The sequence below is a fragment of the Mucilaginibacter puniceus genome, assembly GCF_054783175.1.
Window position 1 is genome coordinate 862,217 of sequence record NZ_BAAGRB010000001.1, and the last position, 115,343, is coordinate 977,559.

Here is a 115,343-nt window from a genome sequence, read left to right on the forward strand (position 1 = left end):
TCTTTCGTAAAAAGACAGGTCATGTGAGCGCGACAATATCTTTTCTATTACCACAAACCTAAAGTCGCCTACAATTTTATGTTTGTTTAATGATTTATATTGACTGGTGATATCAACTTCACCATTTTTAACCAGGTCCTCCACTACTTTTCTAAACAACAGGTTTATTTTTTGCTCAACCCTAAAGCCTAATTTAAAGTCAATGCGTATAAGTTTACCCGGCACCAAAAAATTAACTTCGTACTCTTTAGTGTAAGGCTCATCCACTACGTCAACGTGTACCAACCAATAAACGTCTGCACGTTTAGGCTGCTTTTGCAGTATCGAGTATATGATCTTGGCTTCAATTTCCGAATCAAAATTGGCGCTGGTTAAGTACACCAGTTGCGATGCGTATTTGGGTACCGTTTCGTCTTCGCTTAACTCGGTTAACAACCTGTAATAGTCTTCAATCTCAATAAATTTAACATAACGATTGCGAATACGGCGTGCAGTATGCCATGCCCACATAATACTGAATAAACAAAATCCAATGGTTAATGTAAACCAGCCGCCATCCATAAATTTGTTAAGATTACTCACTAAGAAAATACCTTCAATCAACAGATATACTCCTAAAAATATACCAACAAGGTAATTGGGCACTTTTTTCTTTTTCAAAAATTTGGATACCAAAATAGTGGTCATTAACATGGCTACCGTAATGCTTAGGCCATAAGCCGCTTCCATAGCTTCTGAGCGTTGAAACAGTAATACCACACCAATACATCCTATGCATAACAACCAATTTATACTTGGTACATACAATTGTCCTTTTTGCTCGCTCGGGTAATTTATTTTAACCTTTGGCCATAAGTTAAGCCTTACTGCTTCTGAAATTAGCGTAAATGAACCCGAAATTAATGCCTGGCTGGCAATAACTGCAGCCATAGTAGCAATGGCAATACCAAATATAAGGAACCATTGAGGCATAATTTTATAAAAAGGATTATGCAGGTCTAAATCGAGCATTTGTCCGTTACGTTGCAATAACCAAACCGCCTGACCCAGGTAATTTAAAATAAGGCATGTTTTAACGTATACCCAACTCGTCTGAATATTTGACCGACCACAATGCCCCAGATCGGAGTATAATGCCTCTGCCCCGGTAGTACATAAAAACACCGCACCTAAAATAATAAAGGGTTGATAACTTCCACTTGTTAAAAGAGAAACAGCATAGTATGGGTTAAGTGCTTTTATTATTCCAGGCTCCTGGGCAATGTATGAAATACCCAAAACACCCATCATAGTAAACCATATAAACATCAAGGGCCCAAACGCCTTGCCAACAATTGAGGTCCCAAACTGTTGTATAATAAATAAACCTGCGATAATGGCAATTACAATTGGTACAGTACGAATATGCGGGAACAAAGGCTCTAAACCTTCTATAGCTGATGATATGGTAATAGGTGGTGTAATAATTCCATCTGCCAACAATGCACAACCGCCAACAATAGCCGGTATTACCAACCATTTGGATTTACGACGTACTAACGAAAAAAGAGAAAAAATGCCACCTTCGCCCTTGTTATCAGCACGTAATGTGATCACTACATATTTTAAAGTGGTTTGAAGTGTTAATGTCCAGAAAATGAGCGAGACGCCACCCAAGACTAATAATTCTGAAATTCGATTTTCGCCAACTATGGCTTTAAACACATATAACGGAGAGGTACCAATATCTCCGTAAATAATTCCTAAACTGACCAGGAGCCCAGCGGCCGACAGTTTTTGCAGATCTTTATGATTTGACACAGTCAATAATTAAAAGCACAAAAGTATTAAAATAATTCGTTACAACTTAAACAAACATTATCCGTATACAGAATTGTAAAACAAAGACAAATAACTATTCAAATTGTTAAAAATTGTTAAAACTTTTTATAAAACGCATGGTATTAACAATTGGTGAGTAGTTTATTCATACTTTTGCATATATATAGAAGCATGAGGAGAAAATTTACCTATACTTATTCATTTACCATATTACTTGCGGCGGCAATATGGATGAGTTTTGCTTTTACTCCACATGTACCTATTGCCAAAAGAGATACAACGCCGTCTTATACGATCAAAAAACCTAAAAAGAAGCCTCTCTTAAACCTTTTTAATATTAGTATTAGTCTTCCTTCTTTTATGAAGTCATCATCAAATACCACTCCGCCTATAAAAGTTAATTCGACTATTACAAGGCAGGATGATAAGCTAATACATAATGTTCAGGTATATCCTACCCAAATTGTTGATCAGATCACTTTAAAATATAGCATATCGCGTAACTCAAACGTGAGTGTAAAAATGACTGATATATTAGGTAATGAAGTAGCTACTTTATGTTCGGGCAGGTTTGAGCCGGGTGCCCAGAGCTGCAATTATTACCTGAATAATAAAATATCCAAAGGTTTTTACTTTATACGCGTTGCTGCCGGCACCGAATTGGTAATTAGACGCATCTCTATACTTTAATTAGTGATTGATTGAATGAGCAAATAATAGATTATTATTTGCTTTATTTGATGAAATAATAGATTCACTAAATCAATCAGTCATTTCACTAATTAATACAATGAAGATAATTGCCGTTGGCCGTAACTATGCCGAGCATGCCAAAGAGTTAAACAACCCGGTACCTACTACCAACCCGGTAATTTTTATGAAACCGGATACGGCTTTGTTGAAGGACAATAAACCTTTTTATCATCCTGATTTTTCGGAGGATATTCATCATGAATTAGAGATTGTATTGAAAGTTTGTAAAGAAGGTAAACACATCAGCGAAAAATTTGCTGCCAATTATTTTGATGAGATAGCATTAGGGATTGATTTTACCGCACGCGATATACAGCAACGGCACAAGGAAAAAGGCCTGCCCTGGGAGTTGGCCAAAGGGTTTGACGGCTCGGCACCCATAAGTAACTTCTTACTTAAATCAGATTTTGCTGACCTGTATAATTTAAATTTTAAACTGGATGTTAACGGTCAAAGGCGCCAAACCGGTACAACTAAGGACCTGCTTTTTAGCTTTGAATTTATCATTGCATTTGTATCTAAATACATCACCCTAAAAAAAGGCGACTTGATATATACCGGCACCCCTGCAGGTGTTGCCAAAGTAAATGTGGGTGATAGACTGGAAGGCTACCTGGAAGATAAGAAATTATTGGATTTTTACGTTAAATAAAAGTCGGTGTACAATTTGGTGTAGTTTTTGCCTTGTTTGTGCAGAAGATGGGGTGAGTTATTGTCAGCCCTTAATGATAAACTATGATCAAAAAAGCACTATTTATAATTTTATTTACTTTAGGGTCATATTATACTACTTATACTCAAGCCCCTGTACAACCAAGGATTTACCCACAAAAATATTTTCGTTATCCGCTTGATCTGCCACCCAGTACTGCTGGTTCATTTGCTGAATTAAGGTCAAATCATTTTCATGGAGGATTGGATTTTAGAACAAACCAGCGTAAAGGCTACCCGGTACGTGCAGCAGCTGATGGTTATGTGTCAAGAATACGGGTGCAATTTGGCGGTGGCGGAAACATTGTTTATATAGATCATCCTAACGGTTTTACCACCGTTTATATGCATAATGATAGCTTTAATGAAGCTATTACTAAAGCCGTACGCACCTATCAAAATCAACATCAACAATTTGATGTTGATTTTAACTTACCAGCCGGCCAAATTGAAGTTTGCCAGGGCGATGTTATTTCTATATCGGGCAACTCGGGCGCGGTAGAGGGGCCGCATTTGCATTTTGAGATACGTGACACAAAATCTGAAGAAACCATTAACCCGCAATTATTTGGCATAACAGTACCTGATAGAGTTGCACCTTATATTAATGCGATTGGTATTTACCATTTAAATAATGATCCTTTTAGCGAGAAAACACCACACGAGTTTTTATCGGTAACGGGTACCGGCAGTAATTATCGTTTGGCGAGCCCTAAAGTCATCAACTTGAGTGGTAATATTGGCTTTGGTATAACTGCGTACGACAGGAATAGTGCTTCATCAAGCCGCAATGGTATTTATTCGGTCGAACTAAAATTGGATGGTCAGACAATGTATGAGTTTGCGGCAGAGCGGTTTGCTTTTGATCAAACAAAGGCTATAAACGCTTATTTAGATTATCCGTCGCTTTTAACTAATGGCAGATGGATGCAAAAATGCTTCATCATGCCCGGCAATAAATTATCATTATATCCGCAATCAATAAACAGGGGTATAATTAATTTTAATGATAATGAACTGCATGAGGTAGAGTATGTGGTTAAGGATGTAGCAGGCAATACATCATCACTAACCCTAAAAATAAAATCAACACCTGCTGAAGCAGCACCTGCTACAAAAATAACGGGTACATTATTTCATTACGATCAAAAAAGTGAGTTTAGTAATGATAGGGTTAAGGTGAGTATTATGCCCGGTAATTTATATGACGACCTGGATTTTAACTATGCCACTTTACCTATGCGCATCGGGGCGTTTTCGGTAACGCACCATATACACAATAAGTTTACACCCATACATGACATGTATGACCTATGGATAAAGCCCGACCGGGATTTAGGCGAGTTAGCCGACAAGGCGGTTATTGTAAGCACAGCCGGAGCGTATGCCGGTGGTATATTTGAGGATGGGTATATAAAGGCCAAACCAAAAACCTTTGGCGATTTTTATATTAAGCTGGATGATGTGCCGCCGCGTATAGTGCCGGTAAATATTAGCCAGGGTAAAAACATGGGTAAACAGCGCCGTATATCATTACGCATAAGCGATAACTTATCGGGTATAAAAACTTATAGTGGTAAAATTGATGGTGAATGGGTATTGATGGAATGGGATTATAAAACTAAGGTGCTAAGTTATACCTTTGACAGTGGTTTTGATTCAGGTAAGCATAATTTTGAATTAACCGTTACCGATAATAAAAACAACACCGCACAATTTAAAGCAGATTTTTATAGGTGAGTTGATTGAGTGGGTAGTTGATTATGTGAATGGTTATTCTCATTTTCGGAACCCAATCAACCTAATAAACCCAATCAACTAATAACTAACAAATGGCAACACTTAAAGAGGGCGATAAAGCGCCGGATTTTACCGCAAAAGATCAAAATGGCAAAACAGTTTCGTTAAGCGATTTTAAGGGCAAAACTGTTATTTTATATTTTTATCCAAAGGATGATACCCCAGGATGTACTGCCGAGGCTTGTGATTTTAGGGATAATTATCAATCGTTAATAGGTAAGGGTTTTGAGGTTATAGGTGTGAGCACCGATGATGAAAAATCGCATAAAAAATTCCAGACCAAATACAACCTTCCCTTCCCGCTTATTGCTGATGAAAGCAAAGAGATAGTGGAAGCCTATGGCGTTTGGGGCGAAAAAAACATGTATGGTAAGGTATATATGGGCACCATGCGCACAACTTTTATTATTGATGCTAATGGCATCATCAAAAAAATAATTAATAAGGTTGATACCAAGGCATCATCACAGCAGGTGCTTGATATTTTACAATAATTATTACATTAGTAATGTAAATAGCTGTTAAAACAAATAAGTGTTAAATACTATTTATAATATAAAAAATATACATGTCATCAACCGTTGAAGATGCAGAGATACTAAATAAGTTCCAGGACGAAAAAACCCGGAATGAAGCTTTTAATCTGCTGCTTAATAAATATCAGCAAAAAATTTACTGGCACGTGCGCCGTATGGTTATTGACCATGACGATGCTGATGACCTGGTACAGGACGTATTTATAAAAGTTTGGAAAAACCTGCCCGGCTTTAGAAGCGATGCACAGTTATATACCTGGATGTACCGCATTGCCACTAACGAATGCATTACTTTTTTGAATAAGAAAAAGCAAAAAAATAATATTTCGCTGGATGGTATGGATTATGAACTGGCAGACACCTTAAGTTCGTCTGATCATTTCACGGGCGATCAGATACAAAAAAAATTACAGCAAGCCCTATTAACTTTACCAGAAAAGCAAAAGCTGGTATTCAATATGAAATACTATGATGATATGAAATACTATGATGATATGAAATATGAAGAGATATCACAGGTATTGGGAACAAGCGTTGGAGCGTTAAAAGCGTCGTTCCATTTGGCTGTTAAAAAGATAGAAAACTATCTGCTTACAGAAGATTAAAATTATTTTATGAAATTTAAATGAAATTTTAAACCTTTTGTGTTTAATTGTATCTATAACAGTATTATGACAAGCGATATAGGAAATAGAGAGTGGCTAAATGATAGTGAGCCATTAAAAAGGGTTAACCCTAATAACCCTTTTACAGTGCCCGACAGCTATTTTAACGAGCTGAACGAGCGCATTGTGTCCGGTATCCGTTTGAATGATTTGAAGCAAAACTCACAACAAGAATTTACTGTTCCTGAAAATTATTTTAACGAATTAAGCGGCAATATAATGAGCCGTATTAAAATTGATCAGGCTTTAAACCAGTCATTCGGTTTTACCACACCCAATAATTATTTTGAAGATCTAACCGCGCAAATACAAAGCCGTGTTAAAGTTGAGGAAGCTTTAGTGGGTGCGGAGGAAACCATGACCGTACCTGATGGCTATTTTGAACGGTTAAATAAAAATATACTGAACAAAACGGTTAACCAGGATATAATTAAGCGTAAAACAATAGTTAGGCGCATGTTTAACTCGCCTATATTTAAATATGCCACAGCGGCTTGCTTATTGGCAATAGTTGGAGGTGGCGTATTTTTTAAATCATCATCTGATCCGGTAAAAAAACACCGTACGTCATATTTGCACCAGGAGTTATTAAATGTTTCTGAGCAGGAGATGGAAAGTTATTTAAGGCTATATGCTGATGGGAACGAGGCGTTACACATTATTAAGGCTAACGATTTAAGTGTTAATGACGCCCAAATACAAAGTGATTTAAATACATATATAGATACAGAATAATGAAAACCATGAACAAGTTTAGTAAGGCTGTATTTATTATCATTTTTATGGTAGGATTAGCTTATACCAGTTTTGCACAACGCAACAATTTACGCCAGCAAAGTTTTAATAGGTCTGCACCTGCAACAACCCCGGTAAATGACAATGCTGCAAATGCCGATCAAACAGCTAAGCTGCGAAAAATTAAAGAGCAATATTTTGTACGCGAATTGGGTTTATCGTCAAACCAGGCGCAGGCAAATAAATTTTTAAACGTATACCGTTCATGGCAAAATACTATGGCCGAAATACGACGTTTAAAAAGATTAAATAATTCTTCTTCGCAAAGTAATGGCCCCGCTCAGTTAGAAAAGGACCTGGCTTACGACAGGCAACTTATAGATGCTAAAGAACATTTTCAAAATGAGTTTTTAAAAATACTTTCGCCCCAAAAATTAAGTGAGCTTTACAAACTGGAACAGAAATTTAAAGACGAGATATTTAGAAATTTGAACGAACGCGACTAATTAAATACATTACATAAATGTAAAAAAGGCTTATCATATAAAAGTGGTAAGCCTTTTGTATTTTTGGACTATGCTAACCCTACGCCAACTTTTTTTAGCCAATAACGCGCAAACCACTGATTTTCCTTTATTACTGGAGTTTGAACGTGCTGAAGGTGTTTACCTATATGACAAAGACGGCAAACCTTATATCGACCTGATATCGGGCATAGGGGTAAGTAACCTGGGGCATAGCAATGCCTATGTAATTGATGCTATTAAGCAGCAATTAGATAAATATATGCACCTGATGGTTTATGGCGAGTATGTACAAACCCCACAGGTACGTTTTGCCGAAAAGTTAACGTCATTATTACCCGATAACCTACAGTCGGTTTATTTTACCAACTCGGGTGCCGAGGCGGTTGAAGGCGCGCTTAAACTGGCTAAACGCTATACAGGCAGGCAAGAGATCATCGCCTTTAAAAATTCATACCACGGCAGTACACATGGCGCGTTAAGCGTTATGGGTAACGAGGAATATAAGCAAGCTTATCGCCCGTTATTGCCAGGCGTAAAGTTTATCAACTTTAACAATGTCGACGACCTGCAATGTATCACTAACCAAACTGCTTGTGTAATAGTAGAAACTATACAAGGCGAAGCGGGCATACTCGTTCCTGATAAGGTCTATATGCAGGCCCTCCGCCAACGTTGTACCGATACCGGAACATTGTTAATATTGGATGAAATACAGGCCGCGTTTGGACGTACAGGCAAGCTATTTGCTTTTGATCATTTTGACATTGTTCCCGATATTTTACTATTAGCAAAAGCTTTAGGTGGTGGTATGCCTATAGGGGCATTTATAGCATCAAAAAATATTATGGATGTTTTAAAGGAGAACCCAATTTTAGGCCACATCACTACTTTTGGCGGGCACCCCGTATGCTGTGCTGCGGGTTTAGCTGCTTTAGAGGTTTTGCTCAATGATAACCTGGTAGAGCAAGTAAAGGAAAAAGAAATGTTAATGCGCCAATTATTGGTGCATCCCACCATAAAACAAATACGTGGTAAGGGGTTGATGCTGGCAATTGAATTAGAAAATTTTGATCTCAACAAAAAAATAATTGACCGCTGCATAGCCAGCGGTGTTATTACTGACTGGTTTTTACACTGTACCAACTCCATGCGGATTGCCCCTCCACTGATCATCACTCCTGATGAGATTAAAAAAGCCTGTGTAGTGATAATTGAGTCTATTGAATATTATAGCTAATTGCTATATTTATGTAGCCGTATTTCATTGAAATTTCATTTTGGTACGGTTTGTGCCAAATTAAGGTTAAACTGTTAAAAAAGTGCTTTTCCAGCTCATATCCCTAGTTTGTAAGTCCAAACTTGCACTTTTTTTTGGTCACAATTAGCAAAAATACTGTACACAACGTTATGAAAATAGCTTATATATCAACCTATCCGCCCCGCGAATGTGGAATCGCTACGTTCAATCAAAGTTTAGTACGCGCAGTTGCCACTAATTTTCCCGAAAGAGAAAGTTTTTTAAAAGGCGATTTCGTAGTAGCGTTAACTGATTCTGAAAATCTACATGAATATGAGTATCCCGAAGAAGTAAAATATATAGTTCGTCAAAATCATCAAAAAGATTATATACGTGCGGCCAATTACGTAAATACCAGCAGTGCTGATGTTTGTATAATGGAACATGAATTTGGTATTTATGGCGGCGAAAGCGGCATATATATATTGCCTTTTATCAATCGTTTAGAGAAACCCTTAATATCAATTTTACATACCATATTAAAAGAACCCAGCTATGTACAACGCATTATAATAAGGGAGATAGCTGAACAGTCATCAAAAATAATTGTGATGAGTAACCGGGCGGTTGAATTTTTAACCACAATTTATGATATCCCGGCAGAAAAAATACAAATAATTGAACATGGAGTGCCTGACCTGGAAGCACCCGAGATTAACCCTATTAAAAATTTAACACCGTTTAAAAATCATAGGGTGTTATTAACATTTGGTTTAATAAGCCGAAACAAAGGTTTGGAGACTGTAATTAATGCCTTACCAAAGATAGTAGCCAGGCATCCGGATGTGATGTATGTGGTATTGGGTAATACGCATCCGGGAGTGTTAAAAAACTCGGGCGAGGAGTACCGCGACCATTTAAAAACTTTAGCAACACAATTGGGTGTGTCAGAAAATCTGACCTTCATAAACAAATTCGTTTCAGAAGAAGAGTTAATACAATACCTATCAGCTTCTGAAGTTTATGTAACTCCATATTTAAATGAGGCGCAAATAACCAGCGGTACATTATCATATGCCATAGGTGCAGGTTCTGCAGTAGTATCAACTCCTTATTGGCACGCTGTTGAGTTGCTGGATCAAAACAGGGGTAGGTTATTTGATTTTAAAAATTCAGATGCTTTAAGCGACATAATTATTGAATTACTGGATAATGAGAATACTCTGAAGGAATTAAAACAAAATGCTTACGAATACGGCTTGCATACACGATGGCCGGTAATAGGTGCCGAATATATTAAAGTAGCACAAGAGGCTTGCTACGAGCATGATTTTAGGGACAAAATATTAAAAAACAGTATAGTTGACCCCGAGATCATGCCTAAGTTTAGTTTAGCGCATGTAGTGCGTTTAACTGACGATACTGGTATAGTTCAACACGCTAAATACGGAATACCCAACTTAAAGGAAGGTTATTGCTTGGACGATAATGCCCGCGCATTAATTATGGCGCTAATGGCTTACGAGCGTAATAACAGTAAGGAAGCGTATGACCTGTTACCGATATATTTAAGTTACATCCACTATATGCAAACAGAGGATGGTAACTTCCGTAACTTTTTGAGTTTTAATCGTCAGTATTTGGATGAGGTAGGTTCCGAAGATTCATTTGGACGTACCATTTGGTCATTAGGATATTTAATTGCGTGTACATCTCGTAACTCCTACCGCGAATTTGCTACTGAACTATTTCACCGTTCGTTCCCTCATTTTGCTCAACTGCATTACTTACGGGGAATAGGGAACACTATTATTGGTATAAGTTTATACCTGCAGGTATATGCTACGGACGAGGGCATGATGAATGAGTTGGTAAGACTTACAGATATGCTGATGTCATCATACGAGCATACGGCAACAGATGATTGGCAATGGTTTGAAGAAGGTATGACCTACGATAATGCCATACTGCCTTTAGCTTTATTACATTCATGCGAGATAACCGGTAATGATGAGGTTAAAAAAGTGGCTTTAAAAACTATGGCGTTTTTAGATCAACTAACCCTGTCAAACGGGTATTTAAGCCCGATTGGTAATGATGGCTGGTATTATAAAAACGTAGGCAACTTCCCGGTATATGACCAGCAAGCCATTGAAACTATGGCTATGGTATGTATGCATTTTCAGGCTTATAAGATATTCCGCAAACCCGAATATATCGAAAAGATGTTTTTATGTTATCGCTGGTTTTTGGGCGAGAATACTTTGCGTGCGCCATTATATGACCACGAAACCAAAGGCTGCTGCGACGGCTTATTGCCAACGGGCATTAACCGTAACCAGGGTGCCGAAAGTACATTAGCCTACCTGATATCGCACCTAACAGTATTAAAAGCATTTGAGCTGGAATACGAGTATAATCGGTTCTCAAAAAAGTTATCGTCGGCTAAATGAGGGTAGCGGTATTATCACCTGTTGCCTGGCGCACACCGCCCAGGCATTATGGCCCGTGGGAACAAATGGCATCTAACATTGCCGAAGGCCTGGTTAAAAAGGGAGTGGAAATAACCTTATTTGCTACCGGCGATTCTATAACAGCAGGCAAACTGGAATCAGTTTGCGCTATGGGCTACGAGGAGGACCGTGGTCAGGACGCCAAGGTACTGGAGTGCCTGCACATTAGCAACGTGATGGAAAAAGCAGATAACTTTGACATTATCCATAACAATTTTGACTTTTTACCGCTTACCTATTCGGGATTGATAAAGACGCCGATAATAACTACTATACACGGTTTTTCGTCATCCCGCATAATTCCGGTATTTAAAAAGTATAATAGTATTGGCCATTACGTATCTATCAGTAATGCCGACAGGAGCCCCGATCTGGATTATTTAGCCACTGTTTATAATGGCTTAGATACCTCCAACTTTAAATTTAATGAAACACCGGGCGATTACCTGCTATATTTTGGAAGGATACATCCCGACAAAGGTACCGAAGAGGCCATCGCGATAGCCAAAAAAAGTAAGAAGCGTTTATATATAGCGGGTATTGTACAGGATGAAAATTATTTTAAAAGTAAAATTGAACCGCAATTTGATGATCAGGTTCAATACCTTGGCAGTGCAGGCCCTGAAAAAAGGAATGACCTTTTAAGAAATGCATCAGCGTTATTACACCCCATAAATTTTAATGAGCCGTTTGGATTAAGTGTAGCTGAAGCCATGCTTTGCGGTACACCGGTTATTGCTTTTAATCGTGGCTCGATGCCCGAACTAATTAAACATGAAGAAACCGGGTTTTTAGTAAATACGGTTGAGGAAGCGGTGGATGCTGTGAATGCTTTGAACAAAATAAATCGCCGCGAATGCTATACCTGGGCAACTTCGAAATTTTCAAGTGAGAAAATGGTGAGCGACTATTTTGAGTTGTATAAGCAAATCCTCAATAAATAACCATCAGTACGGGTGGTGGTTTTATTACCCTCCCTTCAACTTCGTTAACAGATCTTTCAAATCTATCTCGGCAAACGAGGTTGAATAATCAGATAAGCCGTAAGGAATTATCAGCTTACCATTATTAATGATCGATCCGCAGGAATAAATAACATTTGGTACATAGCCTTCGCGTTCATCGCCGTTTGGTATCAATAAGGGCTCGTTTAAGCGCCCAATTTCAACTGCCGGGTCATCCAGTTTAAGCAAACTTGCACCCAGTACATAACGGCGCATTGGGCCAACTCCGTGTGTAATTACAATCCAGCCATCCTCAGTTTCAATAGGCGAACCACAGTTACCAATTTGAACAAATTCCCAGGTAAATTTTGGCTTTTGTAGCAAAATAGGCTTTTCCCAAATATTTATTTTATCCGAGTACATGATGTAGTTGTTGCAGCCGTCTATACGCGATATCATTACAAACTTGCCATTTATTTTTCGCGGAAACAGGGCCAGGTTTTTATTCTGCGCGCCGTCGCCGTATAAAGGCATTATTTTAAAATTATAAAAATCATTGGTTTGCAATAGTTTTGGCATGATTAGCGACCCATCATAAGCCGTATAAGTGGCGTAATAAACCGAACTGCCATCTTCGTTTTTAAACTGTACAAAACGAGCATCTTCAATGCCCTTACGCTCATATTCTGATATCGGGAATATTACCCTGTCGGATATATCCGTATCCATCGAAAAAACTATTTCATAATACGAATCGGCCAGCCATAATACTTTATCATATTCCAGCTTTTTGATATCGTTTTCCTGCATTTTTTGCGAATCTGATATGATTCGGCGCAGGTTTGAATATTCAAAATGATGGTCCAGTTTTTCTTCCAGCTCTTTTAATACCCCAATATTTATTTGGGTAATGGCGGCTTTATCAAAAAATAACTTTTTGTTGTACACCGCGTTGCGTACAATTTCGGCTTCATCAATATAGTTGCCGGCAGGTAAAACAGTTATGTTATTGTCTTTATCAAATAAAGCCCTGCGGAAGGTGATAGATGATATGTGGCCTTCGCCCACGGCCCTGAAACTCATAATAACCCGTCGCTCGCCTTCATGTAACTCGCTTTGGTCAGGGTCCTGTACTATTGATGGGTTAAAAAATGCGGCAGATTCAATAGAATACTCATGCGTAAAGTACGAGCCAATTAACAATTTTCGGTAAACGGTTAGCGTATCAAAATCAATTTCAAGCTCGGTAAAAAGTGGTTTTAATTTACTGCAATGGCGGTTTAAAACCCGGGTTATATTGCGATGGCGTTTAGAATATTCCTGCAATAAGGGAGAAATGATACCGAAAGCTTCCTCCTCGGTTATACTCATTACTCTTTCAATTACTTCTTTGGCACGATCATTACCGTTAAAAAAGAATCTTGCTATTACTCGTTTCGAATCCGGATTTACTCTTACGGGCTTGCGCTCAACGGCTAGTCTCATACTTATATCAATACGTTTAGTTTTATAACATCAAGTTTAACAAATTGATTTGAGTATTTTTTATTTGAAGTGATTGGGTGTTCACTATATCATCTTATTCCTCTTGATCAAATAGGATTTTAGTATATTATGATAACCGTCATGAATGTTGGCATCTACCATGTCAATATGGTATTGCGCGCATTTTAACTCCAGTTCTTTACGGTATTGAGCCAGCGCGGTATGATAGGTTTGGCGTATTTTATTAGGATGTACCTTAACCTCATCGCCGCTCTCGATATCAATAAAATGATGCGGGCGGTTATCAAAATTAAAGTCTATTTCTTTTTGTTTATCATGCACATTAAATATAATCACCTCGTGTTTGTTATATTTTAGGTGTTGTATAGCGGCAAACAGATCCTGCAGTTTTTCGGTGCTCATGTTGTTTTCCAGCATATCGCTAAAAATAATAACCATTGAACGCTGGTGAACTTCCTGTGCTATATGGTGCAATACGTTTGATAAACTGGTATTAGTGTTTTCTTTAGGCTCGTTATAAGCTTTTTCTAACTGGGCATATAAGTAAAACAGGTGGGTTGATGTCGATTTAACCCCACTTAACCAATCTACCTTATCCGAAAATATGCCCAATCCAAATGCGTCGCGCTGTTTTTTAAACAGGTACATTAATGATGCAATGGCATAGATAGAAAACTGCAGCTTATTTATACCCTTATCCGGGTAATTCATGGATGATGAGGTATCCAGCAATAAATAACAGCGCAGGTTGGTTTCCTCTTCAAATTGCTTAACAAACAGCTTTTCCGTTCGGGCCATCAGTTTCCAGTCGATGTTTTTTATCGACTCGCCGTTATTATACAAGCGGTGTTCGGCAAACTCAACCGAGAAGCCATGAAAGGGGCTCTGGTGTAAACCGGTAATAAAACCTTCAACTACCTGGCGCGCCAATAGGTCAAGGTTGGCTAAGTGCCTTATTTGCTGATTGTCGTTAAGCATATACTAATGTATTAAAATCAACAGGTGTGCGCAAATAAAAAAAGCGTTACAACAACTTGTAACGCTTTTAATACTTAGTTTATGATAATTAAGCTAATTGCTTATTTAATTTATCGGCCAAAACAGATTTTGGTACGGCGCCAATTTGTTTGTCAACAATTTCGCCATTTTTAAAGTACAATAAAGCAGGGATGTTACGGATACCATATTTAACTGATATACCTGGATTATTGTCCACATTTACTTTACCTACAACAGCAGTATCCGCATATTCTTTTGATATTTCTTCTACTACCGGGCCAACCATTCTACAAGGGCCACACCATTCAGCCCAAAAGTCAACTAATACGGGTTTATCTGATTTTAGTACAAGCTCCTCAAAGTTTGCGTCAGTAATTTCTAATGCCATGATATTTTTTATTTTGTTTAACAAATATATACTATTCAAATAGCTTGCCACAAGTATTGGCCTGACAAACTGACAAACTAATTACTAACAATGCCCTTATTTATACACTTTGATTTTTTGGTGACAAAAATGGCTTATAGTTTTTCTATCTCGGATTTAACAAACTCGGCCAGTTCCTGTACATAACCTGCACTAAAATCAAACTTAATACCGGCGGTTTCGTAAATTTCCTTAATAGTTTTGGTATAACCCAGTTTTAAGGCCGCTAAGTACTGCTCCAATGCTTTCTCCGGATTTTCCTTATAATTTTTCCAAACTGCTATGGCACCTAACTGGGCCATGCCGTATTCTATATAATAAAAAGGGATCTCAAAAATATGCAGTTGCTTTTGCCAAAGATTGGCTTCCGCTTCTTCAATGCCGCTCCAATCGGCAAAACCTGCGCCAAAAGGCTCGTATATTTTTACCCAGGCTTCAGTGCGCTCGGCAGCAGTATGGGTAGGGTTGGTATATATCCAATGTTGAAACTGGTCAACCACGGCCACCCAGGGCAGGGTTTTTAATACATCCACCAACTGATCGCGTTTGGCGCGTTTTAAGTCTTCCTCATTATCAAAAAATACGTTCCAGTTATCCATGGATATGAGTTCCATCGACATGGAGGCCAACTCTGCCACTTCTGATGGGCAATGTTTAAAATCATTCAGCTCCAGATCCGCAGTTAAAAAGGTATGTACCGCGTGGCCGCCTTCGTGTACCATCGTAGTCAAATCGCGGAAGGTATTAGCCGAGTTCATAAAAATAAACGGCGCGCCTGTTTCTGATAGCGGATAGTTATAACCGCCCGGTGCCTTGCCTTTGCGGCTCTCTACATCAAACAGGTTATTATCCTTCATGATCTCCAAACGCTCGCCCAAATAGCGGTTAATGTTGCTGAAGCACTGGATAGATTTCTCTATTAAATCATCACCATTTTGAAAAGGTTTTAACGCAGGTTTGCCGGAGGTGTTGACATCCATATCCCACGGCCTTAAAGTATCTAAGCCTAAAGCATCTTTACGTTGCTCGGCATGTTCGCGCAGGATGGGCACTACCTCCATTTCTATAGCTTCATGAAAAGCATAGCAATCCTGTGGCGTATAATCAAAACGGCCCAGCGCCTGGAACATATAGTCGCGGTAATTTTCAAAACCGGCGTTTAGGGCTACCTGGTGGCGCAAAGCGCGCAAGTGGTCAAACAAGTCGTTCAGCTTATCTTTTTCCTGCAGGCGGCGCGCGGTAATTTTCTCCCAAACTTCCTGCCTTTTGGCACGGTCGGTGCCTTTTAAAAATACCGATGCCTGCTCTAAAGTATATTCCTTATCATCGATATGAACGGATAATGACCCGCTTATCTGTTGATATTTTTGCTGCTCAACCTGTATCTCGGTTTGTAAAGGAATGTTTGCTTCCCTGAAAAGCTCCAAAGCTTTTTTTACACCTCTTAAATAAACGTAATACTTGTCGTTATCTAACTCATCGAGGTACTCGCTGGCTACCAGTTTTTTGTTGAGCTCGTTACTGTAAGGTGCTATTTTAGGCTCAACTTCGGTAGCAAAGTATTGAAAGTTTTGCAACAACTGCTCGTTATTGGTATCACACGTCATGCGGATATAGCGCCAGGCAAAATCTTCCTCTAAAGCGGCTTCCAACTCGCTGCGGTCATGCAGCCATTTTTCTAATTCCTCTCTTGAGTTGATAAAACGGGCCAGTAACTCTTTATAAAGTGGTTCCAGCGTTTCCCATTTAATTTCAAGGTCGGATGGGATATATGTTCTTGTTTTTTTGTGGATCATTTTGATGTGCAGATATGTAGATGTGCAAATGTGCAAATTTGTGCGTGAATAACAATGTCATCCTGGACTTGTTTCAAAACAAATAACAATCACTTTGTAGATTTTTATACATTAGTATTATGTTTGAAATGCTGCAAATTAGACTTTTGGGAAATCAACCCTACGCTGATATAAAAAAGGAAACTCTTGAAAGAATAATTATAAGGGAGTTTGGTAGTAAGGCTGACGAAGTAAAGGAAAAGCTCCAAAGAGTTTTAAGTGATTCACCAAAGGGAAAACGCAGAATTTCTGCAGCAATCATAAAATTAGCGAACAGCGATATTAATGCTATAGACGGTTTAATTGATGTAAGCAATTATGATTATAGAGATATTATATCAAGAGCGGAATACCCAAAAGCATGTGAGTTGGATTTTGACGATTTTGAAGAATTAAGTAAAAGGCAAATGAAACAGATATATTTATCCGATTGGAAACAATACTCAAACTGGGTTAATGGTATTTAACCTTTTCCGAACATCCGAGATCAAATAACTCTATCCAACAAAAACAAAACCGCAAATACCACGCTGGCAATACCATTGGTGGTCATAAAGGCAAAGTTTACACGGCTCAGGTCGTTTGGTTTAACTAACAGGTGCTGGTAAATGAGCATACTGCAAAAGAAAACGATACCTATGTAATATAATATCCCTGGTTCAATAAAAAATACAGGCATTATTATAAAGGCTGCTGATAGCACATGCAAAAATGTAGATAACCTTAAAGCATTTACTTTACCCAAATAGGCGGGAATAGAGTGCAAGTTTTCATTGCGGTCAAAATCTTCATCCTGCATGGCGTAGATGATATCAAAGCCACTCACCCAAAACAGTACCGCGAAGGAGAAGAACAGCGGCGTCAGATCAAAATGCCCGGTCACCACCAAATAAGCCCCGATAGGTGCCAGCGATAACCCCAAACCCAAAACCAAATGGCAAAGCGCGGTAAAGCGTTTGGTAGCGCTATAACCCAATACCACTAACAAAGCCACCGGCGATAAATAAAAGCAAAGCGTATTAATAAACCAGGTTGTGGCAATAAACAAAGCACAGTTAACCAGCGTAAACGTCAGCGCTGCCGCCGGACTAATCCTCCCGGCAGGAATATCACGTACTTTGGTGCGTGGGTTTTTGGCATCAATGTCGCGGTCCAAATAGCGGTTAAATGCCATGGCCGCGTTACGGGCAAATACCATACATAATATCATCATCAACAGCTTGGGCCATTCAAACGGGTAGCTGGTGGTAGTTATCGCCAAAAAAAAGCCAATAAAGGCAAATGGCATGGCAAATATGGTATGCGAAAATGTTACGAGGGAAAGGTATTTTTTCATTTACTATTTATCCAGGCGTCATTGCGAGGAACGAAGCAATCTCTGCACATGCAAGTCAAAACTGTAATGTTCGTTACTGAACGACATTTGTCTGCCTGACTGTCCTACATAGAGATTGCTTCGTTCCTCGCAATGACGATTTTATTTAAAAATCTTTATATGCCGGTACTATAAACTCCTGATTTATTCCTCCAATAAATCCTAAAATCTCCTCGCGTCCTAAATGTAACTCGGCAGAGGTGATAAAGTATTGCGGGGCCTCTTCAAAAGTTGTAAGCAGCGCTTTTTTAAACTTAGCTATATTTTGATCTGTTTTTACCGATGATTGCTTATCTGCCTTGGTAAATACCAGTACAAACGACAAGCCTTTTTCGCCCAGCCAATTGCAAAACTCCAGATCTATTTTTTGGGGTTCTAAACGACTATCAATTAAAACCATTACACATTGCAGGCTTTCGCGTTTATCTAAATAGGTATGTATAAACTTATCCCATTCGGATTTTTTGGTTTTGGATGCACGTGCATAGCCATAACCCGGCAAATCCACAATGTACCAGTTATCGTTCACCAAAAAGTGATTGATCAACTGCGTTTTACCCGGCGTTTGCGAGGTTTTGGCCAAACCTTTTTTGCCCGTAAGCATATTGATCAGCGAGGATTTACCCACATTTGAGCGGCCAATAAAAGCATATTCGGGCTTTACCGGCGGCGGCAGTTTAGAAACCTGGGTGTTGCTGCAAATAAATTCGGCAGTTTTTACAATCATAGGGCAAAGATAGGGGTTAAAGATTGGTTATTAAAGATTGGTTGAGAAGATTAAAGATTAGCTATTAAAGATTAGTATAGCTTTGTAATATGATAACCCTACATTCACTAATCTTTATTCTTCAATCTTTAATCTTTTAACAGAATGGAAGACAACTACAAAATCCCCGCACAAACCCGTATTGGCCACGTGCATTTAAAAGTTAGTGACCTGCAAAAATCATTAGATTTTTACTGCGGATTGCTGGGATTTGAAGTTACCCAAATGTACGGCGACCAGGCAGCTTTTATATCTGCCGGGGGTTATCATCACCATATCGGGTTAAATACCTGGTACAGCAAGGGCGGACAACCTGCGCCGCAAAACACTGCCGGACTGTTCCACACCGCTATACTATATGCCGAGCGTAAGGATCTGGCTAAAATTCTGCAACGATTGATACAAGCCAAATACCCCATCACCGGCGCGTCTGATCATGGCGTATCAGAAGCTATTTATTTAGACGACCCGGATAAAAATGGCGTCGAACTATACTGGGACAAACCCAAAGAGGAGTGGCCGCTGGATGAAAAGGGTAGCTTGAAAATGGTTACGGAGCGGTTGGATATTGAAGGATTGTTAACCTTAAACAAAGATTAAAGATTGAAGAATAAAGATTGGTTAACAATATTCAAATAAGCTAAGCACTAATCTTCAATCTTTATTCCCTAATCTTTATTATCTATCTTTGCCCTACAATATGAGCAAAACCGTAATTCCGTATACCGAGGAGCAGGGCACCAAGAAAGAACAGGTGGCCGATATGTTTAATAATATATCCAAAACCTACGATTTTCTGAATCATTTTATGTCGTTGGGTATTGATATCATCTGGCGCAAAAAAGCTATCAACGAATTAAAGAAAGATCAACCTAAATTGATACTGGATGTAGCCACCGGTACCGGTGATTTTGCTTTTGAAGCCTTATCCATATTAAAGCCCAAAAAAATTATAGGTGTAGATATTTCACAAGGGATGCTGGACATCGCGAAGCAAAAAATAGCTAAACGTGGTTTAAGCGCTCAATTTGAAGTTAAGCTTGGCGACTCGGAAAAATTACCTTTTGAGGCCAGCGAGTTTGACGCGGTAACCGTAGCCTACGGTGTACGTAACTTTGAGAACCTGGAGGTTGGCCTGGCGGATATTCACCGGGTATTAAAAGCGGGTGGTAAAGCCGTGGTGTTGGAGTTCTCTAAACCTAAGGCATTTCCAATTAAACAGTTGTATCAATTTTACTTTAATTATATCACCCCCGGCATTGGCAAGCTTTTTTCAAAAGATTCAAGAGCTTATTCCTATTTGCCCGAGTCGGTTGCTGCTTTTCCTGACGGAAATGATTTTGTGGCACTGATGGACAAGGTGGGTTTTAAACATACCAAAAGCCGCCCGCTTGCGTTTGGTATATGTTCCATTTACACCGGCGTTAAATGAGTAAAATTAAATACCTAACCCTAATATTGCTGTTTATTTGCTGTGCCGATTGTTTGGCGCAGAAAGTACCGGCATGGGGTGGTGGTAGCGATTTGAAGGACCTTGGTTTCGGTTTTACCTTTTCATATATAGGCAGTTATTATAAAATAGATAAAGCGCTTGATTGGCAAACCCCGTTTATTGACCCGGTAAATAATACACCTGTAACCAACACGCTAAATAGCATCAGTTCATCATATGCCAGTGGTTTTGGCGTTGGTTTTTTAACACGTTACCGTTTAACCGAGCATTTAGAGGCACGTGTTGCTCCCTCGTTAATATTTGCAGACAGGGTAGTAAAATATACTTATGTAAACCAGGATCCTATAAATAAATTGGTTACCAGTACCGCGGTTGATTTTCCGCTAAGCCTGAAACTAAAATCAGACCGTATGGACAACCTGCGGGTATATTTAATGGGAGGAGTAAAGCTTACACAGGCCATCAGCTCAAAATATAACTCGGATGTTGACCTGCCACCTATTGATAAGATAGTTAAAAATGTAAACCGCTATGGCTCGTACGAAGTTGGGCTGGGTTGTGAGATATACTTCGAGTTTTTCAAGCTTTCGCCCGAAATTAAAATATCCAACTCGTTTGGTAACGTCATGCTGCATGACAATAGTGCCTTTTCAAAACCCATCAGCAATTTGGGGCTGCATACGGTAATGTTTAGCCTGTATTTTGAGTAAATTAATTTCCTGCTTGCAAAAGGAATAAGTGAACACTTGTTCTAAAACTCATTTATAAAACCCGTGTTATATCAACTAAAAACTATAATTTCGTAGCAGATTTTAACTCATACCTATGGCTAAAATTGCATTAATAACAGGAGCAACTTCGGGGATAGGCGAAGCCTGCGCGCATACTTTTGCCCGCGAGGGCTATAACCTGGTACTTACCGGCCGCAGATTGGAACGTTTGGAAAAATTAGCAGCCCGCCTGAATAAAAAATATAACATCGAGGTAGCTGTGTCCGCATTTGATGTGCAAAACAGGGAGCAAACAATAGCTAACCTGGAAGAGCTGCCGGCAAAATGGAAAAAGGTTAATGTATTAATAAACAACGCCGGCCTAAGCCAGGGGCTTGACCCTATACAAAATGGAAACTATACCGATTGGGAAACCATGATTGATACCAATATTAAAGGGTTATTATATGTAAGTAAAGTGGTGTCTAACTGGATGATAAGCAATGGTAAAGGGCATATTATAAATATTGGTTCAATTGCCGGTAAAGAGGTTTACCCCAATGGTAATGTATATTGCGCTACCAAGTTTGCCGTTGATGCTTTAAATAAAGGTATGCGTTTAGATCTTTTATCACATGGCATTAAAGTAACCGCCGTACATCCGGGAGCTGTTAATACCGAGTTTTCAGAAGTTCGGTTTCATGGCGATAAAGAGCGTGCAGACAAAGTTTATGACGGATTTAAACCATTGGTTGCCGACGATATTGCCGAAACCATATGGTTTGCCGCATCGCGCCCGGCACATGTTAACATCAATGAACTAACCGTTATGCCAACCGCGCAGGCCAGCGTAACTAATATATTTAGACAATAGTCGGAAAGTCCGTAAGTCGGGAAGTCCGAAAAATATAAAAGAGTAAATAATCTTCCGGACTTTCGGTCTTACGGACTTCCGGACAAAAAACAAAAAACATGTCATTAACTACACAAATAGATCAGGATATCAAGCAGGCCATGTTGGCTAAACAACCCGACAGGCTGCGGGCGTTACGTGCCATTAAATCGGCATTGCTATTGGCCAAAACCGAGAAAGGCGCTGCTGAAGAATTAACCGAAGAGGCAGAAATAAAAGTGTTGCAAAAGCTGGTAAAGCAGCGTAAAGAGTCGGCTGATATTTATAAAACTCAAAACAGGGAAGACCTGTATGAGATTGAAATGCAGGAAATGCGTGTAATTGAACCCTACCTTCCGCAGCAAATGACCCGTTTTGAAATTGAAGGATATATACAGGACCTGATGAGCCGTATTGGCGCTACATCTGCACAGGATATGGGCCGTATTATGGGCATGGCCAGTAAAGAACTTGCCGGTAAAGCCGACGGAAAAACAATATCAGAAGTAGTGCGGCAGTTATTAGGATAAATATTTGTTATTATTGCCGAAACTAAAGCTTTATAGCTATTTTTATTGCTAACATATACACTTGGTAATTAGTACAAGGGTATATATTTGAAACTTAAACATTTACAATTACATATATGAATTTCGTGCTTAAACAGGAACGTGGTTTTAGTTACATTGACGAAGGAGAAGGCGAGGTTCTGTTGCTATTGCATGGTTTAATGGGAGGCTTAAGTAACTGGGAAGAGGTAATTGAATATTTTAGTAAAAGTTACCGTGTTATACTACCCATGCTGCCGGTTTATGATTTGCCGGTACTAACTACGGGTGTAAAAACGTTATCAAAGTACCTTAATAAGTTTATTAAGTATAAAAAATTGGAGAATGTAACCCTTTTGGGTAATTCATTAGGTGGGCATGTGGGGTTAATATATAGTTTAACTCACCAGGATAATATTAGGGCATTGGTGTTGGCAGGTAGCTCGGGTTTATATGAAAACGCTTTTGGGGGGTCATTCCCGAGGCGCGAAAATTATGAGTTTATTAAAGAGCGTGTGCAATACACTTTTTATGATCCAAATATAGCCACTCCCGAATTGGTAGACGAGGTGTATAAATTGGTTAATGATCGTCATAGTGTTATAAGGTTGCTGGCCATGGCCAAATCGGCAATACGCCATAACATGAAAAAAGATCTGCATAAAATAAAAATACCGGTAGCCTTAATATGGGGCAGAAATGATAAAATAACACCACCCGAAGTTGCTGAAGAGTTTAACCAGTTGCTGCCGGATGTTGAGTTACACTGGATAGATAAATGCGGCCATGCCCCTATGATGGAGCATCCTGCAGAGTTTAATGAGAAATTAAAAGCATTTTTAGATAAAAAAGGTATATAAATGGTTGCAGGTGAGTTGATATCTGATGTTATTCTGCCGGTTCATACTTCTGATACGATACAGAAGGCATTGGACCGTATGATAGAGTTTCGTGTAAGGCACCTGCCCATTGTAAACGAAGACCAGTTTTTGGGTCTTTTAGCCGAAACTGATTTACTGGCTGAAACCGACTATACAACACACATAGGTGCACTTGCGCTTTCGCTGGTAAATCCCTATGTACTGGAAGATCAGCATATATATGATGTTATCCGCCTGTTTTATGAGCAGCAACTAACCATAGTACCCGTGCTGGATATCAAAAAGAACTACCTGGGCATGATATCCATTAATGCTATAACAGAGTACTTTGCCAAAATAACCTCGGTTAGCCAACCCGGTGGTATAATCGTGTTAGAGATCAGTAATAAAAACAATTCGTTGGCACATATGTCGCAAATTGTTGAGTCAGACAACGCGCAAATATTAAGCTCATATGTAAGTACTTATCCCGATTCAACAAGGATGGAAGTTACGCTTAAAATTAATAAGCAGGACATATCAGGCATAGTGGCCAGCTTTTTAAGGTATGAGTATGATATAAAGGCTACCTTTAATCATAATGATAACGATAATTCAATGGATAGGTATGATTCATTGATGAATTATTTGAATTTATAATTGGTCCATCGTCAATAGACGATAGGCCATAGTTGATATTACTTACATTAAAACTATTGACCATTGACTATGGTCTATGGACTAAAACCACCCAATGAAAATAGCAGTATACGGCAGGCAGTTTAATGATCTGGCAGTGCTACCCTTCGTGCAGCAGGTGTTTGATAGCCTTTCTCGGCATAAAGTTGAAATTTATGTTCACCACCAACTGAATGAGTATTTAACCGGAAAGATAAACACCGTAAAATATCACGTGCTTGAAAATGATACCCCAATAAAAGGCTTTATTGATTTGTTTATTACCCTGGGGGGCGATGGTACGTTGCTGGATATGGTAACCTTAATAGGCGATTCGGGAGTGCCGGTAATAGGTATTAACTTTGGCAGGCTTGGCTTTTTGGCCAGTGTAAATAAAAGCGATATTGATGCCGCTATAAATGCAGTAGTTAATAAAGAATATACACTTGATAACCGTGCGTTGTTATGTATCGATTCGGACATGAAAATATTTGGCGACGATAATTTCGCGTTGAATGATATTACCATTCATAAGCGCGACGATTCGGCGATGATCACCGTACACGTATTTTTAGATGGCGAATTTTTAAACTCCTATTGGGCCGATGGTATAATTATAGCCACATCAACAGGGTCAACCGCTTACTCATTAAGTTGCGGCGGACCTATCATCTTCCCGCAATCAAATAGTATTGTTTTAACGCCTGTTTCCCCGCATAATTTAAATGTAAGGCCTATTGTATTGCCTGATAGCAGCCGTCTATCTTTTGAGGTAGAGAGCCGCGGAGGTAAGTATCTAGTATCATGCGACTCAAGGACAGCAACCATTGATGGGGCAGTACGCTTTCATACCCACAAAGCACCATTCGGGTTAAATCTTATTCGCTTAAACAATGAAAGCTACCTGGCAACGTTAAGAAACAAATTAATGTGGGGCCTTGATGCCCGCAATTATTAACTTTGTTTAATGCGCAAACTTTTACCCGTATTTATTTTATTAAGTATTGCCTATAGCGCGCAGGCGCAAAGCTGGGAAGTTGGAGGCTCGTTTGGTGCTGCCGGTTATATGGGCGATCTGAATCCTAACAATCCGCTGAAAATGAGTGGAGGTACGGCAGGGCTAATGGTGAAACGTAATTTTAACCAATATTTATCGGCCAGTATACATTACAGCGTTGGCAGCATTGCCGGGGCCGACAGTACTTCAACCAACCCACAGTTTGTAAACCGTAATTTAAGCTTTAAAACCCCACTTACTGAGCTAAGCCTGGTTGGCGAACTTAACTTTTTAAAGTATATACCATCAGTTACTGCCAACAGGTTTACCCCTTATGTATTTGCAGGAACTGGGCTAACTACTTTTAAACCACAAACCGTTTATAATGGTGTAACGCTTGACCTGGCCCAATTTAGAACTGAGGGACAGGCAACACAATATGGCAATAAAGCCATATCAGCTATTTATGGTGCGGGTATTAAATATAATTTTTCTGACGCATGGAATATTATAGCCGATATAGGATATCGTTATGCGTTTACTGATTATTTAGATGATGTAAGCGGTGTTTACGCGCCGGTAAGCAGTTTTAATAATGATCCTACTTCACTGGCATTTGCACTGGCAGATAGGGGCTTGACACCAGGTTATCCGGGATCGCAACGTGGTGATTTTAGGCCGCATGATAGCTACTTGTTTATTAATTTAACTATATCATTTACGTTTATTACGGCAAAATGTTATTATTAAAATTAGTAATAAGATGTTTTTTATAGGCAATAAATGCAGTATTTAAGCATTATATAAACAATAAACTTTCTTTTCGGTACAATACTAAAAAAGTACCAGGGAAGTTTTACCTTTGTCCGCTGAAAAATTTGGTTTTAATCAGATCAATAATGAGGTAAATGCTATATTGTAAGGCCCTGCCGAATATAGCAAGCTGTAAATAAAATGGAATATAAAGATCAGATTGATTTGTCAAAATTGCCCAGCCACATAGCTATCATAATGGATGGCAATGGGAGATGGGCAAAAGAAAAAGGCAAATTAAGAATATTTGGCCACCATAATGGGGTAATTTCTGTACGGGATGTTGTTGAAGGGGCGTGTGAGCTAAATTTAAAGCACCTTACTTTATATACCTTTTCGTCCGAGAACTGGAACAGGCCTAAACTGGAAGTAATGGCCATTATGGAGTTAATGGTAAGCACTATCCATAAAGAGATTGAAAACTTTATGAAAAAAAATGTGCGTCTTAATGCTATTGGCGATCTGGAAATGCTGCCACCTAAATGCCTTGCTGAGTTAAATAAAGCCATTGAAACTACATCTGTAAATACAGGATTGGTACTTACCCTGGCTTTAAGCTATAGTTCGCGCCGCGAGATTGTTCGTGCAGCCAAAAACATAGCTATTAAAGTGCAAAGCGGAGAGTTAAATGTTGATGATATTAATGAAGAAGTGTTTGAAAATAATTTATTTACCGCAAATATACCTGACCCGGAATTATTGATCAGAACCAGTGGCGAACACCGGATAAGTAATTATTTGCTTTGGCAAATTGCCTATGCCGAATTGTATTTCACTAATAAATTATGGCCCGATTTCAGAAAGGAAGACTTGTATGAAGCCATATATGATTATCAAAAACGTGAGCGCCGTTTTGGTATGACCAGTGAGCAGGTAAACTAAATTTTTGCGTTTAACACTTTTTAACAACTGTATAAATTATTTTTAGCCCACTAAAATATACGAATGAATAAATTTCTTTTTGCTATTCTTTTATCTGTAATGAGTACCCTTGCCTTGGCCCAACGGCAACCGGCAAGACCCGTTATACCGGCTGATAGTTTGAGTTATATGGCTCCTAAAGAGTATACCATTGGCGACATTACAATTAGTGGCGTAAAAAATTTAGATCAGGAAACATTACTGACTATATCAAAACTATCAAAGGGTGATAAAATTACTTTACCGGGCGATGCTAATGCAAATGTTATAAAAAACTTATATGCACTAGGTTTATTTGATGATGTGCAGTTAAATGTAACCAGGCTTACTTTAGATAGTGTATATCTTGAGATTGTTGTGCTGGAGCGTCCGCGTTTATCGCGTTTGCATATTACGGGTATACGCAAAGGTGATATAGAAGATGTGCAGAAAAAGTTATCTGATAAAACCAACAAAATTGTAAACGAAAACCTTTTAAGTACCACTACGGCTATTATTAAAAGGCATTTTAATGAAAAGGGGTATTTAAATACCACTGTTAATATCACTCAAAGGCCAGACCCGGGTGACCCTAATAGTATAATTTTGGATGTTGCGGTTGATAAAAAGCAAAAAGTAATGATCAACAAAATTACTATTGTGGGTAATAAAGCATTATCAGCGGGTAAGCTGAAAAAAGCTATGACAAAAACCCGTACCCGTAAATGGTACAATATATTTGGCTCTAAAAAATTTAAACAGGATAAGTACGAAGAGGATAAGCAATCGCTAATTGAATACATGCAGGAAAAAGGTTATAGAGATGCAGCAATTTTAAGCGATAGCGTTTCAAGGCATAACGCCGAAACTGTTGATATAAAAATCACCTTACATGAAGGCCCCAGGTATTACTTTGGCGATATTAAATGGGCAGGTAATTCAAAATACAGTGACAATGATTTGAACAGGATTTTAAAAATTAAAAAAGGTGATGTATTTAGTGAGGATATACTAAATAAAAGGTTATCCGGATCAGCGCAAAACAGCGACGATATATCATCGCTTTATTTAAATGATGGTTATTTAACTTACAATGCCGAACCAATTCAAACCAGGATATATAACGATACAATTGATTTGGAGATAAGAATGTATGAAGGTCCGCAATACACTATAAACCGAGTTATATTAAAAGGTAATGATGTTACCAATGATAAAGTTGTAATGCGCGAAATAAAAACCCTGCCGGGGCAAAAGTTCAGCAAACAATTATTAATACGTACTACGCGTGACATTGGTGTACTGGGTAATTTTGATGACCAAAAAACCGAGCCTAAGCCAACCAATATTAATCCGCAGGATGGTACTGTAGATATTATATATAACGTTGTTGAAAAGCCGTCAGACCAGGTTGAACTTTCAGGAGGTTTTGGTGGCGGGCAGTTGGTTGGTACGCTGGGTTTAACCTTTAACAATTTTGCATTACGCAACATATTTAATTTGAAGGCCTATAAACCACTGCCAAAAGGCGATGGACAAAAATTGAGCCTCAGAGGGCAATCAAGCGGGAAATCATATCAAAACTTTTCGTTCACTTTTTCTGAGCCATGGCTGGGAGGTAAAAAGCCCATATATTTTGCTGTATCTGCCTACACACAGTTAAGTTCAACCGGATATTACTATGCACCAACCGACCCAAGGTATAACAGGCTGCGTATAAATGGTGTTGGTATAACTTTGGGTAAAAGGTTAAAATGGCCTGATGACCTTTTCCAACTAAATTATTCATTAAATCTTGACCACTATACCCTGGATAATTTTGGCGGGTTTTTATTTACAAACGGTACAGCCTATAATATAAAACTAACCCAGGACCTGATGCGCGATTCACGCGATGCGCCTATATTTCCAACTTCGGGTTCAAACATAAAATTCAGTATACAGGCAACCCCGCCGTATTCATTATTTAACAATATAAACTACAAAATTGCTACACAAGAGCAGCGTTATAAATTTGTTGAGTATTACAAATTTAAGTTTGATGCGCAATGGTTTACCAGGCTAACCGGTAAGTTTGTATTAATGTCGCAGGTGCGTTTTGGTATGCTGGGGCAATATTCATCAGCAGTTGGCCCATCTCCGTTTGAGCGATTTAAGTTGGGTGGTGATGGTATGCAGAGCTTCCAGTTTTTACAGGGTAGCGAGATTATTGGTTTAAGAGGATATACAAATTTTTCAATCGTTCCGGAGGGTAGTAATTATACTTCAAACAACAACCCGGGTAGTACTATATATAACAAATTTACTTTTGAGTTGCGCCACCCGGTTATTTCGGGCCAATCAGCAACTATATTTTTGCTTGCCTTTGCCGAAGGCGGGAATGCCTGGAACAATTTTAACCAGTTTAATGCGTTTAACGTTAGGCGCTCCGCAGGTATTGGTGCAAGGATATTTTTACCTATTTTTGGATTACTTGGCTTGGATTATGGTTATGGCTTTGATGCTATACCGGGCAACCCAACCGCTAATAAAGGGCAGGTACACTTCTCTATTGCACAAAGCATAGGCGGCGGATTTAATTAATTTGTAAAAACATGAAAAAAGTATTTTTAATAGCTTGCTTTACCTTATTTACATTTACCGTTGCATTTGCACAGCGGTTTGCTTATGTAGATTCAGAATATATTTTAAAACACATGCCCGAGTATGCTTCTGCTCAAAAACAATTGGCAGCTTTATCTGAACAATGGCAAAAAGAGGTAGATAGCCGCTACCAGGAGGTAGACAGGCTGTACAAAGCCTACCAGGCTGACCAGGTTTTGATGACTGCTGACATGAAAAAACGCCGGGAGGCTGAAATTGTAGAAAAAGAAAAAGCAGCTAAAGATTTTCAACGCCAGAAATTTGGCCCGGAAGGTGAGTTACCGCAAAGAAGTGCAAACACCATTAAACCTATTCAGGATAAAGTGTCTAAAGCTATACAGGCAGTTGCCGAGGCAGAGAACCTGGACATAATATTTGACAAGAACAGCGAAGTTATTATGCTTTTTGCAAGTCCGCGTTATAATAAAAGCGATGCGGTAATAACCCGTTTAGGATTAAAACCCGGCGTACTTGCTAAATAAAAAATTAATCTATATAATCGTATTAAAATTAAACACAGAACAAAAAAATGAGAAAATTATTAAAAGTTGCTTTAGTTGCATTAGGCGTGGTATTCATGAGCAACTTTGCGCAAGCACAAACTAAAATTGGTTATATAGCTATGGAGCAGATCATACCATTATTGCCGGAATTTAAAACCGCACAAACAGTTCTAACTACGGCTCAGAATGGTTGGATAGAGCAAATTAATAAGTTAAGTGCCGAATTACAAACTAAGGGCAAAGAATATGAGGCAAAGAGAGCAACAATGACTGAAGCCGTTCGTTCAGTGACCGAAAGTGAGCTTGCCGATTTGCAAAAAAGAGGGAATGATATGCAAACTAAAGCGCAACAAGATTTAGAAGCGAAACAAGCTGAGCAAATGGCGCCTTTGGTAACCAAAATAAAAACGGCTATAAGTGCTGTTGCGAAAGAAAAAGGCTATACTTATGTATTAAATACTTCGTCGCCTGAGTTATTATTAGTTGCACCTCCTGCAGATGATCTGGAAGCTGCTGTAAAAGCAAAATTAAATATAAAATAATCTAATTATAAATACATTTGTAAAGCCTCCCGATTTATCGGGAGGCTTTTTTATTTTTGTTAAATATGTCATCCGGTAAACCTATAGGTATTTTTGATTCGGGCATAGGCGGCCTTACGGTATTCCGATCTATTGCCGAACAGTTGCCGGGGTATGATTATATTTATTTAGGCGATAACAGCCGTGCGCCTTATGGTAACCGGTCATTCAATACCATACACCAATATACCTGGGAGTGCGTGCAATGGCTATTTAAAATGGACTGCCAGCTGGTTATACTGGCCTGTAATACGGCATCCGCCAAGGCCTTGCGTACCATACAACAAAAGGATTTACAAGGACTCGACCCCTTCAAAAGGGTACTGGGTGTTATCCGCCCTACAGCCGAGGTGATAGGTGATCTGTCTAAAACCAAAGAAATAGGCGTATTAGGTACAACAGGTACAGTGCAATCCGAATCTTATCCAATAGAAATAAAAAAGTTTTTCCCTGATCTGAAAGTTTACCAGCAAGCCTGTCCGCTTTGGGTACCATTGATAGAAAGCGGCGAATATGAAAAGCCGGGTGCAGATTATTTGATCAAACAATACCTGGATGAGTTAATGGCGCAATCTGCCAATATTGATACGGTATTGTTAGCCTGTACCCATTATCCACTAATACAAGATAAAATACAAGCGCATTTGCCTGATCATATCAATGTTATAGCCCAGGGGGATATAGTAGCCAATAGCCTGGTTGATTACCTGCAGCGCCATCCCGAAATGGAGCAGCAATTAAGTAAAAATAGTGCCAAACAATTCTTTACTACAGATGATACTACCGAGTTTGACCGTCATGCTTCACGGTTCTTTTCTGCGTCGGTTGCATCTTCGCATGTATTAGTTACCGACTTAAAATGTTAATAAAATGGCAATTGACTGTAAACTCTACGTACTTTATGGGCCAATTATTACCAACCATTTATTAAGTTTGCACTCAAAGCAAACTCATTGAATTTTTACCTTACATATATATTGGTTGCCATAGGGCTTTTTAGCTTCGTAGCCGTGTTTACTCTGTTTGGTGTATATGCCGAGCGTAAGGTGTCTGCTTTTATACAAGACAGGCTTGGCCCAACTGAAGTAGGTAAATTTGGCACGCTACAAACCATTGCCGATATATTAAAACTGGTACAAAAAGAATTGATAACCCCAGCCGCTGCCGATAAGCTTTTATTTATACTGGCACCGGGAATTATTTTCATATCGGTATATATGGGTTTTGCCGCGCTGCCATGGGCACCGGGGCTTGTGCCATCCAAGATCAATTTAGGGCTTTATTATATTTTCGCCATTATATCTATGGAAACCCTTGGCATATTAATGGCCGGGTGGGGATCTAACAACAAATATTCTATACTGGGTGCTATGCGCTCGGCTGCTCAGATCATATCGTATGAGATTCCTGCCGGCTTTGCCATCATTGCGGTAGTTATGATAACCCAAAGCTTAAATATGCAAACCATAGGTTTGCAGCAGGGCGTCCTATCATCTGAGCCAACCAAGTTTTTAGGGTTTTATGATGTTACTGAAATAGGAGGCATATTGGCCTGGAACATTTTCAGGGCACCGCATTTAATTATCGCATTCGTTATTTATTTCATAGCCTCGTTAGCCGAAAGTAACCGTGCGCCATTTGATATCCCGGAGGCGGAGTCTGAACTGGTATCAGGTTTTCATACCGAGTATTCAGGGCTAAGGTTCGCGCTGATATTTTTAGCAGAGTATTCTATGATGTTCCTGGTATCAATGATAGGAGTGATCCTGTTTTTAGGGGCTTGGAACACGCCGCTGCCAAATATGGGCTCATTACAGTTAGCCAATTGGACAACAGGCGTGGTTTGGGGGATATTTTGGGTAGCTTTAAAGAGTTTGGGGTTAGTAGGCGTACAAATGTGGATACGCTGGACATTACCCCGTTTGCGGGTTGACCAGCTAATGACCCTATGCTGGAAAGTATTAACCCCACTGGCCTTTGCCTGTATGTTAATATCAGGCATATGGCGGATATGGCTCATGTGATTTCGGATTTCGGATGTTCGATTTCGAATTTAAAAAGAAGTGAAAATTAAATCAGGGCAATCCTGAAATCAAATAAATCAAGGTTCAGACAATAAATGATCAAAAGAGCTTTAAATGGATTTACAACTGCAATGACAGGGTTAGGCCTAACCCTGAAGCACCTTTTTGCGTCAAAAGCGAAAAGGAAGGTTGTGCACATGAGCGCTGATAATTATTTCCACCAGTTAGAAGGTACCAATACCATACAATATCCGGCACAAAAACTTCCTATCCCCGAAGTTGGCCGCTATCAGTTGGATGTAGAAATTGACGATTGTATTGTATGCGACCTTTGCGCCAAAATTTGCCCGGTTGATTGTATAACTATTGAGTCTATCAAGACAACTGAACCTGCCGGTATTGGCCAAACATCTGACGGTACAACTAAAAGACTTTATGCCGCGCAGTTTGATATTGACATGGCCAAATGTATGTACTGCGGCCTGTGTACCATAGTTTGCCCAACCGAGTGTATTGTAATGACCAACCAGTATGACCGAACTGTTTTTGAGTTGAGTAACCTTACTTACGAATTTTCGGATATGTCGCCTGAAGAGGCTGCCGAAAAACGTGCGCTGTTGGAAAAACAACAAGCCGAAAAGCAAGCCGCTAAATTGGCCGCCATGCAAAAACCAAAGGAGGGCGAAGCATGAATATAGTACAGGTGCTTTTTTATGTAATGAGTTTTATCGTAGTAGGTTCGGCATTTTTCGTGGCGGCTACCAAAAATTTGGTGCGCTCTATATTCATGTTTTTTGTAACCCTGTTTGCATTGGCCGGTTTATACGTTTTAGCTTTGGCCGATTTTGTTGCCATAACCCAAGTAGTAATTTATGTAGGTGGAATTTTGGTGTTGATATTATTCGCGTTCATGCTATCCGGCAAAGAAACTTTAACCGTGCTGCAACAAAATACGCGCTTAGTAACCTTAAGTAAATTACCTGCGGTAATATTGGCTTTATTGTTTTTTGGTGTGATGGTGTACACTATCTGCCAGATAGAAGCTAACAACTTTGGCTGGATCAAACAATCTATCGCTACAAAAAATACGATAACGCCTAATGATTTGGTGACAGATAACATCGGCATTAATTTAATGACCCGCTATTTATTACCTTTTGAGGCGATATCCATATTATTAATGGTGGCCCTGGTTGGCGCGGCGCACTTATCACGTAAGGAGGTAAAAGCATGATAACCTTAACCGACTTTTTACTGGTAAGCGCGGCTTTATTTTGCATAGGCTTATACATGATTGTAGCCAAACGCAATGCCATACAAATATTAATAGGTATAGAGTTGATGCTAAATGCCGCTATTTTAAACCTGGTAGCCTTTGGCAAATACGATAAACTCAACAACGGCGGACAAATATTTGCGCTGTTTGCCATAGTGCTGGCAGCAGCCACAACAGCGGTTGCATTGGCAATAATACTAAACGTTTACCGCAGGTATAAAACTATTGACCCTGCAGAAATTATACAACTGAAAGACTAACAATTGGAAACCTACCTGTCATATCAAAATTCGTTAACCGTTAGCTATGCCATAGCTGCGGTGCTTATGCCTTTACTGGCATTTGCGGTTAACTATTTTGTGCCTAAAGCAGCGGGCAAGGTAACAGGATGGGTATCAACCATAGCCATATTAATAAGTGGTGTATTATCAGTAATGGTTTTTGCTGATGTATGGAACCAGCAACCACAGCATGTGCAACAACTTTGGTTTACCATTGGCAGCACCAAACTATATGCAGGTGTCTTATTAAATAACCTGTCGGTATTGATGTTATTGCTGGTGTCGCTTATTGCATTGCCGGTACATGTGTACTCCATGGCCTACATGAAGCATGATGAACGTTACAACCGCTACTTTACTTATCTCAGCTTCTTTTGCTTTAGTATGCTGGCGTTAGTGGTGGTAGATAATTTAGTGCTGTTTTATGCTTTTTGGGAACTGGTGGGCTTTTCGTCATACTTGCTGATAGGTTTCTGGTTCACCCGCGATAAGGCTGTACAGGCCAATAAAAAAGCCTTTATTATGAATAGGATAGGAGACGTTGGTTTATTAATAGCCCTACTTATCCTATTTGCCCAATACCGCACCTTTGATATGGTTCAGCTTTTTGGTGATAATGGGTTGATTGCACAATCATTTATTAAAGACGGCAGCTGGATAAGCCCTATACACACAATACCCGCCACCTGGCAGTATGTAGCTTGCGGTGGTATATTTTTAGCGGTAGCCGCTAAGTCGGCACAATTTCCATTACATACCTGGTTGCCCGATGCTATGGAAGGCCCTACATCCGTATCGGCACTAATTCATGCTGCAACAATGGTAGCCGCAGGTGTATTTTTATTAGGCAGGGTATATGTAATGTTTACTCCGGTTGAGCTAAGTATACTGGCCGGTGTAGGCTGCTTCACGGCTTTTATGGCCGCCACCATCGCGCTCACGCAAAACGATCTGAAACGTATTCTGGCTTACTCTACCATATCGCAATTAGGATATATGATCATGGCTATAGGTGTTCATGCTTATGCTTCATCATTGTTCCACCTGGTAACGCACGCTTTTTTTAAATGCCTGCTGTTTTTGGTAGCCGGTATTGTGATACACCAGGTACAGCATATTAAAGACGATAATAACCTCGATATCGATCCGCAAAATATTTTAAACATGGGCGGCCTGCGCAAAAAACTGCCGCTTACGTTTATTGCCGCCGTTATTGGCAGTTTGGCATTAATTGGTTTGCCGCTTACATCGGGCTATTTATCAAAAGACGGCATTTTAATACAAGCCTTTGATTGGTCTGATGGTAAAAATATTTGGTTTAAATTGATTCCTTATGGTGCCATTGCCACCACCTGGCTCACCGCTTTTTATGTGGTAAGGCTGATAGTAAAAGTATTTTTCGGCAAGTTTAAGCTGGAGCAGTTTCATCCCGACATTACCTACCATATTAGCGATGGGGGATGGAAGTATAAAGCACCGTTAGTTTTTTTGGCATTGGCTTCATTATTCCCGCTATTCTCTTTAAACCCGCTGATATATGAACACGCCTGGCTATATACCGGGTTAACACCTTCAAATTATTTAGAGCGCGTAAATATATACCATACCATCATCCCCGCAGGGGTAAACATAACTAGCCTGTTTGTTATTTACAGCGCCTATGATATTTACTTTAAGCGCAACACGTGGTCGTTCCCGCAAACGGGGTTCCTGTATCGTTTATCCTATAACCAATGGTATATTGATGCTATTTATATGCAGTTTATTGTAACACCTTTTATGGCTATCAGCCGTGCGGTGTTTAGTTTTGACCATAAGATTATTGACGGATTTGTAAATTTATTACCCAATGTGGTTGTCTTTATAGCTAAGATAGCTGCCTGGTTTGATTATTATATTATTGATGGTGTATCGCGTTTGCTTACATTTATAGTTGAAAGCGTGGGCCAGTTTGTGCGCTGCTTTCAGCGTGGTAAAATTCAATATTATTTATTTAGTATGCTGGCTATTGTGCTGGCGCTGTTTATTTTAAAAATACTGATCTGAGCCTGATGAACATATTAACTTTATTAATATTTATACCCATACTGTTTGCTATAGTGATAGCCTTACTGCCATCAACTATGCGGGGCAGCTTTAAGTACATAACCGTTGCTGCTACGTTGGTGCAGTTATGTATAAGCGTATGGATATACCTCAACTTTAAAACCGGTGCGGATTATGGCGGCGTAATACATGAGGAGCAGTTTCAGTTTGTGCATAAACTACCGTGGATAAACCTGGATTTGGGTACCATGGGCAAAATGCAGATAGATTACTTTGTGGGAATAGATGGTATATCGGTTACGCTATTGGTCATGACATCGCTAATATTGGTTATAGCTGCATTAGCCTCATGGGAGATAACCACCAACCTGAAAGGATTCTTCGTGCTGTTTCTGATACTGGATATGGCGGTTGTTGGTGTATTTTGCTCGCTGGATTTCTTTTTGTTCTATATCTTCTACGAGCTAATGCTACTGCCATTGTACTTCCTGATAGGGATGTGGGGTGGCATACGGCGCGAGTATGCAGCTATTAAGTTCTTCCTATATACCTTATTCGGTTCGGTGTTTATGCTGTTGGTGATGATAGGACTGTATCTTTCAGTAACCGACCCGGCAACAGGCAACCATACCTTCAATATGGTACAAATGATGAATCCTGCTAATTTCGGGCACGATTCTATTCTATCATTGGTAGCTAATCAAACCATTTTCGGCGTCTCAGCGCGGGGTATTGCCTTTGTGATATTGTTTATTGCCTTTGCTATTAAAGTGCCGGTAGTGCCCTTACACACCTGGCTGCCTGATGCACACGTAGAAGCACCAACCCCGGTATCTATCATACTGGCAGGTATACTATTAAAAATTGGTGGCTACGGAATTATAAGAGTATGCGTAAGCATCTTCCCCGAGGTGGCCCATTCAGGCGCATTTTGGTTAGGTTTATTGGGTGTGATATCCATATTATATGGCGCATTTAACGCGCTTGCCCAGCGCGATCTGAAAAGAGTTATCGCTTACTCATCTGTATCGCAAATGGGTTTTGTATTGCTGGGAATAGCCTCGCAAACTGCCGAGGGTATGAGTGGCGCGGTTATGCAAATGGTAAGTCATGGTTTCCTTTCCACTATGCTGTTCTTCCTGGTAGGGGTAGTGTATAACCGTGTGCATGACAGGGATATTTATAATTTCCGAGGCTTGGGTGGTTTAATGCCTAAGTACACCGTGTTTATATTGATCGCATTTTTCGCATCATTAGGTTTACCGGGCTTCTCCGCATTTATTGCCGAGGCATTTACTTTAGCAGGTGCATTTAAATCGCCGGCTGTAAATGGTTTATTGCCTTATTGGATGTCGGCTTTAGGCGCGGTGGGTATATTGTTTAGTGCCTGCTATTTTCTGTGGACATTGCAGCGTGTATTTTTTGGCAATCTATCCCTAAAAGGCGGTGATGCCTGGAAAGAAGCCTTAACCGATCTGAACGCCCGCGAAATTATAACCTTAGTACCCATGGCAGCCATCGTATTAGTATTAGGGGTGATGCCTTCGTTGGTGTTTGAAAAGATCAATAGTTCGGTATTATTATTAGTTCAGTTTTTACAAGGATAATGCACGATCTGCTACCCTATATACCGCAACAGCTAACCCATATTTTGGGCGACCTTGGTTTTTTTATGCCCGAGGTTTGCCTGGCTATATTGTTTTTGTTGGTATTGGTTACTGACATGCTATTTGGTAAAAACTCCGAGAAGTTATGCCGCATTATTGCTGTAGCGGGTATGCTGTTTATTGTATTTAAGGATCTGCAGCAAGTCGAATTAATATTAAAGGGCCCCCGGTTTTTGTTCAGCGATATGCTACGGCTTAATTATAAGATCATCGCATTTAAGTTTATTATTGACGTTTTAGCATTTGTATTACTACTCTACTTTGCCTGGGATGAACGTTTAAAGGCACACTCAAAGGGCCTATCTGATCTATACACTATAACCATTGGTTCTATATTCGGGTTACATTTAATGGTGATGGCGGTAAATCTGTTGTCTGTTTATTTAGCTATCGAGATGGTGTCCATAGCTTCTTACCTCATGGTAGCATACCGTTCAGAAAACGCCTTAAGTACTGAGGCCGGTTTAAAATATGTATTGTTTGGTGCGGCATCATCGGCTATGATGTTGTATGGTATATCGTTACTATACGGCTTTAGCGGGTCGTTGAATTTTTATTCGGCAGAGGCGTTACAATCCTTAATAACGGTTGCTCCAATAGGGGTTACGTTGGCTATGGTGCTGGTTTTAATTGGTATTGGTTTCAAACTATCATTTGTACCCTTACACTTTTGGGTGCCCGATGTTTACCAGGGCGCATCAACTCCGGTTACTGCTTACTTATCTACCCTGCCAAAAATTGCCGCTTTTGGTTTGTTGGTTAACTTTTTAACGCCTTTTATCTTCTTAATAAAGGTTTCGGCTTTCGATTTTAAGCTTTATCTGTCTGTTTTAGGTATTATAACCCTAATTGCCGGCAATTTTGCAGCTGTTTTACAAAATAATGTAAAAAGGATGCTGGCTTATTCCAGTATTGGGCATACCGGCTTTGCTTTAATGGCCATAGTGACGTTTAGCGAGCAGGGTATAAGCGCGTTAATTTATTATCTGGCGGTATATGGTTTAGCAAACATAGGCGCGCTGGCACTGGCTTCCTATTTTGCCAATGCTGCCAATGCAGATGATGTTCAAGGCTATAAAGGATTAGGTTTAAAATATCCCGTAGCCTCGGTTTGCTTCATCATTATATTAATATCATTAACAGGCTTGCCCGTTTCTGCAGGGTTTACCGGGAAGTTATTTGTTTTTTCGGCAGTTTACAGCGTTTACCAGGAAACGCATGATGTTTGGCTATTGGCTTTAATGATAACGGGTGCTATTACAACAGTGGTAGCTTTGTTCTATTATATCAAGATCCCTCTTTATCTGTTTTTAAAAAGAAGTGATAATTTATCCCTTCCGGTGTATAAATCAAATTCAATTATCGCTTTTGTGGTGATAATTAGTTTGATTTTGCTTGTACTGGGTATTTTCCCCGATAAATTATTAGCTTTTTTATAAAAAAATTAAATTTTATCCACTTTTTTATAAAACTTTCACATTTATTTCATTTGTATATGATATTAATCATAATTTCGGGGCTCTAATCTAAATTAATGTCAAGTATTCAAATGAAACGTTATTTTCCATTTTTTGTAATCCTGTGTATTCTCGCATTAACTTTTCTTTTTCCATCTGTTGAGTATGATAAAACTGCTCATACAGAATATAACACCGGCGATATAGCCTGGATGTTAATGTCAACCGCGTTAGTTTTAATTATGACACCCGGTTTGGCATTCTTCTACGGCGGAATGGTAAATAAAAAGAACGTGATATCAACCATGCTGCAAAGTATAGTATGTATGGTTATCATCACCGTTATGTGGGGTGTATTTGGATTCAGCTTAGCATTTGGAGATAGTATAGGCGGACTAATAGGTAACCCATCAACCTTTTTTATGATGAAGGGTATGTTGGGTAATAATGCATGGCCATCGGCACCAACCATACCGTTGCTGTTGTTTGCCATGTACCAGTTAAAGTTTGCCATTATTACCCCGGCATTAATAACCGGTGCATTTGCCGAGCGTATACGCTTCAACTCGTACATTATATTTTTGGTGCTGTTTGCCATATTTATCTTTTCGCCGTTGGCGCACTGTACCTGGCACCCCAATGGATTATTATATAAAATGGGAGTGCTGGATTTTGCAGGTGGTACCGTAGTACACATGTCTGCCGGATGGGCCGCTTTGGCATCAGCTTTATATTTAAAGAAAAGAAACGAGCCAAGTCATTCACCGGCCCGTATAACCTATGTATTAATAGGTACAGGTTTATTATGGTTTGGCTGGTTTGGTTTTAATGCAGGTTCGGCATTTGGTGCCAATCATTTAGCGGTTAGCGCGTTGGCAACAAGTACTACCGCATCAGCAGCCGGTGGTATAACCTGGATATTTTTTGATATGTTCCGCAAACGTAAGCCATCTGCCATGGGTACCTGTATTGGTGCGGTAGTAGGTTTGGTAGCTATAACCCCGGCAGCAGGTTTCGTTTCTGTGCCGCATTCATTAGCCATCGGTATTATATCAGCGGTGGTAAGTAACCTGGTAGTTGAGTGGCGCACACGTACTTCAATTGATGATACATTAGATGTGTTCCCTTGCCATGGTGTTGGCGGTATGGTAGGTATGTTACTTACCGGTGTATTTGCTAATACCGCTGTAAACCCTGCCAACACAACCGGCGAAGGTTTATTTTTTGGCGAGACCCACTTATTTTTAGTTCAGTTCTTCGCCATGATCGTGGTATCTATATTCGCGTTTTTTGGTTCATTATTATTGCTTAAGATCACTGATATGATCTCTCCGCTGCGCGTTTCCAAAGAAGATGAAGTTATCGGTTTGGACATAAGCCAACATGGCGAAAAATTATAAAGATTTTGTTCCTTTAGTAAGAGGTCCGGCATTTGCCGGGCCTTTTTTTGTTTTAAATCACGCTGTGACGTATCCGGTCATTGCTTAGTTAAACACCAAAGAGGTGTTTTTAGGGTTAACACAACTTAACACATTTTTGCATATTTTTTTATTAAATATTTTATAATCAATTATTTAATTGTTTACAGTATCAAAAAGTGTAAACCATGATTTTGGACGGACAGCGGGGAGGCGACTCACCCGGTCATCACTACGTCCGACCTCCCTCTCTTCGGCAAGCCGTAAAGAGGAAATTAGAAAAGCAAAGATCCGCAACCCTCTTTCCGCCAAAGGCGAAGAGAGGGTCGACGAGCGCCTGAGCGATGTCGGGGTGAGTCAATAGTGCGCAACCGTCGGTCCGGATCTATGATCCCGGACTTAATTATAAGGGATTTATAATCTCATTCCACAATTATTTATACTTATCCAATTATAAAACTTTGATTAAGCGGATTGCAAATCCGCACATGCAGTAACATTATTGAAGATCATCTCTTCTCCCCCTCAATCCTCACCTCAACCAATTGCATCACGCCTTTATTATCTTTTAAGGTGCATGATACGCGGTACACGCCTTTATCGGTAGTAAGCAATATAACCGCCAGGTTAAACGTGGCGCTTGAGGTTACTTTATGCAGCACTTTGGCAGCAAGCGGTTTGTTTTGGGCAAAGAATTTTTGCAGCATTTGCTCGGCCTGGGCCTTGGTGTAGGTATTTACATCGGCCATTACGCCCATATCCACATTAGCAGGGAAAAGTTTGGCTATCTCCTGGGTGTTACCTTTGCTAAAAAGTTCGGTAACGTGTTCAATCGGGTCGGCAGCTAATGCAAAATTTAACGAACTAAATAATAGCATCAGCGATAAGTAAAGAGTTTTCATAGGATGCTGTTTTAAATTATAGTTATAACTTATACTTAAAGTTATTTATTTTTTATGGATTTGACTAATTTTTAAGTGAATGGTTTATTAAGCTGATTAGGGGAGTGGTTGCCCGTAGTTAAGATCACCTATTCATTACTCGCCTAATAAAACTACTCACTACTCACTCAATCAACTCCTCACCAAATCACTATATTTGCATTGTGGAAAACAAAAAACTTGCATTATTAATATTAGACGGCTGGGGTTACGGCCGTAACGACGCATCTAACGCTATTTTAGCTGCCAATACACCATTTTTTGATTCGTTGATCGCCAACTACCCTAACTCCAAACTGGAAGCTTCAGGCGTAGCCGTAGGCTTACCTGCGGGGCAGATGGGTAACTCGGAAGTTGGTCACATGAATTTGGGTGCCGGCCGCGTAGTTTACCAGGAGCTGGGCCGCATAAACAAAGCGGTTGACGAAAACGAATTGATCAGCAACCCGGTGTTAAAAAGCGCTTTTGACTATGCCAAACAAAATAATAAAGATGTTCACTTTATAGGCTTACTGTCCGACGGTGGGGTACACTCCCATATTTACCACGTAAAAGGATTATGTGATGCAGCTAACCGCTCGGGCCTGACTAATGTATTTATACATGCTTTTTTAGATGGCAGGGATACCGACCCGAAATCGGGTTTAGGTTTTGTGGAGGACCTGGAAAGATATATTGCGCCAACACCTATAAAAATTGCTTCGGCTGTGGGCCGTTATTATGCTATGGACCGCGATAATCGCTGGGAACGTGTAAAACAGGCCTACGATGTAATGGTAAATGGTGTGGGCGAACATACAGAACATATCACTAACGCTATCAAAGCATCATACCTTAAAGATGTTACCGATGAGTTTATGCAGCCCATTGTACATACAGATGCTAACGGGCAGCCTATAGCGGTTATAAAAGATGGTGATGTGGTGCTTTGCTTTAACTTCCGTACCGACCGTGGCCGCGAGATCAGCATTGCGTTAACACAAAAGGCCATTCCTGAATATAACCTGCACCCGCTTAACCTGCGCTATATTACCATGACCCCTTATGACGAAACCTTTAACAATGTAGAGGTGGTATTTAATAAGGAGGACCTGACCAAAACCTTAGGCGAAGTTTTACAGGATGCCGGCAAGAACCAAATACGTATTGCCGAAACGGAGAAATATCCGCACGTAACCTTTTTCTTCTCGGGCGGACGCGAGAAAGAATTTATTAACGAAAAGCGCCTGATGGTGCCATCGCCAAAAGTAGCTACTTATGACCTGCAGCCCGAAATGAGTGCCGAGGGTATACGTGACGCTATTATCCCCGAACTGGAAAGTGGCTGGGCCGATTTTATAGTACTTAATTTTGCCAACACCGACATGGTGGGCCACACCGGTGTATTTGAAGCCGTAGTAAAGGCAGCAGAAACCGTTGATGCCTGTACCAAAGCCGTTGTTGAGGCAGGTATGGCACATGGCTACTCGTTTATCATTATTGCCGACCATGGCAATGCCGATTATATGATAAACGATGATGGCACCCCAAATACCGCGCATACCACCAACCTGGTGCCTTGTATTGTGATTGATAAGGATGTACACCAGGTAAAAGATGGCAAACTGGGCGATATTGCGCCAACGGTATTGAAAATTTTAGGCATCCCTGCACCACCCGAAATGACAGGAAATGTATTGGTGTAAAAATATATACCATACCTTATTGGCAGCAGGTATTGGGATAGCGTTGCTATTACCAGCCTGCAAACCTGCTATAAAAGAGGATGGCGTTAAGGCTAAATACTTTGACCTGAAAGCCTTTTTTAAAGCTGATGCGAAAAGGTTAAGCAGGTTAAATAAGCCTGTACGTAAAACCGTAACCCATAACGGTGTTACCGAAACTAAGGAAGTAAAGATTGATGACTGGTCGCGCGAGTTGAGCTTATTCAGCGAATCAGACATTAACAAACCTGCCTGGCGGGATAGTTATAAAGTACAAACCACGCCAACCATGGTTATTTATACCGCTACAGATGATGATTTGAAAACCAGGGAGATCATAGTTAATAAAACAGGCGAGAGGGTAAAATATATAAGGATATATAATTACACCAAAAATAAACTGTATTATACGTACGAAAAATTAACCTACTGGCCCGACTCGCTCTACAAAATAGAAAAAACCCAACACGTGCGTTTGCTTGGGTTAAATAAATACGTAATTACCGGAACTTTAAATTAATGGTGCCCTACGGCGCTGGCCAGCTTTTCTTTTGATAGGTCAAGTTGGGTAGCTATATCGTTGCGGTTTGGATCAGTGGCCAATATCTTCTCAAAATCAGCAATAGATGCTTTTAAAGCTTTTATCCCTGTTATTTTATCGTAAGTACCACGCAAATTGGCCTGTAATTTAAATATGCCATATTCCCGGTAAGTTATAGCCCTGGTTTGATAAAAACTGATGATCTTGGCGTCATTAGGATTGATATCAATTGCTTTGGACAGGTCCCATATAGCACCCACAAAGTGTTTTTCTCTTTCGGATGGCTGCAATTGCACATCCTTGCCCACATAAGTTTTGGATCTGCCCCGATAGTAGTAAGCCCACGCTTCGGCAGGTGCAATGGCTAACTGTCTGGTAAAAGCGGCTATTGCTTTAGGATAATTATCGCTTTGATAGTAAGAGTATCCCAGCATATACAAAGCGTTAGCATTGGTTGAATCAATATAGTTTGCCTTTTCCAGTTTGGATATGGCTTCTTTATAATTAGCGTCATAAAATGCCTGCCTGCCCAAACGCATATAGGCATTTTGGGCCACTGCGGTTTCCAAAGAGGATAAAATAAGAAAAGATACTACGGCCGATAATCTCATTAAAGTACTACTTGTGTAACAAGAATATAACGTATTAACTGATTTTTACTTTAAATATTATGCCAAGTAACAATTAAATATTAAAAAATAGTAAAATATTTATTAACATGGCATGACTTTTTTGCATATATAATACTATTTATCGCATATTGTTTGGCTATTAATTACCTTATTTATAACATACACATTATCAAGAAATTGCTTATATATTATACAATATTACAGTTTTAGCCTGATATTGGCATACCTCTTGAAACATACTTATAGCGCTGGTAATAATCGTAACTTTACCTGTCTTTGCTATTGTCCGGTATTTTGAGGCTGACAACATGGCGCTTTATTTAAAATTGAGATTTGATGAGTTTTGACCCGTTTGACTTTAATAATGCATTACCCGTGATAAATGAAGATTCAGAATTTTTTCCGCTGATGTCGTCAGAGGATGAAGAGGAAATGAATAATGAGCAGGTGCCCGAGTTTTTACCTATCCTGCCGCTTCGTAATACTGTTTTGTTTCCCGGTGTGGTTATTCCTATTACTGTAGGAAGGGATAAATCTATCAAATTAATACGCGATGCCAACAAAGGCACCCGCATGATAGGGGTTGTGGCCCAAACAGATGTAGCTATTGAGGACCCTACTTTTGATCAGTTATATAAAGTTGGTACAGTAGCATTAATTGTTAAAATGCTGCAAATGCCCGATGGTAATACCACGGTGATATTACAGGGTAAAAAACGCTTTATACTAAAAGATGAGGTACAAACCGAACCTTACTTAAAAGCTACCATTGAGCCTTTTAAAGAGGTAAAGGCAAAAGAAGATAAAGAGTTTAAGGCCATGATATCATCCGTTAAGGATATGGCCATGAGCATTATCCAGCTATCGCCAAACATACCAAGCGAGGCAGGTATTGCTATACGTAATATTGAAAGTACTTCATTTTTGATCAACTTCATAGCATCAAACATGAATGCCGATACAGCGGCCAAACAACAACTGCTGGAAACCGCTAACCTGCGCGAACGTGCTAACCAGGTATTAGGGCATTTAACGCTTGACCTGCAAATGCTGGAGCTGAAAAACCAGATACAAAGCAAAGTGCGTGTTGACCTGGATAAACAACAGCGTGATTATTTTTTAAATCAACAGTTAAAAACTATACAGGAAGAACTGGGTGGTAATACTCCCGACCTGGAGATTGAGAACCTGCGCGAGCGTGCCGCCAAAAAGAAATGGTCTGTTGAGGTAAAAGGACATTTTACAAAAGAATTGGAGAAACTGGCCCGTATAAATCCTGCCGCGGCTGATTATTCGGTACAGATAAACTACCTGGAGCTTTTGCTTGACCTGCCCTGGAACGAGTTCACTAAAGACAACTTCGACCTTAAGCGTGCCCAAAAAGTATTGGATAAGGACCATTTTGGATTAGATAAGGTTAAAAAACGCATTATTGAATATTTGGCGGTATTGAAGCTAAAGCATAATATGAAAGCGCCTATCCTTTGTTTGGTTGGCCCTCCGGGTGTGGGTAAAACATCTTTGGGTAAATCAATTGCTAAGGCTTTGGGACGCAAATATGTGCGTATGGCATTAGGCGGCATACGCGATGAAGCCGAAATAAGGGGGCACCGCAAAACTTATATTGGCGCCATGCCGGGCCGTATCATACAATCTATTAAAAAAGCCGGCGCGGCTAACCCGGTATTTATTTTAGATGAGATAGATAAAGTGGGCAGCGATTTCAGGGGCGACCCATCATCAGCTTTATTGGAGGTATTGGATCCCGAACAAAACAGTACTTTTTATGATCATTACGTAGAGATGGATTTTGACCTGTCGAACGTCATGTTTATCGCGACAGCAAATTCATTAAGCAACGTACAACCCGCCCTGTTGGACAGGATGGAAATTATTGAAGTGAACGGTTATACCATTGAAGAAAAAATTGAGATAGCCAAACAGCACTTACTGCCCAAACAACGCGAGGCGCATGGTTTAAAAACCAAAGATGTAGCCATAAAAAACGATGTGCTGGAAAAGATAGTGGAAGATTACACCCGCGAATCGGGTGTGCGTGGATTGGAGAAGAAGATAGGCTCGGTTGTACGTGGCATAGCGGTAAATATTGCCATGGACGAGGCTTACAATACCAACGTTAGCAAAACCGAAGTTGAAAAAATATTAGGTGCGCCTATATTTGATAAGGACCTTTACGAAGGTAATGATACCGCAGGCGTAGTAACCGGCCTGGCATGGACATCGGTAGGTGGCGATATTTTGTTTATTGAGGCAAGTTTAAGCCCTGGTAAAGGTAAAGTAACCTTAACAGGTAGTTTGGGCGATGTAATGAAAGAATCGGCCACTATTGCGTTAGCTTATATCAGGGCGCATGCGTCAACCTTTGATATTGACCCCAGGGTATTTGACCAATGGGATGTGCATGTACACGTTCCGGCGGGTGCAACACCTAAAGACGGCCCTTCGGCAGGTATAACCATGTTAACGGCATTGGTATCAGCCTTTACCCAACGCAAGGTAAAACCTCATTTGGCTATGACGGGCGAAATCACCCTGCGTGGACGGGTGTTGCCTGTTGGTGGCTTAAAAGAAAAGATACTGGCTGCTAAGCGTGCCAATATTAAAGAGATCATCCTTTGCAGATCAAACCAAAAAGACATCCTGGAAATTAAGGAGCATTATATCAAGGACCTTAAGTTTCATTACGTAACGGATATGCGCGAAGTGATCAACCTGGCTTTATTAAAAGATAAAGTTAAAGAGCCGCTTGATTTAACTGTGAAAGAATTAAAACCCGTTTTGAATTAATGAATAAGGGTTACTTTTTTTATTTTCGCATCGCTATTTAAACCTGATGCGTTTTAAACTTATACTTCTGCTTTGCTTTATTGGCACTACTAACTTACGGGCGCAAACCCATAGCAGCGAAATTGGCTTACAGTCTGACAATGATGCTTATCTTACCCAGGGGTCAGACAAGTATTATACCAATGGCTTTTTTCTGCATTATCGCCACGCGTTAAAAACAGGTGATAATTCACCACTGCAAAATAAAGTGGTGGGGTTTGAGTTGGGACAAAAAATATTTAATGCCCAGGCAGGACGCATACCTGAGGCCAAATATATTGACCGCCCAATTGCCGGGTATTTATATGCAGGGGCAAACCTTAATTTGCTTTACAAAAACGAGGGCAACTTAAAACTGGGGGCACAGGTGGGTGTTATTGGTCCTGCATCATTAGCTAAAGAAGCTCAAACTTTTATTCATAATACCTTTGGCTTATACCAGATAGATGGCTGGCAGTTTCAAATTAAAAACGCGGCACAGGTTAATCTATCGGCAGAATATAATAAGCTGTTAGCAAGAGATTCCTGGATAGATATTTCGTTAACATCATACGCAAATTTGGGTACAGGTTTTACCGGGGCAGGGGCAGGCCCGTTGGTACGTATAGGTAATTTTAACCAGTTATTTAACTCGTTTAGTACGCAAAGTACCGCCATTGCCAATACGGCAACACCACTGCATAAACAAGAGTTTTTCTTTTATTATAAACCGCAATTTAACCTGGTAGTTTATGACGCCACTATACAGGGAGGGCTATTTAACTCACGCGCTGTTTACCCTGAAATTACCGGCAAAATAAAGCCTGCCATATTTTCGCAGGAGTTTGGGCTTGCCTACGCCGGCAGCAGATGGATACTTAATGCTGCAATACATACGCGCGGTAAGGAAAGTAAATACATGCTTACCCCGCATAAATGGGGATCAGTTACTATACTGTACCGCTTTAATTAATATCGAAATTCTTTTTACGGTTATCTTTCTTTTCGCCTTGCAGGCGCTTATCATTTAGCCTGGCGGCTTTAGCTTTTTTACTCAACTTGGTAGGCTTGCGGATTTTGGGCTGATGCAGGGCTCGCGTAAGTAAACCCATTAATCTTTCTACCGCTTTTTCTTTATTGAGATATTGGCTGCGTTCTTCATCGCAAATTACCTGCACATAACCATCCTTATTGAATCGTGATTGTAGTTTGGTGTTCAATAGCTGTTTCTCTTCATCCGTAAATAATAAAGAACTGTTTACATCAAACAACAACTCCACCTTGCTTGATACCTTATTTACATTTTGCCCGCCCTTGCCTCCGCTGCGTGATGTTTTGTAGGTAATTTCCTTTTGCAGTTCGGTTTTAGAAAAATTCATGTTGTGAAATTAGTTATTAGTTGATTAAGTTGGATTAGGTGAGTAGTTATAATTAAAATAACAAATCAACCCAGTCAACTATTTAACCTAATCAACTAAAATAGTAACTTTGTTACCAAATGAGCAATAATATTGTAGTAGCTATTGATGGCTATTCATCCTGCGGAAAAAGCACTTTAGCAAAAGCAATTGCCAAAAAGCTTCATTTTATTTATGTAGATAGCGGTGCTATGTACCGTGCAGTTGCCCTATATTTTTTACGCAATAATATCGACCTGAACAACCCCGGTCAAATCAGTCAAGCCTTAGAAAACATACATCTTAATTTTCACTCACGCGATTACGAAACCCATATTACGCTGAATGATGAGGAGGTATCTGACGAGATACGCCTGATGCCGGTATCCGAATCGGTAAGCACCGTATCTGCCATACATGATGTACGTGTGGAGATGGTAAAACAGCAGCAGCGCATGGGCAGATCAAAAAACATAGTGATGGATGGCCGCGACATTGGTACGGTGGTGTTCCCGGATGCGCAGGTAAAAATATTCATGACCGCCGACCCTAAAATACGTGCCGAACGCCGCTATAAAGAACTGGCCCATAAAAACCCGGATATTAGCTTAGAAGAAGTTTTTGAGAACCTGGCCCACCGCGATTACCAGGACACTACCCGCAAAGAAAGCCCTTTAATGCGTGCCGATGATGCTATTATTTTAGACAATACAGACCTGACCCCTGATGAGCAGCTGGAGTTTGCGTTGGGTAAGATAAAGCCGTTTTTGAAATAAATATTAACGTTTATGCTTGGGTGAAAAGTTCAAGTACTAAGTAGTTGTCTCGTTTCCATTGTATCCATCCATAGTTCCATTTTTTTTCTTCCCCCCATCTAACTTGCAACCAATTACCTTGAGTCTTAACAGGTAAATAAAATTCATCTTTTGTATAAGGTATATGTTCAGAATTAGTTGAAGGATTTACCCGCAATGGATTAATTATAGGCTGAAAGCCAACACAACAAATATTTTTCACGATATAATTTCCCCATGAAACAAAAACGAATGCCTTATCGCTCATTTTAATATACTTAGTTTCCTGTGTTTTCTCATTTATAACAACTTTATAAAAGCCATCCTTTACTCCGATACAATCAAATGCTAATAAATGTGCATCAATATCCTTAGCATAAGGATATACAAATACTATATTCTTTCTTAGATTTCCGTCAAAAAATATAGATTTCCATAAACTACCGTCGCTTTGATATAGATTTAAACCTCGTTTTACCTTGTCTTTAACAACGGCTATAACCAACCCTTTACTATTGCGCAAGTCGCGTTTTTGCTCTTGCTGTATCATTCTTAGAGAATGAGGATAATTTAAATTACTAGTCGCTTTAGATGATATTTTGACTGCACAAGTAAAGAATAGTATTGCAACTATTATGAAGCTGCTTATTGCCTTATTTCTTTTCATTATGTAGTATCTCAAATGGCTTCATTTTATTTATTATTCCTCCACCAACTTTACAGTATTTACCCCAAAGCGATTTAAAAAATCAACTCCTTCATCACTGGCAAGGCCTTTGTATTCGGCGTAGGAGTGTTTAAAGTAAACTTGTGTTATTCCTGCTGAAAATATTAGCCTTGCGCATGCAATGCATGGCGATAAGGTAGTGTACAAAGTTGCTCCCTGCAAATTAGCGCCATTTTTTACGCCATATAATATGGCATTCTCCTCGGCGTGTAAGGCTAAGGAACAGCTCCCTTTGGAGTCGCGGGGGCAACCTGCCTCTGGCCATTCCTCATCGCAGTTATGCGTGCCCTTTGGCGGGCCATTATAGCCTATGGATATGATACGGGTATCTTTGGCTAAAACCGCGCCTACATGCGCTTTAACGCAGTGCGAGCGCTGCGCCAAATCAGTAGCCAGGTTCATGAATATATGGTCGAAGGATGGTCGTGACATAGTGATTAGTGATTGGAGATCAGTGATTAGTTCTATCTCCTTTATTTAATGTGTTCCTGATATTTCTGTATTATCTAAGTCGATTCCCTGTGTTTTTAATTCCTTACTTACTTTCCAGGCAAAAAACGCCATGTAAGCAAAGCCCAGCAAAGGTACAATGTAGGATAGATGTATGCCACTGGTGTCGGCTAAAATACCCTGCACCGGCGGAATGATAGCACCGCCCAAGATCATCATAATTAAAAATGCCGAGCCCTGGCTGGCGTATTTACCTAAACCTGCAATAGCCAACGCAAATATAGACGGCCACATGATGGAGCAGCATAAACCGCCACTAATAAAAGCAAACGTGGCAAGCATGCCGTTAGTTAATAAACCTATCACCATAAAGGCTACTCCCAATAAGCCAAATACTACCAACGTGCGCACCGGTTTTTGCTGGCCGATAAAAAAGCAGGCGATCATTACAACAATGGAAATGGAATAAATAAACAAATGGCCAATATCTTCTCCGCTGGAATAGTTGGCCAGAAGCACTACCGCAAATGCTACAAAAGGCACAATTATGGTCAACATATTTTTAGTGGCTTTGGGCAGATTAAAGGCACCTATTGCTCCGGCCCATCGGCCTATCATTAAACTGCCCCAATACAGGGATATGTAAGGCGATATGGCCGAATCGGCAAAGCTGCCAAATGCCGGGGTTTTTAATAAAGCGCCTAAATTACTGGCAATGGTAACCTCGGTACCTACATAGGTAAATATGGCTATCATACCTAAAATTAATTGCGGGTATTGCATGGCACCCCAACCTGTTGAATCTTTTTTAGCGGCTGATAGAGAACTTATCAGCGTAATCAGGATGATCGCTAACGAAGCATATACAAAATATGGTTTTGGTAACCCTGTCATGTTAGTTAGTGGGTCAGCAGCTAAAATCAAACAAAACGCAATAAAAATGATGAATAAGGGCCTATTCGGCTTTGTGCTTATTTCTATCTTTTCGTCGCTGGTAACTTTAGGCAGGTTTGACAGGTAAAAGAATAACGCAACCACTAAAAATAATCCTGCCAATATGTAATACAAATTATTGATAGATGTAATGTCTACTGTAGATGTCCCTTTACTTAATGCCGTACCGAATAACAATTTACTTACTACAATGGGCCCTAAAATACCGCCTATATTGTTAACTCCCCCGGTAAAGTTTAGCCTGTTGGCCCCGGTTTCCGGCGTACCTAAATTAATAACAAATGGGTTGGCGGCTGTTTGTTGCAAGGAGAAACCGATAGCGATAATAAAAAATGAACCTAATATAAACCCAAATGAGCCCGAGTTTACAGCGGGTATCATACACAATGCGCCCGCGGCAGATATTACCAAACCTACCACTATACCATTTTTATAACCCAGTTTATTCAGGATATCTGTACGGCTGGCTTGCGATGCAAAGTACAATATCATCGAGCCTATAAAATAACCGCCATAAAAGGTAAAGTCTATCAGCTGCGACTCGAACTGCGTAAGGCTGAAATGTGATTTACAGAACGGAATGAATATGCCGTTTGACGCGGCTAAAAATCCCCAAAAGAAAAAAACAGTAGCCAGCGTTAACAGTGCCGACGTGTACTTTTTTGAACTGCTTTGTTGTTGCATATAGGCCAAATTTTATAAATTCAAGGTACTAACTTAAATGAATTTTAATTATAAGTTGTTATGTAATATTGATTTAATATCCACACAATATTAAGTTTGTTTGTTTAAGAGATAAAAATTGCATATTCGCATACTTCAAAGTCGAAACCATAAAGCTATTTAATGATAGAAGCGGTTATTTCGGGGATTGGAATTGGGCTTATACTTACTTTTATAACAGGCCCGGTTTTTTTTGCATTAGTAAAAACCAGTATCGAACGTGGTTTTCATGCAGGCGTTTACATGGCACTCGGGGTGGTTTGCAGCGATGTGGTATTTGTAGGTGCTATTCTTTTCGGCTCACAACTATTTGATATATCTGAAGATACCAAAACCATTGCAGGCACCGTGGGTAGCATTATCCTGTTCACCATAGGCGTTTATTACCTGTTTAAAAAAGCCAACATCAATTATGATAACGTTGCGCCCACCGGACTTAAACGCACCGGATATTTTTTGAAGGGGTTTTTGATGTGCATTTTTAACCCAACCATGTTGTTTCATTGGATAACCGTAATTGGCACCGCCAGTACCATTTACCACCAGGGGGTGCACAACCGCACTTTTAAAATTGCCATTATGTTTTTAACTATACTAATTGTGCAGTTTGGGTTGGATGTTACCAAAGCTTTTTATGCCAATAAACTGCGCGATAAGATATCAGTTAAGCGGGTGCATCGTTTAAACCAAATAGCCGGTATTGCGCTTATTATAGCTTCTGTTATTTTAATGGACAGATTGGTTACCCATATTATTTTTAGCCCGCCTGCGGCTTAGTTTATGTTGTAAGTTGCGTGTTATAAGTTGCAGGTCTTTGTTTTAGCAACTATTTAGCTAAAGTATACTCGCCACTAAAATTAGTTGACGCACCAAACATCATAGTGTTTTTATTGATTACAGAGATAATTTCTGCACGTGCTTTGGAATCACCCCCTGTAGCACTTTCCGTATCAGCCTTTACCGCGCTTTTTGCTCCGTTAACTGTAATTTTATACCCCAATGTGTTGGAGGTATTGATCTGGGTGCGCACCAATTCAAGTGGAATACTTATTTCTACAGTGTAGTTATTAGTCATATCAAACCTACCCACTGCTTCAATGCCTTGGTCATTATATACAGGTACCATTTCCAGATTTTTCACACCGCTAACTTTTATAAATTTATAGTTCCTTTCTAATCTTGAATTGTATTCTCTTATTACCGAATCTGTAGTTATAATTTTTTTACCGGTGTTTTTATGATCCAAAAAGTCAAAATACTCAGCGTCGCCTTCCGTTTTTACAGGGAAGGTAATGCTTACACCGCTATTATTTTTCATGTCTTTGTTTATTAGGGTAAACGTAAGCCCGCCGCCTATCATCCTATTTGCCACCCCTGTAATAACAGGGCTATTTCCCTGTACAGTTAAATACAAACGTTTATCATCATTAGCTATAGTGTAAAATAATTCTGTTGCTGGATTGTAAGCCTGAAATTTATTGTCCCATTCATTGGCTTTGCCGTCAATTTTAACATTGGCAGGCAATTTTACACTGTTTTGCTGTACTTTGGGTAAGCTTTGGGCGTAGGTTTTTCCGAAAGCTGCTAAGGCGAGTGAGAATAAAAGAATTTTTTTCATGTTTAGGTGGTTAAATAGTTTCAAAAGTTGCTAATATTTAGCGCCCATATAAAACTATTTAACACACTTTAACAATTACATATAAGCCCGCTGGTTCTTACCTTCCATCCAGTTTACAAAAGCACGGTTAACTACTTTGTTACCGCCCGGGGTTGGGTAATCGCCGCTAAAATACCAGTCGCCGGTATGGTCAGGGCAGGCTTTGTGCAGGTTATCTAATGTTTGGTATAACACTTCAATTTTACAGTTGATATCCTTTGGGGTAATGATCTGTGCAATACGGTCAGATATCTGCTGATCTGTAAAAGGCTCATAAATAGCTTTTACATAGTTTACTACTTTTTCTTTAGGCAGTTTGGCACTGTCCACGCACTTTTCATAAACTTGGTGTAGTACGTCCTCTTTACCTGATTCTTTTAGTAAACTAACCGCCGCTTCAAAGGCAACAAACTCGCCCATGCGCGACATATCAATACCATAACAATCAGGGTAACGTATTTGCGGGGCAGATGACACTACCACTATTTTTTTAGGCCCTAAACGGTCCAGAATTTTTAATATACTTTGCTTTAATGTAGTACCACGAACGATGGAGTCATCTAACACAACTAAAGTATCTGTGTCTCTTTTAATCAAGCCGTAGGTACTATCATAAACGTGCGCCACCATTTCGCTGCGGTCAGCATCCTGGGTAATAAAGGTGCGCAGCTTAACATCTTTAATGGCTATTTTCTCTACCCGCGGCGCCATCCATAATAGTTGGGTTAGTTCCTCTTCGGTGTACTTACCTTCCTTATTTAATATCGCCTCGCGTTGAAACTGCCTGATGTATTTATGCACCCCTTCTACCATACCATAAAAGGCAACTTCGGCAGTATTCGGGATGTAAGAGAATACAGTGTTTTTAACATCGTGCTCAACCACATTCAATATTTGCGGGCAAAGCAAACGGCCCAACTGTTTACGCTCGCGGTAAATAGAAGCATCGCTGCCGCGCGAAAAATAGATACGCTCAAATGAACATGCCTTTTTTTCCTGAGGCTCGCTAAACATGCTTTCGGTTATTTTACCGTTCTTTTTAACAATAAGCGCGTGGCCGGGTTTAATTTCTTTAATATCGTCAATAGGGATATTGAAGGCGGTTTGTATAGCAGGGCGCTCTGAAGCGGCAACTACTATCTCATCATTATAATAATAAAATGCAGGGCGTATACCTACCGGGTCGCGCATTACAAACGCGTCGCCATGCCCCAGCATACCGGCAATAGTGTAACCACCATCCCAGTTACGGGCCGATTTCTGGAGGATCTTAGCCACATCCATATCATTGGCGATCAGCTTGCTTATCATGCCATTATCGTCTACCCCTTCGCGTTTATATTGATCAAACAAGCCTTGTACCTCGGTATCAATAAAGTGGCCCATTTTTTCCAATACGGTAACGGTATCGGCTTTTTCTTTTGGATGTTGGCCCAGGTCATATAATTGCTGCAGCAACTCATCAACATTGGTCATGTTAAAGTTACCCGCAATAACCAGGTTACGTGTCATCCAGTTATTTTGCCTTAAAAACGGATGACAGCTTTCAATGCTGTTTTTGCCGTGGGTACCATAGCGCAGGTGCCCTAATAATACCTCGCCAACAAAACTTACATTTTCTTTCAGCCATTCGGCATCGGCCATCCTTTCGGGGGTTTCCTTCTGGATGTCGGCAAATTTTTTCTGGATGTATTCAAATATATCAGCAACCGCGTTTGACGCCATGGAACGGTGGCGGCTGATGTATCGTTTGCCCGGCTCAATATCCAGTTTAATAGTAGCAACGCCCGCGCCATCCTGGCCCCGGTTATGCTGTTTCTCCATTAAAAGGTAAAGCTTGTTCAAACCATACAGCGCTGTGCCGTATTTTTGCTGATAAAAAGAAAGTGGCTTTAGTAAGCGGATAAAGGCCACACCGCATTCATGCTTAATCTGATCGCTCATGATTGGTAATGAGCCGCAAAGTTATAAAATTATTTAAGTGTTGTTAAATTGATTGTCATTAATTCGTATTAAAAATGACCTAACGTTTATAAAGTATTAATTGATGGTTGGTTAGTCAATATTAAAAGTCACATAATCATCAATGGCTTCTCCAATTTGTTGCAAAGGCATATGCTGGTTGCCCGGAGAGTCCTCAACATATACCCATAGCCCTGCATCTGTTTTGCCAATGCGGTGATAAGAATTGCCACCTGCAACATCATACAATTTTGGTACGGACGAATGCAGCTTAACGGTATAATCTACATCGTTAACTTTTATGGTGAAGGGTTGACTTTGCATGTGTAAATAACAAGCAGAGGTGAGGAAAGTTTGCCGGAGATATAGTTATATCGCTTGATTATTGCAACCCTCCCGATATTTATCGGGAGGGTGAGTCATTTGGCCGATTTACTTAACCGCCTCCCGCTCCACTAACTCCATTCCGCATTTGGAACAAACCCCCGGTTTATCCGAGCCAACATCTTTATCCATAGTGCAGAAGTATTTGTATTGTTTGGTTTCCTTTTTCTCTTCCTGATGGCATGCACCTAAACTTAGCGCGCATGCCATCATAGCTATTGTCAATTTTAACTTCATCTATTTGTTTTTTAAAAAGGCCATAAAGCCCAGTAAAGCTACTGTCAAAATACCGCCCGCGAATAACATACTTACTATATCTCTTATATCCTTACCGGCCCAGGTCATCCAGAAAAATTTATGTAAAAAGATAAATGATAATCCCTCGGCACGGTCAAGCCCATCCACTTTGGCAGCCAGTTTGGCTGATGTAGTTTCGATATAAACATCCCGGTCAGCATAGCTTAGCTTTTGTACCGGCAGGCGTTTATTGATAAAACCATAATCGTTAGTAAACTGTCCTATGCGGGTAATTGAATCTGGGGCAGTTTGTGTGCCGATATAAAAGTTACTTAAAAGCGCGGCATATTGCACATCGCCATTAAGCAGTTCCTGTCCGGTTTTTGTGTCAAAATACAATACCCGCTTTTTATCGTTGGTTACCTGGTAATAGGTTTTTCCATTAAAATCAGCCAATGCAACTCTTTTTATTAAACTGTCTGCGATAGGTAATTGCAAATTAGATATACCCAATTGCTCACGTTTAATTAATTGCTCGTAAGGTTGTTTGGTTGCATCACCGTTATATAGCCCAATAAATAAATGGAATGCACCGCTGGTAACAAACATTAACATCACGAAGGAAACTATTAACCCAATTTGGCGGTGGTAGCGATGGATGAAACGTTTGTCATCAACTCCGTTCTCTTTCCTTTTTTGCTGTACGGCTTTAAAGTTTTGCCAGTACAAGCCGTAAACAATTAGACCACTTATGAGGGTGAAGGGCATTATACTCACCAGTGTGAGTAATACCGCGATTCTAAACGTTTCGCCGCCTATGGCCGCTAAAAAGTTCCAGGTGTGGAATTGTTCAAATATCCATAAGAAACATTTACGCGTATGGTTATTAAACGTACCCATACGGCTTTGGGCGGTCTCTATATACACATCCATGCCATCGGCACGGTCAAGTGACACCTTCCAAACAGGGAGCAATCTATTTATAGGCTGATATTGCCCGTCAAAACCGGTTTGCAGGCTGATGTTTTTTATGGTTGATGTAGAATCCTGAGTAAAATAGCGTGCCAGGTAAGTTGCGTATAATTTATCCCCATCAGGTAATAGTTTACCGTCCGTTACCGAATAGTAATTAGATATACTATCCTTACCCAAAACCTGGTAAAACGTGCCCTTATCAAACTTAATTAGGTTGAAGTTTCTCACCTCAGCAATTTTGTTTTGATCCATCACCTGCTGAATAGATAGGGCAGGCTGCATTTCATTTTGTGTGCGTAGGTCAAAGCTTTCTTTAGCAATAGTGGGCCTGAACCAGTTTGACATGAACGGATGGGTCACCCCGCTCATAGTAAAAAATATGACCGGTACCAGGGCTATTAACCCTAATATACGGTGCCATTTATAAAAATTGCGTTTGTTCATTGTCTGTTAATATTTGGAGAATGAATAACTGATACCTAAAGTAAATACCCTTGGCGGTGCAGCAGTATAGGTATCGCCATATTGGTTGCTTACTACATTGGTGGCGTATAATGCGTTAGTAATATTTAAAGCATTAAACCAAATACCTGCGCCATTAATGTCCTTATTTTTAAAGTTATAGCCCATACGTAAATTGTAAATATTATAACCCGAATACGTTTTGGTATTGGCAGGATTAGTAAAAAAGCCATCCAAATGCTGCCACTCTGCAGCTATCCTGAAACCTTTAAAATAGTTGGGTTTGTAAGTGATCTCCGAGTTGGCTATCCAGTTAGGGGCATTGTTCATGGTTTTGCCGTTGTAGCTAACGTTTGTACCGCTTACTACCTCGCTATAATCTATGTAAGTATGCCTGGCGTTAGTACCACCAAAACGGAAGCTTAACGAGTTAACAGGGGCGTAGGTTAACGAGTATTCGATACCCCTGTGGCGCGTTGCACCCGCGTTTTGGTTTTGGGTTGTATTATCGGGCAATAATTGAGTGATGATCTCATTTTTACCTTCCAGGCTGTATAAACTCAACTCAAAAAATAGCTTTTTATCTAATGCCGATAACCAGCCGCCAACTTCATAATTGTTAAAGGTGGCCTGCTTTAATGGTGTTAACTGTCTGGAACCGTACAAACCATTTGTTTCCGGTGGTTGAAAACCTACACTGTAATTGGCATATAAGCCTTTATTACTTCCTAAATCATAAGTTAAGCCCAGTTTAGGTGCCAGTATATTAAAGTCGTTAGTTTCCTGCTGCTTGTACCTGGTATTTGATGCAGGCAGACCATTAGTAAAGTTATAATGCACGCGATCATACCGTAACCCCAAAACAACCCTTAAAGGTTTTACAGGGTTCACTTGGTATTGCGTATAAGCGGCAGTGTTGAATAGCTTAATACGGTAATCATCAATATATGTACCTGTATTGGTAAAGCCGGTATAATAGTTATTGGCTACATCTTTGTTGATGTTAAGATACTGCGCGTAAAACGAGCTTGGACTATTATCCACATAAGCCCCAACAATCAATCGCGAATGCAGGAAATCAAAATCCAATCGGTGTTGAGTTAGCAAACCATAGCTGTTAAAACGCTGGTCGTTCACCTGCCCGTTTGAGCTAACGTAAACACCAGCAACCCTTACGTCAGCTATATAATAACTTGGCAGTTGTGCCGTGGTATTGGTACGATAGAACAGGGTAAGGAATGTGCTGCTTTTATCGTTCCAGGTATGTTGCAGGTTGGCGCTTGCTCTAAAAGCTTCAACCCTGCGGTAAGTAAAGCGATTATTGCTGCCATAGTTACGACTATAAAAACGGGTTGCATCTAAACTACCCGGAGTTTGGGTGTTTAGATAATTGTAGGCTGCCGTAGTGGTTAGCTTGGTTTTACTGCTAAAATCATACGTAGTTTTAAAATTGGCCGAGTATTTATCAAAATCAGAATAATCCTGCCAACCATCTTTTTGCTTCGCGATATAACCGCCAACATACATTCCAAATTTACCACTGGTAAAACCGCCGTCGGCATCAACGCGGCGATAGTTGTAATTATCGCTTTGCACCGAAAAATTACCGGCATAACCTGATGGCGGGCCTTGTGTAATAAAGTTAACCGCGCCACCTATTGAGTTACTGCCATATAGCGAAGATGCGGGCCCCTTAATAACCTCGATATCTTTTACGCCCGACATATTGATCTCATACAAAGCATTATGATTAAAAATACCTGTGGGGCGTATAGGTACACCATCTTCCATATACAGGTAAAGCGCATTATAAGTTATAGGCTGACGTATAGCCATAGTATGCTGTTCGTTACCTAAATTAACCATGTACACGCCCGGTACTTTGTTTAATAACTGGTATAGGGCAGTGGCTTTGGTATCCTGTATCTGTACCGAGTTGATCTTGCTGATTGCCATTGGCGCATCTTGCCTGGCTTGTCCCTCGCGGCTGGCAGATACAATTACGGGCTGCAAATCAACCGATGAGGGGGTAAGCGCAATATTTAACCGGCTGAATTTTATTAAGGTCATATCAACCGTATGTGAGTTATAGCCAATCATAGCAAATTTTAAACTGGTAACATTTACCGGTATGGTAAAATTACCTTTAGCATCAACCGGGATATGTGTGTTGTTATTAGTTGTGATAATTGTTCCGGGCAATGACTCGTGTGTAATTGCGTCGGTAATTGTGCCATGCATTAAAGTTTGGCTTTTTGCAGCTATAGAAAGAAATAGAAAATATATGCATAGAATAAAGTATCGGTTCATAATATTAAATGCGGAGTTGTCTCCTTGGTGAAATAGGTTAATTAAAATCCATACGAACGCGAATAACTACACAAGGAAATCACGGTTGTAGATTTGCATGTGCAGAGATTGCTTCGTTCCCCGCGATGACGCGTGGTTAAAAGAAATTATGATAAATTACCCTACCCGCGGAGGCTGGTAGATGCTGCCCGGAAATACGGACTGATCAGAATACTGATACGGGGTGATAACCAACTGTATAAACTGGTTGTAAAATACATTGGTGGTTACGGTTGCGTAAAAAACTTCCTGGAAAAGATTTTTTTGAGCCTGTCGTTCGGCGCTTTTTTCTTTTTCGTTCGCCTGGTTGATCTTTTTCATGAAATAACATTTACCATTACAATGCAATTGTGGTTTGTCACGGTTTTCGCAAAGTGTGGCGGCAATGTATTTTTTATTCAACTCAAACCCCGCATACACAAAAAAGTACGAATAATTGGCTGTTATCAGCGCAATTAATAATACAATGGAAGTAATGCGTTTTACCATGCGGCAAATGTAGGTACTGTATAAACAAATACAAAGTAATGTCAGGTAAAATTATAAACGCAAAAAAGCCCTACCGAATGGTAAGGCTTTCAAATTAAAGTAGTTTAATTATTTACCGCGTTTAAGCGTTATGTGCATATTTTGGCCGCCAAAGTCAGAATCTATACCAATTGAATCGCCATAAAATTTACCTTTATTGGCAATTGACATATCACCAAATGCAATTTTGAACGAGAAGTTAGTTCCGTCAATTTTACCTTCGGTAATAGGGGTGTCACCTTGTGGTGAAGTTAATGTACCTGTTAACTTGTCGCCTTCGGCTTTAAACACATAGGTCAATGGAAATTCGGTATCGCCATCCGGCCCTTTAACACTACCTACCCATTTGCCGGTTAAATCAGCAGCAATTGCAGCTAAACAAATAATTGCACCACATAAAACTAAAGTGGTGGTTGTAAAAAATCTTTTCATAATAATTTTGATTGTTTGTGTTTCAAAAATAAATAATTATTCAATTAAGTTTATATTCACTGTTAGATATTCAACAGAACGGTTTGTTACTGCTTTAAGTATTTAAATTACGAAAGTGTAGTTAGCCAAAATTCTATGGTGTTGTGTAGTAATAAATAGGCGCATATACCCCTTCGCTTACGGTATAATAATTTCTACCATTAGCCGTAAATCCTATGGCTTCGCCCATTTTTTCAGCTTGATAGGTTAATGTCTCAGGTTTTTTTTGCAGGGTTTGCCAAAGGTGTTCCTTACCCTTACGTTTCCAGTAATAAACCTTGTCATAACTTTTTATCAAAACTCTGTCACCATCTTTTGATATATCGCCCGCGGTTATCCATTTAAAGGGTTTGGTGCCTTCAAAAAATAGTTTACCCCTATAGGTTAAGGTTAATGTATCATTAGGCTTATGCATAATGGGCGATGTATACACGTTTACCGTGTCTCCTCTTTTGGTAACTATGTAAAATAACTTATCTACGGGGTCAATCATTAAAGTTTCAGCATCTTTTGGCCCGTCGGGATATTGCAAATAGAGTTTTTGCGCGGTTAGATTTACTATGCTATCCTTCAACCAGGATTTCTTTTCTTCAAACCGGTAAATGGATATTGCGTCTCTATTAGTTCCATTATCGCCAATATCGCCAACATACACATAGCTTTTTCCTTTAATCGGGCCCGGCCCTACAGCTATGTCTTCGCAATCATCATGGCTATTATTACCATCATATTTAAGTACATGGTGTAATTTTCCATCGGGCGATATCATGAAAAAGCGGCTTTCGTCGCCACTATCATTATGTACATAAAACATATCTTTAAATTGGGCCGATGCGGCTATACCGGATGTTTCGCTCAATGCCCGGTCTGATAAGCGGCCGGATATTGTAATCTGTCTCACAAGGTATTTATGCCTGACGTATGATCCGACAAACAATACCAATACCACAATAAGTAATATGTTTCGTTTACGGATACGGCTTTTAGGTAATTGCATCATATTGTAACAGCAAATTTAGCCATATCATATGTATAACTATAAAAAAAGGCCCCTTAATGGAGCCTTAATACTATACGGTCATTTCCGCATCAGGTTTTGAAACATCGGTAAGGGCAACCTTGCCGCGTTCTTTTCTTAGTATGCGGTTAAATAATGATATCTCTTTATCAAACAAAAAGCGGAAGAATAATTTGGTCCATGACTTATGATAGAAAAGCGTTTCATAATATTGTGGAGCTGTTTTTTTGATCTCGGGCAACTTGTTCCATGGGATAGAAGGGAAGTCATGATGCTCATTATGGAAACCCACATTAAAAGCTACTGCATTTAATCCGCCATAATAGCTGTAAGTTTCCTGTTCAACACTATGGGTTAAATAGTGCTCTTGTACCCAGCGTGCGCCAAGTGGGTGCAAGCCTACCGAGAAGGAGAAGCTTAACAATAAATAAGCTAAAGCCGGCCATCCCATAAAATAATAAATGGCAGCGGTAAAGGCTGCACATGCCAATATATTGGTTACTATCCATATATCGAACGTTTGTATCTCGCGTAACCTTGAAAGGCGGAATACCTGGAATAACGGATAAAACAACAACCACAAAGCTTTACCCAAAAATGAATTATTAATAAGTTTAGCTTCCCATTTATTAGGTAAATCGGCATCTAACTCATGTACACCCTGAAAAGAGTGGTGCTTAATATGATAACGTTCAAATGATATGGAACTTGGAAAAATTTGCGGCATATTGGCAAAAATACCTGCCCAACGGTTAGCCGATCTGTTTTTAAACAAAAGCTGATGGGCACACTCATGTATCATTACAAACAGCGCATGGTCTGCAAAGGCGCCTAATAAGTAAGCTGCTCCAAATATTAACCACCATGACTGATCGCGAAGCAACCATGCCAAAACCAATTGAAATGCAACCAGGCCAATTATGGCGAAGATAGTATTTGGATTTTTACCAATAAGGTTACGCAGGTTAGGATGTTCTTTTAATATTTCCTTGGTGCGTAAACGATGCGGTTCAGATATTTGTGAATAAACAAAATCAGTTCTTTTTGCCATAAAAATTTTTAGTCCAGTTTCAATAATTTAAGTTAAAATATAGGAATGGTTATATGGTATTGCTATAAAATTAAATAACTTAATTTTCAATAATAAATATAAATTTTTAAATATGATGATATTATTTGTTATAGTCTAAATACCAATCTGTTATGTAAGCTTATTTATAACGGCTATAAGACTGTGATATTACTCCTAATAATTCTTTTTAACTTGCTGTAGTTTACAACAAGTTGTTTACAATATTATTATTAATCAATAATTACATGTGGTGGATATATGCATTACTATCAGCGTTTTTTGCAGCGCTAACAGCCATTTTTGCAAAAATTGGCATTAAAGGAGTTGACACCGACCTGGCAACTGCTATCAGGACGGTAGTAATTTTATTACTGGCATGGGCATTAGTATTTATAAAAGGCAGCAATCAAACTTTAGGTACATTAACCAAAACTAACTGGACATTTATTATCCTATCAGGTTTTGCAACAGGTTTATCATGGATATTTTATTTTAAAGCTTTACAAATAGGTAAAGTATCCCAGGTTGCACCGGTTGATAAATTAAGTGTTGCCCTGGCCATTATATTGGCGGCCATTTTTTTAGGCGAAACACTTACCTTGAAAAATAGTATTGCTGCTATATTAATTATTTGCGGGACATTGGTTTTAATCTTTTAATAAAAAAGCTATTTGATGAATCTAACCCCGCGCCGCAAAAAAGTACTGACCTATATTTTAGCGTTAATCATAACAGGCTTTTTTTTACTTACCATATTTGTATCTTTTTTTCCGGCATCATACATTGACCGCGAATTTTCTGAAGAGGTACAGGAGTTTCAGTATCCTTTTTTTGACCGGATAATGAAATTGGTAAGCTATCCGGGCTATATGCCCTATGCACCCATTATGGTTGTAACAACAGCGGGTGGTTTTTATATGAAGAAATTTAAAAGGGAGGCGGTAATTTTATTGCTCACCATGCTATCTGGTTTAGTAAGCACCATAGTTAAATACCTGGTAGACCGCCCTCGTCCTGCCGCAGATTTGGTGAAGATAGCCTTGCAAACTCATCAGCAAAGTTTTCCCAGCGGGCATGTAATGTTTTACGTGATATTTTTTGGGTTTATGACATTGCTGATGTATTGGATTAAAACCATAAACAGAACATGGCGAATAGCAGCAGGTGGTTTATGCATGGCATTGATATTTAGCATTCCTGTATCGCGTATATATTTAGGGGCGCATTGGTTTACTGATGTGCTCGGTGGCTTCTTATTGGGTATTTTAGGCCTATATATATTGGGTTATTTTTATTTAAAAAACCAGCAACAAGCTAAATAGTTATAGTGTTATTTTTGCATTTGTGACTAAAATCTCCAACGCCCAATTAAATGCTAAAAAAATACGGTTGGCAAATACCGTATTTTATTTTATATCCGGTTTTGGTTATGCTACCTGGGCATCGCGTATACCCAGCATACAACGAGAACTTAAATTAAACGAGGCGGAGTTAGGCGCGCTGTTATTTGCTATGCCCATAGGTTTAATGTTTACGCTGCCTATAACCGGGCGCATTTTGAGCACTTATAGCAGCCGGGCAGTAATGCTTTTTGGCGCTTTGTTTTTTAGCATAGTATTAAGTTTAATTGGTTTTAGCAATACCATGTGGCAACTGGGTATAATGCTTTTTTGTTTGGGTTCGGCACGTAACCTCTTAAATATTTCAACCAATGCGCAGGGTGTAGCTGTGCAAACCTTATATCCTAAATCTATTATGGCCACCTTTCATGGGGTTTGGAGCCTGGCCGGTTTTGCGGGCGGGGCGGTTGGTTCAATAATGGTATATTATAATATAGCCGCCGCCTATCATTTATTGATGGTAAGTATTTTAATGGTGATATTTTCTGCCTGGTTTTTTTCAGGCACCATGTACCAGGAGCCAATACCTCAAACTAATAAAAAACTGATATCATTACCCGAAGGGCCATTGTTGAAGCTGGCTTTTATATGTTTTGCCTGTATGGCCTGCGAAAATACGATGTATGATTGGAGCGCTATTTATTTTGAAAAAGCGGTAAACGTACCGCACGATACTGCAACGTTTGGCTTTGTGGCGTACATGATAGCTATGACCACCGGCCGTTTTTTAGGCGATACCGCGGTAAATAAATACGGAGTTAAATCAGTATTAAACTATAGCGGCATTTTTATTTTTAGCGGATTGATGATATCGGTTATTTTGCCTTATACTATAGCCGCCGGGTTAGGTTTTATTTTAGTTGGTTTAGGTGTATCATGCATTGTGCCTACGGTATTTCAAATAGCGGGGCGGTCAACAAAAATGAGTAGTGGTACGGCATTGGCCTCTATGTCAACCATCGGATATTTAGGTTTTTTACTGGTACCGCCGTTAGTTGGTTTTGTGGCCCAGGCAGCCAGTTTAAGGTGGTCATTTGGTATAATAGCTTTGCTGGGTGCATTAGTTGTTGTTTTAGTAAGAACCATTAAAGATTAAAACTCAAAAATCCAAACATTTTAAGTATAAATCCGTTAACTGATCATAATCATTTTTGTTATGGGGACCGGTGCAGTTAAACACTATAAATTTATAAATAGTAAAACGGGCAACGTGATCTATTACCACTCGTTAAGCATTACGTTAACGGCTGAAGAATTAAAGGTTGAATTAGAAAAAGTAAAAAACCGCGTAGCTACTGAAAACTCTATTTTTGGCGGCACCATTTATTGGGAAGAAATAAAACCCGATACTAAGTAATATGCTTATTTTTTTGTATTAAAAGCATAACTTTGATCTATACCTTCCAACCAAATAAACTACTATGGCACTTATTGAACCGGTTAAACAGGATATTTTGCATCCTGTAAAAACAAAAAAATATTCAAGTTCGTTGCGTTTTTGGCATTGGGCAAATGCTTTAATAATTAGCGGGTCGTTGTTAACAGTGTTGTTAAATTCAACTGTTTTAGATGATCATAACACTGCCGGGTTTATGAAGGAAAGCTTTTTAAAAGCAGGGGCTAACCTAACTGACAAACAAACCAATAGTGTTGCACATGCACTTAGTGACAGTGTATGGGGTATACATATTTATTTTGGTTATGCTTTAACCTCGCTATTATTATTCCGCATTATTTTAGAGTTTTTTCAACTGGCCGACCAAAAGTTTATCCGGGTTTTTAAAAGTACTTATCAACATTATATAAAAACCAAAAAGCAAAGAGAATTGGCCCGGCATGATCTTGTAGTGAAAACTATTTATGCTTTATTCTACATAGTACTTATTCTTTTATCAGTAACCGGTTTGTTTTTGGCCTTTGAAGACTTTTTTGAGCCTTATAAAGCGTACAGGCACTCAATAAAAGAGTTTCACGGGTTTTGCATGTATCTGGTATTAGCATTTATTGCCGTGCACTTAATAGGCGTATTTTTAGCCGAACGAAAGGATAGCAAAGGCATTGTATCAGATATGATAAACGGCGGTGGAAAGTAGAGATATAATACTTTGTGTCTCATTTTATAAATATCATAAAAGAAGCAAAGTATTGCGTCTTTATTTTTTTATGAGGTAAACCTTATCCAACACTTTATTGCGATTGGCATAATTTATAAAATCAGGCAAAATCTGCTCCTGCGGATAGTTAATAAAATCCTTTACAATTTTAAAATCTACATGATTTTGGTTTAAATAATCCAACGATGCCTGGTTAACATAAAACAGGGCATCGGATGAATTTAAATCGCCAAATTTTTCTAATGGCATATAACCAACAGGTTTATTACAGTAAAACTGGAAAACGTTATTTTGCATTTTAACAGAATAAACCGGGATGGCTGATGGAAGTTTTTTGTTGATGAATTTAGCTGCCTTTATTTGTCCGTTGTAAGCCGAAACCTCTTTATACAACACCGTATTCAAATAAAAATTAGCAAATATTGTTACCGTACAGGTTAACATAAATACTTTTTGTGGGATGAATTTGATTTGGGTAATTATTAATAATATCAACCCAAAAAGTAATACACAATCTATATTAAATAGCAGGCTGCTATCAGGCTTTGAAAAATAGTTGATAACCAATATGGCTATAGGAAGCAGGGCAATATATAACCATTGGCTTATCAATCTTAATTTTGATTCTATACCTTCCAGTGGCATAGCACAATAGGGTGCCAAAATAATAGCAAACAGGGGGAAAACAGCATTAGTATAAAAAGGCAGTTGAAACCGCGATAGCGAAAAAAGGATAAGTAGTAACAACCCGCCGCTCAGGGTATAATATTCGGCTAATGTTTCTTTTTTAATGATGTTTTTTATCCGCTTATAAAGCGCGAAATAAAACAGCAGGCACCATGGCGCAAAAGCCCATAATAGGGTATGGACATAAAAAAATACATCGCCACCTGATTTATGGATGATGGGCCCATTATTAACAAAACGCCCAAACTGGCTATCCCACAAAAACCATTTAATGCCTGATACACCGTTGCGTTCAAATACCAATTTTTCGGGATGCAGGTCAAACTGGATGTAAAGCGTATATAATTCGGGTAATACAAAAATTAAGGTGAGCAGGTATAAGCCAATAAACTTTAAACTAAACAACTGCTTCAGCCTTTTTTGAAATATTAGCTGACCTAACAAAGCGCCGTAAATAGCCACAATTACAAATATACCCTTGGTCATGATTGCGCAGGCAGTGAGTAGGGCGGCCAACAGTAAGTCGGTTAATTTAAATCGGTCGTGCAGGTTAGCTATATGGTAAATGCTGCCAATTATTAAAGCCAGCAAGTAAGGCTCGGCACGTACATCCACATTACCCATAAAGGCATATTGTGCGGTTATTAGTATGAGTACCGCCGTAGCTGCAGTATTAACTGTATAATATTTACGGGCAAACAAAAAGGTATATAATAAGCCTAACGCAAAAAATAATAAAGCCGGCAGGCGGTAGGCCCATACGCTAACGCCAAATACCTTAAAGCCAATGTACGCCATCCAAAAAGGGAAGTGGGGTTTGTCCAGCCAATCCTGCCCATAGGTAAATAGCTGCAAAAAATCATTTTTATACAGCATATTTTTAGCTATTGATGCATAAAGTCCGGGGTCGTCGGTAAAAAAATCAACGTTAATACCGATTAGGTTTACCATTATTGCCGTGGCAAACAATACGATATAAACCAGCTTAGTGTTATCCTTCATCAATTAAAATAAAGTGTAATAATAAGTGTTTTGCATGAGGGTATAAACAAAAAAAGCCCCTGTCTCTCGACAAGGGCCAAAAACTCACAACAATTGTTTAACCTTTCGGCTATTCCTAATTGCAATGTGAATTCAGGTATATAACATGGTAACTAACCAATTGGTTTTATATAATTAAAAATTTAGTGTTAGGTAATATTATTGTGTAAATATATGGTAGTGTGAATTTTCACGTTATATTTGTTTAAAACCAATCAATAAAAATATTTAATCGATCATGAAAAAATCATTTCAAATTAAAGCATTAGTGGGCTTTTTAGTGGCCTTTTTTGCAGTAACAGTAGCCTTTGCTCAAGAACCAGTTAAAATAAAAGGTGCCGTAAATGAAGTTGCTACAGGCAAAATAGGCAACGCAGATGTTACTATAAACTACGGCTCTCCATCGTTACAAGGGCGTAAAATATTAGGCGTTAAAGAGCCTTATGGCAAGGCATGGCGTGCTGGTGCAAACCAAGCCACTAAAATTACTACCACAGCTGAGTTGAACGTTGGCGGACATAAATTACCTGCAGGCGTGTATAGTGTATATATGGTTCCGGGAGAAACAGATTGGAAAGTTATCTTTAACTCTGCAATCCCTTCGTGGGGTATTAATGCCGGTGGTGTTGCTAATGACCCAACTAAAGATCTTTTTGCTGTAAACGTTAAAGCAAAAAAAGCGGGCCCAACTGAAAAATTAAGATATGAAGTTAGGCCAAACGGTATTGCCTTAGTTTGGGAAGACGTAGAGGTTTTTGTACCTGTTAAGTAAGTAAAAAATTATATGAAGAAGCCTCCCAACCTGGGGGGCTTTTTTTATGGGGTAAGGCTATATATTTGTAAACCATGCGCTATCGCTTTAATAAAAATACTTTGCAGGGTAGGATATTTATTATTCTGCTTTTGACATTTGCTATTTATTTATTGATGCTGTTTGCCAACTATCCGCAAGCCGTTGAACGGTATTATTCAACAGGCCTATATCCCGCTATAAGTTGGGTAATGCATCCGGTTTTAAATTTGTTTCCCTTTAGTATTGGCGATATTATATACCTACTGGTTATTGGCTACCTGCTGTACAGTTTTATACGCTTTGCTTACAGGATTTTTAAAGGAAGGTTTAAGCTGATAGCTTTATCCTTAACAACTTTAGTAATAGGAATACAATTAGGTATTCTGGCTTTTTATCTTTTTTGGGGGATGAATTATTTTCGCCCATCAGCGGCTGAACGGCTAAACCTGCGCGATACCAGCTATACTACCGCGCATCTAATTAATGTTACCTGTATGCTTATTGATAGTGCCAATGCAACGCGTGCCCGTTTAACTACTGCGGATAGCACCCAGAATAATAAGGCGATTTATAAAACAGCAATAAGCGCGGTGAAAAATATATCTGATGACTCAATAAATTTTCGTGCTTATAGCCCCCGCATAAAATCATCATTGCTCACGCCGTTGCTCAATTATATAGGGACATCGGGCTATTTTAATCCCTTTACCGGCGAGGCGCAGTTAAACTACCAGATGCCCTATTTTGCACGGCCCATGGTAGCCTGTCATGAAATGTCGCACCAAATGGGTTATGGGCCCGAAGATGAGGCCAGCTTTGCGGGCTATATAGTGGCATTAGGGTCAAAGGATAGGTTGCTGCGCTATTCGGCATTTAACAATGCGGTTAATGAATGTATGCATGCCCTGCGTGGTAGAGATACTTTGGCTTTTAAAGAATTACGCACCCACATATCTGCCCCCGTTCGTCATGATTTTTACCGGGAGCGTTTTTACTGGTTATCCTTTCACGGCAACGCAACACTATTAAGCGGTTATTTGTATGACGATTTTTTAAAAGCCAATAACCAGCCGCAGGGTTTACGCACCTATAACCAAATGGTGTTGTTATTAATGAACTGGTACAAGGAATAACTACAGGTACTGCGATATAATTTGCTGCAATGGCGCGGCTTGTACCACGCCGCTTTGGCGCCACTTGGTTTCGCCTTTTTGAAATATCATCAGTGTAGGTACACTTTGTACATTGTAGGCACGGGCCGCAGCAGGGTTTTTATCAATATCAATTTTAATAATAGTAACCTTATCGCCTAAATTACTTTTTACTTGTTGCAGTATAGGCGGCATCATTTTGCACGGCCCGCACCACTCGGCCGAAAAATCAACCAGTACCGGTTTTTCTGATGCTATGATTTCCTGGAAGTTTGCCATAATAATATGTTTATTGTATAACTACAATCAGGAATAACAAAAGTGTTAATAATTTATTGTTATGAAGTAAACTTTTTGATCTTGGTCAACAAGTCATTCATTTCAAACGGTTTGGCCAAAAAATCATCGGCACCGGCCGCCAGGGCCGATTCTTTAACATCCTTGCTGGCCGATACCATTATAACCGGTATGTTTTTAGTTAGTTCTGATTGCTTTAATTTTTTGCAAATATTTCTGCCATCTTCTCCCGACATCCATATATCTAACAATAACAGATCAGGCAGTTCCATTTTCATATCTAAAACTGTTGATCCATCAATGGTTGAGGATACCTGGTACCCTTCAAATTCTAATAGTAATTCAATCGCGTCTACAATACCCGGGTCATCATCTGCTATCATTATTTTTTTAGATGTGTGGCTCATGTTATCAGATAGTATCTTGTTAAAATGGTCTGGCTTAAATAATGTTGTTTAAACACCAGGTGTTGCAATTGGTTTTCTGAAAAAAAGCAAATTTAGTAATCTAACTATGATGTACTTACGCAATTTTAAAATTTATAGTTTTAGGATAAAATATAAATTTATAGGATAAGTTTAATTATTTTAGTACGCGTTTCAAAGTGTTAATAACTAAAAATAGCACACATTTAAAACAATTTTATTTTTTTAAATATTTATAGTCTGTATTAAGGCGGATAGCCTTTATTAGACGATACTAAACTAATTTATTGAATGACGAAATCAACAAAAAAGGTTGTAACACACCCCTTATCGTTATTGCCAAAAACACTTACCGGGATAACCGGGTTGGATGAGATCACCTCTGGCGGTTTACCTAAGGGCAGGCCTACATTAATTTGCGGAGAAGCCGGGTGCGGTAAAACGTTAATGTCGCTGGAGTTTATTATACGTGGTGCAATTGAGTTTAATGAGCCCGGTGTATTTATGGCTTTTGAAGAAAAAAGCGATGAATTGGCTATGAACGTGGCTTCGCTTGGATTTGACCTGAAAAAATTACAAGACCAAAAGAAGGTACGTATAGACCATGTACATATTGATCGTACTGAAATTGAAGAAACCGGCGAGTATGATCTGGAAGGCTTATTTATTCGCCTGGGCCACGCTATTGATAGTATAGGCGCTAAAAGAGTAGTACTGGATACGCTGGAGAATTTATTTTCGGGTTTAAAAAATCAAACCATATTACGTGCAGAGTTACGCAGGCTTTTTGGCTGGTTAAAAGATAAAGGTGTTACAGCCATTATAACCGGCGAACGCGGTGATGGCACAGCTTTAACCCGCCAGGGATTGGAAGAATATGTATCTGATTGTGTGATACTGTTGGATCATAGAGTAACCAACCAGATATCAACCCGCAGGCTACGTATTGTAAAATACCGCGGATCTATACATGGCACCAACGAGTATCCTTTTTTAATTGATGAGGAAGGAATATCGGTATTGCCGGTAACTTCATTAAAACTTGCCAAAGAGGTATCATCTGAAAGAGTAAGTACCGGTATTTCGGCTTTAGATAGTATGCTGGATGGTAAAGGCTTTTTTAGAGGGAGCAGTATTTTAGTTTCGGGCACAGCCGGTACAGGTAAAACCAGTATAGCTGCATATTTTGCCAATGATGTTTGTGAGCGTAAAGAAAGATGCCTGTATTTTGCTTTTGAAGAATCGCCACAACAGATCATCCGTAATATGAAATCTATCAGCGTTGACCTGCAAAGGCATGTTGATAAAGGTTTATTGGAGTTTCATGCTTCGCGGCCAACCTTATATGGCCTGGAAATGCACCTGGTGTCTATGTATAAACTGATCAAAAAGTTTAAACCATCGGCAGTGGTGCTTGACCCTATAACCAATTTAGTCACTGTAGGATCAGTAAGTGAGGTAAAATCAATGCTGGTACGTTTGATAGACTTTTTGCAGGAAGAGCAAATTACCGTAATGTTTACCGCTTTAAGTTTAAACAATATTGTAAATGAACAAACCGACGAGGGTGTATCATCATTGGTTGATGCCTGGGTACTGGTAAGAGATATTGAGTTTAATGGCGAACGTAACCGCGGCATGTATATCATGAAATCGCGCGGTATGAAACACTCCAACCAGGTAAGGGAGTTTGTTATTACGGATAAAGGGCTTGATTTGGTAGATGTTTATTTAGGCCCTCAGGGGGTATTAACCGGCTCGGCAAGGGAAGCACAGCAACTGCATGAACAAACAGGTGCCGCATTACGTGATAATGCCATGAGCCGAAAAGACCGTGAAATATCGCGTAAACGATCAGTACTGGAAGCCAAAATAGCCAGTTTGCGAACCGAGTTTGAATCTGTTGAAGAAGAATTAAACAGAGTATACCAGGAAGATGAGCTGATCAAACAAATAGCGGATAAGACCCGCGATGAAATAACCCAAAGGCGTAAATAAATCCTGATAACTATGAAAGCAGAAGCAAAAGCATACGAGTTAAGGTTATACGTAGCAGGTAAAACGGCAAAATCAGTAACCGCGTTAAATAACTTAAAAAAGTATTGCGAAGAGCATTTAAAAGGACGGTATAAAATTGAGGTAATAGACCTTTTAGAGCAACCCCAGTTGGCCGAAGGCGACCAGATTTTTGCTATACCAACATTAGTACGCAAAGTGCCGGAGCCTATACGCAAAATTATTGGCGACCTATCAAACGAAGAAAAAGTATTAGTGGGATTAAACATAATACCTACAAAAAACATATAAATGAGCGAGCAAGAACCAGTGCCCGAAAGTAGCGAAAGCTTTGATGCAGATACCTATAAACTTCGTTTGTTTATTACAGGCGCGTCTACCAATTCAACACGTGCCGTAATAAACCTGCGGGAGATATGCGAAACGTATTTAAAACAGAATTATGAATTAGAAATTGTTGATGTGCACCAGCAACCGCTGCTTGCTCAAAGTGAAGAAATAGTGGCCCTTCCTTTGTTGATTAAAAAATCGCCCGGACCCGAAAGAAGATTAATAGGTGATATGTCAAATACCGCGAAGGTATTGCGGGGCTTAGGAATAGCAACAGATAATTAATGGAAAAGGCTAAACCAACATATGATGAATTGGTAAGCGAAAACACAGAGTTGCGCTTTCAATTAGAGGAGGCTAATGATACTATTGAAGCCATCCGCACCGGGCAGGTTGACGCGCTTATAGTACAGGGCGATAACGGCCATCAATTATATACGCTAAAAACCGCCGACCAAACTTACCGCATGTTCATTGAAAAAATGAACGAAGGCGCGGTTACACTTAACCGCGAAGGAATTATACTTTACAGTAATTTCCGTTTTGCCGAAATGGTAAATATGCCATTAGAGAAAGTAATAGGCCTAAGGTTTGATACATTTATTCTGAAAGAAGCACGTGAAGAGTTTTATAAATTGATTGAAACTGGTTGGGAGAAGGAATGTAAGGAAGAGATATTATTAGTTCACAATAAACGCTATACACCATGTTTGTTATCATGCAACACTTTGGAGTTGGATGAGGGCACAGCGCTAAGTTTGATCTTGACCGATCTGAGTGTTCAAAAAGAGGCAGAGCGTCAACTAAAAATTAATAATGAACAGCTAATTATAGCTCAAAATGCTACCGAAAAGCTGAATGATGAATTAGAAGATACTGTTAAAAGCCGTACGGCTGACCTGTTATTAAGCCGGGAACACTTTAAGCTATTGGCCAATAACATTCCGCAAATGACCTGGACAAACCTGCCCGATGGCAAGGTGAATTTTTATAATCAGCAGTGGTTTAATTATACGGGCCTTAGTTATGAAGATACACAAAAAAAAGATTGGAGAAAGGTTGTTAATCATCCGGATGATTACGAACTCACTATACAAAGATACAATGCCGCAATAAAGGCAGGAACTGTTTTCGAGATGGAAAACCGTTACAGAAGATATGATGGCACCTATCGCTGGCATTTAAACAGGGCAGTGCCCTTGCGTGACGAGAAAGGCGAGATAGTTTTTTGGGTAGGTACGGCAACTGATATTGAAGACCAAAAGCAGGAAATGGAGCGTAAAGATGAATTTATAGGTGTTGCCAGCCATGAGTTAAAAACGCCGTTAACCAGTTTAAAAGGGTACCTGCAATTAATAAGTTATAAAAAAGGCGAGTTGTCGCCTGCTGTTAAACAATATATAGATAAAGCCATAGTAGCTTTAAACAAATTGCAAAACCTGGTGAATGACCTGTTGGACGTAAGTAAAATAAACGCCGGTAGGTTAGAATACAATATGGAGCCGGTTAATTTGACGGAGTTGCTTAAGGCTTGTATTGAAAATGCTAAACATGTTTTTCCATCTTTTGAATTTATAAATAATGTTGAAGGTGAATTTATGGTAAATGGAAATGCCGAGCGTTTAGAACAAGTTGTGATGAATTTAATAAACAACGCGGTTAAATATTCGCCCACCAGCCGCACGGTTATAGTTAAAGCCAGCCAAAATGATAACAATGTACGTGTTTATGTAACCGACTTTGGTATTGGTTTATCTGACAAACAACAGCAACGTATTTTTGAGCGTTTTTACCGTGTGGAAGATAAAAAATACATGTCAAGCGGGTTGGGCATGGGCCTGTATATATCGCAGGAGATCATCAAGCACCACAATGGTAAAATAGGCGTACAAAGCGAATTGGGCCAGGGCTCAACTTTTTATTTTGACTTGCCCTTAATCAAATAATTACTCTATCGTTTGTGGTATAATAGCGCCAAATTTCGCCTCGTAATCTTTGTGTTGTGCCTGCAGCTTATTGAATAAGGCTGATTGTCCATATTGTTTTGTTGAATCTATCATCCAGGTAAGCAGTTGCATTCCATACTGTATCTCGCCTGTATTTAGTAACCTGCTGTTTTTTTGAAGCAGGTAGTAGTTGTAATCTAACTGCTCAACAATAAAATTATCAATACTGTTCATCATTTTTGTTGCCATCACATGATCATGTAGTTGCAAAGCGGTTCGGGCAATAAAATATTTGTTAGCGGTAACATGAAAATCAATGTCAAGGTCGGGCATTACTTCATCATATTTATGCAGTACTTTAAGGGCCATATCATTTTTACCTTCTTTAATAAGGCTTTTAGATAAACTATAAAAAGTCGACATTAAAACCGGGTAAAACATGGTTCTTGATTCATGGTCCAAATACCGCGCATTTTTATAGTTGCCAAACTTAAACTTGTTCATCACATTGTTATACATTACAGCAGTATTGGTTTTTTCTAACTGGTCCGTCAATGCTGTATCGGGCCTTAACGGTAATAAGCGATAGGTAAACCCTTCTTTATATAAGTAGGGCTGTAACCCTTTTAAATTGCTGAGACCCAAGGTAGTTGTAAAGCAAATGGGGCGTTTCCAGTTGTTATGTGCCAATATATCCAAAGTAGCCAGGTCGTCTTTCATTAAAAAATTACCTGTAAAAGTCCAGTTAACAGTGTCAGTTATTCTGTCTTTTTGATCAGACGTTACTACGTTGTTTTTAAGCACATCGTCTTTATTTACCGTTATCTTAAATTTTTTGGTAGGTAAAAAGTTGGCGTAATTACCGCTTTGGTATTGCACCATGGCGCGTTCATCATCAGATGTTATAAAGTCAAATACCTCTTTAAGTTCTGTATATCCGGGTAGGTTGGAGTCATTAAAAGCTAAAAAGTCGCGTGTGCCATCCTTATATTTTTTAAAAGGCATGGTAATAGGCAGCGGTTCAGATTGGTTCATTTTATACTGCATCTGGTGTATGTACCAATCGCCGGTAAACAAGCTCAGGTTCACAATGCGTACATCAGGACGTATGTTTTCTACCTCCTGAACATACCATAATGAGTAGGTATCATTATCGCCATAGGTAAACAAAATAGCGTTTGGCGGGCACGATATTAAGTAATTATAGGCCATATCATGTGCGGTCCATTTGGTTGAGCGGTCGTGACCCCGCCATTCTTGTTTAGCCATTACAACAGGTGCTGTTAATAAGCAAACAACCGTTGCCGCAATAGCAGCGTTTTTAGCGGATAATCTTTTCATCAGGAAATCGGCTATGGCAATAACGCCCAGGCCTATCCATATAGCAAAAGCATAAAATGAGCATACGTACGAGTAATCACGCTCACGTGGCTGTACCGATGGCTGGTTTACATATATAACAATAGCTATCCCGGTAAAAAACCAAAGCAGGGCTATAATTAAGGCATCACGTTTTTTACGTTTAAAATGATAGATCATTCCTATCAAACCAATAACCAATGGCAAGCCATATAGCGGCATATAATTGGTGCCGTTTAAAATATATTTTGGTACCTGGCGGGCCTTGTCAAAAAAGCCCGTGGTCCAGTCGCCATCTACATAACCATATAAAAACGAGCTAAATACTTCCTGTCCCTTCATTTCATTGATGCGGCCGGCAAAGTTCCAAAAGAAGTACCTGAAATACATTTGGTAGGTCTGCCAGCTAAAAAAGAAACCCAGGTTAGTAGCAAAGGTTGGGCTCTCGCCTTCACCAATTTGCATCCATTGGCGGTAAAACATCGGGTCCTGTCCATCATCGCTATACATACGCGGAAAAATCGTAGTCCTGTCGTATTGTAATTTTTGCTGTTTACCGGCTAATTCATATTTGGTTTCGCCTTTGCGGTATATATTGGCACCCTCTTCCTGGCCGGTAACTTCCGAGTCAAAGTACGGGCCGGTAAATAACGGGGTTGAGCCGTATTGATCGCGGTTTAAGTAGCTATTAAGTGTAAAAGCGTTATCCACATGGGTGTTATTTAAATTGGTATTTGCCGTAGCGCGGATAGGGATATACACAAACGAGCTATAGCCAAAATAAATAAAGGCCACACATAAAAAAGCCAGGTTAAGTACAGGTTTATTTTTACGTATGCTAAATATGATACCCGCAACCAATACCGCAACCAGCAGTACAAAAAATACTATGGCGCCTGTATTAAAACCAAAGCCCAAGGTATTAACAAAAAACAGGTCGAAATAAGCAGCCAGTTTAATAGTAAACTGCCTGATACCAAATTGAACAGCACCCAAAATGGCTATGCTTATTAAAAATGCTATAAAAGCACTTTTTTTATTAATGTTGTTGCTGCGCCTAAAGTAATATACTAAAGTAATAGCAGGAATGGTTAATAGGTTAAGCAAGTGTATACCTATTGATAAGCCTACGATATAGGCAATAAATATCAGCCATTTATCGGCACCCGGTTCGTCAGCATGCGCATCCCATTTTAAGATGGCCCAAAATACAATGGCGGTACATAGTGCAGATAGGGCGAATACTATAGTCTCCACCGCCGAGAACCAAAACGTATCTGAAAAGGTAAAGGCCAAAGCGCCCACTAAACCGGCACCCATTATTAAAGTGGTGCGTATATTTTCGGGAAGATCATTACGGTCACGTAATAGTTTTTTGGCAAAGGCGGTAATGGTCCAAAATAAAAACATAATGGCCGCCGCGCTTGCTATGGCCGAACCCATGTTGGTGAAATAAGGTATTTTGGTATTATCGCCAAATGATAGCAGCGAGAACACTTTACCCAGCATAGCAAACAATGGATAACCCGGCTGGTGCGATACCTGTAAACGATAGGCGCAGGATATAAACTCGCCGCAATCCCAAAAACTTACAGTAGGCTCTAAAGTTAAAATATAGGTGATAGCGGCTATTACAAAGCAAAGCCAGCCCAGCAGGTTGTTAATTTTTTTGTACTCCATTGTATGCGATAAACGGGTTTTTAAACGCCGTAAATATCATTGATTTTTTACAACTTGTATTACAAATTAACACCTAAGGCCAAACTTTAACACAATTTAACGCGGAATGTTAAAAAGGTGTAATTACCTTTTCTTTTTCAAGGTGATAACCGTAATCTCCGGCCATATACCCAGCCTGCCCGAGAATGCCAGGAAGCCAAAGCCACGGTTTACATACAGGTAACGGTTTTTCTCATTCACCAACCCCGCCCAATCCAAATAGCGGTATTGTACCGGGCTCCATCTTACACCGGCAACTTCAACACCAAATTGTGCGCCATGTGTATGGCCCGATAGCGTTAAATGTATATTTTCTTTATGATAGCGCACCTGTTCTTCCCAATGGGTAGGATCGTGCGATAACAGTACTTTAAAAGCATTGCTGTCAACTCCACGCAAGGCTTTGTTTAGATCACCCTCCTGTTTAAAGCCGCGCCCCCAGTTTTCTATACCGATCAAAGCTATTTTTTGGCCATCTTTTTCAATTTCTACATTTTCGTTCAGCAATAACCTCCAGCCCAATTTACCGTGCATGCTTTTTAGTTTTTCCAGATTGGCGGCTTTAGCCTCTTTGCTGTCCCATTGTATATAGTCGCCATAGTCATGGTTACCTAATATAGAAAACTGCCCGTAGGGCGACCTTAATTGGCTGTAATTGGGAATGTATTGCTCTATCTCTTCTGCCACGTTATTCACTACATCACCGGTAAAAACAAACAGGTCGCTTTTTTGGGCTTGTGCCAGGTCAATGCCGCGCTGCATGGCATCTGCATTATCAAAACTACCCGAATGGATATCTGATAATTGAGTTATGGTAAAGCCGTCAAACGCATCGGGCAGGTCATCATAATATAAAGTGGTGCGGTGTACTTTATAATCATACTTGCCCCGTACCATAGCATATAAAAACCCGAAGAATGGAAAAGCGGCAATAAGTATGGCCAACTCACTAATAAACTTACGTCGGTCTGGAAAATAAGGGTGGCTAACTTCAGCACCCGACTTACCAATATTAGTAGCTATCCCCACAACAAACCGCCCAAAATCGCCCAGCGATAATACCATCACGAAAACAACTTTGGTTACAAAGAAGGTTAAAAACAAGCTCAGCATCCATTCATGGAAAGGCAACATGCCCTTGGCCGTGCTAAAGCTGCCAAACCCGCCTATGAATAAAACAGTAATACCAATAGATATAATTAGATAGCCGTATAACACAGCCAACCTTGCACGTTGCGATTGCCAGTCGGCAGTAAACGTTTTAAGACCCTTAAAAACGTACCAATCCAATAGCAGGCTTATTACTGCAATAATTATAAATACCCTAAAAAAACCACCTCTGTGCATAGTATTGCTTATAAAGCCCGCAATTTAGAAAAGGAAAGGTAATTGCAGGGTAAAATTTAAAGGACAAACAATTACTTTTTCTTTTTTGCCATAACAGTTTGCCAGGCAGTGTGCAAGGCATCTTCCAACATTTCGCGGGGTACTTTATCTAATTCAACAAATGTACAGCCCTGCAGGCCCCATTTATTGGGTACGGGGTAAATTATAGTTGGGTCAAATGCAGAAAATGCGGATTGATCTATGAGCGATAATTTTACCATTACCAGCCTCTCTTTTTCCCACAAGGTAGCAAATATGCGTTTGTTGGCTTTAAAGGCCTGTTTGTCAAAATGAGGATGCTCGGTAGTACCGGGCAGGGCCAGGGCAATTTGGCGGGCTGTTACTATATCAATCATCAAATCGAAGATAAACAAAAAAGGCCCCGATTTTCGGAGCCTTTGTATTTATTACCGACGTTTATAATGCGGGCGGACATAAACCACCCTGTGACGTACAGGTATATAATGCCTTCTATATACTACTACCGGGCGCCTGTATACTACCGGTGCAGGGGCATAAACTACCGGGGCAGGCCTATGTACAACAACCGGACGATATACAACCGGGGTTCCAATATTGATACCAACACCAACCCTAACCTGTGCATTTGCTACTTGAAATGAGCAGGCTACTATTAACGCGATTATGGATAATTTTATAGTTTTCATAGTCTTAAATTTTATTAAATAACGCTAATCGTTATTTGTATTGGTATGACATTTTACCAATTAAATAGTTTAATAAAAATTTAAGATTTATGTATAAATTATAGCTAACTCGTTATTTATCACCCTCATAAAATAACAGTTTGTTCCGCATGTTCCTGATATCTTCATTTAATGCCTCCACCCGTTGCAATAAATGACTAATAGCCTCAATGCCCGCAACGTTTATTTCAAGGTCATGGTGCAGGCGTATCATACGTTCCAGTTTTCGCAGTTCTGTTTCGGGGATGTAGGGTGTTTCATCCACGGTATCTATCTTTACCAGCCCCGCCTCATGTAAGGAGTGGATGAATGTGTGTTCAATTTGATGATAGCCACAAAAATCTTTAATTGTTATTAAATGCCTGGTTGCCATAACAGTGGTTTTTAAGGTTATGATTTTGCTATTTCTTCAAATAGCTTTTTTTGTTTGTCGGTTAGGTTGGCAGGTATTTGCATATCATAGGTAAGATACAGGTCGCCAAACTGATCTGCTTTTTTATAAACTGGTAAACCTTTGCCTTTTAGCTTTACTTTAGTACCATTTTGAGTTTCGGGTTTTACTTTAACTTTTACTTTTCCGGTTAGGGTTTCGGCTGTTATCTCGCCACCCAAAATAGCGGTGTATAAATCAAGCTTAATGGTTTTATATAGATCGCTGCCCTGCCTTTTAAATCTGGGATCATCAGTAACGCTAAATTTAATGAATAGGTCGCCGCTTGGCCCGCCATTTACACCCGGGCCACCATGCCCGGCAATTTTTATGGTTTGTCCGTTCTCTATCCCTGCGGGGATGGTAATACGAATGTTTTTACCATTAACTGTAAGTGTTTGCTTATGTGTTTCGAGCGTATCAGTTAAATTGAGTTGCAGTTGCGCATTGTAGTCCTGTCCGCGGTATCTTGATTGCCGCCCACTGCCGCCTTGCCCACCAAACATCGACTGAAAAAAATCTGAAAAATCACCACTGCCGCCGTAATCTTCAAATCCGCCGCTCTGACCACCGTAGTTATACTGTTGGCGACTTTGCTGCTGCCTGGCCTGTTGTTCATAAGCCTCGCCATGCTGCCAGTTCTCGCCGTATTTGTCGTATTTTTTGCGCTTTTCAGGGTCGCTTAATACTTCGTTGGCTTCGTTCAATTGCTGGAATTTTTTATGCGCCTCGGCATCATCCGGGTTAAGGTCCGGGTGGTATTTGCGCGCCATTTTGCGATAGGCGTTTTTAATGTCTTTATCAGTTGCGTTTTTATCAACGCCTAAGGTTTTATAATAGTCAATAAAGGCCATATTGTTTAGTTGTATATACTAAACTTTAAAGATAGGAGAATGGTTTTATAAATGTATGACGGTGGTCACACTTAGCACTATAAATCGGTTACACGTGTGCGCCGGCGCTTAACAAAATTGCGGATATCCAGTACGATACCTGCAAATAAATAAGCTATCAGCGGGAAACCAACCGCCAAAAAAGAAGAGTAAATAAAAAACAACCTGATCTTAAAAATGGATATGTTTAAACGCTCGCCCAAATAGGTGCAAACCCCAAAGGAATATCGTTCAAAAAAGGTAATTATACGCTGTAACATATTACGCTAATTTTAGTATCTGATTACCAACGCTGCATTGCAGGCATTTCTTATAATTACAATAATAGTTTTTTAATTCCAATAATGCCTGCGTTTCAAAAGCCGAATTGGCTTTTATGCCCAAATTATCAAAATCAGCCACAATATTATTCTGTTCGCCGGGTAAATTTTCTAATAATTTCAAGCTCCTGTCCATAAAGTGTTGCAGCTGATGATGCTTACCATAGCTGAACAAAAATAGTACCAGTGTATTTAACAACAGGATATCAATAGATGCCGTGCCCAGGTTTTTTGAGGAGGGTTTAGATGGTTTATCAAATCTATAATGATCTTCCCAGTAAGGGTTAACCTTTATATCAGCAAATAAATGGCGTAAGCCTGCAATATCACGCGTATCCAATACTTTTGAGAGCAGGTGATTACTATTTACTATCAGTGCGGCAAACTGTGCCAGCCTAATGGTAGGGAAATTTTGCGGGCGCATGCGCATAAACTTCCATAAATGGGTTTCAATAGGAGTAAGGCTATATTTTTTCCGCAGGAAATCATACTCTGTTTTGAGCGATCGCGGATACACATCTTCAAAATCCTCATTTAAAAAACCAGCCTGCCCAAATACCAGTGCCTCAATTTGCAACGGATTGTTTTTATGTTTAGCCAGGATATTTTGAGGTAATGATTTTGCCATCAGCTCGAAAGGGATAGCATTCACTTTAAACCCAAAGTTAGCCGCCAGGCTTTGATAGAAAGTTTCTTCCCAATCTCCCCGGTTGTTTTGCAAAGCAGCGTTTACCGCTTCCGATCGTTTCTCTAACCTGTCAATTAATATCCGCGTAAACCAGGTACGCAGGGTAAAATCATCTACGGTACGTATGCTGTTTTCGCAGGGGATAATGCTTTGATTGCCGTATATTAAATGATGGTAACGGTTATACAGATCAGCCGGGATACGGTCCTTCAACTCTAAAGTTGGCACTCGTCTGCCATCCGCTAAAACCAGTGGCATATCATCCCGATAAACCACATGCAATATCACATTATCATAAGCACTGTCGGTAGAGTGGTTATGCTTTTGCCAATCTGACGAGGAAAGATGCAGCTCCACATTGCCTGCCCAGGTAGTGTCGCCAATTTTTAGCCTTGCATTATGAAAATCGGGCCCCGAATCGGTATTATGCAATCCTGCCGAATATACTTCAATGGCATCACCTGTAGTAGTTTGTAAGTCCACCCGGTCAAACAACCGGAACTTCCACACGTAATGCAAAAAATCTTCGGTAAAAAGCATGAGCTAATTTAGTGATTAGTTAATTAGAGAATAGTGATTAGTTGTTGAAATTTTTCAGGGTCAGTCAAACTTACATCAACCCAGCTACTACATTTATGCTCAATGCTACTATAGCTGTATTAAAAATAAATGATATGATAGAGTGGAATAGCGCAAGTCTGCGTATTGAGCGCGAAGATATTTCTACATCTGATACTTGGAACGTCATACCAATTACAAAAGAGAAGTACACAAAGTCCAAAAAATCAGGTTCTTCTTCGTCCGGAAAATTAAGGCCCTGATTAGGCTTAGTTTTACTTGTTGCTTTATCAGTACCATAATATAAATGAGCATAACGTAAAGTAAATATGGTATGCACTAACCACCAGGAAACTATTACAGAGGTAAGCGATAATATCACCGGGAATGCCACTCCATCTCCTGATTGTCCTTTGGTAGATTGAAGCAATAGTATTATAGCACCCAAACTCATTATAGCGGCTACAATTACAAATAAAAATATGAGTGTGCGGCTTGAATCTTCAAGGCCGGCTATTTTGCGTACTTCTTTGGGGTGCGAACTAAGGATAAGAATCCAGTCCATAATTAAAACAATGAGCGCAAAAGCTTGCCACGTCAATAATATAGTTGCCGGGGTTTCATTATGCTGACTGGAAAAATAGCAAGCTATGCCGCTGGAAACGGCGGCAATTAATAAGCGGTAATGCGCGTCAAGCCTGAAAAATACCTGTTTGTCTGATCTGGCCATTTGTTTTGATTAACCATAGCAATATACTTAATCCTCTTCAACAATTTCGGCCACGCGGCCAACTTGACCGTCCTCTAATCGCACCTTGATGCCACGCGAATGAAATGCCGAACTGGTAAGCAGGTCCTTTACAATACCACGCGTTAATTTGCCTGAGCGTTGGTCTTTTTTCAGGATGATATCAACCTCTAAGCCGGGGTATATATCTTTTCTGTTTTGTCCGTTCATTTTGGTCCTAATTGTCATTTCGAGCGATAGCGAGAAATCTATACATAGATATTAACGATTGCATAGCGAGTGTATAGATCTCTCACTATGTTCGAGATGACAATTATAATTATTACTTGATTAACTTCGCTACCGCCCAACTCACTTTATCAAAATTAAAGCTATTAACCAACGCGGTCATAGCAGCGCTAATTTGCTCATTGCCCAAGTTGCCTATACTACCTTCATGAGTGTGGTTAACTGTTTTATAAGGATTAAATTCGCCTTTTTCAATAGCTAAACCCACTTGTTTATAAGCATCACGGAAAGGGGTGCCGCTTAAAACCAAACGATTCACTTCTTCTACGCTAAACAGGTAGGCATATTTAGGGTCGTCCAGTATATCCTCTTTAACGGTGATATTTTGCAGCATAAAGTTGGCCATATGCAGGCAGTTCTTTAAATCTGTAAACGCCGGGAATATTAACTCTTTCAATAACTGTAATTCCCGGTGATAGCCTGACGGTAAGTTAGTGGTCATCATAGCCACATCATTAGGCAGGGCCTGCAAACGGTTGCACTTACCGCGCATAATTTCCCAAACATCCGGGTTCTTTTTATGCGGCATAATACTGCTGCCGGTGGTTAAGGTATCCGGGTAGCTTACAAAAGCAAAGTTCTGACTCAGGTACATGGCCTGGTCCATTGCCATTTTGGCTAATGTGGCGGCTATACTTGATATAGCTTGGGCGATAACCCTCTCGGTTTTACCGCGGCCCATTTGGGCGTAAACTACGTTATAATTCAGGCTGTCAAAGCCCAATAACTCCGTGGTCATGGTCCTGTTCAACGGGAAGGATGAACCATAGCCCGCAGCTGAACCTAATGGGTTTTTATTAGTGATCTTATAAGCCGCCAACACCATTTCCATATCGTCAATAAGGCTTTCGGCATAAGCACCAAACCACAACCCGAATGATGAGGGCATGGCCACTTGCAAATGCGTATAGCCGGGTAATAGAACGTGTTTATGTTTTTCGCTAAGTTCTATTAACGTTTTAAATAACTCTTCCGTTTCATGAACTACTAATTGCAGTTCGTGCCTGAAAAAAAGCTTCAAATCAACCAGCACCTGGTCATTACGCGAGCGGCCGCTATGTATTTTTTTACCGGCATCGCCAATGCGTTTGGTTAACAGCATCTCTACCTGCGAGTGTACATCTTCTACACCCGGCTCAATAGTAAAGTCGCCTTTTTCAATATCGGCATAAATGTTTTTCAACTCGCGCTGTACCTGTTGCAGTTCATCAGCGCTCATTAAGCCAATGCTTTGCAGCATTTGGGTGTGCGCCAACGAGCCCAGTACATCAAACGCGGCCATTTGATGGTCAAACTCCGTATCACGGCCAACAGTGAAGTTTTCTACCAGTTCATTTACATTCGTAGTTTTTTGCCAAAGCTTACTCATAATGCAAATATGGTGATATTTTTTATTTAGCTGGGCGAAGGGTGTTATTATTACAACTTTCCTTTATAAACTGAAATTTTTGGAGTTATCGAGCCAATGTTGCTAAATAAAAATTTCTTGTCCTGGGCATCTAAAACAAAAGAATCCGTACTCAACCATTTAACAAATTTTAATCCTGCAATCTCACCTTTTAAATTAAAAGCATGCCAAAAAGCATCTATATCAATTTCTCGTTTATCAACAATTTTAATATCACCACCTTCTTCGCCCATTGTTAATGTTTCAATAATTAGGTCGTCATATATTTCGGATGTCACAATTATCACCCTATATGCTTTATATATTTTACCACTTTCGCTAGTACTACCAGCAGTAAGATATGTGATATAGTTATAATAATTTTTATTTATTACGTTTTTGGTTTTGATGTTAATGCTTTGTCCTGTAGCAACCACAGAAGAAATTATTAAAAAAAGAAAAAGGGGCAGTTTTTTCATATCAAGCAAATCAGACAATTTTTTCAAGCATCGCAATATACCCCTCAATACCCTCCTTAATCTCCTCCACATACACAAATTCATCCGCCATATGTGACCGTGCCGAATCGCCGGGGCCGATTTTAATGGAAGTAAAATCCATCAGCGCCTGGTCGCTCATGGTAGGTGAACCGTAGGTGGTTTTGCCTAAAGCTAAACCTGCCTGTACTATAGGGTGGTTTTTATCTATGGATGATGACCGTAACCTTGTCGAACGTGGCGTTACGTCGCAACTTACTTTTTCGCGGATAGTAGCTAATACTTCCTCATTGCTGTAGCCGTCAGGCACCCGCACATCAACCACAAAGCTGCAGCTGGCCGGCACCACGTTATGCTGCGAACCAGCATTAATTACCGTAACCGACATTTTCACCGGGCCAAACAGCTCCGACTCTTTTGGAAAACGATAAATACGGAACCATTCAATATCCCGCATGGCTTTATAAATGGCATTGTCGCCTTCGTCGCGCGCGGCATGGCCTGCTGTGCCGTGGGCAACACAATCCAACACCATTAAGCCCCGCTCGGCAATAGCCAGATTCATTAAGGTAGGTTCGCCTACGATGGCGAAGTCTATGTTGCCTAATTCGGGGATAATAGATTCAATACCATTAGCGCCTGATATTTCTTCCTCGGCGGTAGTAGCCAGACAGAAGTTGTATTTTAGATTCGTTTGTTGGTTGAAGTATAAAAACGTAGCTATCAATGATACTAAACATCCACCCGCGTCATTACTGCCCAGACCGTATAGTTTACCATCCTCAACTTTAGCATCATACGGGTCGCGGGTATAGCCTGAATTTGGCTTTACCGTGTCATGGTGCGAGTTAAGCAGTATAGTAGGTTTATTAGCATCAAAATGTGCATTATACATCCATAAGTTATTCCCTTTACGCTTGGGTTTTATGCCATGTGTATGGAAAAACTGTTCCAACAGATCAGCCGTGCGGTCCTCTTCCTTACTGAAAGATGGGGTGGCAATCAATTGTTGAAGCAGCGTAATGGCTTGCTGGTATAAGGCGTTAGTATCGGTCATGATTGTTGTAAAAATAGGGAATTTTAACCTTTTATTGTCATTTCGAGCATAGCGAGAAATCTATACATATGCCTGGACGGATTAGCGTGTGTATAGATTTCTCCTCGTACCTCGTTCGAAATGACAATCATTTAATGAGTGTGATCAACCAAACAACCCTTTACTCTCCTCAATAAAATGAGGACGCGCTAAATTCAATCCCAGTTTGATATTGAATTGCTCCGATACATAATCAGCCAGTTTGGGCGAATAGCGTTCATCATGCTGGTGCATAAAAAACCAAACGGATTGCAAACCCATATCGCGCCATTGTTTAATGCGGTCTATCCATTCATCTACACGGGCATAGTCTGACGGGTGCAGGCCATTGCCTACAAAACGTATAAACGCGTGTGGCGTTGACAGGTGCATATGCACGCAATCCCTGCGACCGGTAGCATCCGTTATTACCGCACCCATATTGAGTTGTTTTAACAGGTTAAATAAGTTATCGCGATATTCAGGTATGGCAAACCAATCTTTGTGGCGCACTTCTACATAGACAGGTACATCTGTAGGTAGTTGCTCTAAATAGGCTTTTAGCTCCGGGAAACTCTTTGGCGTAAAGTTATCGCTCAATTGTAAAAACAATGGGCCCAGCTTATCGCCGAAGGCTAAAATACCTTCATAAAATTTGGTGGTGGCTTCTTCAGCATTTTTAAGGCGGCGGATATGGCTGATGCTTTGCGAAAACTTAGGACAAAATTTAAAATCAGGACGTGTATCGGCTTTTGCTTTCCATTTTGCAATGGTTTCGGCGGGGTAGGAGTTGTAGAAAGTGGCGTTCAACTCTATGCAGTCGAAATGCTTTACATATTCATCTAAAAAGTTAGCGTCTTTCGTTTTAGGCGGATAGATCTGGCCCACCCATTCCTTGCGGCCCCATTTGGCGCAGCCAACATGTACCTGTAAAGGTTGTGCGTTCTTTACTGCTGCAAGTGTTTCAATAGTTAATGCAGGATCGGGCGGCAGCGTAAAATCTACCGTCATCAATTCTTCTGGGTTTACCCGGCCAAATTCCATAGTTGCAAAATTTATATATCCAGTTTCAATCCGTCATAAGCTAACTCAATACCCAGCGGAAGGTCCTTTGATATATCCTCGTGCCTGCCTAAACGGTGGCTGATGTGCGTAAAGTAAGTTCTTTCGGCACCAATTTCCTGGGCAAAGGCAATAGCTTCCTCCAATGTAAAATGCGAGATATGAGTTTGTTTTTGAAGCGCGTTGATTACTAATATACTTGAGCCTTTTATCAATTCCTTTTCGCTTTCTGATATGGTTTTGGCATCGGTTATATAAGTAAAATCATTAATGCGGAAACCCTTTACCGGCAGCTTATAATGCATTACCTCAATGGGGATGAACTTGACATCGCCAATTAAAAAAGGTTCGTTAGTAATCGTATTCAGGTTAACCTGCGGAATGCCGGGGTACTTAAACTCGGTAAAAATATAATGGAACTCTTTTTTTATAGCCGCCTGCACACGCTCCTCTGCCCAAACATCAATGGGCGAATTTTGCTTGTAGTTAAACGCACGTATATCGTCCATCCCGGCCACATGGTCCTTATGCTCATGGGTAAACACCAATGCATCCAGATGCTGTACGTTTGCCCGCAACATCTGGTACCTGAAATCGGGCCCCGAATCTATCACCACCGTTTTATCACCATCCACCAAAATAGACGAACGTAACCGCTTATCCCGCGTATCGGCAGAGGTACAAACCTCGCATCCGCAGGCAATTACAGGCACGCCCTGTGATGTTCCGGTTCCTAAAAAAGTAATGGTCACAGTTGTAGTTTGGTTTGTTTTAGCTGCTGTAAAAAGGCTATCTGTTTTTCATCCAACAGGGTATGGTCTATTTCCAATTCCCGTGCCAGTTCAACAATGGATAATATTTTGCTCTCCAGGTTGGAGAAACGGTTGATCACAATGATCTTACTGTTTTGCAGCAGGCAGGCCCCGGTTTTAAAGTTCCCTTTTTCATAACGCACTTTGTAACCGCCGGTTTTTAGCAGCAGTTCCAGTTTTTCGAGCGTATGCATAGTTAGGGTAAGCATGAGTTCAAAAATAGCTTTTTAAGCTGAAAGCTGAAAGACCAAAGCGGAAAGCTTTATGCCTTTAGCTATTTGCTTTAAGCTACCTCAAATCCACCACCTCAACACCCGGGTGTGCTTTGGCATCGTAAGTAAAAGTTGCCGCTGTTACAGCTGGGTTAGGGGCAAAGTTTTTTATGGTGTAGGTATAGCGGTTGCCGTTCTTGTCAAATATCTGGGCACTATAAATTTGCTTTTTGGCTTTGTCAACCTGTAGTTTTATCTTAAAAAAGTTGGTTTTGTCATTTTCGGCGGTCAATTCAATTTCGTGGTATATTTTGCCACTAATTTTTTTGGTGCCGGTGAACAGGTATTTATAGCCTTTCTCATAAATGGTAAATATATCTGCCGGGTTAAATCCTTCGGTGCTTTTGCCCGAGTTACTAACTTGAACTTCCTTATCGGCCTGGTTATATAACCACTGGGTTTTACCATCGCTGATAATCTCCTGCTCAACCTTGCCATCCGGAGCATATAAAGCCATTTTAAACTTGTTGGTTTTTGGCTGGGTGATGATGGAACCGGTTTGGGTTGATCTGCCTCCCTGGCCAACAGTAACCGTCAATGTAAAATCGCTTTTAATGGCGTTATAACTGCGGTATTGTTTGCTTATAGGGTTGAGTATAGCACGTGCATCAGCATCTTTTTGGGCAAAGGCAGTGGTAATAGTGGTAAATAATATTAGGGTGTATGTTAGGATGTTTTTCATGGTAAATAAACAGGTAATGGTACTAAGTGTTTTTTTAATTGTCAGCTCGAACATAATGAGAGTTCCATACATTTCGGTTTCCTTGTGTATAGATTTTTTCGCTTCGCTCAAGAGATAGTTCTCGTTATCACTCGAAATGACAACTGTTTATTAGAGTGGTTAGGCTATAGATGGTTTAATCCTTATTTTCCAGGGTTTCCAAATACTGCAACAATGAATATTCGTCCGGATACAACACTTCACGCGCCTTACTGCCCTCAAATGGGCCAACAATGCCTGCGGCCTCCAATTGGTCAATAATGCGCCCTGCGCGGTTATAACCCAGTTTAAGCTTGCGTTGTATTAATGAGGTTGACCCTTGCTGGTGCATCACGATCAATCGCGCTGCTTCTTCAAACATCGGGTCGCGGTTGTCGTTGTCAAAATCTTTCATGCCGCTGCTTTCGCCTTCACCCACATATTCGGGTAATAGCATAGCCGTAGGGTAGCCTTTTTGGTTGCCTATGTAATCAGATATTTTTTCCACTTCAGGCGTATCCACAAACGCGCATTGCAGGCGTATAAGGTCGCTTCCGGTTGACAATAACATATCCCCGCGACCGATCAATTGGTCGGCACCACCTGCATCCAATATGGTACGCGAATCTATTTTAGACAATACCCTAAACGCCAGCCTGGCGGGGAAGTTAGCTTTAATTGTACCCGTAATTACATTAACCGATGGCCTTTGTGTGGCAATAACCAGGTGAATACCCACCGCACGGGCCAACTGGGCTATACGGGCTATTGGCTGCTCTACCTCTTTACCTGCTGTCATCATCAAATCGGCAAACTCATCAATAACCAATACAATAAAGGGTAGGTAGCGGTGCTTTTCGGGGTCGCTAATTTTGCGGTTAATATATTTGGTATTATATTCTTTTAGGTTACGTACCTGCGCATCTTTCAACAAGTCATAACGCTGGTCCATCTCAATACAAAGCGAGTTAAGGGTATTTACCACCTTTTTGGTATCGGTTATAATAGCGTCAGCCTCATCTGGCAGCTTTGCCAAAAAGTGACGCTCTATTTTGCGGAATAAGGTAAGCTCCACTTTTTTAGGGTCAACCAATACAAACTTAAGTTCGGCAGGGTGCTTTTTGTACAGCAATGAAACCAATATGGCATTAATACCTACCGATTTACCCTGCCCGGTAGCACCCGCAACCAATAGGTGAGGCATTTTAGCCAGGTCGGCAATAAATACTTCGTTAGATATGGTTTTACCCAGGGCGATAGGCAGGTCCATGGTAGTATTCTGATACTTCTCTGTAGCTAATACCGATCTCATAGAAACCATCTCGGGGTTTTGGTTGGGCACTTCAATACCAATTGTACCTTTACCCGGCATAGGGGCTATTATACGTATACCCAAAGCAGCTAAACTTAAAGCAATATCATCCTCCAGGTTTTTAATTTTAGATATACGCACCCCCGGTGCAGGTATAATTTCATACAGTGTAACCGTTGGTCCAATGGTGGCCTTTATCTTATCGATCTCGATATTATAATGGTTAAGCGTTTCAACAATTTTGTTTTTGTTTACTTCCAGCTCTTCGGCACTTACCGAAATTTTATTGGAGCCGTGATTTTCTAACAGATCCAACGGCGGATATTTATAGCCTGCCAGCTCCAGTTTATGGTCATAAGTTCCAAATTGGTCCACCAATGACTTGGCCTTTTCATCGTCAGATTGTTCAATGCCCAAAATAGGGGTTGGCCTTTCAACCTCAATACTTAATGGTATTTCGGTGCCTTCGTCAGCATCATAAGCAGGGGTAGGGTCGGGTGTTAATGTTACGGCCTGGTGTGCTACAGGTTCGTGAAATACCGGTTCGGGTACCAGGTCTTCCGCCTTTAATGGCTCGGGTTTTACGGTGTTAAAACCTCTTGGCCATTCAACGGGTAGTGAAATTTCCTCGTCCACCAATTCTACAGGTTCAGTTGGTAATAAAGGGTCGTTACTATCCTCTGCTGTTTTAGGTTTACGTTCAGGTATTTTAAAGTCGATATTATAAGCTATGATCAGTGCTGTTAATCCGGCAAAGACTAATAATCCGCCTGTTCCTGCCTGGCCTATTTGTGCATTAAGTAACAGGTTGGTCCAGTAGCCAAATTCGCCCTCTAAAAAGTGAGGGTAATCTATCATAAAACCATGTACAAAACCTATAGATACGGATAAGAATATGATACCAAACAAGCCATAACCAAAGGTTTTGTTTAACGAGTACAGCTTTACTTTAAACAGCAGGCGATACCCAATAACAAAAAATATAAACACAAATATGAATGATGCTATACCAAACCATTGATATATAAACTGATTAGATAACAGCGCACCAAATTTGCCGAGCCAGTTATCCACCATTGGGTCCTTTATACCATTTTCAAGTAACTCCTGCTGGGTTTTAAACAAGTTATCCCAGCCGCCATTGGCAGGCGATACATAGCTTTGGTCCTGTTCCCAGGTAAATAAGTAGGAGGTAAAGGCAATTAAAAAGTATAAGGAAAATATCAGGAAAAACAATCCTATAATTTTAACTAAACGGCCATCGTTTAAATCAAAAACAGGCATTTTTTCTGTTTTTAATTTTGACGGGCGCTCGCTTTCGCCTTTTGTTGATGATTGTCGAGGTGTATTTTCCTCCTTGAAATTATTAGATCTAAACTGGTTTCCTTTGATCGGCATCCCTATACGTACGGTAATAAAGTACAAATATAAAGTTAATAGATTAAACAACTTATTTGACAGTATTTTTTAATTTTTTAGTAATATTGAATTATGAGCATGCAAAAACTAGAAGAATATATTACTAATGGTGATGCAGGTGGCTTGATGGACCTGCTGATAGAAAACCCTGCTTTAGCTACAGGAACTACCAGCCATCAAATATCGCCGCTAATGCTTTCCTGCTATTACAAAATGCCACAGATAACCGATGTGCTGTTAAAGGCTATTGATGATATCACCCTTTTTGAAGCGGCTGCTGCGGGGCAATTTGATAAAGTTGTTCATTTAGTTGCTGAACAGCCCAATAAAATTGATGATTATACCACCGATGGTTTTACCGCTTTGGGTTTGGCTTGCTACTTTGGGCATTATAATGTAGCCAGGTATTTGATAGAGCAAGGTGCCGATATCAATCTGCCATCAAAAAATGGTTTTAACGTATTCCCTATACACTCGGCAGCGGCGGGTAATTATACCGATATTTTACGTTTGCTGATTGAAAGCGGCGCGCAGGTTAATGTGAAACAGCAGGCCGGCAGTACCCCGTTACATGCTGCTGCGCAATATGGTAACCTGGATATGCTGATCATACTATTAGAGCACGGCGCGGATGTGAATGTGCGTATGGAAGGCGGTAAGCTACCTGCAGATATTGCACGCGAAAAAGGCTTTAGCGAGATATCTGAAATATTAGCTTAACAGCCTATAAATGAAAAAGGCCAACCCTGTCCCCAGGCTAGCCTCTTCAACAAAACTATTTAGTTAATAATATTTTACCAGTTACCGGCATATATATATGTTGGTGTACCTAAGTTGGCAATTTTTGATGTTGAAACAGCCAGGTTTACTACTTTGTTCTCACCGTATCTTCTATTTAGGTCCTGTACATATAACCATTGTTTATATTGTTGCGGAACTGCAGTTTCTTTCTTTTGTTTAAAGAATTCCGGATCAGTAGCAATCATAGCAGCTACATCTTTTTTAAATTCTTCTGATTGAGGTACTGCAGCAGTCAAGGTAGGATATTCGTTACCCCATTTTTGATAAAAATCTATGAATAATTTTTCTTTCTGCGGGTTAGTATGGAATATCCATGGGCGCGAGTGGTTGTATAAAAAATCTACATAAGTTTTAAAACTTTGATATTCAGGGTTGTGGGTTAGTGCCTGCTTAATGCAATCTGTATTGGCATCAATCATGTTGGCAACGTTCACAATGTCTCGGGTAGTTAAAATTTCATTAATAGGGCATTGGGCTTTGGTAGTTGCGCTGATGCCGAATGCTAACGCGCATGCAATTAATACTTTTTTCATAACAATTCTCCTCTGTTTTTAATTGGTATTGTAAATATACAATAATTATCACAACAATGTTACATTTTTTTTAATTTTTTTTACAGAGGTAAGTATTTGGTGTTATTTTGATAATAGTTGTTAAATTATGTGGCTAAATAATGTCAAATTCGCAATTATCGTATGGCGCTCCATAAGCCTATAACGAAAAACTTAGGTAATTTTTGATTGCAAATTGTAACAATTGTTATACATATAGTTGCTGGCATTTGGTGCAAAAATAGGAGTGCCTTTTGGTTTTGCCGGTGTCTTTCTTATGAAGGGGAATATGGTTACGCGGGCAAATATCCTGCTCATAAGCTTCCAGGTGTTTGTTTAATATGCCCTCACTGCGCCATTTTAAAAAATCGAAGCTAAAATCAACAACTTTATCTATGAGCCCTAATAGTTTTTTATCGGGTATATCACCAATTATACTTTCGGGATGTATTTTGGCCCTGAACAAGGCTTCATTTTTGATGATATTACCAGAGCCGGCAAACAGCTTTTGATTAAGCAAGGCATCACATATCATTGTTTTGGGTTTTGCTTTGAGTTTGGCTAAAACTTTGTCAGCATCCCATTTATCACTCATAATATCCGCGCTCCAGTCGTAAACTTCATCAAGCGGTCGCTCTATTAACTTAACAGCAGCTATATAAAAATTAACCTCGCCATTGGTAAAGCGCATATGTAAAGAAGCATTTTTTTTACCGCGCTCGTTTATCTTGTACGAGCCAAACAGCATCATGTGCACCCGTACCGTAAACTTAGGGAAGCATAGTAAAGTGTGTTTGCCCCATGTTTTGATATCCTTTAAGGTTTTGCCAATAAGCAATTCAGCGTTAAAGCCTTTAGCGTAGCCATTGGCATCAATTACTTTTTTGCCTTTAAATGGCTTAAGTTTTTCTTTTAAAATAATTATGGATGGTCCCTCGGGCATGATGCTGCTGTTTTAGTAAAACAGGCAAAGATTAAGCCAAGTTGAGCAACGATAAAAATGTCAGCAAAATTGCTTTTTCTTCAATATGTTGATATTCAAATAATTATATAGTATTTAAGTTCAAAAATCCTGACGAATAGTAGGTTAACATTTTTTCGGCTATAAGTTTATTAACTTACTCATTGTCAATGATATGAGTTTTAAAAAACTTAAAATGTGTAAACCTTTGTAAACCTAAATTGCCGGCTTTATATGGTTAGAAATTGCAATACCGTTTATAAGTAGGATAATCCCTGGAACCCCGAACCATCATAAGGTATAGGTTCAAAAGTTTCGCCTTCTGATAACTCGCAGCTTACTTTCATGGAGTTAAAGGTAACATCGCCAAAAATATTGGCTATGGCGGTATCGGCGGCATCACGGCCGGTGGCTATTTTAACCAGGCCATTAAGCGGTACCAGTTTGGTGGCATCAAACAATATCCATTGTCCGCCTAAGTAGGCTTCAAAGCAGGCATGAAAATCCTGGGGGCGTAATTTATAGGAGTAGCCGGTAAAATATCTCGCCGGTATAGTTAACGCCCTGCATAAGGCAATTCCCAGGTGTGCAAAATCGCGGCATACGCCGGCTTGCTCGGTAACGGTATCATAGGCCGATGTTTGCGAATTAGAGAAACCGCTTAGGTATTGTACATTATTATATATCCAATCAGTAAGTGCCACTACCTGCGAGTACGGGTTTTCAATATGCCCAAACATGTTTTTTGCCAACCGGTATAATTTATCTGCCTGGCAGTAACGGCTGGGATATAAATAGGGTAATATGGAAGGATCAAGCTGTGCTACAGGTATATCTTCTTCATCCTTATGATTAGATAAGGTATAACAGTTATCAACCGTAGCGTTGTAGGTTACTTTAATTTTACAGGGTTCGGTAATTTCAAAGCGCATTAACCGGTTTTCGGCATAGGGCGATACCAGTTCCTCAACCTTTAAATAAGGATCAATAGTAAATGTCTCGTTTAAAACCGCCTGGTGTGGCGTGCGTAAAGCGTTGATGTTTAAAATCAATGTACTTGCCGCCCCCGCTGTATATTCCATCTCGGTAAATACATCAAATTTCATAGGTGTTATTTTTTATTTAAGTTACTTTATTGAAGGTAGCATCCATCCACTCTTCAGATATATTTTCTAAAGCTGCCTTTAATTCTTCGGCCCATTGTATAGATATATTTTCCAGGTCTTTTTTCTCGTAACGTTGTTCTATTATATGAAAGCTGTCCTTTTTATAAACCGCTACGTCAATAGGAAAGTCAACATTATTTGAACTTACCCTTGTTGAATCAAATGACAAAAATCCTGCCTTTAAAGCCAGTTTTAAACTGGAGTTTTCATTTAAAATTCGGTTTAAAATAGGTTTACCATGGCCCGAATTACCAATAATAATAAAAGGCGCACCCTGCCCCAATTCAACCCAGTTACCTTCCGGATAAAGCAAAAACAGCTTATGTTCCGAGTCGTCCTTTAATTGGCCGCCAATAATGGTGTGCAGGTCAAAATTAAAGCCCGCTTTTTCTAAAGATGCTTTATCTTCATTAGCTACACGCTTAATCTGTTCGCCAAAGGCATTTACCGCTTTATACAATTTATTATACTCTGTAGTTTCCAATAATTCATTAAAGTAGACAATAGCCTTGTCGCGGGTTGACCGCAGGCCGCTGGTCATTATAAAAAGCGAAAAACCGTCCTTTTGTTCTATGGTGATCTTCTTTTTTACAGTTGTATCGGTTCCTGATGTGATACGGGTATCGGCAATGGCTAATAATCCTTCTTTAACTTTAATTCCTAAACAGTAAGTCATACTTTATTACAAGAGAATTTATAAAAATTTTTGAAGCCGCCAAAGTAATTAAATTAAGGCATAATATAATAAATTTATATGTATACCAAACGTTATTTAACCGATTGTTAGTAATGCATAATTAAATTTACTAAGTAGGTAATTTTTAATGGGATTGAGTATATTTACCCATCTCAAATATTAAAATATAATGAGGTTACATTTTTTTTCAAGTATCGATCCGCCTTATCGATCATCTTTCAGGAGTTTTTACATCCTTCAAAACTTGCAAACAGTTAAAGCTGTTAGCACTGTTTACTTTGTTGCCAATTTATTTTTACGAATTATTGGGTACGCCAATGACATACCTAATAGCTCAATACCTAACATCCATGAGTATGATGTTGCTAACTGGTTCTCGTTAGCTATATCACCTATATTTTATTTTATAAGCGTGGTACTCATTAAACGTTTTTATGATACCAAAAAAATGTTAACAATTACGCAATGGTTTGTAATTGTGTTCGCATTGTTTGCTATACTTAGTAGTATGCGCTCAACATTTTTTGTGATGCATAATCCCCGTAATTCCATGGTATTATATTTTATGGGATTAATAATAACCAGTGTGTTTTTTACTTTTGAGTATTTACAAACACTGTTTATTGCATTAATTACAGGTGCTTGTTTTGCTCTGGTGCTGCCTTTTTATCAAACTGCTTTTAACGAGATAGTGATGAATAACTTGGCGTCGATTGTTTTATTGATAGCGTTTTTTTGTATTTCAAGATTTTGTTTTTCATACCGGGCCGATAATTTTTTAAAAATACGGGCCATTGAAGAAAAGAACCAGGAGATTGAGAATGCCAGTATTATAAAAAACGAAATACTGGGCATTGTAGCTCATGACCTGCGTAATCCGCTTGCTGCAATTAAGACCATTGCCATGGTAATGGAAGATGATGAAACTATTAATGCCGATAATCAGGACAACCTTCAAATGATCAAATCAGCATGTGATAAAGCGGTCTCTATTATAAACGATCTGCTGGAAACCGCCCAAAATGAAACATTAGAGTTTGACATTGAGGCAACAGAGTTAAACCAGTTTTTACAAAAAGTAGTAAATGATTGGAAAAGAAATACCAACGCGCGTGTTAATCTGTTATATTATGGCACTGCCGAACCGGTATTTAGTGGTATAAATGCCGAAAAAATGCAGCGGGTAATGGATAACCTGATAAGTAATGCCATCAAATTTTCAGATGATAGTAATGTGGAAGTTTCTTTACAGGCTTTAAACTCGCAGGTAATTATTCATGTAAAAGATTTTGGAATGGGTATACCTAATGACCTGTTGCCTTATATTTTTGACCGTTTTTCAAAAGCCAGCCGTAAGGGTGTCCGCGGTGAAGAATCTGTTGGGTTAGGGCTTAGTATAGTTCGCCAGATCATTAAAAAACATGGAGGCGAAATTGAGGTTGATAGTGTTGAACAACACGGAACCACCTTTACTATTACGTTGCCAGTAGCCGCATAAAAATTTAACTTATTTAAAATATCTATTGGCAATAAATAATTATATTGCAATCGATTACCCTGTAATTACGCTTGTTTGTGGCGGTATAATTGCACCTTAGGATAATCAATAACCAATTGTAGTTCCCGTATTGCCAATATAATTTATACATTATGGAAGAGTCTCGTCGTGATTTTATTAAAAAAACAGCCATAGTAGGCAGTGGGTTGGCATTACCCAATGTAGCCTGGAGCGCGCAAAGCTATAAGCGTATTATAGGCGCAAATGATAGGGTACGTGTAGGTGTTGTGGGTTATTCTGACCGACATAAGGGGGCGCATATGCCTTGTTTTATGAACCATTATAAAGAGTTGAACTTTGACATTGTAGCTGTATCAGATATTTGGAGCAAACGCCGTGACGAAGGCACAGCAGCATGGAAGGCTAAAATGGGGCATGATATTGTGGCGTGTCGTAATAATGAAGAGTTATACGATAAAAAGCTAACCGACGCCGTATTTATAAGTACTGCTGATTTTCAGCATGCATTGCATGCAATTGAGGCTGTTAAAGCAGGGCAGGATGTATATTGTGAAAAGCCATTTGCCGAAACTATGGAAGACAACCGCGCAGCTTTAAAAGCGATCAAGGCATCCGACCGTATTGTGCAGATAGGATCGCAAAGGCGCAGTGGTGCCAATTACCATGCCGCTAATGATTATATCCGATCAGGCAAGTTTGGTAATATTACCATGGTTGAGCTGGCCTGGAACGTAAATCAGCCGGGACGCTGGCGCAGGCCCGAGTTGGTGGCCCAGCTAAAAGAGCAGGACATCGACTGGAAACGTTTTATAATGAACCGCCCGTTTGAAAAATTTGACCCACGTATATATTTAGAGTACCGTCTGTTTTGGCCATACTCATCGGGCTTACCGGGCCAGTGGATGAGCCACCAGATTGATACCGTACACTGGTTTACCGGCCTGAGCCATCCGCGCAGCGTAACTGCAAATGGTGGTATTTACCAATGGAAGGATGGCCGCCGCAACTGGGACACCATAACCGCCGTGTTTGATTACGGCCCGGCTAACGACCCAACTAATGGCTTCCAGGTTTCGTTCCAGTCGCGTATGCATAATGGTACTGAGAACCCTACAGAGATTTATTACTCTATTGGTGGCGAACTGAATTTAGATACCAACAAGGTATCGCCTAAAGGTGGCTTAACGCAGCGTTTTGCAGCTGCCATGGGTATGCAGCCGTTCCTGTTGCCGGAGAGTACATTAGCATCAACCGAAAGGGTAGTGGCCAGTGCCAATACCGGTGCCGATGCGTTAACATCAGCCCACGTACGCAACTGGATGGAATGTATTCGTAGCCGTAAAACGCCTAATGCACCGGTTGAAGCAGGTTATAGCCACTCTATAGCCAACATCATGACCACCGCTGCGGCACATACCGGCATGAAAGCTACTTTTGATGAAAAAACACAGGAAGTGATGGTAGGCGGCAAGCCGTTTAAATATTAGAGATACAAACCCGTTTGTCATTTCGAACGAGGTACGAGGAGAAATCTTAAACGCTTTATAGGTTTTGAGGTTTCTCCTTTTTTGTTTTAGAGTGGAACCTTATATTAGTATATGTTTATCAAATTGCATAAAGTCGACCTAAACCTTTTAAAAGAAGACTTAAGTCCGGGATTATTTAACCAATTGACATTGACTTTAGAGAGGGACAATTATCTTATTGAAGCATCAACAGATGTAATGATAAATCTACAAGACGAATTATCAGACTTATTAATGATAAAGGGGTTTGATGAAGATTATAAACCTAACTCGTATGGAAATCGTATAGAAAGTATAATTGACAAAGTTACAGCAATCTTGAATGATTAACCTTCTCGGATTTATAAGATTTCTCCTCGTACCTCGTTCGAAATGACAATTGTTTATTAAGCTTTACCCCGTCGCAGCACAATTATCCGGCTGAAATAAACAATTATTCACATTATATACAATCTCCTCTAAGGAGAATGGCTTGGCAATAAACACATCTGCCCCATAGGTAGTGCCTAGTGATTCTAACACCCGCTGATGACCCGATACCATGATAACCGGGATATGTGAAGTTTTAGGATTGGTTTTTACCTGGTGGCAAAACTCGCCGCCGTTAATGCCCGACAGGATGTAGTCAACAATTAACAGGTCGGGTTTAATATGGCTGATGGCCTTAAAAATATCATCAGTATTGGTCAAACATTCAACTTCGTGTCCTTCGTCTTCAAGGGCGATCTTCATCATTTCAAGGATATCCTCATTATCATCAAGGATAAGAATTTTTTTGGCCATAAAGTTTACAATTGGTGGTTAAATAACAAACGCAGGTGTATATTTGTTTAGTATTAGGGTGGAAAAAATCCCCAAAAAGATACCCGTTTGATATACAAACAATTATGGCAGGGCAGGCAGAAATATTAAATCTGGATGATATTAAATTATTGGTAGATACCTTTTATGACAGAATAAGAGAAGATAAATTGCTTGCCCCTATATTCAACGAACGCATCCAGGACAGGTGGCCCATTCATTTGGAAAAAATGTATAAATTTTGGCAAACGGTTTTACTGCAGGAGCATACTTATTTTGGCAGCCCGTTCCCGCCACACGCACAATTACCTGTAGGGCATGAGCATTTTGCTGCATGGCTGGCCCTATTCAATAAAACCGTAGATGAATTATTCACCGGCGAAAAAGCCACCGAAGCCAAATGGCGCGCCGAAAAAATGGCTGAGCTGTTTGAAGCTAAGATCGCTTACGCAAAGAGTAATCCTTTTAACATTCAATAGTAAAAAGCCCATTTGTCCTCTCGAACATATTGAGAGATCTATACACGCTTAACCTGTTTGTGTATAGATTTTTTCGCTATGCTCAAGAGATAGTTCTCGTTATTACTCAAAATGACAAGAAGGGTTTGCCAAACAAAAAAAGGGCAAGCATAAATGCCCACCCTTTTTACAAATTAACAAATCAACTTTAGTTACCTGGCGCATAATCAGGAGTGCCCACAACTTTATAAACTTTATCATTATTATTATCACGTGTTTCCTGGTAGTAATAGTCATCAGGGCTTACCATATATTTTTGTCCGTTGATATTTATTTTACGGGTATCATTAGGGAGTTGAGATACGATATCGCCAATTTGAGGCGCAGGGCCCATGTTATATGAACCTGCATCGCCGTAATCACCATTATAGTTTTGTAAAATAGGCTCGTCTGTTTCTAAATGGCCGTCTTTACCTACTACCTGGTAAACGATAGTGCCGTCGTCTCTGACAATCGGTTGGTAATACACACCATTTAGTTCATAGTATTGAATACCGTTGATCACAATAGATTCTGCACCGCTGGGTAAAGCATTTACTGCCGCGCCAATAGGTGGCTCAACTATGGTATATTGGTTGTTGTTGTATTGATAAAAATAACCATTGCCGTAGTAAAATTGCATATCTGCCCAATAAAATGGGTAGTATCCATAAGGCAGGTAACCATAGCTTAAACCTAAACGAGGATAGTATAAACTGCTATAAAAACCGCTGTTATAATAAAAACCGTTGCGCACTGCCCAGGGGCTATAGGTTGTATAACCACGGCCATAATTGGCACGGCCGTTATAATAATAGTTACGGCCATAATAAGAGCGGCCATTGCTATAATAGGCACGGTTTGCACCTGTACGGCTTGGGGTTATACGTGTAGCGCCACCAACACTGGGGCGTCCGCCTGTACTAACCCTGTTATTGTTATTATTATAGTTACGTGTATTTCCTTGTACAGATTGCGTACGGCCGGAGTTTACTCGAGAACCAGATTGTACGCTACCAATTGATTGACGGCCCGCACCGGGATTGGTACCTGTAACAGACTGACGGTCGTTACCTGGATTAACCCTCACGACAGACTGACGACCAGAATTAGGATTAGTACCGCCAAACGATTGACGGCCCGGATTTACAGTACCCATAGATTGGCGACCAGCGCCGGAATTACCACCACCAATAGACTGACGTGCACTGCTACTACCACCGGGACTAACGCTTGGGCCGCGGCTACCGCCGCCACCGGAGAAGCCACCGCCACCACCACTAATACGGCCACCGCCGCCGCCACCACTACCGCCGCGCGCACCGCGTTGGGCATCAGCAGGTAAGGCCAAAGCCAAACATAATAGTCCGCTTAAGCCTGTAAATGTTAAATTTCTGATTATATTTCTCATGTTATATCTTGAATAGTTGCCAGCATTAATTGCTGTTATAATATAATAGACTAAAAAAACGCAAACGGTTTAACGCCGTTATAAATATTATAAAAAAAGTCAACTAACATTACCGGGAGTTGACAATTTTATACTTAAATAATAAGCACAAAAAAACCGGCCCTGAAATCAGTGGCCGGCCTTTTATAGGTAGACGGTAGTATTATTTTACAGCACCAGGAGTAGTGTAAGGCATAGTTTGAGGATCAAAATGAGCCCAACCGGTAGTCCAGTTAGTAGTACCAAATGCACCACGATAAGCAACTTTATCAAAGAAAGTATCAGTAGCTATTTTAGCATTGGTAAATGCTGCACCGGTTTCGGCAATTGAACCCGCTTTAACAGTAAAGTCAGGAGTACCAGCGTTTGCAAAATCAGATGAATATTTAGACGGATCGTTAAGCAAAACACCTGCGTATAAAGTAGTGTTGAAAGTGTTGTTTGCTCTAATCAATGCGTCAAATACAGTTAAGTTCTCGCCTTTAGTTTCGTTTGTTTTGGTTCCGTAAACAATATTATTAGCAAATACCAAACGTCCTGCAGTGTAGTTGGTTGAAGTAGCTTTAGCAGTTACCACTTTTGAATCGTCAATATAAATACCTTGGGCAAAACCTGAGAAAATAGAGTTAAATATGCTTATTGCAGAGTTACGACGAATTTGTGCAGCATGCTGGTGATTGGCACTTACGTTTGAAGTATTAGAAGCGGCATAAGGGCCTATCAGCGTCATGTTTGAAAATATAGCTGATGTTTGAGGAACAAGATCTGAACCTGAAGCATCATTATCTGATTCAAATGCATTTGAACCAGAAACGTCTGCAATGGTATTGTATCGCTGCGCTACACCATACTGCACTTTACCTGAAAAGCCAAAGTCGGTATCAAAGTCATCATCTAAAGAACCGATAGCCAATAAGTGTTTTGCAGTAACTGTACCACCAAACCACTCGTAAGCATCGTCACCCGAACGGTAAACTTCTATATAATCAAGTGTTGTACCTGCGCCAACACCACCCATGGTTAAACCATTGATCTCGTTATCAGGTGAAAATGGTACACCTGCGTACTCAATACGTACATATTTTAATGTACCAGAATTGTCATTAACATCGGTACCACCATATTGAATGTATTTCGCTGCATCGCCTTTAGCGTCCAGGCCGCCTTCAATTTGTACGTTTCCGCTTTGGTTTACAGGTGCTTTACCTAATAGTATTATACCTCCCCAGTCGCCTGAGTTACGAGTGCCTGCAGCAAATGATGATGTAAATACAATTGGTTTATTAACTTCACCAATAGCTGATATTTTAGCACCACGAGTAATGATCAAAGTACCTTTACTCGCTTTATCACCTTTAATAATGGTACCGGGCTCAATAGTTAAAGTAGCGCCGTTAGTAACGTAAACAAAACCTTTTAAAAGATAAATTTTGTCTGCTTTCCAGGTAGTGTTTGTTGCAATGTCGCCTGATACCTCGGTAGTGTTGCCACCGTTAATAGGAGGCTCAACAGGGTCAATAGTTGCTGTTTTTGAGCAAGATGTAGCAAAAAGTGTCACACCTAATGCTAATAATAATAGTGATTTTTTCATTGTTTTATTATGTTTTTATAGTTAAAATGTGTAGTTGAATGATAATGAATAGGTTGATCCCGGACGGTAAGCTCTGAAAGTATTACCTGTACCAGATTGTACAAAAGGTTTTCCGTCAAGCTCAAACGCGAAATTGTATTTCTCGTTAAATATGTCGCTTGCACTTAATTTGATCTCGCCTTTATTTTTTAATACTTTGTAGCCTACTTGCGCATCTACAACATTACGTGATTGCTCATATATGCTGGAGAACCTTTCGCCACCTGCATAAAAAATCCTTTTACCTAAGCGGTTATAAAGTATGTTGATAGATAGTTTATTATCCAATTCTGAATGTTGTAAACCCGCATTAATAACATAAGGCGATTGGCCCACCAATGGACGGGTAGTTTCTATGCTTTTAACACCGGCAGGGTTGGTGATTCTTGATTTGGTTATAGAAACATTGGCATAAGCGGTAGTGGCCTTAAAAAAGGTGCCGCCGTTTATAAAGTCAAGCGATTTACGTATCTCCATTTCTAAACCATATACATATGCCGATTTTGAATTAAAGTAGCTGATAGTGGTTGATGAGTTTATATCGTCAACTTTTGGCTCAATAGCGTTTTGGAAATTTTTATAAAATGCAGATATTGAAAATATCTGGCCAGCCGATGGGTAAAACTCATAACGCAGATCTGCATTGTCAATCACAGTTCTTTTAAGAGATGGCTCACCTTGTACGGTAGATAATAATTCATAATCATAGAAGGCGAAAGGTGCCAGTTCCCTAAACTCAGGGCGGGCCACACTACGGAAGTACGATGCCCTAAAGTTTGCTTTAGGTGTTACGCTATAAGTAAAGTTTACTGATGGCAGGAAATCGGTATTATTTAAAGTTACCCTGGGCTGGGTAACATTTGTTTCAGCAGTACTTAATTTTAGGTCAAATTTTTCAACCCTTAAACCGTAAACTACTCTTAGCTTCTCGCCCAATTTACTGTCCAGCATCGCATAAGCCGCATTGGTAAAGCTATTGGCGCTGTACCTATCGGTTGGGTTTGATAACTCTTCCAAATCATATAAGCCTGCATTAATAGCATTACGGCCAAACAAAGTTTCAATAGGTCTTTGTGCAACCGCGTCAGCATTAGGATCGTTTTGATTTAACACTAAACCCAGGAAACGTGCATTAAAATTCCTGTCGCGGTATTGCGAGTTAACACCAATTTTTAAAGTGCTTTGTTTAAACAGGTTTACCGGCACGGTATAATCAACCCGGCCCGAATAAATATTTTCATTAAGTTTTGAGAATACACGGGCGTTCTCTCTACCTAAAGTACTTACGGTAGCATAGTATGGGTCGCCCGCGCTGTTTTGTTTGTAATTTGTTTTTCTTTGGTCAGGCTGATCGTTTATCACATTACTGTAACCCAGGTTCCATTTGATTTTTGACTTTGATGAACCTAATTGGTGCTCACCCTCAAGAGTTGATTTCAACAATGATTTATATAGTGGGTCAAACGCGTAAAAACGGTTATCAGACGAACTTGTACTGGTATTAGGTCCTGTACGGTAAGTAAACCTATCATCAAAAATACTATTGTATAAATTTTTAAAGGTGATTTTGTTTTTGCCAAAGCTATATGCAAAATTAGCTAACGCGCCCACATTGGTTGAGAAGGTATACAACTGGTTACGATAATCATAGTTATCATATTGTTGTATCAACTCCGGAATGATATTTTGCGAGTTACGGTAAGTTAAGGCCACAGTAGTACCAAAGCGGTTATTGTTTTTACCTATCTCCTGTACGTTACCTAAAGTAAACTGGTAGGTTTGTGTAGGCAGGGCCTTGGTGGTATAAATGTTAAAATCGTTATTCAAGCTGTTTATGGCTTGTTTGTTTTGCGTTGGACCCAACTGGTTATTTAATATCTGGCTGCTGGTTGGGAAGTTTGTAACTAACGAGCGGTTGCCATCATTAAAAGCAAAATAATCGCCGGTAGTACGGTAGCCTGATTTGAAATCTTTAAATGTACTTTGCGTATTATAGCCAAAGCCCACACCAAAGTTTATAAAGTTTTGGTCAGGAATATCTTTAGTTAATACTTGTACATAACCGCCCGAAAAATCGCCCGGCATATCAGGGCTGGCGGTTTTATTGATAATGATATTATCAATAAGGGTTGCAGGTACTATATCAAACGAGAATGCTTTACGGTTAGGTTCGGTACTTGGAAGGGGCGAGCCATCTAATGACGCGTTATTATAACGGTCGCTTAAGCCGCGCACAACAACAAATTTATTATCCTGGATGGTTGCACCGCTTACACGCTTTAAAACATCACTTGTGCTTCTATCTGGCGATTTTTTGATCAGTTCTGACGATATACCATCAGATATAGATATACTGTTTTTTTGTATAGCATATAAAGCGTTAACAGATTCCTGTCGGTACGATGATTTAACCATTACCTCGCCAAGTGTTTGCGAGGCAGCTTCGCTTAAGGCTACATCCATTGTAGTAACCACGCCGGCTTTAACCTCAATATCGGCTATTGATTTGGTTTGGTAACCCATGTAGCGTATCTCCAGGGTGTATTTACCCGGTTTAAGGCCGTTAATTATATAGCTGCCTTCAACATCAGCAGCGGCGCCTATGGTGCTGCCTTGTATCATGGCCGATGCGCCAATTAAAGCTTCGCTGGTTTTTTGGTCGATAATTTTACCACTTATTTTGCCTGTAGTTTGCGCAAATGACTGGGCACTTATAATTAAAATAAGGCTTAGGGGAAGAATAAATTGTATAAGTTTTTTCACGTACTAATTATTTTTTGACAAAGTTATCCCGCCGCTTTTTTAAAGTCGATTTTTCGCGGTTATTAAACCATTATATGTTTTTAAATGAAATGTTAACAATGGTTCAGAAATACAACCATTGTTTCCCGGGGGAAATTAATCCTCTGTTACGTCCGTATCAGACGAGATCAGGGCTTTGAATTTATCGTTAACTTTAGTCAATACACGCAGGCAATTATATAATTCCTGCCAGGATATATCTTCAATTATTGTTTGTTCCAGGCCGGCAAGAGACTGGTTAAGTTTTGTAACCATATCGCCGCCTTTGGGAGTAAGTGATATCAATTTACTGCGGCGATCCTTATAATTAATATCCCTTACTACATAGCCTTTATCTATCAGCAAGTCAATAATACCCACCATGTTTGACTTTTCAATAAGTAGTTCGGTGCCCAAAACTTTTTGCGTGCTTTTGCCGCCCATACGGCTTAGCAATAATAAAATGTGGTAATGCTGGTAAACCTCTGTTTTTTTAAGCAGGTTGTTTAAATACGATTGATATGATTTATGTGCCAGCATAACCTGCAGGCTTAGGTCTTCGCCAAAATTCATATGCTTAAAATGATGGTAACATTAACTTCATATCACAAAGATTTTTAAAAATTACCTCAGCATCAATGCAAATTAATTTGATTACCAAAGCTTAATAATTACTTAACATAGTTGCGACTGTATAGCTAAAAGAGAAATACGGGTGTTTTAGGCCGCGTAAAACTTCAAACCCATAATGCCCGCCATGATCATGGTAATAAAAAGCATTTCGGACCAGCTAATGGCTTCATGGAAGAATAGTACATCGCAAAGCTTAAGGGTAATGATGCTGGCACCCGTCCATGCGGCAAAGGCCATACCTGTAGGTATAACTTTAATAGCCATAGAGAAGAACCACGCATTAGCCAATCCGAATATTAAATAGCCGGTTATAGGCGTGAGCAGTATCAATCCATCTACTGTATAAAAGTTGCCCCAGGTTAACAGTTTAAAATCGCTTAGCTTAAAAAACTTAACGCAATAGGTCCAAGCGGCTTCAAACAACGCGGCTATGATGATGTATATCCAGGCCAAAATATTTTTTTTGTGGCAAATTAGGAGTTGAATATTAATAAACTATATGCCACGGGTTAATTTTAAAACAACATTTGTTAATATGCCGAAATAAACGGAAATTGGCTTAACAAGTTATGCAACAAATTCTTACATGAAAAAAGTAACCGGTATTGGCGGCGTTTTTTTTAAAAGCGAAGATCCGAAAGCGATGAATGAGTGGTATGCCAAAAATTTAGGGTTGGAAACCAGCGAATACGGCACCACGTTTGAATGGCAACAGGCCGATGACCCATCAAAAAAAGGGTCTACATCATGGTGTGCGTTTCCAAAAGATAGCAAATATTTTGATCCGTCAACCAAACCTTTTATGATCAACTACCGGGTAGAAAACCTGGTTGCGCTGGTGGAAGAACTAAAAAAAGAAAAGGTTACTATTGTTGACGAGATAGCCGAATATGACTACGGTAAATTTATACACATCCTTGACCCCGAAGGAAACATTATTGAACTTTGGGAGCCAAAAGATGAATAACCTGCGAAGAAATTTACTGGCGGTACTATTATTAATTAGCTGCACGGCTTTTGCCCAAACCACCACCATTTGGATAGTGCGCCACGCCGAAAAAGCCACCACACCGGTTAATGACCCTGATCTGACACCTGAAGGTAGAGCCAGGGCTGCGGCTTTGGCCAAACAGCTTAAACAGCAAAACATAGCTGCTGTATTTACTACGTTATATAAACGTGCTGCAGAAACGGGTGAGCCAACTTTGAAAAAGGCTAATCTGCCTGAATTGCAAATTTATAACCCGTCAGACTTATTGGCATTTGCTAAAAAAGTGCTGCAAAATTATGCCGGGAAGAACGTATTGGTGGTAGGGCATTCTAACACCGTTATACCAACACTACTGGCATTTGGCGCAACCAAGCCTTTTGATACGCTGGACGATGAAGACTATGACCAATTGTTTAAAGTAACTATCGGCCCGGATAAAAGGGTCAGGTTAGTTATTAAGCGTTATGGTGCAGCGCATCATAATAATAAGGCAGTTGCCGAAAATAAAATGCAGTAGGTTAAAATGTTTTGCGCGGCTATTCGTCTAAGCCATTATGTACTTAACCTTATTAGCCTTACATTCCTTAACCCGCTGGCTGGTGTTGGTCAGTTTGCTTTATGCCATCATTAATAGCTACCGCGGTTGGTTGGCGAATAAACCTTGGCTAAAGTCCGATGATATCATAAGGCACGCTACCGCTACCATAGCCCATGTGCAGTTGGTATTAGGCATTGCGCTATATTTCATAAGCCCGATTGTAAATTATTTCCTGCATAATTTGAGTACGGCCATGCACGAGCGCAGCATCCGCTTTTTTGGGATGGAACATATTACCATGATGCTGATAGGCATAACCATGATAACCATAGGCTCGGTAAAAGCCAAACGCAAAGCCACCGACTACGAGAAATTTAAAACTATGGCCATTTGGTTTACCATAGACCTGCTCATCATATTAAGCTCTATACCATGGTCGTTTTCACCGTTAATAAGCCGGCCGAATTTTAGGGGGTTTTAGATAAAAAAGCCGATAACTTTTCAGCTATCGGCTTTTGTGCTCCCGACGAGATTCGAACTCATATCGATGGTACCGGAAACCATAATTCTATCCATTGAACTACGGGAGCTTCCCCCAAACCCCCTATAGGGGGCTTAGAATGACACAAATATAGATACTTCCCACCAAAGTTCCCCCTTTAGAGGGCGGAGGGGGCTATACGTTAAACCTAAAGTGCATAATATCGCCATCTTCCACAATATAGGTTTTACCCTCAACGCTTAGTTTGCCTGCTTCTTTACAGGCGGCTTCTGATTTGTATTTTACAAAATCATCATACTTTATCACCTCAGCACGTATAAAGCCTTTTTCAAAATCGGTATGGATAACGCCTGCCGCTTGCGGGGCGGTAAAGCCCTGCGTAATGGTCCAGGCACGTACTTCCTGTACACCTGCGGTAAAGTAGGTAGCCAGGTTAAGCAGTTTATAAGCTTCTTTGATGAGCTTGTTAACACCCGATTCGGTTAGGCCCATATCATCCAAAAACATTTGGCGCTCTTCAAAACTTTCCAGTTCGGCAATCTCGGCTTCTATCTGTGCAGATATGACCAACACACCTGCGTTCTCCTCTTTAGCTACAGCTTTTACTTTCTCTACATAAGCATTGCCGGTGTTAACGGCTGCTTCGTCCACATTACAAACGTATAGCACCGGTTTGGCGGTTAATAGTTGCAGGTCAGCAAAATACTCTTTATCCTCTTCGGCAACAGGCGCGGTACGGGCAGATCTACCCTCCAGCAAATGCGCTTTTAAAACCGTTAGCACTTCAAAGGTTTTTTTAGCATCCTTATCGCCGCCGGTTTTGGCCATTTTCTCAACCTTCTGTATCTTTTTTTCTATCGATTCCAGGTCCTTTAACTGTAACTCGGTATCTATGATTTCTTTATCACGTATAGGGTCAACACTGCCATCAACGTGTATCACGTTATCATTATCAAAACAGCGTAATACGTGCAGTATAGCATTGGTGGTACGGATGTTACCCAAAAACTGATTACCCAAACCTTCGCCTTTGCTGGCGCCTTTTACCAGGCCCGCAATGTCCACAATTTCTATTGTATTGGGTACAATAGCTTTGGGCTGCACTAATTCGGTTAAAACAGTTAACCGCTCATCCGGAACGGTTATTACGCCCACATTGGGTTCAATAGTACAAAACGGAAAGTTAGCCGCCTGCGCCTTGGCGTTTGATAAACAGTTAAAAAGAGTTGATTTACCCACGTTTGGCAAACCTACTATACCACATTGTAAAGCCATGTATTAGTTTATTAAGTTGATTGGGTGAGTGGTTTATTAAGTTTAGGGTTGATGTAAAATAACTTAATCAACCTAATCAACTCAATCAACCCTTCACTCAAAATTTGCGCAAAGATAACAGAAAATACTGCCTTATAATTTGAAAAAATAAACGACTTTTGCGGGAAGTAACAGAATTGGCAAAATATGTAAAAGCGGAGTAGTATGGAAGAAATGGTTGAGCAAATTGAATTGTTACTGGAGGAGGATAATATCATCCAACTGCAGGAATACCTGAACGACCTAAATATATCAGATGTTGAAGAACTGATAGGTGAACTTCCTGAACATGGTCCGCTATTTATAAATACCCTTTCTATTAACCGCGCGGTAAACGTTTTCCGCATATTAGATTTCCCTACGCAGGAGCGTATCATCAAAAAACTTCCGGGTAATAAACTTTCTGAGATCATAAATGAGCTGCCGCCTGATGACCGTACGGCACTATTTAGCGAGTTGCATGGCGACGCGGTGAAGGCATTGATCCTGCAACTTTCGCCTGCCGACCGTAAAGAAGCTTTATCCTTATTAGGTTATAAAGAAGACAGCGTTGGCCGTTTAATGACGCCCGATTACATTGCGGTTAAAAAAAGCTGGGATGTAAACCGTGTGCTAACCCACATACGCCAGTTTGGTAAAAACTCCGAAACCATTGATGTAATATATGTTTTGGGCGACAAAGGGGTGTTGCTGGATGACATCCGTATACGCGAAATATTATTAGTTGACCCGGATACCAAAGTAAGCCAGCTAATGGACGGGCGGCTGATATCATTAAAAGCTACTGATCCGCAGGAAGAAGCTATTAACGTGTTTAGGATGAATAACCGGGTTGCGCTGCCGGTTACTGACGATGAAAATATACTATTAGGTATTGTTACTATTGATGATATACTTTGGATAGCCAACGAAGAATACACCGAGGATATTCAAAAAATTGGTGGTACCCAAGCATTGAACGAGCCTTATTTGGATATTAACCTGCTTAAACTGGTCAAAAAAAGGGTAGGATGGCTCATTATTTTATTATTAGGCGAAATGCTTACCACTGTTGCTATGGGCTATTTTCAGCACGAGCTGGAAAAGGCGGTTATACTGGCCTTATTTATCCCGTTGATCATATCAGCCGGGGGTAATACAGGTTCGCAGGCATCAACGCTAATTATACAGGCTATGGCGCTTGGCGAAGTTACTATTGAAGATTGGTGGCGGGTAATGCGCCGCGAAATTATTTCGGGTTTGCTATTAGGCCTTACCCTGGGTATAATAGGTTTTTTACGCATAGCTATATCAACTGAATTTACCAATATTTATGGCCCGCACTGGATATTCTTAGCGCTTACCGTAGGTTTCTCTTTAGTAGGGGTGGTATTGTGGGGATCATTAATGGGATCAATGCTGCCGCTATTGTTAAAAAAACTTGGTGCCGACCCTGCAACTTCATCCGCCCCGTTTGTAGCTACGCTGGTGGATGTAACCGGGTTGATCATTTACTTTAGCATAGCCGTAATACTGATGCAAGATTTGCTGATTTAAAATGATTAAGGCATAAAAAAACCCGCTTTAGGCGGGTTTTTAGGTTTATAATAAGTTTTGGGTTTGATTAGTGACTATATTATATTTCGAAAGAAAAATCCTCGTCCGCTGTTTTAGCAATCGGAGCTTCCTGTCCATCATATTCGTAGCGTTTTTCAACTACTTCCTGGTGTTCTTTAATGTAATCAATGGTTCCCATTAATCCTTCCGCAAATTTTTCAAAATCTTCTTTGTATAAAAATATTTTGTGTTTAATAAAAACCCCATCTTCCAAACGTTTTTTGCTCTCGGTAATAGTAACATAATAATCGTTTGATCTGGTTGCTTTTACATCAAAAAAATAGGTACGTTTTCCGGCCCTTACCTTCTTTGAAAAAACCTCTTCGCGCTCTCTATTGTCAAAATCTCCCATGTTTAATATTGTGTTGTATTTAGTTTGATTGGCATAAATATAAATAAATTTTCAAACTGCAAGTATTAAAACAAATATTATTGTTGTTTTTTAACACTTTTTAATATTAATTAAGTATTAACCACAGTTTCAGGCATTTTCTTCTTCTTCTAACAATTGCTTTTCGTATAATTCAAAATAATTACCTCGTTGCTGCATTAAAAAGTCATGCGTTCCTTGTTCAACAATCTCGCCGTTATCTATTACCAGAATCTTGTCAGCATTTTTTATGGTGGATATACGGTGCGCAATAATTATACTGGTTTTACCCTGCATAACCCGCCCTAAATTATTTAATATCTCTTCCTCGGTACGCGTATCTACTGCCGAAAGGCAATCATCAAAAATTAATATCTGCGGCTGCTTAACTATGGCACGGGCTATAGATACCCGTTGCTTTTGTCCGCCCGATAAGGTAACGCCACGTTCGCCTATAAGGGTTTCAAAACCATTAGGTAGCCCTTTAATGTTATTATATACCGCGGCATCTTTAGCGGCCTGCTCAATAGTGGGCATATTGCCTACATCGGCACTAAAAGCAATGTTGCGGGCAATGGTATCCGAAAATAAAAAAACCTCCTGCGGTACAACACCCACTTGTGCGCGATATCCCCCCAGGTTAAGTTGTTTTACCGAAGTGCCATCAATCAAAACATCGCCGCTGGTGGTATCATACATCCGCATTAATAAATTGGCCAGGGTTGATTTGCCCGACCCGGTACGCCCAATAATAGCCACCATTTGCCCGGCTTTTGCTGTAAACGATACATTTTTTAAAGCCTGTATACCGGTATCGGGGTAGGTAAACGAGACATTGTTAAATTCAATATCGCCGCTTATAGGTTTTACGGGTACATTAGGCGATACAATTTCGGGATGCTCATGTAAAAACTCGTTAATGCGCTTTTGTGATGCCGCTGCACGCTGTATCAGCGAAGTAACCCAGCCCAGCGCCATTACCGGGAAGGTTAACTGGTTCAAATAAACCAAAAACTCGGCTATATTACCCGTGGTTATGTTACCCTTCATTACCTCTACACCACCAATGTATATGGTAATAATATTACTTAACCCTACCAATAGTAACATTAATGGATAAAACAACGCTTGCACCCTTACTAACGCCATGGAGTGGGTTTTATAATTATCGCTTTCGGCAGCAAATTTTTTACGAACGTAGCCCTCGCGCACATACGATTTCATGATGCGTATGCCCGAAAAATTTTCCTGCACAAAGCTTGACAGGCCAGATAACCGCTCCTGTATCTTCTCGCTGCGGAAGTTGATGATATTGTTAACGTAATATATAATTACAGATAAAATTGGCAGCGGTAAAATGGAGTAAAACGTAAGCCTTAAATTAACAAAAAGCATAAACCCAACTACCATTACAAATAGCACAACGGTATTAATGGTGTACATGATACCCGGGCCCAGGTACATACGTACACGGCTCACATCCTCGG

Annotated in this window: 116 protein-coding genes and 1 tRNA gene (2 of these 117 running past the window's edge); 59 read left to right on the forward strand and 58 right to left on the reverse strand. The window is 39.9% G+C overall.

Translation table 11 applies throughout. The features are described from left to right. Positions 1 to 1,800, reverse strand: partial view of a KUP/HAK/KT family potassium transporter gene (locus tag ACYVJ6_RS04045; RefSeq protein ID WP_460692745.1) — the 5' portion only. The gene continues 162 nt to the left of window position 1, outside the view; the window shows 1,800 of its 1,962 coding nt (coding positions 1–1,800); its start codon is at positions 1,798 to 1,800; its stop codon lies off the left edge, out of view. 192 nt (positions 1,801 to 1,992) lie between these two features. Here ACYVJ6_RS04045 and ACYVJ6_RS04050 point away from each other — a divergent pair, with 192 nt between their 5' ends. The 10 genes from ACYVJ6_RS04050 (at position 1,993) to ACYVJ6_RS04095 (ending at position 12,242) form a co-directional block, all read left to right on the forward strand. Further along, a complete protein-coding gene (locus tag ACYVJ6_RS04050; RefSeq protein WP_460692746.1) occupies positions 1,993 to 2,511 on the forward strand; it encodes a hypothetical protein in 519 nt (172 codons plus the stop codon). 100 nt (positions 2,512 to 2,611) lie between these two features. Next, positions 2,612 to 3,226 (forward strand): fumarylacetoacetate hydrolase family protein, encoded by a 615-nt coding sequence (locus ACYVJ6_RS04055; RefSeq protein ID WP_460692747.1) that lies wholly within the window; start codon positions 2,612 to 2,614, stop codon positions 3,224 to 3,226. An 83-nt stretch (positions 3,227 to 3,309) separates the two neighbouring features. Beyond that, positions 3,310 to 5,025 (forward strand): M23 family metallopeptidase, encoded by a 1,716-nt coding sequence (locus ACYVJ6_RS04060; RefSeq protein ID WP_460692748.1) that lies wholly within the window; start codon positions 3,310 to 3,312, stop codon positions 5,023 to 5,025. Positions 5,026 to 5,117: 92 nt separating this feature from the next. Then, positions 5,118 to 5,579 carry a thioredoxin-dependent thiol peroxidase gene (gene bcp, locus ACYVJ6_RS04065; RefSeq protein WP_460692749.1) on the forward strand — a complete coding sequence of 154 codons (462 nt, stop codon included), beginning with the start codon at positions 5,118 to 5,120 and terminating at the stop codon, positions 5,577 to 5,579. A 74-nt stretch (positions 5,580 to 5,653) separates the two neighbouring features. Beyond that, positions 5,654 to 6,226, forward strand: a complete 573-nt coding sequence (locus ACYVJ6_RS04070; protein ID WP_460692750.1) for an RNA polymerase sigma factor — start codon at positions 5,654 to 5,656, stop codon at positions 6,224 to 6,226. Positions 6,227 to 6,292: 66 nt separating this feature from the next. Next, entirely contained in the window at positions 6,293 to 7,021 is a 729-nt protein-coding gene (locus ACYVJ6_RS04075) for a hypothetical protein (RefSeq protein ID WP_460692751.1), read from the forward strand. A gap of 8 nt (positions 7,022 to 7,029) precedes the next feature. Beyond that, the gene (locus ACYVJ6_RS04080; RefSeq protein WP_460692752.1) at positions 7,030 to 7,527 is read left to right on the forward strand and encodes a hypothetical protein; all 498 of its coding nucleotides are present in this window, start codon (positions 7,030 to 7,032) and stop codon (positions 7,525 to 7,527) included. A 70-nt stretch (positions 7,528 to 7,597) separates the two neighbouring features. Beyond that, positions 7,598 to 8,785, forward strand: a complete 1,188-nt coding sequence (locus ACYVJ6_RS04085) for an aspartate aminotransferase family protein (RefSeq protein WP_460692753.1) — start codon at positions 7,598 to 7,600, stop codon at positions 8,783 to 8,785. Between the two features lie 170 nt (positions 8,786 to 8,955). Beyond that, the gene (locus ACYVJ6_RS04090; protein WP_460692754.1) at positions 8,956 to 11,238 is read left to right on the forward strand and encodes a glycosyltransferase family 4 protein; all 2,283 of its coding nucleotides are present in this window, start codon (positions 8,956 to 8,958) and stop codon (positions 11,236 to 11,238) included. Further along, positions 11,235 to 12,242 carry a glycosyltransferase family 4 protein gene (locus tag ACYVJ6_RS04095; RefSeq protein WP_460692755.1) on the forward strand — a complete coding sequence of 336 codons (1,008 nt, stop codon included), beginning with the start codon at positions 11,235 to 11,237 and terminating at the stop codon, positions 12,240 to 12,242. Before ACYVJ6_RS04090 ends, ACYVJ6_RS04095 begins: the two co-directional genes overlap by 4 nt. A 24-nt stretch (positions 12,243 to 12,266) precedes the next feature. On the opposite strand, the gene ACYVJ6_RS04100 is transcribed toward ACYVJ6_RS04095, so the two are convergent. The 4 genes from ACYVJ6_RS04100 to ACYVJ6_RS04115 all read right to left on the reverse strand — a co-directional run bounded on the left by ACYVJ6_RS04100 (position 12,267) and on the right by ACYVJ6_RS04115 (position 16,970). Continuing rightward, the gene (locus ACYVJ6_RS04100; protein ID WP_460692756.1) at positions 12,267 to 13,727 is read right to left on the reverse strand and encodes a glycoside hydrolase family 130 protein; all 1,461 of its coding nucleotides are present in this window, start codon (positions 13,725 to 13,727) and stop codon (positions 12,267 to 12,269) included. 84 nt (positions 13,728 to 13,811) lie between these two features. After that, complete coding sequence (locus ACYVJ6_RS04105) at positions 13,812 to 14,726, reverse strand: DUF58 domain-containing protein (protein ID WP_460692757.1); 915 nt, start codon at positions 14,724 to 14,726, stop codon at positions 13,812 to 13,814. An 88-nt stretch (positions 14,727 to 14,814) separates the two neighbouring features. Next, positions 14,815 to 15,135 carry a thioredoxin gene (gene trxA / locus ACYVJ6_RS04110; protein ID WP_460692758.1) on the reverse strand — a complete coding sequence of 107 codons (321 nt, stop codon included), beginning with the start codon at positions 15,133 to 15,135 and terminating at the stop codon, positions 14,815 to 14,817. 134 nt (positions 15,136 to 15,269) lie between these two features. After that, positions 15,270 to 16,970, reverse strand: a complete 1,701-nt coding sequence (locus ACYVJ6_RS04115) for a M3 family oligoendopeptidase (RefSeq protein WP_460692759.1) — start codon at positions 16,968 to 16,970, stop codon at positions 15,270 to 15,272. 119 nt (positions 16,971 to 17,089) lie between these two features. Between ACYVJ6_RS04115 and ACYVJ6_RS04120 the strand changes: the two genes are divergently transcribed. Then, entirely contained in the window at positions 17,090 to 17,476 is a 387-nt protein-coding gene (locus ACYVJ6_RS04120; RefSeq protein ID WP_460692760.1) for a hypothetical protein, read from the forward strand. Between the two features lie 20 nt (positions 17,477 to 17,496). Here the strand turns inward: ACYVJ6_RS04120 and ACYVJ6_RS04125 are convergent, their stop codons facing one another. Both ACYVJ6_RS04125 and yihA read right to left on the reverse strand, forming a co-directional pair. Further along, positions 17,497 to 18,345, reverse strand: coding sequence for a UbiA-like polyprenyltransferase (locus tag ACYVJ6_RS04125; RefSeq protein WP_460692761.1), 849 nt, complete (start codon positions 18,343 to 18,345; stop codon positions 17,497 to 17,499). Positions 18,346 to 18,490: 145 nt separating this feature from the next. Further along, complete coding sequence (gene yihA / locus ACYVJ6_RS04130; protein ID WP_460692762.1) at positions 18,491 to 19,111, reverse strand: ribosome biogenesis GTP-binding protein YihA/YsxC; 621 nt, start codon at positions 19,109 to 19,111, stop codon at positions 18,491 to 18,493. Positions 19,112 to 19,255: 144 nt separating this feature from the next. On the opposite strand from yihA, the gene ACYVJ6_RS04135 reads away from it, so the two are divergent. The 22 genes from ACYVJ6_RS04135 (at position 19,256) to ACYVJ6_RS04240 (ending at position 40,879) form a co-directional block, all read left to right on the forward strand. Beyond that, on the forward strand, positions 19,256 to 19,750 hold the full coding sequence (locus tag ACYVJ6_RS04135) for a VOC family protein (protein WP_460692763.1): 495 nt from the start codon (positions 19,256 to 19,258) through the stop codon (positions 19,748 to 19,750). Between the two features lie 100 nt (positions 19,751 to 19,850). After that, positions 19,851 to 20,582: a bifunctional demethylmenaquinone methyltransferase/2-methoxy-6-polyprenyl-1,4-benzoquinol methylase UbiE gene (ubiE, locus tag ACYVJ6_RS04140; RefSeq protein ID WP_460692764.1), complete on the forward strand. Its 732-nt coding sequence runs from the start codon at positions 19,851 to 19,853 to the stop codon at positions 20,580 to 20,582. Beyond that, the gene (porT, locus tag ACYVJ6_RS04145) at positions 20,579 to 21,313 is read left to right on the forward strand and encodes a type IX secretion/gliding motility protein PorT/SprT (protein WP_460692765.1); all 735 of its coding nucleotides are present in this window, start codon (positions 20,579 to 20,581) and stop codon (positions 21,311 to 21,313) included. The genes ubiE and porT overlap by 4 nt, the downstream gene beginning before the upstream one ends. A gap of 115 nt (positions 21,314 to 21,428) precedes the next feature. Then, complete coding sequence (locus ACYVJ6_RS04150) at positions 21,429 to 22,187, forward strand: SDR family NAD(P)-dependent oxidoreductase (protein WP_460692766.1); 759 nt, start codon at positions 21,429 to 21,431, stop codon at positions 22,185 to 22,187. A gap of 98 nt (positions 22,188 to 22,285) precedes the next feature. Continuing rightward, positions 22,286 to 22,735: a GatB/YqeY domain-containing protein gene (locus tag ACYVJ6_RS04155; RefSeq protein ID WP_460692767.1), complete on the forward strand. Its 450-nt coding sequence runs from the start codon at positions 22,286 to 22,288 to the stop codon at positions 22,733 to 22,735. A gap of 116 nt (positions 22,736 to 22,851) precedes the next feature. After that, a complete protein-coding gene (locus ACYVJ6_RS04160) occupies positions 22,852 to 23,613 on the forward strand; it encodes an alpha/beta fold hydrolase (protein WP_460692768.1) in 762 nt (253 codons plus the stop codon). Next, the gene (locus ACYVJ6_RS04165) at positions 23,614 to 24,273 is read left to right on the forward strand and encodes a CBS domain-containing protein (RefSeq protein ID WP_460692769.1); all 660 of its coding nucleotides are present in this window, start codon (positions 23,614 to 23,616) and stop codon (positions 24,271 to 24,273) included. A gap of 94 nt (positions 24,274 to 24,367) precedes the next feature. Next, positions 24,368 to 25,249: an NAD kinase gene (locus ACYVJ6_RS04170; RefSeq protein ID WP_460692770.1), complete on the forward strand. Its 882-nt coding sequence runs from the start codon at positions 24,368 to 24,370 to the stop codon at positions 25,247 to 25,249. Positions 25,250 to 25,258: 9 nt separating this feature from the next. Beyond that, the gene (gene porG, locus ACYVJ6_RS04175) at positions 25,259 to 26,038 is read left to right on the forward strand and encodes a type IX secretion system protein PorG (protein ID WP_460692771.1); all 780 of its coding nucleotides are present in this window, start codon (positions 25,259 to 25,261) and stop codon (positions 26,036 to 26,038) included. Positions 26,039 to 26,242: 204 nt separating this feature from the next. After that, entirely contained in the window at positions 26,243 to 26,983 is a 741-nt protein-coding gene (locus ACYVJ6_RS04180; RefSeq protein ID WP_460692772.1) for an isoprenyl transferase, read from the forward strand. Positions 26,984 to 27,046: 63 nt separating this feature from the next. Continuing rightward, positions 27,047 to 29,584: an outer membrane protein assembly factor BamA gene (gene bamA, locus ACYVJ6_RS04185; RefSeq protein ID WP_460692773.1), complete on the forward strand. Its 2,538-nt coding sequence runs from the start codon at positions 27,047 to 27,049 to the stop codon at positions 29,582 to 29,584. A gap of 11 nt (positions 29,585 to 29,595) precedes the next feature. Then, complete coding sequence (locus tag ACYVJ6_RS04190; protein WP_460692774.1) at positions 29,596 to 30,126, forward strand: OmpH/Skp family outer membrane protein; 531 nt, start codon at positions 29,596 to 29,598, stop codon at positions 30,124 to 30,126. Between the two features lie 47 nt (positions 30,127 to 30,173). Continuing rightward, positions 30,174 to 30,689, forward strand: a complete 516-nt coding sequence (locus ACYVJ6_RS04195) for an OmpH/Skp family outer membrane protein (RefSeq protein WP_460692775.1) — start codon at positions 30,174 to 30,176, stop codon at positions 30,687 to 30,689. 65 nt (positions 30,690 to 30,754) lie between these two features. Continuing rightward, positions 30,755 to 31,594, forward strand: a complete 840-nt coding sequence (murI, locus tag ACYVJ6_RS04200) for a glutamate racemase (protein ID WP_460692776.1) — start codon at positions 30,755 to 30,757, stop codon at positions 31,592 to 31,594. Positions 31,595 to 31,681: 87 nt separating this feature from the next. Then, positions 31,682 to 32,752, forward strand: coding sequence for an NADH-quinone oxidoreductase subunit NuoH (nuoH, locus tag ACYVJ6_RS04205; RefSeq protein ID WP_460692777.1), 1,071 nt, complete (start codon positions 31,682 to 31,684; stop codon positions 32,750 to 32,752). A gap of 95 nt (positions 32,753 to 32,847) precedes the next feature. After that, positions 32,848 to 33,444, forward strand: coding sequence for a NuoI/complex I 23 kDa subunit family protein (locus ACYVJ6_RS04210; RefSeq protein WP_460692778.1), 597 nt, complete (start codon positions 32,848 to 32,850; stop codon positions 33,442 to 33,444). Continuing rightward, positions 33,441 to 33,986 (forward strand): NADH-quinone oxidoreductase subunit J family protein, encoded by a 546-nt coding sequence (locus ACYVJ6_RS04215; RefSeq protein WP_460692779.1) that lies wholly within the window; start codon positions 33,441 to 33,443, stop codon positions 33,984 to 33,986. Before ACYVJ6_RS04210 ends, ACYVJ6_RS04215 begins: the two co-directional genes overlap by 4 nt. Further along, complete coding sequence (gene nuoK / locus ACYVJ6_RS04220; protein ID WP_460692780.1) at positions 33,983 to 34,288, forward strand: NADH-quinone oxidoreductase subunit NuoK; 306 nt, start codon at positions 33,983 to 33,985, stop codon at positions 34,286 to 34,288. The genes ACYVJ6_RS04215 and nuoK overlap by 4 nt, the downstream gene beginning before the upstream one ends. Positions 34,289 to 34,291: 3 nt before the next feature. Next, complete coding sequence (locus tag ACYVJ6_RS04225) at positions 34,292 to 36,355, forward strand: NADH-quinone oxidoreductase subunit 5 family protein (protein WP_460692781.1); 2,064 nt, start codon at positions 34,292 to 34,294, stop codon at positions 36,353 to 36,355. A 5-nt stretch (positions 36,356 to 36,360) separates the two neighbouring features. Then, positions 36,361 to 37,962, forward strand: a complete 1,602-nt coding sequence (locus ACYVJ6_RS04230) for a complex I subunit 4 family protein (protein ID WP_460692782.1) — start codon at positions 36,361 to 36,363, stop codon at positions 37,960 to 37,962. Continuing rightward, complete coding sequence (locus ACYVJ6_RS04235) at positions 37,962 to 39,461, forward strand: NADH-quinone oxidoreductase subunit N (protein ID WP_460692783.1); 1,500 nt, start codon at positions 37,962 to 37,964, stop codon at positions 39,459 to 39,461. Before ACYVJ6_RS04230 ends, ACYVJ6_RS04235 begins: the two co-directional genes overlap by 1 nt. A 110-nt stretch (positions 39,462 to 39,571) precedes the next feature. Further along, entirely contained in the window at positions 39,572 to 40,879 is a 1,308-nt protein-coding gene (locus ACYVJ6_RS04240; protein ID WP_460693294.1) for an ammonium transporter, read from the forward strand. Between the two features lie 527 nt (positions 40,880 to 41,406). On the opposite strand, the gene ACYVJ6_RS04245 is transcribed toward ACYVJ6_RS04240, so the two are convergent. Next, complete coding sequence (locus ACYVJ6_RS04245) at positions 41,407 to 41,799, reverse strand: DUF4783 domain-containing protein (protein ID WP_460692784.1); 393 nt, start codon at positions 41,797 to 41,799, stop codon at positions 41,407 to 41,409. 203 nt (positions 41,800 to 42,002) lie between these two features. Here ACYVJ6_RS04245 and gpmI point away from each other — a divergent pair, with 203 nt between their 5' ends. Further along, a complete protein-coding gene (gene gpmI, locus ACYVJ6_RS04250; RefSeq protein WP_460692785.1) occupies positions 42,003 to 43,523 on the forward strand; it encodes a 2,3-bisphosphoglycerate-independent phosphoglycerate mutase in 1,521 nt (506 codons plus the stop codon). Next, positions 43,510 to 44,061, forward strand: a complete 552-nt coding sequence (locus ACYVJ6_RS04255) for a hypothetical protein (protein WP_460692786.1) — start codon at positions 43,510 to 43,512, stop codon at positions 44,059 to 44,061. Before gpmI ends, ACYVJ6_RS04255 begins: the two co-directional genes overlap by 14 nt. Here ACYVJ6_RS04255 and ACYVJ6_RS04260 read toward each other — a convergent pair. Next, the gene (locus ACYVJ6_RS04260; RefSeq protein ID WP_460692787.1) at positions 44,058 to 44,693 is read right to left on the reverse strand and encodes a tetratricopeptide repeat protein; all 636 of its coding nucleotides are present in this window, start codon (positions 44,691 to 44,693) and stop codon (positions 44,058 to 44,060) included. The genes ACYVJ6_RS04255 and ACYVJ6_RS04260 overlap by 4 nt on opposite strands. A 357-nt stretch (positions 44,694 to 45,050) precedes the next feature. Between ACYVJ6_RS04260 and lon the strand changes: the two genes are divergently transcribed. Both lon and ACYVJ6_RS04270 read left to right on the forward strand, forming a co-directional pair. After that, positions 45,051 to 47,522 carry an endopeptidase La gene (gene lon, locus ACYVJ6_RS04265; RefSeq protein WP_460692788.1) on the forward strand — a complete coding sequence of 824 codons (2,472 nt, stop codon included), beginning with the start codon at positions 45,051 to 45,053 and terminating at the stop codon, positions 47,520 to 47,522. A 46-nt stretch (positions 47,523 to 47,568) separates the two neighbouring features. Next, positions 47,569 to 48,513, forward strand: a complete 945-nt coding sequence (locus ACYVJ6_RS04270; RefSeq protein ID WP_460692789.1) for a lipid A deacylase LpxR family protein — start codon at positions 47,569 to 47,571, stop codon at positions 48,511 to 48,513. Here ACYVJ6_RS04270 and arfB read toward each other — a convergent pair. Continuing rightward, entirely contained in the window at positions 48,506 to 48,919 is a 414-nt protein-coding gene (arfB, locus tag ACYVJ6_RS04275) for an alternative ribosome rescue aminoacyl-tRNA hydrolase ArfB (protein WP_460692790.1), read from the reverse strand. The genes ACYVJ6_RS04270 and arfB overlap by 8 nt on opposite strands. A gap of 119 nt (positions 48,920 to 49,038) precedes the next feature. Between arfB and cmk the strand changes: the two genes are divergently transcribed. Then, on the forward strand, positions 49,039 to 49,713 hold the full coding sequence (gene cmk, locus ACYVJ6_RS04280; RefSeq protein ID WP_460692791.1) for a (d)CMP kinase: 675 nt from the start codon (positions 49,039 to 49,041) through the stop codon (positions 49,711 to 49,713). A 10-nt stretch (positions 49,714 to 49,723) separates the two neighbouring features. On the opposite strand, the gene ACYVJ6_RS04285 is transcribed toward cmk, so the two are convergent. Genes ACYVJ6_RS04285 through ACYVJ6_RS04295 form a run of 3 tightly spaced genes read right to left on the reverse strand, consistent with a single transcriptional unit; the run spans position 49,724 to position 52,546 of the window. After that, on the reverse strand, positions 49,724 to 50,398 hold the full coding sequence (locus ACYVJ6_RS04285) for a hypothetical protein (protein ID WP_460692792.1): 675 nt from the start codon (positions 50,396 to 50,398) through the stop codon (positions 49,724 to 49,726). 33 nt (positions 50,399 to 50,431) lie between these two features. Then, complete coding sequence (locus ACYVJ6_RS04290; protein WP_460692793.1) at positions 50,432 to 50,890, reverse strand: deoxycytidylate deaminase; 459 nt, start codon at positions 50,888 to 50,890, stop codon at positions 50,432 to 50,434. A gap of 45 nt (positions 50,891 to 50,935) precedes the next feature. Next, a complete protein-coding gene (locus ACYVJ6_RS04295; RefSeq protein ID WP_460692794.1) occupies positions 50,936 to 52,546 on the reverse strand; it encodes an MFS transporter in 1,611 nt (536 codons plus the stop codon). Between the two features lie 162 nt (positions 52,547 to 52,708). Between ACYVJ6_RS04295 and ACYVJ6_RS04300 the strand changes: the two genes are divergently transcribed. Next, entirely contained in the window at positions 52,709 to 53,362 is a 654-nt protein-coding gene (locus ACYVJ6_RS04300; protein WP_460692795.1) for a LysE family translocator, read from the forward strand. A 49-nt stretch (positions 53,363 to 53,411) separates the two neighbouring features. Here ACYVJ6_RS04300 and ACYVJ6_RS04305 read toward each other — a convergent pair whose 3' ends face one another. The 10 genes from ACYVJ6_RS04305 to ACYVJ6_RS04350 form a co-directional block, all read right to left on the reverse strand. Continuing rightward, entirely contained in the window at positions 53,412 to 54,203 is a 792-nt protein-coding gene (locus ACYVJ6_RS04305) for a hypothetical protein (RefSeq protein ID WP_460692796.1), read from the reverse strand. A gap of 75 nt (positions 54,204 to 54,278) precedes the next feature. Then, positions 54,279 to 56,186 (reverse strand): amidophosphoribosyltransferase, encoded by a 1,908-nt coding sequence (locus ACYVJ6_RS04310; protein ID WP_460692797.1) that lies wholly within the window; start codon positions 56,184 to 56,186, stop codon positions 54,279 to 54,281. A gap of 111 nt (positions 56,187 to 56,297) precedes the next feature. Then, the gene (locus ACYVJ6_RS04315; RefSeq protein WP_460692798.1) at positions 56,298 to 56,528 is read right to left on the reverse strand and encodes a hypothetical protein; all 231 of its coding nucleotides are present in this window, start codon (positions 56,526 to 56,528) and stop codon (positions 56,298 to 56,300) included. A 108-nt stretch (positions 56,529 to 56,636) separates the two neighbouring features. Then, complete coding sequence (locus tag ACYVJ6_RS04320) at positions 56,637 to 56,825, reverse strand: heavy metal-binding domain-containing protein (protein ID WP_460692799.1); 189 nt, start codon at positions 56,823 to 56,825, stop codon at positions 56,637 to 56,639. Then, entirely contained in the window at positions 56,826 to 58,244 is a 1,419-nt protein-coding gene (locus ACYVJ6_RS04325) for a hypothetical protein (RefSeq protein ID WP_460692800.1), read from the reverse strand. It lies immediately after the preceding gene. 6 nt (positions 58,245 to 58,250) lie between these two features. Continuing rightward, positions 58,251 to 60,572 carry a TonB-dependent receptor gene (locus ACYVJ6_RS04330; protein ID WP_460692801.1) on the reverse strand — a complete coding sequence of 774 codons (2,322 nt, stop codon included), beginning with the start codon at positions 60,570 to 60,572 and terminating at the stop codon, positions 58,251 to 58,253. 156 nt (positions 60,573 to 60,728) lie between these two features. Beyond that, complete coding sequence (locus ACYVJ6_RS04335) at positions 60,729 to 61,100, reverse strand: hypothetical protein (RefSeq protein ID WP_460692802.1); 372 nt, start codon at positions 61,098 to 61,100, stop codon at positions 60,729 to 60,731. 108 nt (positions 61,101 to 61,208) lie between these two features. Further along, positions 61,209 to 61,571, reverse strand: coding sequence for a hypothetical protein (locus ACYVJ6_RS04340; RefSeq protein ID WP_460692803.1), 363 nt, complete (start codon positions 61,569 to 61,571; stop codon positions 61,209 to 61,211). A 133-nt stretch (positions 61,572 to 61,704) separates the two neighbouring features. Next, on the reverse strand, positions 61,705 to 62,610 hold the full coding sequence (locus ACYVJ6_RS04345; RefSeq protein ID WP_460692804.1) for a hypothetical protein: 906 nt from the start codon (positions 62,608 to 62,610) through the stop codon (positions 61,705 to 61,707). Positions 62,611 to 62,680: 70 nt separating this feature from the next. Next, the gene (locus ACYVJ6_RS04350) at positions 62,681 to 63,679 is read right to left on the reverse strand and encodes a fatty acid desaturase (protein WP_460692805.1); all 999 of its coding nucleotides are present in this window, start codon (positions 63,677 to 63,679) and stop codon (positions 62,681 to 62,683) included. 266 nt (positions 63,680 to 63,945) lie between these two features. Between ACYVJ6_RS04350 and ACYVJ6_RS04355 the strand changes: the two genes are divergently transcribed. From ACYVJ6_RS04355 to ACYVJ6_RS04375, 5 genes are all read left to right on the forward strand, one after another. Beyond that, on the forward strand, positions 63,946 to 64,359 hold the full coding sequence (locus ACYVJ6_RS04355; RefSeq protein WP_460692806.1) for an EamA family transporter: 414 nt from the start codon (positions 63,946 to 63,948) through the stop codon (positions 64,357 to 64,359). Between the two features lie 15 nt (positions 64,360 to 64,374). Continuing rightward, the gene (locus ACYVJ6_RS04360; RefSeq protein ID WP_460692807.1) at positions 64,375 to 65,022 is read left to right on the forward strand and encodes a phosphatase PAP2 family protein; all 648 of its coding nucleotides are present in this window, start codon (positions 64,375 to 64,377) and stop codon (positions 65,020 to 65,022) included. Positions 65,023 to 65,044: 22 nt separating this feature from the next. Further along, positions 65,045 to 66,196, forward strand: a complete 1,152-nt coding sequence (locus ACYVJ6_RS04365; RefSeq protein ID WP_460692808.1) for an MFS transporter — start codon at positions 65,045 to 65,047, stop codon at positions 66,194 to 66,196. A 60-nt stretch (positions 66,197 to 66,256) separates the two neighbouring features. Beyond that, positions 66,257 to 66,457, forward strand: a complete 201-nt coding sequence (locus ACYVJ6_RS04370) for a hypothetical protein (protein WP_460692809.1) — start codon at positions 66,257 to 66,259, stop codon at positions 66,455 to 66,457. A 64-nt stretch (positions 66,458 to 66,521) separates the two neighbouring features. Further along, complete coding sequence (locus ACYVJ6_RS04375) at positions 66,522 to 67,193, forward strand: cytochrome b/b6 domain-containing protein (RefSeq protein ID WP_460692810.1); 672 nt, start codon at positions 66,522 to 66,524, stop codon at positions 67,191 to 67,193. A 60-nt stretch (positions 67,194 to 67,253) separates the two neighbouring features. On the opposite strand, the gene ACYVJ6_RS04380 is transcribed toward ACYVJ6_RS04375, so the two are convergent. Then, positions 67,254 to 68,903, reverse strand: coding sequence for an ArnT family glycosyltransferase (locus ACYVJ6_RS04380; protein WP_460692811.1), 1,650 nt, complete (start codon positions 68,901 to 68,903; stop codon positions 67,254 to 67,256). A 277-nt stretch (positions 68,904 to 69,180) separates the two neighbouring features. Between ACYVJ6_RS04380 and ACYVJ6_RS04385 the strand changes: the two genes are divergently transcribed. Then, positions 69,181 to 69,714, forward strand: coding sequence for a DUF2911 domain-containing protein (locus ACYVJ6_RS04385; RefSeq protein ID WP_460692812.1), 534 nt, complete (start codon positions 69,181 to 69,183; stop codon positions 69,712 to 69,714). Between the two features lie 74 nt (positions 69,715 to 69,788). Next, positions 69,789 to 70,868: a DUF3810 domain-containing protein gene (locus ACYVJ6_RS04390; RefSeq protein WP_460692813.1), complete on the forward strand. Its 1,080-nt coding sequence runs from the start codon at positions 69,789 to 69,791 to the stop codon at positions 70,866 to 70,868. On the opposite strand, the gene trxA (ACYVJ6_RS04395) is transcribed toward ACYVJ6_RS04390, so the two are convergent. Together trxA (ACYVJ6_RS04395) and ACYVJ6_RS04400 are read right to left on the reverse strand one after the other, a co-directional pair. Next, positions 70,869 to 71,165: a thioredoxin gene (gene trxA, locus ACYVJ6_RS04395; protein WP_460692814.1), complete on the reverse strand. Its 297-nt coding sequence runs from the start codon at positions 71,163 to 71,165 to the stop codon at positions 70,869 to 70,871. 59 nt (positions 71,166 to 71,224) lie between these two features. Beyond that, on the reverse strand, positions 71,225 to 71,590 hold the full coding sequence (locus ACYVJ6_RS04400; protein ID WP_460692815.1) for a response regulator: 366 nt from the start codon (positions 71,588 to 71,590) through the stop codon (positions 71,225 to 71,227). Between the two features lie 309 nt (positions 71,591 to 71,899). Between ACYVJ6_RS04400 and kaiC the strand changes: the two genes are divergently transcribed. The 4 genes from kaiC to ACYVJ6_RS04420 are packed head-to-tail and all read left to right on the forward strand — an operon-like array spanning position 71,900 to position 75,900. After that, a complete protein-coding gene (gene kaiC, locus ACYVJ6_RS04405; RefSeq protein WP_460692816.1) occupies positions 71,900 to 73,606 on the forward strand; it encodes a circadian clock protein KaiC in 1,707 nt (568 codons plus the stop codon). Between the two features lie 12 nt (positions 73,607 to 73,618). Then, positions 73,619 to 73,915 (forward strand): circadian clock KaiB family protein, encoded by a 297-nt coding sequence (locus tag ACYVJ6_RS04410; RefSeq protein ID WP_460692817.1) that lies wholly within the window; start codon positions 73,619 to 73,621, stop codon positions 73,913 to 73,915. Next, positions 73,916 to 74,239 (forward strand): circadian clock KaiB family protein, encoded by a 324-nt coding sequence (locus ACYVJ6_RS04415; protein ID WP_460692818.1) that lies wholly within the window; start codon positions 73,916 to 73,918, stop codon positions 74,237 to 74,239. It abuts the gene before it with no gap. Beyond that, a complete protein-coding gene (locus ACYVJ6_RS04420) occupies positions 74,239 to 75,900 on the forward strand; it encodes a PAS domain-containing sensor histidine kinase (RefSeq protein WP_460692819.1) in 1,662 nt (553 codons plus the stop codon). The genes ACYVJ6_RS04415 and ACYVJ6_RS04420 overlap by 1 nt, the downstream gene beginning before the upstream one ends. Here ACYVJ6_RS04420 and ACYVJ6_RS04425 read toward each other — a convergent pair whose 3' ends face one another. The 18 genes from ACYVJ6_RS04425 to ACYVJ6_RS04510 form a co-directional block, all read right to left on the reverse strand. Then, positions 75,901 to 78,939 (reverse strand): glycosyltransferase family 117 protein, encoded by a 3,039-nt coding sequence (locus ACYVJ6_RS04425; protein WP_460692820.1) that lies wholly within the window; start codon positions 78,937 to 78,939, stop codon positions 75,901 to 75,903. 123 nt (positions 78,940 to 79,062) lie between these two features. Further along, positions 79,063 to 80,325, reverse strand: coding sequence for a metallophosphoesterase (locus ACYVJ6_RS04430; RefSeq protein WP_460692821.1), 1,263 nt, complete (start codon positions 80,323 to 80,325; stop codon positions 79,063 to 79,065). 71 nt (positions 80,326 to 80,396) lie between these two features. Beyond that, positions 80,397 to 80,720, reverse strand: a complete 324-nt coding sequence (locus ACYVJ6_RS04435; protein WP_460692822.1) for an MmcQ/YjbR family DNA-binding protein — start codon at positions 80,718 to 80,720, stop codon at positions 80,397 to 80,399. Positions 80,721 to 80,771: 51 nt separating this feature from the next. Further along, positions 80,772 to 81,032 (reverse strand): hypothetical protein, encoded by a 261-nt coding sequence (locus tag ACYVJ6_RS04440; RefSeq protein ID WP_460692823.1) that lies wholly within the window; start codon positions 81,030 to 81,032, stop codon positions 80,772 to 80,774. A gap of 112 nt (positions 81,033 to 81,144) precedes the next feature. After that, positions 81,145 to 81,444 carry a chaperone modulator CbpM gene (locus ACYVJ6_RS04445; protein ID WP_460692824.1) on the reverse strand — a complete coding sequence of 100 codons (300 nt, stop codon included), beginning with the start codon at positions 81,442 to 81,444 and terminating at the stop codon, positions 81,145 to 81,147. A 17-nt stretch (positions 81,445 to 81,461) separates the two neighbouring features. After that, a complete protein-coding gene (locus tag ACYVJ6_RS04450; RefSeq protein ID WP_460692825.1) occupies positions 81,462 to 82,355 on the reverse strand; it encodes a DnaJ C-terminal domain-containing protein in 894 nt (297 codons plus the stop codon). A gap of 77 nt (positions 82,356 to 82,432) precedes the next feature. Further along, positions 82,433 to 82,654: a PspC domain-containing protein gene (locus ACYVJ6_RS04455; RefSeq protein ID WP_460692826.1), complete on the reverse strand. Its 222-nt coding sequence runs from the start codon at positions 82,652 to 82,654 to the stop codon at positions 82,433 to 82,435. 1 nt (position 82,655) lies between these two features. Continuing rightward, the gene (locus tag ACYVJ6_RS04460) at positions 82,656 to 83,942 is read right to left on the reverse strand and encodes a DUF2851 family protein (RefSeq protein ID WP_460692827.1); all 1,287 of its coding nucleotides are present in this window, start codon (positions 83,940 to 83,942) and stop codon (positions 82,656 to 82,658) included. A 70-nt stretch (positions 83,943 to 84,012) separates the two neighbouring features. Further along, entirely contained in the window at positions 84,013 to 84,690 is a 678-nt protein-coding gene (locus ACYVJ6_RS04465) for a DUF1345 domain-containing protein (protein WP_460692828.1), read from the reverse strand. Positions 84,691 to 84,717: 27 nt separating this feature from the next. After that, the gene (locus tag ACYVJ6_RS04470; protein WP_460693295.1) at positions 84,718 to 84,918 is read right to left on the reverse strand and encodes a YwbE family protein; all 201 of its coding nucleotides are present in this window, start codon (positions 84,916 to 84,918) and stop codon (positions 84,718 to 84,720) included. A 112-nt stretch (positions 84,919 to 85,030) separates the two neighbouring features. Then, the gene (argH, locus tag ACYVJ6_RS04475; RefSeq protein WP_460692829.1) at positions 85,031 to 86,365 is read right to left on the reverse strand and encodes an argininosuccinate lyase; all 1,335 of its coding nucleotides are present in this window, start codon (positions 86,363 to 86,365) and stop codon (positions 85,031 to 85,033) included. A 50-nt stretch (positions 86,366 to 86,415) separates the two neighbouring features. Continuing rightward, on the reverse strand, positions 86,416 to 86,862 hold the full coding sequence (locus ACYVJ6_RS04480; RefSeq protein WP_460692830.1) for a hypothetical protein: 447 nt from the start codon (positions 86,860 to 86,862) through the stop codon (positions 86,416 to 86,418). Positions 86,863 to 86,872: 10 nt separating this feature from the next. Then, positions 86,873 to 87,937, reverse strand: a complete 1,065-nt coding sequence (locus ACYVJ6_RS04485; RefSeq protein WP_460692831.1) for a M20 family metallo-hydrolase — start codon at positions 87,935 to 87,937, stop codon at positions 86,873 to 86,875. Between the two features lie 144 nt (positions 87,938 to 88,081). Beyond that, a complete protein-coding gene (locus tag ACYVJ6_RS04490) occupies positions 88,082 to 88,999 on the reverse strand; it encodes a DUF72 domain-containing protein (RefSeq protein ID WP_460692832.1) in 918 nt (305 codons plus the stop codon). An 11-nt stretch (positions 89,000 to 89,010) separates the two neighbouring features. Further along, the gene (locus tag ACYVJ6_RS04495) at positions 89,011 to 89,769 is read right to left on the reverse strand and encodes an MBL fold metallo-hydrolase (protein ID WP_460692833.1); all 759 of its coding nucleotides are present in this window, start codon (positions 89,767 to 89,769) and stop codon (positions 89,011 to 89,013) included. Continuing rightward, entirely contained in the window at positions 89,766 to 90,023 is a 258-nt protein-coding gene (locus ACYVJ6_RS04500) for a hypothetical protein (protein WP_460692834.1), read from the reverse strand. Before ACYVJ6_RS04500 ends, ACYVJ6_RS04495 begins: the two co-directional genes overlap by 4 nt. Positions 90,024 to 90,117: 94 nt before the next feature. Next, positions 90,118 to 90,783 (reverse strand): LolA family protein, encoded by a 666-nt coding sequence (locus ACYVJ6_RS04505; RefSeq protein ID WP_460692835.1) that lies wholly within the window; start codon positions 90,781 to 90,783, stop codon positions 90,118 to 90,120. 175 nt (positions 90,784 to 90,958) lie between these two features. Then, positions 90,959 to 93,511 carry an FtsK/SpoIIIE family DNA translocase gene (locus ACYVJ6_RS04510; RefSeq protein WP_460693296.1) on the reverse strand — a complete coding sequence of 851 codons (2,553 nt, stop codon included), beginning with the start codon at positions 93,509 to 93,511 and terminating at the stop codon, positions 90,959 to 90,961. 99 nt (positions 93,512 to 93,610) lie between these two features. Here ACYVJ6_RS04510 and ACYVJ6_RS04515 point away from each other — a divergent pair, with 99 nt between their 5' ends. Next, a complete protein-coding gene (locus ACYVJ6_RS04515) occupies positions 93,611 to 94,252 on the forward strand; it encodes an ankyrin repeat domain-containing protein (protein WP_460692836.1) in 642 nt (213 codons plus the stop codon). A 74-nt stretch (positions 94,253 to 94,326) separates the two neighbouring features. Here the strand turns inward: ACYVJ6_RS04515 and ACYVJ6_RS04520 are convergent, their stop codons facing one another. From ACYVJ6_RS04520 to ACYVJ6_RS04535, 4 genes are all read right to left on the reverse strand, one after another. Further along, a complete protein-coding gene (locus ACYVJ6_RS04520) occupies positions 94,327 to 94,866 on the reverse strand; it encodes a hypothetical protein (protein WP_460692837.1) in 540 nt (179 codons plus the stop codon). A gap of 226 nt (positions 94,867 to 95,092) precedes the next feature. Next, entirely contained in the window at positions 95,093 to 95,827 is a 735-nt protein-coding gene (locus ACYVJ6_RS04525; RefSeq protein ID WP_460692838.1) for a DNA-formamidopyrimidine glycosylase family protein, read from the reverse strand. Between the two features lie 275 nt (positions 95,828 to 96,102). Next, a complete protein-coding gene (locus ACYVJ6_RS04530) occupies positions 96,103 to 96,951 on the reverse strand; it encodes a transglutaminase-like domain-containing protein (protein WP_460692839.1) in 849 nt (282 codons plus the stop codon). A 16-nt stretch (positions 96,952 to 96,967) separates the two neighbouring features. Continuing rightward, a complete protein-coding gene (locus tag ACYVJ6_RS04535) occupies positions 96,968 to 97,687 on the reverse strand; it encodes a peptidase (RefSeq protein WP_460692840.1) in 720 nt (239 codons plus the stop codon). Between the two features lie 190 nt (positions 97,688 to 97,877). On the opposite strand from ACYVJ6_RS04535, the gene ACYVJ6_RS04540 reads away from it, so the two are divergent. The 3 genes from ACYVJ6_RS04540 (at position 97,878) to ACYVJ6_RS04550 (ending at position 101,083) form a co-directional block, all read left to right on the forward strand. Next, positions 97,878 to 99,206, forward strand: a complete 1,329-nt coding sequence (locus ACYVJ6_RS04540; protein WP_460692841.1) for a sensor histidine kinase — start codon at positions 97,878 to 97,880, stop codon at positions 99,204 to 99,206. A 152-nt stretch (positions 99,207 to 99,358) separates the two neighbouring features. Continuing rightward, complete coding sequence (locus tag ACYVJ6_RS04545; protein ID WP_460692842.1) at positions 99,359 to 100,714, forward strand: Gfo/Idh/MocA family protein; 1,356 nt, start codon at positions 99,359 to 99,361, stop codon at positions 100,712 to 100,714. A gap of 111 nt (positions 100,715 to 100,825) precedes the next feature. Then, a complete protein-coding gene (locus ACYVJ6_RS04550; RefSeq protein ID WP_460692843.1) occupies positions 100,826 to 101,083 on the forward strand; it encodes a hypothetical protein in 258 nt (85 codons plus the stop codon). Between the two features lie 63 nt (positions 101,084 to 101,146). On the opposite strand, the gene ACYVJ6_RS04555 is transcribed toward ACYVJ6_RS04550, so the two are convergent. Next, positions 101,147 to 101,536, reverse strand: a complete 390-nt coding sequence (locus tag ACYVJ6_RS04555; protein ID WP_460692844.1) for a response regulator transcription factor — start codon at positions 101,534 to 101,536, stop codon at positions 101,147 to 101,149. 104 nt (positions 101,537 to 101,640) lie between these two features. Between ACYVJ6_RS04555 and ACYVJ6_RS04560 the strand changes: the two genes are divergently transcribed. Continuing rightward, complete coding sequence (locus ACYVJ6_RS04560) at positions 101,641 to 102,033, forward strand: group III truncated hemoglobin (RefSeq protein ID WP_460692845.1); 393 nt, start codon at positions 101,641 to 101,643, stop codon at positions 102,031 to 102,033. Between the two features lie 187 nt (positions 102,034 to 102,220). Here ACYVJ6_RS04560 and ACYVJ6_RS04565 read toward each other — a convergent pair whose 3' ends face one another. The 5 genes from ACYVJ6_RS04565 to ACYVJ6_RS04585 form a co-directional block, all read right to left on the reverse strand. Next, complete coding sequence (locus tag ACYVJ6_RS04565) at positions 102,221 to 103,462, reverse strand: DUF6515 family protein (protein WP_460692846.1); 1,242 nt, start codon at positions 103,460 to 103,462, stop codon at positions 102,221 to 102,223. A gap of 202 nt (positions 103,463 to 103,664) precedes the next feature. Continuing rightward, positions 103,665 to 105,092 (reverse strand): hypothetical protein, encoded by a 1,428-nt coding sequence (locus ACYVJ6_RS04570; RefSeq protein WP_460692847.1) that lies wholly within the window; start codon positions 105,090 to 105,092, stop codon positions 103,665 to 103,667. A gap of 21 nt (positions 105,093 to 105,113) precedes the next feature. Continuing rightward, complete coding sequence (locus ACYVJ6_RS04575) at positions 105,114 to 107,894, reverse strand: TonB-dependent receptor (RefSeq protein WP_460692848.1); 2,781 nt, start codon at positions 107,892 to 107,894, stop codon at positions 105,114 to 105,116. A gap of 135 nt (positions 107,895 to 108,029) precedes the next feature. Beyond that, positions 108,030 to 108,485: a MarR family winged helix-turn-helix transcriptional regulator gene (locus ACYVJ6_RS04580; RefSeq protein ID WP_460692849.1), complete on the reverse strand. Its 456-nt coding sequence runs from the start codon at positions 108,483 to 108,485 to the stop codon at positions 108,030 to 108,032. A 147-nt stretch (positions 108,486 to 108,632) separates the two neighbouring features. Further along, positions 108,633 to 108,998: a DMT family transporter gene (locus ACYVJ6_RS04585; protein ID WP_460692850.1), complete on the reverse strand. Its 366-nt coding sequence runs from the start codon at positions 108,996 to 108,998 to the stop codon at positions 108,633 to 108,635. 133 nt (positions 108,999 to 109,131) lie between these two features. Here ACYVJ6_RS04585 and ACYVJ6_RS04590 point away from each other — a divergent pair, with 133 nt between their 5' ends. Genes ACYVJ6_RS04590 through ACYVJ6_RS04600 form a run of 3 tightly spaced genes read left to right on the forward strand, consistent with a single transcriptional unit; the run spans position 109,132 to position 110,555 of the window. Further along, the gene (locus tag ACYVJ6_RS04590) at positions 109,132 to 109,512 is read left to right on the forward strand and encodes a VOC family protein (protein WP_460692851.1); all 381 of its coding nucleotides are present in this window, start codon (positions 109,132 to 109,134) and stop codon (positions 109,510 to 109,512) included. After that, positions 109,505 to 110,053 (forward strand): phosphoglycerate mutase family protein, encoded by a 549-nt coding sequence (locus tag ACYVJ6_RS04595; protein ID WP_460692852.1) that lies wholly within the window; start codon positions 109,505 to 109,507, stop codon positions 110,051 to 110,053. The genes ACYVJ6_RS04590 and ACYVJ6_RS04595 overlap by 8 nt, the downstream gene beginning before the upstream one ends. Before the next feature lie 37 nt (positions 110,054 to 110,090). Next, positions 110,091 to 110,555 carry a hypothetical protein gene (locus ACYVJ6_RS04600; protein ID WP_460692853.1) on the forward strand — a complete coding sequence of 155 codons (465 nt, stop codon included), beginning with the start codon at positions 110,091 to 110,093 and terminating at the stop codon, positions 110,553 to 110,555. 37 nt (positions 110,556 to 110,592) lie between these two features. On the opposite strand, the gene ACYVJ6_RS04605 is transcribed toward ACYVJ6_RS04600, so the two are convergent. Beyond that, positions 110,593 to 110,664: transfer RNA gene (locus tag ACYVJ6_RS04605), tRNA-Arg, on the reverse strand. Positions 110,665 to 110,750: 86 nt separating this feature from the next. Further along, a complete protein-coding gene (gene ychF / locus ACYVJ6_RS04610; RefSeq protein WP_460692854.1) occupies positions 110,751 to 111,851 on the reverse strand; it encodes a redox-regulated ATPase YchF in 1,101 nt (366 codons plus the stop codon). A 204-nt stretch (positions 111,852 to 112,055) separates the two neighbouring features. Here ychF and mgtE point away from each other — a divergent pair, with 204 nt between their 5' ends. Then, complete coding sequence (gene mgtE, locus ACYVJ6_RS04615; protein WP_460692855.1) at positions 112,056 to 113,426, forward strand: magnesium transporter; 1,371 nt, start codon at positions 112,056 to 112,058, stop codon at positions 113,424 to 113,426. A gap of 79 nt (positions 113,427 to 113,505) precedes the next feature. On the opposite strand, the gene ACYVJ6_RS04620 is transcribed toward mgtE, so the two are convergent. Both ACYVJ6_RS04620 and ACYVJ6_RS04625 read right to left on the reverse strand, forming a co-directional pair. Further along, positions 113,506 to 113,838 (reverse strand): DUF3276 family protein, encoded by a 333-nt coding sequence (locus ACYVJ6_RS04620; protein ID WP_460692856.1) that lies wholly within the window; start codon positions 113,836 to 113,838, stop codon positions 113,506 to 113,508. Between the two features lie 129 nt (positions 113,839 to 113,967). Continuing rightward, positions 113,968 to 115,343, reverse strand: partial view of an ABC transporter ATP-binding protein gene (locus tag ACYVJ6_RS04625; protein ID WP_460692857.1) — the 3' portion only. Its footprint extends 412 nt past the window's final position; only the last 1,376 of its 1,788 coding nucleotides appear in the window; its start codon lies off the right edge, out of view — the gene reads right to left on this strand; its stop codon occupies positions 113,968 to 113,970.

Excerpts from the sequence above, each read along its gene's own strand:
- ACYVJ6_RS04255 (WP_460692786.1), top strand. The coding sequence starts at position 43,510 with ATGTATTGGTGTAAAAATATATACCATACCTTATTGGCAGCAGGTATT.
- nuoK (WP_460692780.1), top strand. The coding sequence starts at position 33,983 with ATGATAACCTTAACCGACTTTTTACTGGTAAGCGCGGCTTTATTTTGC.
- ACYVJ6_RS04090 (WP_460692754.1), top strand. The coding sequence starts at position 8,956 with ATGAAAATAGCTTATATATCAACCTATCCGCCCCGCGAATGTGGAATC.
- ACYVJ6_RS04095 (WP_460692755.1), top strand. The coding sequence starts at position 11,235 with ATGAGGGTAGCGGTATTATCACCTGTTGCCTGGCGCACACCGCCCAGG.
- ACYVJ6_RS04170 (WP_460692770.1), top strand. The coding sequence starts at position 24,368 with ATGAAAATAGCAGTATACGGCAGGCAGTTTAATGATCTGGCAGTGCTA.
- ACYVJ6_RS04355 (WP_460692806.1), top strand. The coding sequence starts at position 63,946 with ATGTGGTGGATATATGCATTACTATCAGCGTTTTTTGCAGCGCTAACA.
- ACYVJ6_RS04290 (WP_460692793.1), bottom strand. The coding sequence starts at position 50,890 with ATGTCACGACCATCCTTCGACCATATATTCATGAACCTGGCTACTGAT.
- bamA (WP_460692773.1), top strand. The coding sequence starts at position 27,047 with ATGAATAAATTTCTTTTTGCTATTCTTTTATCTGTAATGAGTACCCTT.
- ACYVJ6_RS04155 (WP_460692767.1), top strand. The coding sequence starts at position 22,286 with ATGTCATTAACTACACAAATAGATCAGGATATCAAGCAGGCCATGTTG.
- ACYVJ6_RS04300 (WP_460692795.1), top strand. The coding sequence starts at position 52,709 with ATGATAGAAGCGGTTATTTCGGGGATTGGAATTGGGCTTATACTTACT.
- cmk (WP_460692791.1), top strand. The coding sequence starts at position 49,039 with ATGAGCAATAATATTGTAGTAGCTATTGATGGCTATTCATCCTGCGGA.
- ACYVJ6_RS04105 (WP_460692757.1), bottom strand. The coding sequence starts at position 14,726 with ATGCTTAACGACAATCAGCAAATAAGGCACTTAGCCAACCTTGACCTA.
- ACYVJ6_RS04080 (WP_460692752.1), top strand. The coding sequence starts at position 7,030 with ATGAACAAGTTTAGTAAGGCTGTATTTATTATCATTTTTATGGTAGGA.
- ACYVJ6_RS04425 (WP_460692820.1), bottom strand. The coding sequence starts at position 78,939 with ATGGAGTACAAAAAAATTAACAACCTGCTGGGCTGGCTTTGCTTTGTA.
- ACYVJ6_RS04555 (WP_460692844.1), bottom strand. The coding sequence starts at position 101,536 with ATGGCCAAAAAAATTCTTATCCTTGATGATAATGAGGATATCCTTGAA.
- ACYVJ6_RS04600 (WP_460692853.1), top strand. The coding sequence starts at position 110,091 with ATGTACTTAACCTTATTAGCCTTACATTCCTTAACCCGCTGGCTGGTG.
- ACYVJ6_RS04530 (WP_460692839.1), bottom strand. The coding sequence starts at position 96,951 with ATGAAATTTGATGTATTTACCGAGATGGAATATACAGCGGGGGCGGCA.
- ACYVJ6_RS04285 (WP_460692792.1), bottom strand. The coding sequence starts at position 50,398 with ATGAAAAGAAATAAGGCAATAAGCAGCTTCATAATAGTTGCAATACTA.
- ACYVJ6_RS04195 (WP_460692775.1), top strand. The coding sequence starts at position 30,174 with ATGAGAAAATTATTAAAAGTTGCTTTAGTTGCATTAGGCGTGGTATTC.
- ACYVJ6_RS04455 (WP_460692826.1), bottom strand. The coding sequence starts at position 82,654 with ATGTTACAGCGTATAATTACCTTTTTTGAACGATATTCCTTTGGGGTT.
- ACYVJ6_RS04085 (WP_460692753.1), top strand. The coding sequence starts at position 7,598 with ATGCTAACCCTACGCCAACTTTTTTTAGCCAATAACGCGCAAACCACT.
- ACYVJ6_RS04435 (WP_460692822.1), bottom strand. The coding sequence starts at position 80,720 with ATGATTGATATAGTAACAGCCCGCCAAATTGCCCTGGCCCTGCCCGGT.
- ACYVJ6_RS04060 (WP_460692748.1), top strand. The coding sequence starts at position 3,310 with ATGATCAAAAAAGCACTATTTATAATTTTATTTACTTTAGGGTCATAT.
- ACYVJ6_RS04620 (WP_460692856.1), bottom strand. The coding sequence starts at position 113,838 with ATGGGAGATTTTGACAATAGAGAGCGCGAAGAGGTTTTTTCAAAGAAG.
- ACYVJ6_RS04420 (WP_460692819.1), top strand. The coding sequence starts at position 74,239 with ATGGAAAAGGCTAAACCAACATATGATGAATTGGTAAGCGAAAACACA.
- ACYVJ6_RS04540 (WP_460692841.1), top strand. The coding sequence starts at position 97,878 with ATGAGGTTACATTTTTTTTCAAGTATCGATCCGCCTTATCGATCATCT.
- ACYVJ6_RS04380 (WP_460692811.1), bottom strand. The coding sequence starts at position 68,903 with ATGAAGGATAACACTAAGCTGGTTTATATCGTATTGTTTGCCACGGCA.
- ACYVJ6_RS04580 (WP_460692849.1), bottom strand. The coding sequence starts at position 108,485 with ATGAATTTTGGCGAAGACCTAAGCCTGCAGGTTATGCTGGCACATAAA.
- ACYVJ6_RS04565 (WP_460692846.1), bottom strand. The coding sequence starts at position 103,462 with ATGAGAAATATAATCAGAAATTTAACATTTACAGGCTTAAGCGGACTA.
- ACYVJ6_RS04315 (WP_460692798.1), bottom strand. The coding sequence starts at position 56,528 with ATGCAAAGTCAACCCTTCACCATAAAAGTTAACGATGTAGATTATACC.
- ACYVJ6_RS04410 (WP_460692817.1), top strand. The coding sequence starts at position 73,619 with ATGAAAGCAGAAGCAAAAGCATACGAGTTAAGGTTATACGTAGCAGGT.
- ACYVJ6_RS04550 (WP_460692843.1), top strand. The coding sequence starts at position 100,826 with ATGTTTATCAAATTGCATAAAGTCGACCTAAACCTTTTAAAAGAAGAC.
- ACYVJ6_RS04230 (WP_460692782.1), top strand. The coding sequence starts at position 36,361 with ATGAACATATTAACTTTATTAATATTTATACCCATACTGTTTGCTATA.
- ACYVJ6_RS04330 (WP_460692801.1), bottom strand. The coding sequence starts at position 60,572 with ATGAACCGATACTTTATTCTATGCATATATTTTCTATTTCTTTCTATA.
- ACYVJ6_RS04500 (WP_460692834.1), bottom strand. The coding sequence starts at position 90,023 with ATGCATACGCTCGAAAAACTGGAACTGCTGCTAAAAACCGGCGGTTAC.
- ACYVJ6_RS04210 (WP_460692778.1), top strand. The coding sequence starts at position 32,848 with ATGATCAAAAGAGCTTTAAATGGATTTACAACTGCAATGACAGGGTTA.
- ACYVJ6_RS04115 (WP_460692759.1), bottom strand. The coding sequence starts at position 16,970 with ATGATCCACAAAAAAACAAGAACATATATCCCATCCGACCTTGAAATT.
- ACYVJ6_RS04135 (WP_460692763.1), top strand. The coding sequence starts at position 19,256 with ATGGAAGACAACTACAAAATCCCCGCACAAACCCGTATTGGCCACGTG.
- ychF (WP_460692854.1), bottom strand. The coding sequence starts at position 111,851 with ATGGCTTTACAATGTGGTATAGTAGGTTTGCCAAACGTGGGTAAATCA.
- ACYVJ6_RS04415 (WP_460692818.1), top strand. The coding sequence starts at position 73,916 with ATGAGCGAGCAAGAACCAGTGCCCGAAAGTAGCGAAAGCTTTGATGCA.
- ACYVJ6_RS04470 (WP_460693295.1), bottom strand. The coding sequence starts at position 84,918 with ATGAACGGACAAAACAGAAAAGATATATACCCCGGCTTAGAGGTTGAT.
- bcp (WP_460692749.1), top strand. The coding sequence starts at position 5,118 with ATGGCAACACTTAAAGAGGGCGATAAAGCGCCGGATTTTACCGCAAAA.
- ACYVJ6_RS04370 (WP_460692809.1), top strand. The coding sequence starts at position 66,257 with ATGGGGACCGGTGCAGTTAAACACTATAAATTTATAAATAGTAAAACG.
- ACYVJ6_RS04075 (WP_460692751.1), top strand. The coding sequence starts at position 6,293 with ATGACAAGCGATATAGGAAATAGAGAGTGGCTAAATGATAGTGAGCCA.
- ACYVJ6_RS04460 (WP_460692827.1), bottom strand. The coding sequence starts at position 83,942 with ATGCTTTTTACCGAAGATTTTTTGCATTACGTGTGGAAGTTCCGGTTG.
- ACYVJ6_RS04375 (WP_460692810.1), top strand. The coding sequence starts at position 66,522 with ATGGCACTTATTGAACCGGTTAAACAGGATATTTTGCATCCTGTAAAA.
- ACYVJ6_RS04445 (WP_460692824.1), bottom strand. The coding sequence starts at position 81,444 with ATGGCAACCAGGCATTTAATAACAATTAAAGATTTTTGTGGCTATCAT.
- ACYVJ6_RS04515 (WP_460692836.1), top strand. The coding sequence starts at position 93,611 with ATGCAAAAACTAGAAGAATATATTACTAATGGTGATGCAGGTGGCTTG.
- ACYVJ6_RS04560 (WP_460692845.1), top strand. The coding sequence starts at position 101,641 with ATGGCAGGGCAGGCAGAAATATTAAATCTGGATGATATTAAATTATTG.
- ACYVJ6_RS04505 (WP_460692835.1), bottom strand. The coding sequence starts at position 90,783 with ATGAAAAACATCCTAACATACACCCTAATATTATTTACCACTATTACC.
- ACYVJ6_RS04165 (WP_460692769.1), top strand. The coding sequence starts at position 23,614 with ATGGTTGCAGGTGAGTTGATATCTGATGTTATTCTGCCGGTTCATACT.
- ACYVJ6_RS04440 (WP_460692823.1), bottom strand. The coding sequence starts at position 81,032 with ATGAAAACTATAAAATTATCCATAATCGCGTTAATAGTAGCCTGCTCA.
- ACYVJ6_RS04450 (WP_460692825.1), bottom strand. The coding sequence starts at position 82,355 with ATGGCCTTTATTGACTATTATAAAACCTTAGGCGTTGATAAAAACGCA.
- lon (WP_460692788.1), top strand. The coding sequence starts at position 45,051 with ATGAGTTTTGACCCGTTTGACTTTAATAATGCATTACCCGTGATAAAT.
- ACYVJ6_RS04340 (WP_460692803.1), bottom strand. The coding sequence starts at position 61,571 with ATGAAAAGATTTTTTACAACCACCACTTTAGTTTTATGTGGTGCAATT.
- ACYVJ6_RS04050 (WP_460692746.1), top strand. The coding sequence starts at position 1,993 with ATGAGGAGAAAATTTACCTATACTTATTCATTTACCATATTACTTGCG.
- yihA (WP_460692762.1), bottom strand. The coding sequence starts at position 19,111 with ATGATTGTAAAAACTGCCGAATTTATTTGCAGCAACACCCAGGTTTCT.
- ACYVJ6_RS04430 (WP_460692821.1), bottom strand. The coding sequence starts at position 80,325 with ATGCACAGAGGTGGTTTTTTTAGGGTATTTATAATTATTGCAGTAATA.
- arfB (WP_460692790.1), bottom strand. The coding sequence starts at position 48,919 with ATGAATTTTTCTAAAACCGAACTGCAAAAGGAAATTACCTACAAAACA.
- ACYVJ6_RS04390 (WP_460692813.1), top strand. The coding sequence starts at position 69,789 with ATGCGCTATCGCTTTAATAAAAATACTTTGCAGGGTAGGATATTTATT.
- ACYVJ6_RS04295 (WP_460692794.1), bottom strand. The coding sequence starts at position 52,546 with ATGCAACAACAAAGCAGTTCAAAAAAGTACACGTCGGCACTGTTAACG.
- ACYVJ6_RS04525 (WP_460692838.1), bottom strand. The coding sequence starts at position 95,827 with ATGCCCGAGGGACCATCCATAATTATTTTAAAAGAAAAACTTAAGCCA.
- ACYVJ6_RS04335 (WP_460692802.1), bottom strand. The coding sequence starts at position 61,100 with ATGGTAAAACGCATTACTTCCATTGTATTATTAATTGCGCTGATAACA.
- mgtE (WP_460692855.1), top strand. The coding sequence starts at position 112,056 with ATGGAAGAAATGGTTGAGCAAATTGAATTGTTACTGGAGGAGGATAAT.
- ACYVJ6_RS04240 (WP_460693294.1), top strand. The coding sequence starts at position 39,572 with ATGAAACGTTATTTTCCATTTTTTGTAATCCTGTGTATTCTCGCATTA.
- ACYVJ6_RS04520 (WP_460692837.1), bottom strand. The coding sequence starts at position 94,866 with ATGAAAAAAGTATTAATTGCATGCGCGTTAGCATTCGGCATCAGCGCA.
- ACYVJ6_RS04245 (WP_460692784.1), bottom strand. The coding sequence starts at position 41,799 with ATGAAAACTCTTTACTTATCGCTGATGCTATTATTTAGTTCGTTAAAT.
- ubiE (WP_460692764.1), top strand. The coding sequence starts at position 19,851 with ATGAGCAAAACCGTAATTCCGTATACCGAGGAGCAGGGCACCAAGAAA.
- ACYVJ6_RS04270 (WP_460692789.1), top strand. The coding sequence starts at position 47,569 with ATGCGTTTTAAACTTATACTTCTGCTTTGCTTTATTGGCACTACTAAC.
- ACYVJ6_RS04215 (WP_460692779.1), top strand. The coding sequence starts at position 33,441 with ATGAATATAGTACAGGTGCTTTTTTATGTAATGAGTTTTATCGTAGTA.
- ACYVJ6_RS04160 (WP_460692768.1), top strand. The coding sequence starts at position 22,852 with ATGAATTTCGTGCTTAAACAGGAACGTGGTTTTAGTTACATTGACGAA.
- ACYVJ6_RS04310 (WP_460692797.1), bottom strand. The coding sequence starts at position 56,186 with ATGAGCGATCAGATTAAGCATGAATGCGGTGTGGCCTTTATCCGCTTA.
- ACYVJ6_RS04100 (WP_460692756.1), bottom strand. The coding sequence starts at position 13,727 with ATGAGACTAGCCGTTGAGCGCAAGCCCGTAAGAGTAAATCCGGATTCG.
- porG (WP_460692771.1), top strand. The coding sequence starts at position 25,259 with ATGCGCAAACTTTTACCCGTATTTATTTTATTAAGTATTGCCTATAGC.
- ACYVJ6_RS04120 (WP_460692760.1), top strand. The coding sequence starts at position 17,090 with ATGTTTGAAATGCTGCAAATTAGACTTTTGGGAAATCAACCCTACGCT.
- trxA (WP_460692814.1), bottom strand. The coding sequence starts at position 71,165 with ATGGCAAACTTCCAGGAAATCATAGCATCAGAAAAACCGGTACTGGTT.
- ACYVJ6_RS04570 (WP_460692847.1), bottom strand. The coding sequence starts at position 105,092 with ATGAAAAAATCACTATTATTATTAGCATTAGGTGTGACACTTTTTGCT.
- ACYVJ6_RS04125 (WP_460692761.1), bottom strand. The coding sequence starts at position 18,345 with ATGAAAAAATACCTTTCCCTCGTAACATTTTCGCATACCATATTTGCC.
- ACYVJ6_RS04345 (WP_460692804.1), bottom strand. The coding sequence starts at position 62,610 with ATGATGCAATTACCTAAAAGCCGTATCCGTAAACGAAACATATTACTT.
- ACYVJ6_RS04190 (WP_460692774.1), top strand. The coding sequence starts at position 29,596 with ATGAAAAAAGTATTTTTAATAGCTTGCTTTACCTTATTTACATTTACC.
- ACYVJ6_RS04325 (WP_460692800.1), bottom strand. The coding sequence starts at position 58,244 with ATGAACAAACGCAATTTTTATAAATGGCACCGTATATTAGGGTTAATA.
- ACYVJ6_RS04070 (WP_460692750.1), top strand. The coding sequence starts at position 5,654 with ATGTCATCAACCGTTGAAGATGCAGAGATACTAAATAAGTTCCAGGAC.
- kaiC (WP_460692816.1), top strand. The coding sequence starts at position 71,900 with ATGACGAAATCAACAAAAAAGGTTGTAACACACCCCTTATCGTTATTG.
- ACYVJ6_RS04235 (WP_460692783.1), top strand. The coding sequence starts at position 37,962 with ATGCACGATCTGCTACCCTATATACCGCAACAGCTAACCCATATTTTG.
- ACYVJ6_RS04485 (WP_460692831.1), bottom strand. The coding sequence starts at position 87,937 with ATGACCGATACTAACGCCTTATACCAGCAAGCCATTACGCTGCTTCAA.
- argH (WP_460692829.1), bottom strand. The coding sequence starts at position 86,365 with ATGAGTAAGCTTTGGCAAAAAACTACGAATGTAAATGAACTGGTAGAA.
- ACYVJ6_RS04180 (WP_460692772.1), top strand. The coding sequence starts at position 26,243 with ATGGAATATAAAGATCAGATTGATTTGTCAAAATTGCCCAGCCACATA.
- ACYVJ6_RS04480 (WP_460692830.1), bottom strand. The coding sequence starts at position 86,862 with ATGAAAAAACTGCCCCTTTTTCTTTTTTTAATAATTTCTTCTGTGGTT.
- ACYVJ6_RS04305 (WP_460692796.1), bottom strand. The coding sequence starts at position 54,203 with ATGAAAAAAATTCTTTTATTCTCACTCGCCTTAGCAGCTTTCGGAAAA.
- ACYVJ6_RS04535 (WP_460692840.1), bottom strand. The coding sequence starts at position 97,687 with ATGACTTACTGTTTAGGAATTAAAGTTAAAGAAGGATTATTAGCCATT.
- ACYVJ6_RS04490 (WP_460692832.1), bottom strand. The coding sequence starts at position 88,999 with ATGGAATTTGGCCGGGTAAACCCAGAAGAATTGATGACGGTAGATTTT.
- ACYVJ6_RS04590 (WP_460692851.1), top strand. The coding sequence starts at position 109,132 with ATGAAAAAAGTAACCGGTATTGGCGGCGTTTTTTTTAAAAGCGAAGAT.
- ACYVJ6_RS04465 (WP_460692828.1), bottom strand. The coding sequence starts at position 84,690 with ATGGCCAGATCAGACAAACAGGTATTTTTCAGGCTTGACGCGCATTAC.
- ACYVJ6_RS04055 (WP_460692747.1), top strand. The coding sequence starts at position 2,612 with ATGAAGATAATTGCCGTTGGCCGTAACTATGCCGAGCATGCCAAAGAG.
- ACYVJ6_RS04595 (WP_460692852.1), top strand. The coding sequence starts at position 109,505 with ATGAATAACCTGCGAAGAAATTTACTGGCGGTACTATTATTAATTAGC.
- ACYVJ6_RS04260 (WP_460692787.1), bottom strand. The coding sequence starts at position 44,693 with ATGAGATTATCGGCCGTAGTATCTTTTCTTATTTTATCCTCTTTGGAA.
- murI (WP_460692776.1), top strand. The coding sequence starts at position 30,755 with ATGTCATCCGGTAAACCTATAGGTATTTTTGATTCGGGCATAGGCGGC.
- ACYVJ6_RS04150 (WP_460692766.1), top strand. The coding sequence starts at position 21,429 with ATGGCTAAAATTGCATTAATAACAGGAGCAACTTCGGGGATAGGCGAA.
- ACYVJ6_RS04385 (WP_460692812.1), top strand. The coding sequence starts at position 69,181 with ATGAAAAAATCATTTCAAATTAAAGCATTAGTGGGCTTTTTAGTGGCC.
- ACYVJ6_RS04400 (WP_460692815.1), bottom strand. The coding sequence starts at position 71,590 with ATGAGCCACACATCTAAAAAAATAATGATAGCAGATGATGACCCGGGT.
- ACYVJ6_RS04350 (WP_460692805.1), bottom strand. The coding sequence starts at position 63,679 with ATGGCAAAAAGAACTGATTTTGTTTATTCACAAATATCTGAACCGCAT.
- ACYVJ6_RS04320 (WP_460692799.1), bottom strand. The coding sequence starts at position 56,825 with ATGAAGTTAAAATTGACAATAGCTATGATGGCATGCGCGCTAAGTTTA.
- ACYVJ6_RS04545 (WP_460692842.1), top strand. The coding sequence starts at position 99,359 with ATGGAAGAGTCTCGTCGTGATTTTATTAAAAAAACAGCCATAGTAGGC.
- ACYVJ6_RS04360 (WP_460692807.1), top strand. The coding sequence starts at position 64,375 with ATGAATCTAACCCCGCGCCGCAAAAAAGTACTGACCTATATTTTAGCG.
- trxA (WP_460692758.1), bottom strand. The coding sequence starts at position 15,135 with ATGGCATTAGAAATTACTGACGCAAACTTTGAGGAGCTTGTACTAAAA.
- ACYVJ6_RS04510 (WP_460693296.1), bottom strand. The coding sequence starts at position 93,511 with ATGCCGATCAAAGGAAACCAGTTTAGATCTAATAATTTCAAGGAGGAA.
- porT (WP_460692765.1), top strand. The coding sequence starts at position 20,579 with ATGAGTAAAATTAAATACCTAACCCTAATATTGCTGTTTATTTGCTGT.